This is a genomic window from Pantoea sp. 22096 (assembly GCF_052045955.1).
Lineage (GTDB): Bacteria > Pseudomonadota > Gammaproteobacteria > Enterobacterales > Enterobacteriaceae > Pantoea > Pantoea alfalfae.
Genome location: NZ_JBQEPW010000001.1, coordinates 688,085 through 801,327, shown reverse-complemented (window position 1 = coordinate 801,327; position 113,243 = coordinate 688,085). Strand labels below are relative to the sequence as shown.

115 protein-coding genes and 1 tRNA gene (2 of these 116 running past the window's edge) are annotated in these 113,243 nt (G+C 54.6%); 57 read left to right on the top strand and 59 right to left on the bottom strand.

Translation table 11 applies throughout. From position 1 onward, the window contains the following. Together ACTJKZ_RS03635 and ACTJKZ_RS03630 are read left to right on the top strand one after the other, a co-directional pair. Window positions 1–184, top strand: partial view of a replication endonuclease gene (locus tag ACTJKZ_RS03635; RefSeq protein ID WP_440829252.1) — the 3' portion only. It extends 2,045 nt beyond the left edge of the window; only the last 184 of its 2,229 coding nucleotides appear in the window; its start codon lies off the left edge, out of view; its stop codon occupies window positions 182–184. 109 nt (window positions 185–293) lie between these two features. Beyond that, window positions 294–470, top strand: a complete 177-nt coding sequence (locus tag ACTJKZ_RS03630) for a hypothetical protein (protein ID WP_033779013.1) — start codon at window positions 294–296, stop codon at window positions 468–470. A gap of 388 nt (window positions 471–858) precedes the next feature. On the opposite strand, the gene ACTJKZ_RS03625 is transcribed toward ACTJKZ_RS03630, so the two are convergent. Beyond that, window positions 859–1,122, bottom strand: a complete 264-nt coding sequence (locus ACTJKZ_RS03625) for a MazG-like family protein (protein ID WP_440829251.1) — start codon at window positions 1,120–1,122, stop codon at window positions 859–861. A gap of 190 nt (window positions 1,123–1,312) precedes the next feature. On the opposite strand from ACTJKZ_RS03625, the gene ACTJKZ_RS03620 reads away from it, so the two are divergent. Beyond that, window positions 1,313–1,594: a killer suppression protein HigA gene (locus tag ACTJKZ_RS03620; protein WP_440829250.1), complete on the top strand. Its 282-nt coding sequence runs from the start codon at window positions 1,313–1,315 to the stop codon at window positions 1,592–1,594. After that, window positions 1,591–2,673: an ImmA/IrrE family metallo-endopeptidase gene (locus ACTJKZ_RS03615; RefSeq protein WP_440829249.1), complete on the top strand. Its 1,083-nt coding sequence runs from the start codon at window positions 1,591–1,593 to the stop codon at window positions 2,671–2,673. The genes ACTJKZ_RS03620 and ACTJKZ_RS03615 overlap by 4 nt, the downstream gene beginning before the upstream one ends. A 5-nt stretch (window positions 2,674–2,678) precedes the next feature. On the opposite strand, the gene ACTJKZ_RS03610 is transcribed toward ACTJKZ_RS03615, so the two are convergent. The 4 genes from ACTJKZ_RS03610 to ACTJKZ_RS03595 form a co-directional block, all read right to left on the bottom strand. Continuing rightward, window positions 2,679–3,620 (bottom strand): hypothetical protein, encoded by a 942-nt coding sequence (locus tag ACTJKZ_RS03610; RefSeq protein WP_440829248.1) that lies wholly within the window; start codon window positions 3,618–3,620, stop codon window positions 2,679–2,681. Window positions 3,621–3,622: 2 nt separating this feature from the next. Next, the gene (locus tag ACTJKZ_RS03605) at window positions 3,623–4,591 is read right to left on the bottom strand and encodes a thymidylate synthase (protein ID WP_440829247.1); all 969 of its coding nucleotides are present in this window, start codon (window positions 4,589–4,591) and stop codon (window positions 3,623–3,625) included. Between the two features lie 202 nt (window positions 4,592–4,793). Further along, window positions 4,794–5,825 carry a phage portal protein gene (locus ACTJKZ_RS03600; RefSeq protein ID WP_440829246.1) on the bottom strand — a complete coding sequence of 344 codons (1,032 nt, stop codon included), beginning with the start codon at window positions 5,823–5,825 and terminating at the stop codon, window positions 4,794–4,796. Then, the gene (locus ACTJKZ_RS03595; RefSeq protein ID WP_440829245.1) at window positions 5,825–7,588 is read right to left on the bottom strand and encodes a terminase ATPase subunit family protein; all 1,764 of its coding nucleotides are present in this window, start codon (window positions 7,586–7,588) and stop codon (window positions 5,825–5,827) included. The genes ACTJKZ_RS03600 and ACTJKZ_RS03595 overlap by 1 nt, the downstream gene beginning before the upstream one ends. A 144-nt stretch (window positions 7,589–7,732) precedes the next feature. On the opposite strand from ACTJKZ_RS03595, the gene ACTJKZ_RS03590 reads away from it, so the two are divergent. The 11 genes from ACTJKZ_RS03590 (at window position 7,733) to ACTJKZ_RS03540 (ending at window position 13,332) form a co-directional block, all read left to right on the top strand. Next, entirely contained in the window at window positions 7,733–8,581 is an 849-nt protein-coding gene (locus ACTJKZ_RS03590; RefSeq protein ID WP_440829244.1) for a GPO family capsid scaffolding protein, read from the top strand. A 52-nt stretch (window positions 8,582–8,633) separates the two neighbouring features. Next, on the top strand, window positions 8,634–9,746 hold the full coding sequence (locus ACTJKZ_RS03585) for a phage major capsid protein, P2 family (RefSeq protein ID WP_440829243.1): 1,113 nt from the start codon (window positions 8,634–8,636) through the stop codon (window positions 9,744–9,746). A gap of 3 nt (window positions 9,747–9,749) precedes the next feature. Then, window positions 9,750–10,418, top strand: coding sequence for a terminase endonuclease subunit (locus ACTJKZ_RS03580; protein ID WP_440829242.1), 669 nt, complete (start codon window positions 9,750–9,752; stop codon window positions 10,416–10,418). Window positions 10,419–10,510: 92 nt separating this feature from the next. Continuing rightward, window positions 10,511–10,981 (top strand): head completion/stabilization protein, encoded by a 471-nt coding sequence (locus ACTJKZ_RS03575; protein ID WP_440829241.1) that lies wholly within the window; start codon window positions 10,511–10,513, stop codon window positions 10,979–10,981. After that, window positions 10,981–11,184 carry a tail protein X gene (locus tag ACTJKZ_RS03570; protein WP_064704198.1) on the top strand — a complete coding sequence of 68 codons (204 nt, stop codon included), beginning with the start codon at window positions 10,981–10,983 and terminating at the stop codon, window positions 11,182–11,184. Before ACTJKZ_RS03575 ends, ACTJKZ_RS03570 begins: the two co-directional genes overlap by 1 nt. A 2-nt stretch (window positions 11,185–11,186) precedes the next feature. Beyond that, window positions 11,187–11,405, top strand: a complete 219-nt coding sequence (locus ACTJKZ_RS03565; protein WP_010255079.1) for an HP1 family phage holin — start codon at window positions 11,187–11,189, stop codon at window positions 11,403–11,405. Further along, window positions 11,389–11,898, top strand: coding sequence for a lysozyme (locus ACTJKZ_RS03560; protein ID WP_440829240.1), 510 nt, complete (start codon window positions 11,389–11,391; stop codon window positions 11,896–11,898). Before ACTJKZ_RS03565 ends, ACTJKZ_RS03560 begins: the two co-directional genes overlap by 17 nt. Then, window positions 11,895–12,317 (top strand): Rz-like lysis system protein LysB, encoded by a 423-nt coding sequence (gene lysB, locus ACTJKZ_RS03555; RefSeq protein WP_440829239.1) that lies wholly within the window; start codon window positions 11,895–11,897, stop codon window positions 12,315–12,317. The genes ACTJKZ_RS03560 and lysB overlap by 4 nt, the downstream gene beginning before the upstream one ends. Further along, on the top strand, window positions 12,214–12,426 hold the full coding sequence (gene lysC / locus ACTJKZ_RS03550) for an Rz1-like lysis system protein LysC (protein ID WP_440829238.1): 213 nt from the start codon (window positions 12,214–12,216) through the stop codon (window positions 12,424–12,426). The genes lysB and lysC overlap by 104 nt, the downstream gene beginning before the upstream one ends. Further along, window positions 12,419–12,886, top strand: coding sequence for a phage tail protein (locus ACTJKZ_RS03545; RefSeq protein ID WP_163851786.1), 468 nt, complete (start codon window positions 12,419–12,421; stop codon window positions 12,884–12,886). The genes lysC and ACTJKZ_RS03545 overlap by 8 nt, the downstream gene beginning before the upstream one ends. After that, complete coding sequence (locus tag ACTJKZ_RS03540) at window positions 12,883–13,332, top strand: phage virion morphogenesis protein (RefSeq protein ID WP_440829237.1); 450 nt, start codon at window positions 12,883–12,885, stop codon at window positions 13,330–13,332. The genes ACTJKZ_RS03545 and ACTJKZ_RS03540 overlap by 4 nt, the downstream gene beginning before the upstream one ends. A gap of 47 nt (window positions 13,333–13,379) precedes the next feature. Here the strand turns inward: ACTJKZ_RS03540 and ACTJKZ_RS03535 are convergent, their stop codons facing one another. Then, the gene (locus tag ACTJKZ_RS03535; RefSeq protein ID WP_440829236.1) at window positions 13,380–14,480 is read right to left on the bottom strand and encodes a GTP pyrophosphokinase; all 1,101 of its coding nucleotides are present in this window, start codon (window positions 14,478–14,480) and stop codon (window positions 13,380–13,382) included. 120 nt (window positions 14,481–14,600) lie between these two features. Between ACTJKZ_RS03535 and ACTJKZ_RS03530 the strand changes: the two genes are divergently transcribed. From ACTJKZ_RS03530 to ACTJKZ_RS03505, 6 genes are read left to right on the top strand one after another with little or no spacing between them, the layout of a single operon-like run. Next, window positions 14,601–15,185, top strand: coding sequence for a phage baseplate assembly protein V (locus ACTJKZ_RS03530; RefSeq protein ID WP_440829235.1), 585 nt, complete (start codon window positions 14,601–14,603; stop codon window positions 15,183–15,185). Beyond that, window positions 15,182–15,532 (top strand): GPW/gp25 family protein, encoded by a 351-nt coding sequence (locus ACTJKZ_RS03525; RefSeq protein ID WP_440829234.1) that lies wholly within the window; start codon window positions 15,182–15,184, stop codon window positions 15,530–15,532. The genes ACTJKZ_RS03530 and ACTJKZ_RS03525 overlap by 4 nt, the downstream gene beginning before the upstream one ends. A 4-nt stretch (window positions 15,533–15,536) precedes the next feature. After that, window positions 15,537–16,445 (top strand): baseplate assembly protein, encoded by a 909-nt coding sequence (locus ACTJKZ_RS03520; protein WP_440829233.1) that lies wholly within the window; start codon window positions 15,537–15,539, stop codon window positions 16,443–16,445. After that, on the top strand, window positions 16,438–17,046 hold the full coding sequence (locus ACTJKZ_RS03515) for a phage tail protein I (protein WP_440829232.1): 609 nt from the start codon (window positions 16,438–16,440) through the stop codon (window positions 17,044–17,046). The genes ACTJKZ_RS03520 and ACTJKZ_RS03515 overlap by 8 nt, the downstream gene beginning before the upstream one ends. Continuing rightward, window positions 17,043–18,131 (top strand): phage tail protein, encoded by a 1,089-nt coding sequence (locus tag ACTJKZ_RS03510; RefSeq protein ID WP_440829231.1) that lies wholly within the window; start codon window positions 17,043–17,045, stop codon window positions 18,129–18,131. The genes ACTJKZ_RS03515 and ACTJKZ_RS03510 overlap by 4 nt, the downstream gene beginning before the upstream one ends. Next, window positions 18,131–18,721, top strand: coding sequence for a tail fiber assembly protein (locus tag ACTJKZ_RS03505; RefSeq protein WP_440829230.1), 591 nt, complete (start codon window positions 18,131–18,133; stop codon window positions 18,719–18,721). The genes ACTJKZ_RS03510 and ACTJKZ_RS03505 overlap by 1 nt, the downstream gene beginning before the upstream one ends. Before the next feature lie 90 nt (window positions 18,722–18,811). On the opposite strand, the gene ACTJKZ_RS03500 is transcribed toward ACTJKZ_RS03505, so the two are convergent. Beyond that, the gene (locus ACTJKZ_RS03500) at window positions 18,812–19,618 is read right to left on the bottom strand and encodes a hypothetical protein (RefSeq protein ID WP_440829229.1); all 807 of its coding nucleotides are present in this window, start codon (window positions 19,616–19,618) and stop codon (window positions 18,812–18,814) included. A 235-nt stretch (window positions 19,619–19,853) separates the two neighbouring features. Between ACTJKZ_RS03500 and ACTJKZ_RS03495 the strand changes: the two genes are divergently transcribed. From ACTJKZ_RS03495 to ACTJKZ_RS03455, 9 genes are all read left to right on the top strand, one after another. Continuing rightward, window positions 19,854–21,023, top strand: coding sequence for a phage tail sheath protein (locus ACTJKZ_RS03495; RefSeq protein WP_440829228.1), 1,170 nt, complete (start codon window positions 19,854–19,856; stop codon window positions 21,021–21,023). 12 nt (window positions 21,024–21,035) lie between these two features. After that, complete coding sequence (locus tag ACTJKZ_RS03490; RefSeq protein WP_440829227.1) at window positions 21,036–21,545, top strand: phage major tail tube protein; 510 nt, start codon at window positions 21,036–21,038, stop codon at window positions 21,543–21,545. Window positions 21,546–21,603: 58 nt separating this feature from the next. Beyond that, window positions 21,604–21,882: a phage tail assembly protein gene (locus ACTJKZ_RS03485; RefSeq protein ID WP_440829226.1), complete on the top strand. Its 279-nt coding sequence runs from the start codon at window positions 21,604–21,606 to the stop codon at window positions 21,880–21,882. Window positions 21,883–21,914: 32 nt separating this feature from the next. Further along, a complete protein-coding gene (locus ACTJKZ_RS03480; RefSeq protein WP_111207766.1) occupies window positions 21,915–22,040 on the top strand; it encodes a GpE family phage tail protein in 126 nt (41 codons plus the stop codon). Further along, window positions 22,030–24,492, top strand: a complete 2,463-nt coding sequence (locus ACTJKZ_RS03475) for a phage tail tape measure protein (protein WP_440829225.1) — start codon at window positions 22,030–22,032, stop codon at window positions 24,490–24,492. The genes ACTJKZ_RS03480 and ACTJKZ_RS03475 overlap by 11 nt, the downstream gene beginning before the upstream one ends. Before the next feature lie 3 nt (window positions 24,493–24,495). After that, window positions 24,496–25,023 (top strand): phage tail protein, encoded by a 528-nt coding sequence (locus tag ACTJKZ_RS03470; protein ID WP_440829224.1) that lies wholly within the window; start codon window positions 24,496–24,498, stop codon window positions 25,021–25,023. Beyond that, complete coding sequence (locus ACTJKZ_RS03465; RefSeq protein ID WP_440829223.1) at window positions 25,020–26,195, top strand: phage late control D family protein; 1,176 nt, start codon at window positions 25,020–25,022, stop codon at window positions 26,193–26,195. Before ACTJKZ_RS03470 ends, ACTJKZ_RS03465 begins: the two co-directional genes overlap by 4 nt. A 78-nt stretch (window positions 26,196–26,273) precedes the next feature. After that, on the top strand, window positions 26,274–26,489 hold the full coding sequence (locus tag ACTJKZ_RS03460) for an ogr/Delta-like zinc finger family protein (protein WP_069026604.1): 216 nt from the start codon (window positions 26,274–26,276) through the stop codon (window positions 26,487–26,489). 105 nt (window positions 26,490–26,594) lie between these two features. Continuing rightward, a complete protein-coding gene (locus tag ACTJKZ_RS03455; protein ID WP_440829222.1) occupies window positions 26,595–27,659 on the top strand; it encodes a phage integrase in 1,065 nt (354 codons plus the stop codon). 300 nt (window positions 27,660–27,959) lie between these two features. Here the strand turns inward: ACTJKZ_RS03455 and ACTJKZ_RS03450 are convergent, their stop codons facing one another. Genes ACTJKZ_RS03450 through copC form a run of 3 tightly spaced genes read right to left on the bottom strand, consistent with a single transcriptional unit; the run spans window position 27,960 to window position 29,593 of the window. Continuing rightward, entirely contained in the window at window positions 27,960–28,307 is a 348-nt protein-coding gene (locus tag ACTJKZ_RS03450; protein WP_161733105.1) for a YebY family protein, read from the bottom strand. Between the two features lie 28 nt (window positions 28,308–28,335). Next, complete coding sequence (gene copD / locus ACTJKZ_RS03445; RefSeq protein WP_440829221.1) at window positions 28,336–29,211, bottom strand: copper homeostasis membrane protein CopD; 876 nt, start codon at window positions 29,209–29,211, stop codon at window positions 28,336–28,338. A gap of 4 nt (window positions 29,212–29,215) precedes the next feature. After that, the gene (gene copC / locus ACTJKZ_RS03440; protein WP_253418874.1) at window positions 29,216–29,593 is read right to left on the bottom strand and encodes a copper homeostasis periplasmic binding protein CopC; all 378 of its coding nucleotides are present in this window, start codon (window positions 29,591–29,593) and stop codon (window positions 29,216–29,218) included. Window positions 29,594–29,743: 150 nt separating this feature from the next. Between copC and ACTJKZ_RS03435 the strand changes: the two genes are divergently transcribed. After that, the gene (locus ACTJKZ_RS03435; RefSeq protein WP_440829220.1) at window positions 29,744–29,977 is read left to right on the top strand and encodes a DNA polymerase III subunit theta; all 234 of its coding nucleotides are present in this window, start codon (window positions 29,744–29,746) and stop codon (window positions 29,975–29,977) included. Continuing rightward, on the top strand, window positions 29,977–30,645 hold the full coding sequence (gene exoX, locus ACTJKZ_RS03430; RefSeq protein WP_161733186.1) for an exodeoxyribonuclease X: 669 nt from the start codon (window positions 29,977–29,979) through the stop codon (window positions 30,643–30,645). Before ACTJKZ_RS03435 ends, exoX begins: the two co-directional genes overlap by 1 nt. Here the strand turns inward: exoX and ACTJKZ_RS03425 are convergent. Further along, window positions 30,639–32,702 carry a prolyl oligopeptidase family serine peptidase gene (locus ACTJKZ_RS03425; RefSeq protein ID WP_161733112.1) on the bottom strand — a complete coding sequence of 688 codons (2,064 nt, stop codon included), beginning with the start codon at window positions 32,700–32,702 and terminating at the stop codon, window positions 30,639–30,641. The two genes, exoX and ACTJKZ_RS03425, sit on opposite strands and share 7 nt — an antisense overlap. A gap of 126 nt (window positions 32,703–32,828) precedes the next feature. Then, the gene (locus ACTJKZ_RS03420; RefSeq protein ID WP_161733188.1) at window positions 32,829–33,485 is read right to left on the bottom strand and encodes a tellurite resistance TerB family protein; all 657 of its coding nucleotides are present in this window, start codon (window positions 33,483–33,485) and stop codon (window positions 32,829–32,831) included. A gap of 167 nt (window positions 33,486–33,652) precedes the next feature. Between ACTJKZ_RS03420 and purT the strand changes: the two genes are divergently transcribed. Next, on the top strand, window positions 33,653–34,831 hold the full coding sequence (gene purT, locus ACTJKZ_RS03415; protein ID WP_161733114.1) for a formate-dependent phosphoribosylglycinamide formyltransferase: 1,179 nt from the start codon (window positions 33,653–33,655) through the stop codon (window positions 34,829–34,831). Between the two features lie 34 nt (window positions 34,832–34,865). Here the strand turns inward: purT and ACTJKZ_RS03410 are convergent, their stop codons facing one another. Beyond that, entirely contained in the window at window positions 34,866–35,504 is a 639-nt protein-coding gene (locus ACTJKZ_RS03410; protein ID WP_010258674.1) for a bifunctional 4-hydroxy-2-oxoglutarate aldolase/2-dehydro-3-deoxy-phosphogluconate aldolase, read from the bottom strand. A gap of 444 nt (window positions 35,505–35,948) precedes the next feature. Beyond that, window positions 35,949–37,424 (bottom strand): glucose-6-phosphate dehydrogenase, encoded by a 1,476-nt coding sequence (gene zwf / locus ACTJKZ_RS03405; protein WP_033732917.1) that lies wholly within the window; start codon window positions 37,422–37,424, stop codon window positions 35,949–35,951. A gap of 364 nt (window positions 37,425–37,788) precedes the next feature. Here zwf and ACTJKZ_RS03400 point away from each other — a divergent pair, with 364 nt between their 5' ends. From ACTJKZ_RS03400 to ACTJKZ_RS03390, 3 genes are all read left to right on the top strand, one after another. Beyond that, a complete protein-coding gene (locus ACTJKZ_RS03400; protein WP_202604894.1) occupies window positions 37,789–38,667 on the top strand; it encodes a MurR/RpiR family transcriptional regulator in 879 nt (292 codons plus the stop codon). Between the two features lie 107 nt (window positions 38,668–38,774). Continuing rightward, window positions 38,775–40,217, top strand: coding sequence for a pyruvate kinase (gene pyk / locus ACTJKZ_RS03395; protein ID WP_161733116.1), 1,443 nt, complete (start codon window positions 38,775–38,777; stop codon window positions 40,215–40,217). Window positions 40,218–40,302: 85 nt separating this feature from the next. Continuing rightward, on the top strand, window positions 40,303–41,535 hold the full coding sequence (locus ACTJKZ_RS03390; RefSeq protein WP_161733118.1) for an MFS transporter: 1,233 nt from the start codon (window positions 40,303–40,305) through the stop codon (window positions 41,533–41,535). A 123-nt stretch (window positions 41,536–41,658) separates the two neighbouring features. Here the strand turns inward: ACTJKZ_RS03390 and lpxM are convergent, their stop codons facing one another. The 3 genes from lpxM to znuA form a co-directional block, all read right to left on the bottom strand. Further along, window positions 41,659–42,633: a lauroyl-Kdo(2)-lipid IV(A) myristoyltransferase gene (lpxM, locus tag ACTJKZ_RS03385; RefSeq protein ID WP_222925376.1), complete on the bottom strand. Its 975-nt coding sequence runs from the start codon at window positions 42,631–42,633 to the stop codon at window positions 41,659–41,661. A gap of 125 nt (window positions 42,634–42,758) precedes the next feature. Next, on the bottom strand, window positions 42,759–44,090 hold the full coding sequence (mepM, locus tag ACTJKZ_RS03380; RefSeq protein ID WP_161733122.1) for a murein DD-endopeptidase MepM: 1,332 nt from the start codon (window positions 44,088–44,090) through the stop codon (window positions 42,759–42,761). Window positions 44,091–44,103: 13 nt separating this feature from the next. Then, window positions 44,104–45,051 carry a zinc ABC transporter substrate-binding protein ZnuA gene (gene znuA / locus ACTJKZ_RS03375; RefSeq protein ID WP_095707041.1) on the bottom strand — a complete coding sequence of 316 codons (948 nt, stop codon included), beginning with the start codon at window positions 45,049–45,051 and terminating at the stop codon, window positions 44,104–44,106. A gap of 77 nt (window positions 45,052–45,128) precedes the next feature. Here znuA and znuC point away from each other — a divergent pair, with 77 nt between their 5' ends. Together znuC and znuB are read left to right on the top strand one after the other, a co-directional pair. After that, window positions 45,129–45,884, top strand: a complete 756-nt coding sequence (gene znuC / locus ACTJKZ_RS03370) for a zinc ABC transporter ATP-binding protein ZnuC (RefSeq protein WP_013358168.1) — start codon at window positions 45,129–45,131, stop codon at window positions 45,882–45,884. Beyond that, complete coding sequence (gene znuB / locus ACTJKZ_RS03365; protein WP_098050283.1) at window positions 45,881–46,666, top strand: zinc ABC transporter permease subunit ZnuB; 786 nt, start codon at window positions 45,881–45,883, stop codon at window positions 46,664–46,666. Before znuC ends, znuB begins: the two co-directional genes overlap by 4 nt. On the opposite strand, the gene ruvB is transcribed toward znuB, so the two are convergent. From ruvB to aspS, 6 genes are all read right to left on the bottom strand, one after another. Then, window positions 46,667–47,671 carry a Holliday junction branch migration DNA helicase RuvB gene (gene ruvB, locus ACTJKZ_RS03360; protein ID WP_013358170.1) on the bottom strand — a complete coding sequence of 335 codons (1,005 nt, stop codon included), beginning with the start codon at window positions 47,669–47,671 and terminating at the stop codon, window positions 46,667–46,669. Between the two features lie 8 nt (window positions 47,672–47,679). Further along, window positions 47,680–48,294, bottom strand: coding sequence for a Holliday junction branch migration protein RuvA (gene ruvA, locus ACTJKZ_RS03355; RefSeq protein WP_003849207.1), 615 nt, complete (start codon window positions 48,292–48,294; stop codon window positions 47,680–47,682). A gap of 94 nt (window positions 48,295–48,388) precedes the next feature. Next, window positions 48,389–48,916 (bottom strand): crossover junction endodeoxyribonuclease RuvC, encoded by a 528-nt coding sequence (gene ruvC, locus ACTJKZ_RS03350; protein WP_003849205.1) that lies wholly within the window; start codon window positions 48,914–48,916, stop codon window positions 48,389–48,391. 34 nt (window positions 48,917–48,950) lie between these two features. Beyond that, window positions 48,951–49,694 carry a YebC/PmpR family DNA-binding transcriptional regulator gene (locus ACTJKZ_RS03345; RefSeq protein ID WP_033732924.1) on the bottom strand — a complete coding sequence of 248 codons (744 nt, stop codon included), beginning with the start codon at window positions 49,692–49,694 and terminating at the stop codon, window positions 48,951–48,953. 284 nt (window positions 49,695–49,978) lie between these two features. Continuing rightward, the gene (gene nudB / locus ACTJKZ_RS03340) at window positions 49,979–50,410 is read right to left on the bottom strand and encodes a dihydroneopterin triphosphate diphosphatase (RefSeq protein WP_440829219.1); all 432 of its coding nucleotides are present in this window, start codon (window positions 50,408–50,410) and stop codon (window positions 49,979–49,981) included. Further along, complete coding sequence (gene aspS / locus ACTJKZ_RS03335) at window positions 50,410–52,188, bottom strand: aspartate--tRNA ligase (RefSeq protein ID WP_440829218.1); 1,779 nt, start codon at window positions 52,186–52,188, stop codon at window positions 50,410–50,412. The genes nudB and aspS overlap by 1 nt, the downstream gene beginning before the upstream one ends. A 211-nt stretch (window positions 52,189–52,399) precedes the next feature. Here aspS and ACTJKZ_RS03330 point away from each other — a divergent pair, with 211 nt between their 5' ends. The 4 genes from ACTJKZ_RS03330 to cmoB all read left to right on the top strand — a co-directional run bounded on the left by ACTJKZ_RS03330 (window position 52,400) and on the right by cmoB (window position 55,461). Continuing rightward, window positions 52,400–53,221, top strand: coding sequence for a DUF72 domain-containing protein (locus ACTJKZ_RS03330; RefSeq protein ID WP_253418902.1), 822 nt, complete (start codon window positions 52,400–52,402; stop codon window positions 53,219–53,221). 69 nt (window positions 53,222–53,290) lie between these two features. Further along, window positions 53,291–53,686: an MAPEG family protein gene (locus tag ACTJKZ_RS03325; protein ID WP_161733130.1), complete on the top strand. Its 396-nt coding sequence runs from the start codon at window positions 53,291–53,293 to the stop codon at window positions 53,684–53,686. An 81-nt stretch (window positions 53,687–53,767) separates the two neighbouring features. Next, window positions 53,768–54,496, top strand: a complete 729-nt coding sequence (gene cmoA, locus ACTJKZ_RS03320) for a carboxy-S-adenosyl-L-methionine synthase CmoA (RefSeq protein WP_440829217.1) — start codon at window positions 53,768–53,770, stop codon at window positions 54,494–54,496. Further along, window positions 54,493–55,461, top strand: a complete 969-nt coding sequence (gene cmoB, locus ACTJKZ_RS03315; protein ID WP_440829216.1) for a tRNA 5-methoxyuridine(34)/uridine 5-oxyacetic acid(34) synthase CmoB — start codon at window positions 54,493–54,495, stop codon at window positions 55,459–55,461. The genes cmoA and cmoB overlap by 4 nt, the downstream gene beginning before the upstream one ends. Before the next feature lie 4 nt (window positions 55,462–55,465). Here cmoB and ACTJKZ_RS03310 read toward each other — a convergent pair whose 3' ends face one another. Beyond that, the gene (locus ACTJKZ_RS03310) at window positions 55,466–56,089 is read right to left on the bottom strand and encodes a LysE family translocator (RefSeq protein WP_440829215.1); all 624 of its coding nucleotides are present in this window, start codon (window positions 56,087–56,089) and stop codon (window positions 55,466–55,468) included. A 146-nt stretch (window positions 56,090–56,235) separates the two neighbouring features. Here ACTJKZ_RS03310 and ACTJKZ_RS03305 point away from each other — a divergent pair, with 146 nt between their 5' ends. Further along, window positions 56,236–57,333 carry a glycerol dehydrogenase gene (locus tag ACTJKZ_RS03305; RefSeq protein WP_161733136.1) on the top strand — a complete coding sequence of 366 codons (1,098 nt, stop codon included), beginning with the start codon at window positions 56,236–56,238 and terminating at the stop codon, window positions 57,331–57,333. A 30-nt stretch (window positions 57,334–57,363) separates the two neighbouring features. Here the strand turns inward: ACTJKZ_RS03305 and ACTJKZ_RS03300 are convergent, their stop codons facing one another. Both ACTJKZ_RS03300 and cutC read right to left on the bottom strand, forming a co-directional pair. Then, window positions 57,364–58,209, bottom strand: coding sequence for a hypothetical protein (locus tag ACTJKZ_RS03300; protein ID WP_161733138.1), 846 nt, complete (start codon window positions 58,207–58,209; stop codon window positions 57,364–57,366). A gap of 352 nt (window positions 58,210–58,561) precedes the next feature. Further along, window positions 58,562–59,314, bottom strand: coding sequence for a copper homeostasis protein CutC (gene cutC, locus ACTJKZ_RS03295; protein ID WP_161733140.1), 753 nt, complete (start codon window positions 59,312–59,314; stop codon window positions 58,562–58,564). Between the two features lie 85 nt (window positions 59,315–59,399). Here cutC and ACTJKZ_RS03290 point away from each other — a divergent pair, with 85 nt between their 5' ends. After that, on the top strand, window positions 59,400–60,545 hold the full coding sequence (locus tag ACTJKZ_RS03290) for a MalY/PatB family protein (RefSeq protein ID WP_440829214.1): 1,146 nt from the start codon (window positions 59,400–59,402) through the stop codon (window positions 60,543–60,545). Here the strand turns inward: ACTJKZ_RS03290 and ACTJKZ_RS03285 are convergent. Continuing rightward, window positions 60,542–61,105 carry a VOC family protein gene (locus tag ACTJKZ_RS03285; protein WP_161733145.1) on the bottom strand — a complete coding sequence of 188 codons (564 nt, stop codon included), beginning with the start codon at window positions 61,103–61,105 and terminating at the stop codon, window positions 60,542–60,544. The two genes, ACTJKZ_RS03290 and ACTJKZ_RS03285, sit on opposite strands and share 4 nt — an antisense overlap. A 311-nt stretch (window positions 61,106–61,416) precedes the next feature. Between ACTJKZ_RS03285 and ACTJKZ_RS03280 the strand changes: the two genes are divergently transcribed. The 4 genes from ACTJKZ_RS03280 to ACTJKZ_RS03265 all read left to right on the top strand — a co-directional run bounded on the left by ACTJKZ_RS03280 (window position 61,417) and on the right by ACTJKZ_RS03265 (window position 65,642). Then, window positions 61,417–61,539 (top strand): hypothetical protein, encoded by a 123-nt coding sequence (locus ACTJKZ_RS03280; protein WP_009089698.1) that lies wholly within the window; start codon window positions 61,417–61,419, stop codon window positions 61,537–61,539. Window positions 61,540–61,748: 209 nt separating this feature from the next. After that, window positions 61,749–63,479, top strand: a complete 1,731-nt coding sequence (gene argS, locus ACTJKZ_RS03275; protein ID WP_222925368.1) for an arginine--tRNA ligase — start codon at window positions 61,749–61,751, stop codon at window positions 63,477–63,479. A gap of 91 nt (window positions 63,480–63,570) precedes the next feature. Continuing rightward, entirely contained in the window at window positions 63,571–64,518 is a 948-nt protein-coding gene (locus ACTJKZ_RS03270; protein ID WP_440829213.1) for a LysR family transcriptional regulator, read from the top strand. Between the two features lie 125 nt (window positions 64,519–64,643). Beyond that, window positions 64,644–65,642 carry an aldo/keto reductase gene (locus ACTJKZ_RS03265; RefSeq protein WP_440829212.1) on the top strand — a complete coding sequence of 333 codons (999 nt, stop codon included), beginning with the start codon at window positions 64,644–64,646 and terminating at the stop codon, window positions 65,640–65,642. Window positions 65,643–65,703: 61 nt separating this feature from the next. On the opposite strand, the gene flhE is transcribed toward ACTJKZ_RS03265, so the two are convergent. From flhE to otsB, 18 genes are all read right to left on the bottom strand, one after another. Then, window positions 65,704–66,096: a flagellar protein FlhE gene (gene flhE / locus ACTJKZ_RS03260; RefSeq protein ID WP_440829211.1), complete on the bottom strand. Its 393-nt coding sequence runs from the start codon at window positions 66,094–66,096 to the stop codon at window positions 65,704–65,706. After that, the gene (gene flhA / locus ACTJKZ_RS03255; RefSeq protein ID WP_440829210.1) at window positions 66,096–68,195 is read right to left on the bottom strand and encodes a flagellar biosynthesis protein FlhA; all 2,100 of its coding nucleotides are present in this window, start codon (window positions 68,193–68,195) and stop codon (window positions 66,096–66,098) included. Before flhA ends, flhE begins: the two co-directional genes overlap by 1 nt. Further along, entirely contained in the window at window positions 68,188–69,339 is a 1,152-nt protein-coding gene (flhB, locus tag ACTJKZ_RS03250) for a flagellar biosynthesis protein FlhB (protein WP_161733155.1), read from the bottom strand. The genes flhA and flhB overlap by 8 nt, the downstream gene beginning before the upstream one ends. A 191-nt stretch (window positions 69,340–69,530) precedes the next feature. After that, complete coding sequence (gene cheZ, locus ACTJKZ_RS03245) at window positions 69,531–70,172, bottom strand: protein phosphatase CheZ (protein ID WP_013358224.1); 642 nt, start codon at window positions 70,170–70,172, stop codon at window positions 69,531–69,533. 9 nt (window positions 70,173–70,181) lie between these two features. Further along, window positions 70,182–70,571 carry a chemotaxis response regulator CheY gene (gene cheY, locus ACTJKZ_RS03240; protein ID WP_010258559.1) on the bottom strand — a complete coding sequence of 130 codons (390 nt, stop codon included), beginning with the start codon at window positions 70,569–70,571 and terminating at the stop codon, window positions 70,182–70,184. Between the two features lie 39 nt (window positions 70,572–70,610). Beyond that, window positions 70,611–71,660 carry a protein-glutamate methylesterase/protein-glutamine glutaminase gene (locus ACTJKZ_RS03235; RefSeq protein ID WP_150015331.1) on the bottom strand — a complete coding sequence of 350 codons (1,050 nt, stop codon included), beginning with the start codon at window positions 71,658–71,660 and terminating at the stop codon, window positions 70,611–70,613. Beyond that, window positions 71,660–72,532 (bottom strand): protein-glutamate O-methyltransferase CheR, encoded by an 873-nt coding sequence (cheR, locus tag ACTJKZ_RS03230; protein WP_161733157.1) that lies wholly within the window; start codon window positions 72,530–72,532, stop codon window positions 71,660–71,662. Before cheR ends, ACTJKZ_RS03235 begins: the two co-directional genes overlap by 1 nt. Before the next feature lie 80 nt (window positions 72,533–72,612). Next, entirely contained in the window at window positions 72,613–74,289 is a 1,677-nt protein-coding gene (locus tag ACTJKZ_RS03225; RefSeq protein ID WP_222925365.1) for a methyl-accepting chemotaxis protein, read from the bottom strand. Between the two features lie 105 nt (window positions 74,290–74,394). Further along, window positions 74,395–75,957 (bottom strand): methyl-accepting chemotaxis protein, encoded by a 1,563-nt coding sequence (locus tag ACTJKZ_RS03220; protein WP_440829209.1) that lies wholly within the window; start codon window positions 75,955–75,957, stop codon window positions 74,395–74,397. A 193-nt stretch (window positions 75,958–76,150) separates the two neighbouring features. Further along, window positions 76,151–77,821, bottom strand: coding sequence for a methyl-accepting chemotaxis protein (locus ACTJKZ_RS03215; protein WP_161733163.1), 1,671 nt, complete (start codon window positions 77,819–77,821; stop codon window positions 76,151–76,153). Window positions 77,822–77,986: 165 nt separating this feature from the next. Continuing rightward, window positions 77,987–78,484, bottom strand: coding sequence for a chemotaxis protein CheW (cheW, locus tag ACTJKZ_RS03210; protein WP_150015287.1), 498 nt, complete (start codon window positions 78,482–78,484; stop codon window positions 77,987–77,989). A 23-nt stretch (window positions 78,485–78,507) separates the two neighbouring features. Continuing rightward, window positions 78,508–80,490 carry a chemotaxis protein CheA gene (gene cheA / locus ACTJKZ_RS03205; protein WP_202604904.1) on the bottom strand — a complete coding sequence of 661 codons (1,983 nt, stop codon included), beginning with the start codon at window positions 80,488–80,490 and terminating at the stop codon, window positions 78,508–78,510. An 11-nt stretch (window positions 80,491–80,501) separates the two neighbouring features. After that, on the bottom strand, window positions 80,502–81,443 hold the full coding sequence (gene motB, locus ACTJKZ_RS03200; protein ID WP_161733167.1) for a flagellar motor protein MotB: 942 nt from the start codon (window positions 81,441–81,443) through the stop codon (window positions 80,502–80,504). Next, the gene (gene motA / locus ACTJKZ_RS03195; protein ID WP_161733169.1) at window positions 81,440–82,327 is read right to left on the bottom strand and encodes a flagellar motor stator protein MotA; all 888 of its coding nucleotides are present in this window, start codon (window positions 82,325–82,327) and stop codon (window positions 81,440–81,442) included. Before motA ends, motB begins: the two co-directional genes overlap by 4 nt. A gap of 133 nt (window positions 82,328–82,460) precedes the next feature. Further along, entirely contained in the window at window positions 82,461–83,039 is a 579-nt protein-coding gene (gene flhC / locus ACTJKZ_RS03190; RefSeq protein ID WP_033732951.1) for a flagellar transcriptional regulator FlhC, read from the bottom strand. Then, entirely contained in the window at window positions 83,036–83,389 is a 354-nt protein-coding gene (gene flhD, locus ACTJKZ_RS03185) for a flagellar transcriptional regulator FlhD (protein ID WP_161733171.1), read from the bottom strand. The genes flhC and flhD overlap by 4 nt, the downstream gene beginning before the upstream one ends. A 1,018-nt stretch (window positions 83,390–84,407) precedes the next feature. Next, window positions 84,408–85,844: an alpha,alpha-trehalose-phosphate synthase gene (gene otsA, locus ACTJKZ_RS03180; RefSeq protein WP_222925363.1), complete on the bottom strand. Its 1,437-nt coding sequence runs from the start codon at window positions 85,842–85,844 to the stop codon at window positions 84,408–84,410. Further along, on the bottom strand, window positions 85,841–86,629 hold the full coding sequence (gene otsB, locus ACTJKZ_RS03175; protein ID WP_440829208.1) for a trehalose-phosphatase: 789 nt from the start codon (window positions 86,627–86,629) through the stop codon (window positions 85,841–85,843). Before otsB ends, otsA begins: the two co-directional genes overlap by 4 nt. A 453-nt stretch (window positions 86,630–87,082) precedes the next feature. Between otsB and eptA the strand changes: the two genes are divergently transcribed. The 7 genes from eptA (at window position 87,083) to ACTJKZ_RS03140 (ending at window position 93,593) form a co-directional block, all read left to right on the top strand. Beyond that, entirely contained in the window at window positions 87,083–88,711 is a 1,629-nt protein-coding gene (eptA, locus tag ACTJKZ_RS03170; RefSeq protein WP_260058397.1) for a phosphoethanolamine transferase EptA, read from the top strand. Beyond that, window positions 88,711–89,391: a two-component system response regulator PmrA gene (gene pmrA / locus ACTJKZ_RS03165; protein ID WP_161733179.1), complete on the top strand. Its 681-nt coding sequence runs from the start codon at window positions 88,711–88,713 to the stop codon at window positions 89,389–89,391. The genes eptA and pmrA overlap by 1 nt, the downstream gene beginning before the upstream one ends. Continuing rightward, entirely contained in the window at window positions 89,388–90,446 is a 1,059-nt protein-coding gene (gene pmrB / locus ACTJKZ_RS03160; RefSeq protein WP_161733181.1) for a two-component system sensor histidine kinase PmrB, read from the top strand. The genes pmrA and pmrB overlap by 4 nt, the downstream gene beginning before the upstream one ends. Window positions 90,447–90,753: 307 nt before the next feature. Beyond that, window positions 90,754–91,320, top strand: a complete 567-nt coding sequence (locus ACTJKZ_RS03155) for a flavin reductase family protein (RefSeq protein WP_202604897.1) — start codon at window positions 90,754–90,756, stop codon at window positions 91,318–91,320. A 59-nt stretch (window positions 91,321–91,379) separates the two neighbouring features. After that, on the top strand, window positions 91,380–91,913 hold the full coding sequence (msrA, locus tag ACTJKZ_RS03150) for a peptide-methionine (S)-S-oxide reductase MsrA (protein WP_013358241.1): 534 nt from the start codon (window positions 91,380–91,382) through the stop codon (window positions 91,911–91,913). A gap of 271 nt (window positions 91,914–92,184) precedes the next feature. Further along, window positions 92,185–92,272 (top strand) — tRNA-Ser (locus ACTJKZ_RS03145). A 259-nt stretch (window positions 92,273–92,531) separates the two neighbouring features. Then, entirely contained in the window at window positions 92,532–93,593 is a 1,062-nt protein-coding gene (locus tag ACTJKZ_RS03140; RefSeq protein WP_285088378.1) for an acyltransferase family protein, read from the top strand. A gap of 157 nt (window positions 93,594–93,750) precedes the next feature. Here ACTJKZ_RS03140 and phoH read toward each other — a convergent pair whose 3' ends face one another. From phoH to putP, 5 genes are all read right to left on the bottom strand, one after another. Next, on the bottom strand, window positions 93,751–94,539 hold the full coding sequence (phoH, locus tag ACTJKZ_RS03135; RefSeq protein WP_161735993.1) for a phosphate starvation-inducible protein PhoH: 789 nt from the start codon (window positions 94,537–94,539) through the stop codon (window positions 93,751–93,753). Between the two features lie 570 nt (window positions 94,540–95,109). Beyond that, a complete protein-coding gene (gene efeB / locus ACTJKZ_RS03130; protein WP_161735994.1) occupies window positions 95,110–96,387 on the bottom strand; it encodes an iron uptake transporter deferrochelatase/peroxidase subunit in 1,278 nt (425 codons plus the stop codon). A gap of 2 nt (window positions 96,388–96,389) precedes the next feature. Then, a complete protein-coding gene (gene efeO / locus ACTJKZ_RS03125) occupies window positions 96,390–97,502 on the bottom strand; it encodes an iron uptake system protein EfeO (protein WP_222925359.1) in 1,113 nt (370 codons plus the stop codon). A 54-nt stretch (window positions 97,503–97,556) separates the two neighbouring features. Beyond that, a complete protein-coding gene (gene efeU / locus ACTJKZ_RS03120) occupies window positions 97,557–98,381 on the bottom strand; it encodes an iron uptake transporter permease EfeU (RefSeq protein WP_033783356.1) in 825 nt (274 codons plus the stop codon). Between the two features lie 191 nt (window positions 98,382–98,572). Next, a complete protein-coding gene (gene putP / locus ACTJKZ_RS03115; protein ID WP_033732967.1) occupies window positions 98,573–100,057 on the bottom strand; it encodes a sodium/proline symporter PutP in 1,485 nt (494 codons plus the stop codon). 451 nt (window positions 100,058–100,508) lie between these two features. On the opposite strand from putP, the gene putA reads away from it, so the two are divergent. Both putA and ACTJKZ_RS03105 read left to right on the top strand, forming a co-directional pair. Next, on the top strand, window positions 100,509–104,456 hold the full coding sequence (gene putA, locus ACTJKZ_RS03110; protein ID WP_440829207.1) for a trifunctional transcriptional regulator/proline dehydrogenase/L-glutamate gamma-semialdehyde dehydrogenase: 3,948 nt from the start codon (window positions 100,509–100,511) through the stop codon (window positions 104,454–104,456). Between the two features lie 443 nt (window positions 104,457–104,899). Next, window positions 104,900–105,064, top strand: a complete 165-nt coding sequence (locus tag ACTJKZ_RS03105) for a hypothetical protein (RefSeq protein WP_440829206.1) — start codon at window positions 104,900–104,902, stop codon at window positions 105,062–105,064. Window positions 105,065–105,353: 289 nt separating this feature from the next. Here the strand turns inward: ACTJKZ_RS03105 and ACTJKZ_RS03100 are convergent, their stop codons facing one another. From ACTJKZ_RS03100 to ACTJKZ_RS03060, 9 genes are all read right to left on the bottom strand, one after another. Then, window positions 105,354–106,430, bottom strand: a complete 1,077-nt coding sequence (locus ACTJKZ_RS03100) for an acyltransferase family protein (RefSeq protein WP_440829205.1) — start codon at window positions 106,428–106,430, stop codon at window positions 105,354–105,356. A 463-nt stretch (window positions 106,431–106,893) separates the two neighbouring features. Then, window positions 106,894–107,646 carry an L-cystine ABC transporter ATP-binding protein TcyN gene (gene tcyN / locus ACTJKZ_RS03095; RefSeq protein WP_161736968.1) on the bottom strand — a complete coding sequence of 251 codons (753 nt, stop codon included), beginning with the start codon at window positions 107,644–107,646 and terminating at the stop codon, window positions 106,894–106,896. Continuing rightward, window positions 107,643–108,311 carry a cystine ABC transporter permease gene (gene tcyL / locus ACTJKZ_RS03090; protein WP_013358251.1) on the bottom strand — a complete coding sequence of 223 codons (669 nt, stop codon included), beginning with the start codon at window positions 108,309–108,311 and terminating at the stop codon, window positions 107,643–107,645. Before tcyL ends, tcyN begins: the two co-directional genes overlap by 4 nt. Beyond that, on the bottom strand, window positions 108,311–109,111 hold the full coding sequence (gene tcyJ / locus ACTJKZ_RS03085; protein WP_031593429.1) for a cystine ABC transporter substrate-binding protein: 801 nt from the start codon (window positions 109,109–109,111) through the stop codon (window positions 108,311–108,313). Before tcyJ ends, tcyL begins: the two co-directional genes overlap by 1 nt. A 113-nt stretch (window positions 109,112–109,224) precedes the next feature. Continuing rightward, window positions 109,225–110,211, bottom strand: a complete 987-nt coding sequence (locus ACTJKZ_RS03080; protein ID WP_161736969.1) for a D-cysteine desulfhydrase — start codon at window positions 110,209–110,211, stop codon at window positions 109,225–109,227. 202 nt (window positions 110,212–110,413) lie between these two features. Beyond that, window positions 110,414–110,917 (bottom strand): flagella biosynthesis regulatory protein FliZ, encoded by a 504-nt coding sequence (gene fliZ / locus ACTJKZ_RS03075; RefSeq protein ID WP_222925356.1) that lies wholly within the window; start codon window positions 110,915–110,917, stop codon window positions 110,414–110,416. 50 nt (window positions 110,918–110,967) lie between these two features. Next, complete coding sequence (locus tag ACTJKZ_RS03070) at window positions 110,968–111,690, bottom strand: RNA polymerase sigma factor FliA (RefSeq protein WP_003854529.1); 723 nt, start codon at window positions 111,688–111,690, stop codon at window positions 110,968–110,970. A 142-nt stretch (window positions 111,691–111,832) separates the two neighbouring features. Next, window positions 111,833–112,801: an HNH endonuclease signature motif containing protein gene (locus ACTJKZ_RS03065; protein ID WP_161736513.1), complete on the bottom strand. Its 969-nt coding sequence runs from the start codon at window positions 112,799–112,801 to the stop codon at window positions 111,833–111,835. Window positions 112,802–112,971: 170 nt separating this feature from the next. Continuing rightward, a protein-coding gene (locus tag ACTJKZ_RS03060; protein ID WP_440829204.1) for a glycosyltransferase family 2 protein crosses the window boundary here: on the bottom strand, window positions 112,972–113,243 show its 3' portion. The gene runs 3,127 nt beyond the window's last position; 272 of the gene's 3,399 nt are visible here — the last part of the coding sequence; the start codon falls outside the window, past its right edge — the gene reads right to left on this strand; its stop codon occupies window positions 112,972–112,974.

Below are 113,243 nucleotides of genomic sequence, written 5' to 3'. Positions count from 1 at the left end.
TAGGTTAACACTGTCCGACGGCGAAGCTGTGCGCATGATGAAAGGCTATACAATCAAGGTTGGGGAGCTTTCTTACTGGAGCGGTACAAGCGGCTATCTGTTCCATAGACGGAACAAGAATCCTACTCCCTTAAAAAGATTTAAAGCTCTTGCGAAAAAAAGCGGCATACCTGTGCCTGATTAATAAAACGGCAGTCGGACTAATCTGAGCCGCACGATTCTTTACGATTCCAAAACGTCATGATACTGTTTATACATACAGTATATTTTGACTAGAAGGAGTTAATCATTTGATGGACATAGATAATCTAAGCGAGACGGTTGCACGCATCCAGTTCATTGCTGACGTATCACTGATCGCACACTGCAAAGAAGATGAATTAAAAATGGCACTGTCGATGATCAGCGACCTAGCAGGGACAATCGACACATCTGTTTTCGAAGCTGCCATATACCGCCAGGCTGAATGATTAATTGCCCCTTCCCTACCGTTCACTAGCCACCTTTCAGGTGGCTTTTTGCTTCTGCATCAAAGTGCATATGCTTGCATGAATCCGCATGATCCAGATTGGATCGCTCAACGCATGTAAAGCCAGTGCTGGCGGGTTGAGAGGTAACACATGCACATGCATGAAAAGCGATGCATAAAGCGGGCAGGCGTGGCGGGGATAGCATTGCGCGCGAAGGGTCAAACATGTATCCGTTACACGCTCAGGGGAGAATATTACGATTGCATAATAAAGATCTGATGAGAGATTTGATTCTTGAGTAGGTTAAGTTTTTTTGACGAGAAGACATTATAACGGAGTTGTGCCCTATAGATGCATGAGCCAGCAACTTTGATTAAACATTACAGTGTCATGACTTTTGACGGTCGTAGTACTCGATAATTTGTAAGGCAACTGCTGCAACTTGGACCATTTCATCACGGCTCGTGCCAGCGCATTTTCCCCCGTAATAATCATGCAAAATAGCTTGGTTAAATTCACCAACCTCTTCACCTAAGATTGAAGCCCATAGGAAAGGATTGAGATCTCGATCAGCCCCCCATTTAGCATCTTGGCGTTCCATTTCTGCGATTACATCTGTAAGAGCATTTGAACTGAAATGTTTATTACTCATTTAAACTCTTTAGACAAAGGAATTGACCTACTCATTTATCATCAAAATTATCTTTAGTCTACATCTATAAGTAACATTAATACTTTAAGAGCTACATTTTTTTTGCTATAAATTCAGTTATACCAATTTTAAAAGCGACAAGCCCTTGGAAATTTCCTTTCACAGCAGACACTTAAGGGATATCTGTCTCATGCAAAGCTATGCGGATGAAGTTCTGGGCATCCGTTTATCTGAAAAACTGATATCACGCCTTTTTGACATTAAGGCAATAGATAATGTATTGGAACTTCCCGTAGGAGGTCCTGTCTCAAGCTTTCAGGATGACGAAGAATACATTATAATCAAGTTAGACTCTAAGGTAAGTATGGGGTTCATATGTGTTCACGCAAAGCCTCCAAAAAATGATGATAATTCAATAAATTGGAAAGCAGTAAGACGTATTAAGTTAATGTTCATAGGTGACGAAAAATGATTGGTACACTAGATTTTAGCCCAGACCGGGTATCTCCTCCTGGCGACACAATCATAGACCTCATGGATGAGCATGGGCTTACCGATGCAGAACTTAGCAAAAAGATTGGTCTCTCAGTTTTGAAGGGCCAGCAGCTTTTGCTCGGAAATTTATCTTTGAATGAATGCATGGCATTGAAGTTGCAGGATATATTTAATGTTTCAGTAGAGTTTTGGCTCAAGCGAGAAGGTGCCTACCGAGAACATATTGAACATTTAAATGCTGTCAACAAAGAATGGCTTGAATCACTTCCAGTAAAAGACATGGTTAATTATGGATGGATACCTAAAGCATCAACACGTGAATTAAAATTCAAACATTGCTTAGACTTTTTTGGCATTAAATCTGTGAATGATTTTACATATAAAATGGAAAATGATGCTCCATTAGTTGCATTTAGAAAATCCCTAAGTCTTAAAACTGTTCCAATGGCAGATTTGGCATGGATAGTAAAAGCAAAAAAAATAAGCAATAGTCATGCCTGTAAATTATGGAGCAAAGAAACTTTAATAAGTTTGCTTCCAGATATTCGTCGACTCTCAAATGAACCTGATATAAAAAAATTTATTCCGCAGCTTAAAGAAATTTTTGCTAAAGCAGGCGTTTCGTTTGTTGTCTTGCCAACTCCTTCAGGATGTCGTGCAAGTGGTGCAACATGTTTTTTCAAGCCTAATCATGCCACTCTTATAGTGAGTTTTAGACATCTCACTGATGATCACTTCTGGTTCACTTTGTTCCATGAAATTGGACATCTGATTCTTCATGATGCAATTAACATTCGTATAGAAGGAGAAACAGAACTTAGTTCAAAGGAAGAAGTTGAAGCAGATCAATTTGCTATTGATACATTAATACCTAAGCCTTTTCAGAGGAAAATTAAAGACTTCAGAGCTAAAGACTGGAAAGTAATAGTACGTACTGCGAAAAAGATAGGTATTTCAAAAGGGATAGTTGTGGGGCATTTACAACACATTGGTAATGTACCGTATTCTCACCTTAACCGACTTAAGGTGAGATATAAAAAGGATGATATAATCTAAATGCTCTATCCCCCGAAATATTTATAGCTGTCGGGGGATTTTTGCCAGTTACAAAGGGCGTCCTCCAAAACCTGCATCTTCAGATATCCTATAGGTAAAATTTCTGCAAGAAGGGACAGTTTTTCGTTTAATTCTGACACTGAATCTACACCATTTTTATTATTGCTAAAAAGAAGTCTACATCCTTTAATAGGGCCAGTTGAGCCTTTCAAAAAAAGATGGCCTGGCTCTAAGTTTAGTAATTTTGTTTTTCTAAGCATAGTTAGATAATCAAACTTTGCTGTTCTGCCGAAGGAAATGACACTCCTCATATTTGAGTATAATATCTCAAAGAGTAGATCAGGACCCGTTGAAATTGTTTCAGCCTCAGCAAATCTCGCTTCATGGCTTTTTGTATTGCCAATAAATTCAATATAAGACTTAAAAACCTTGGGTATTGAACGTCTTGAGTCATCTTTTAGGGTTTCATATTTCCTATGATTTCCATATTGTCTCTCTTTACTAGTGGAAACCAAATGCGATGACGATTTTTCATACCATTTTTCGAAATCCTCAAAATTATCAGTAATATTCTCCCAAGTCCAAGTTATTGTACCTAGCCCACTGTATATATCTCGGCATAATTGCCATTTTGTTTTGATGTTTTTTCCAAAATGAGTAGACAAAAATATTAACCAGCATGCCTCATCATAGTGGCCTGTTTCATTATGCAGTTTAGCTGCAATAAGTGGATCAAAGTGAATTGAGTTAGGCTCCATCCTAAGCTGGCTATAGTTCTGTTTATTGTTAATGGCTTCCACATATTGTATTCTACGAATGCTGTCTATCAGTTGCATAGCAAACGTTTCGTAGTGAGCATCAGAAGTTAGGCCCAGCAAAGAACATTCGTTATTTGAAAAACTTTTGAGATCCGATACAAATTTTTGAACTTCATGATGCCTTCTCATTTTCATTTTCCTTCAAAAAAAATCTTAAACGAATCATTTTTTAATTTTGCAATTTCATCATGCGCTTCCTGTAAACTATCATCATCTCTGAGTAAATAGTTTATTTTTATCAATCTCATCAAATCTTTCCAGTAGTCATTTAATTCGGAGTAGTCAATATTAAAGAATTTGTCATTTCTCAAGCTTTCTTCTACTTTAAGTATCTGGAATCTCAAATCTAAAGAATTTATTGCAGGCATTTCATCCATAATGGATGCGGTACTCATGAAACCTTCTCTTTGTAAAGCACAAACTTTAGGAAGATCATCTTCATACAAATGCATACTTGATACATAATGATAATACTGACCCAAGCCGCAATTTAAAATTCTAGCAATAAATTCCTGAATCATTGTAAAGGCAAATATATCGTGAGTTAAGCCTTTAAATGCATCGTTGGAGCGCATATTAACAAATAGATTTAGTTTTTCATCTCTTATTAGGAACTGAAGTGAGATTGTGCATGGTATGTCTTTATACTCTTTAGAATCATTTAATTTTAATGCCAGATCTGAGGCATCAAAAAGTTGCACTAAAGCTCTTCGGCTAGTTTTTTTATGGCTCAGTTGAGTAATAATATTCTCTAACTGATTATGTATATTATGCATGCTAAAGATGCGAGGGCCATATCCTCCTCGGATTGTACCATCATCTTCAGCAAATTCTTTGTAAATAGAGATATACCGTTCAATAAAGCTAAGTTTATTGTCACCAGTCAAATACCATAGAAACTCACCCATGCAACTGATTATTTTACTCCTGGACTCAGTTCTACTAACGCGCTTAACCGGGTCAGTAAGAACTAAGCTAGCTCCAAGTATCTCTATGGTATCGCCTTTAGACGCTTTAATTCTTGAACCATCTTTGATGATTGCCGCATGAACTTCCTTAAGAAGATCATCAATACAGTCTGCTTCTGCAAAGAATGTCATAATACTACATCCTGTAAACTATTTAAGTTTACTTATTAACACCATCGCATTACGTAGTCAATTAGCCCTTACAAAAGTTTTAGCGCACTTCAGTTTCAGCTATTCCATATAAGCCTCTAGATTTTAACTCTATATACAAAAAGCTAAAATCCTCATATAAAACAGATAAATACTTAGATCTTGCAGCAAGATAACTCTTGATTCATTCTAATGAATATTGGCGAAATTCAATCACTGTGCATCCTATCCAATCATTTATTTCTTTCATCCTTTCTTGTAGAGGTGTCAGTTCATTACGTACAAACACCTGCGCCGCTTTCACCGCATCCCCAAACCCGCCAGTATTATCCGGGATAATCCCCATCATCTGCGGCGGCACGCGGTGCGCGCTTAACAGGTCGTCGCGGCTGGCTTTCTTGATGTTAAAGAAATCGTCTTTCGTCGCAACTTCACTAAGCGGAAGAATCTTGATCCCGTCCGGCTTACCGTTCGGCGCGTACATGAACAGGTTGCGGAAGTTACCCAGCCCTTTCGTGTCGCGCATCGCCTGGCGCATCCGGTCAACGTCGCTGCTGCTCTGTGCCGCGTCGGTCATATACAGGATGTAACCCGCGTGCGCGCCGTTCTGGTAATACTTTCGACGGAACAGGGTCGCCGCCTCATTCAGCCAGGCGGAGTTAAGCGCGCTGAGGTATTCCGGCAGGCCGTAAAGCTCCTGATTAATATCCGGCTCCAGCAGGTGAAACACGCTGCCGGCCGAAAATTCGTGCGGCTCTTTCCAGTCATTCACAAACCAGTAAACGCCATCCTTCACGCCTCTGCGGGTGAATTTTGCCGGGGTGGTTTCAAGGCGCAGCGGCATACCCAGACTGTTACGGCGCAACTCGGCAAAGGCATTACCGAAGACCAGATAATCCAGCGCAAATTTGCTGAACTCCTGCTGACTCATCATCGGGTGCGGGATAAAGGTTGAAGCCAGAATGTTGCGCTTTACGTAAATCGGCGAACTATGGTGAACGGCTGCGCGCAAGCTTTTTGCCAGCCCGTTAAAGCTGACCGGCGGCTCAAACCAGCGCCCGTTACCGATGCACTCGGCGTAATCCAGAATGTCGCGCTTATCCATGACCGGCGTCGGCTCGCCGAAGGTAAACGCCTCGGCCTGCTGCTGCGGTGCGGTTGCCTGTACCGGCTGTGTGGTGGCGGTTTGGGCCTTGCGGCCTCTGCATTTGCTCATCAGTAAAATTCCAGAATTGAGGGATTAGCGCCGCCGCTGGCTGCGGTAAGCGGTTCGTTTAACAGGGCGTGCATGATGGCCCAGGCGACGTCGGCGTGGCTGGCCTCTTCGCTGCGGCTCGCTTCATAGGTTGAGCGGTTACCGCTGGCCGTCATGGTTTTGCGGATAGCCATAAACGACTGCGTGATATCCGTCGCCCCGGCGTCATACTCAAGCCGCCCGCTGCTGATGGTGTCTTTTGCCTTCAGTACCATTGTTGTTTTAACCTCTGGCGAGTATTTGATTTCGCGCGCGGCCGGGTAAAACTGGCGTACCAGCTGGAAAACACCCTGGCCGATGCCGGTCGCATCCACGCCGATATATTCCACGGTGTATTTTTTCGTTAAGTCCTCGATAGATTTCGCCTGCGCGGCAAAGTCCATGCCCCGCCACTGGTGACGTTCCAGCACGCGGAACTTACCGCCCGCAACGAGCGGCGGTGCGATTACCGCACAGCCTGCGCTGTCGCCGGTGTGCGACGGGTCATACCCGATCCAGACCGGCCGGTATGCAAACGGGCGCGGCAGGTACGGGTTAAAGTCTTCCCACTCTTCCAGGCTGTCGATCATGCAGCTCTGCAGCTCGGCAAACGGGAACACGCTCGCCTCATCATCGACAAAATCACACATCAGCAGGTTCTGATATTCCGCCGGGCTGTATTCAAGCTGCAGTTGCTCAATGTCGAACAGGTTGCAGCCGCCGGCCAGCGCATCCTCAACCGTCACGATCTGCCGCCACTGCCCATCACCGCACAGCGCGCCTTTTGCCAGGTGTGAATGCGACAGGTCTATCTCGATGCGCTCATCTCTGTTACGCCGACCCTTGTTAAACAGCTCGCCTGACCAGAACGGATAGGCGCTGTGTGAAAGAGCCGACGGCGTGGAAAAATAGGTCGTGCGCCATTTCTTGTGCAGCGACATGCCGCTGGCAACTTTGCGCAGCTCCTGGAATTTCGGGATCCAGAAATATTCATCTAGATAGAGGTTGCCGGTATAGCTCTGCGCGGTACGCACGTTGGTGCCGAGGAATATCAGGCGCGCGCCGTTCGGCAGCACGATGGGATCGCCTTTCAGGTCAACGTCAGCCTGGCGGGCGAAGTCGATGATGTAGTTTTTAAAGACGTGCGCCTGCGCTTTACTGGCTGAAAGGAATATCTGATTACGCCCGGTGGTCAGCGCATCGATCAGCGCCTCGCGGGCAAAGTAGAACGTTGCGCCAATCTGGCGGGACTTCAGGATATTGCGGATGCGGTGAGTCAGCCCGGCTTTATGCCAGTTGAGCTGATACTCAAAGCAGTTATCCATAAACACGCCGGTCAGCTTGTCGATCTGCTCGTCGCTAAACTCGTTTTTAACGACCGGCTGGCGCTCGCCTCTGTTGCGGTTGCGCACGTTGGGGTTTAAGTCGGCCTCGTTGCCGCTGCTGCGGTAGCGCTCAACGCGGGCAAGGCGCTCAATCTGACGGCCGAGCGCGTCTATCTCTTTGTAATCACCATTCCCTTTTACCTCTTTCATGATGAGCTGAATCAGCCGGGTTTCCATGCTGGATTCCACGCGACTGATGGGCGCGACGTTGTCCCACGCGTCGCGCAGCTTCCAGCTTTGCACGGTTGGCGTTTTCTGTCCGAGCGTCTCCGCAATCTGGCGCACGGAATAACCCTGCCAGTAAAGCAGCGCGGCCTGACGGCGCGGATCGCTGATGATGGTTGTCGGTGTCATGTTCATACCGGCAAGGCTACCGGGGCCGAAAATGGCGCGCCTGCTGTCCCTGTTTGCTGATGCATCAGTGGGCTGGCATTCGTTGAGGGATAGTGTGGCGACGGGGAAACTGGCCCCGAACCGACCCAACACCTGACCGGAGCCTGATTAATGGCAGCAATCAAAGCAAAGCGTTTTCGTATCGCAGTTGAAGGCGCAACCACTGATGGCCGCGCAATTCCGCGTGAGCACATTGCGCAAATGGCGAAAAACTATGACCCGACGATGTACGGGGCGCGAATTGACCTTGAGCACATCAAAGGCATCACGCCTGACAGCCCGTTTCGCCGTTTTGGTGACGTGGTGGCGCTGTCAGCTGAAGAAATTGCTGACGGGCCGCTAAAAGGCAAGCTGGCGCTATACGGGGATATCGATCCAACAGATGAGCTGGCTGCTATGACCAAAGCACGCCAGAAAATCTATACATCAATTCAGTACAACCCCAAGTTCGCGGATACCGGTGAGGCATATCTAATCGGCCTGGCTGTTACCGACAATCCGGCCAGCCTCGGCACGGAAATCCTGAGCTTCAGCGCCTCGGCGAACACTAACCCGCTGGAATCCCGCAAGCAGCATAAAGACAACCTTTTCAGCGCCGCTGAAGAAACTGTCATTGAGTTTGAAGAAGTGGCCGAGCCGTCGCTGTCCCTTCTGACGCGTATCACCGCCATGTTTACCGGCCAGAAAAAGGCCAGTGGCGAGCAGTTCGCCGACGTCAGCGCGGCGGTAACGGCCGTCGCTGAGCAGGTACAGCTGAACGCGGAGAGCCAGACGCAGGAGCTGTCTGCTCTGGAGCAATCCGTCACCGCACGCCTTGAGGCTATCGAGCAGCAGGCCGGGGAAGACCGCGCCGCTTTCGCTGCGCTGCAGAGCCAGCTTTCGCAGACCGACGGCAGCTTTAACCGCCGCCCGGCGGCAACCGGCAGCGATCCGAAGTCCGGCGCGCAGACCGACTGCTAATCAGGCGTTGCCTGAACGTTAAAACCCAACACAGAGATAAACAGGAACGCAAATGCGCAAGAATACCCGCTTCAAGTTTAACCAGTTCATGACCCGCCTTGCCGAGCTGAACGGCGTCGAAACCGACGACATGAACAAAAAATTTACCGTTGAGCCGTCGGTCACGCAGACCCTGATGAGCCGCGTGCAGGAGTCTTCTGACTTTCTGACCCGCGTCAACATTGTGCCGGTGTCCGAAATGAAGGGCGAGAAAATCGGGATCGGTGTATCCGGCTCGATTGCCAGCGTGACCGACACGGCAGGCGGCGACGAGCGCGAAACCGCTGACTTTGCTGCGCTGGATAAGCAGGGCTATGAGTGTGTGCAGGTCAACTACGACTTTCATATCCGCTATAACACCCTCGACCTGTGGGCACGCTATGAAGATTTTCAGGCCCGCCTGCGTGACGCCATCGTAAAGCGCCAGGCGCTTGACCGCATCATGATCGGCTTCAACGGCGTGACCCGCGCCAAAACCTCGAACCGCGCCAAGAACCCGATGCTGCAGGACGTGGCCGTAGGCTGGCTGCAGAAGTACCGCAACGATGCACCGGCGCGCGTGATGAGCAAAATCACCGAGGAAGACGGCACCGTCGTTTCTGAAAAAATCCGCGTCGGCAAAAACGGCGATTATGCCAGCCTCGACGCGCTGGTGATGGATGCCACCAACACCCTGATCGAGCCGTGGTATCAGGAAGACCCGGAGCTGGTTGTTATCGTGGGCCGTCAGCTGCTGGCTGACAAGTACTTCCCGATCGTCAACCAGTCGCAGGCCAACACCGAGCAGCTGGCCGCTGACGTCATTATCAGTCAGAAACGCATCGGCGGTCTGCCAGCGGTGCGCGTGCCGTACTTCCCGGCCGACGCCATGTTTATTACCCGCACCGATAACCTGTCGATTTACTGGCAGGAAGGTACGCACCGCCGCCTGATTGACGAAGTGCCGAAGCGCGACCGCATCGAAAACTACGAGTCCATTAACGAGGACTACGTGATCGAGGATTACGCGGCCGGTTGCCTGGTTGAAAACATCGAAGTCGGTGTGTTCGCTGAACCTGCAGCCACAACGCAGGAAGCAGCGGCAGAAAACGGCGGCGCTGCTGGCACCGGAAAAGCGGAGGCGTAACGCATGTTAAGCCCTGCCCGACGTCACCGCATGCGCCAGCAGGCTATCGAAGCCTCGCAGAACGCCGACAACCCGCTGCGCCATGCCAGCGGCTATGAGCAGATGCTCATCAAGCTGAACGACGACAAGCGCCGCCTGAAGAAAGTGCACTCGAACGAGCGCAAGGCGGAAATGAAGCGTCAGCTGCTGCCTGAGTACCTGCCGTGGGTGTCCGGCGTGCTGGAGAAAGGCAAAGGCGCACAGGATGCCGTGCTGATGACCGTCATGATCTGGCGGCTTGATGCGGGCGACTTACCCGGCGCGCTGGAGATTGCCCGGTACGCGCTGACGCATGGCCTTATGTCGCCAGACGGCTTTAAGCGCGCCAGCCTGCCTTACCTGCTGGCAGAGGAAGTCGCCAGCGCGGCAACGCGCGCCTGGACGGCAAAAGAGCCGGTCGATATTGACCCGCTGCTGACAACCATTGCGATGACGGAATCTGAAGACATGCCCGATCAGGTGCGCGCCAAGCTGCACAAGATAACCGGGTATGTGCTTCGCGATGCGGGCAGGGCTTCGGAGGCGATGACCCACCTTGTAAGGGCGCATCAGCTGCACGACGGCTGCGGCGTCAAAAAAGACATTGAGCGGCTGGGAACGGCGATGAAAAAACAGGCCATCGCCAGCCGCTGACCGAACGCGACCCCGCGCACGGGCGGCAGGACGGCAACGCACTTTCAGTGTCTGCGTCGTCCTCCACCGCCCACCTATTTCAAAGGCCGATTATGAATAACACGGTTGTTATCCCCGCCCCGCGACCGGCAGACGCTGCCGAGCCGCCGGTAAAGAATACGTTTTTCTGGCCTGACGTTGACCTGCTGCAGCTGCGCGATTCGCTGCGCTATGAGGGAACGGTCACGGCGGTGCGCCTGCGCCTTGCCGTGAAAACGGCGATTTCAGAAGTAAACGCCGAGCTGTACGACTGGCGCGCCTCGCAGATGGCAGCGGGCTTTAAGGTGCTGGCCGACGTGCCTGCGGAATCTCTGGACGGCGAGAGCGAAAAGGTCACTGCGTACCTTGCCGCCGTCAGCGCGCTGACCGCCGCCACCATCGTCGAGCGCTATCGCGGCTACGACGCCAGCGGCACGAAAAAAGCGGGCGAAATCGAGGCGAGCGCCGACGAGTACTGGCGCGACGCGCGATTCAGTATCAGCCGCATCGCCGGTAAGCCTGGCTGCATTGTGGATCTGCTCTGATGAACGTTTACGCGCAGCAGGGCGATACCGTTGACGAAATCTGTCAGCGCTATTACGGGCGAACCGGTCAGGCCGTCGAGCTGGTTTATGCAGCTAATCCGGGCCTCGCCGAAAGCGGGCCGGTGCTGCCGCACGGCTGCGAGGTGACGCTGCCTGATCTGCCTGAATCTTCAGCAGGTGAAACCGTCAACCTGTGGGACTAAAAATGGAAAAAATCAGCTCTGTGATCAACTACCTGATTGGCCTCATCCTGATGTGGTTCGGCCGTCATACGCCACAGGATATCGCCTTTATGGTCGGTTCCGGCGTGGCCGTTATCACGCTTATCACTAACGTGGCGACGTTCTTTATCAACTGGCATTACCGCCGTAAAACCTACGAGCTGCAGCGCCTGCGGGGGGTGAGCCTTGAGCCAGACCGTTAAACGCTGCGCCGTGGTGGCCGTGCTGGCGATTGCTGCGCTGCTGCCTCAGTTCAAAACCCTGAAAACGTCCGAGGCCGGGCTTGCGCTCATCGCCAACGCCGAGGGGTGCCGCACCTCGCCTTATCAGTGCAGCGCCGGAGTCTGGACTAACGGCATTGGTCACACAGAGGGCGTAACCCCGCAAAGCCAGATCAGCGAGCGAAAGGCGGCGGTCAATCTTGTGTATGACGTGATGCGCGTCGAGCGCGGGATCGATGCCTGTATGTCGGCTGAGATGCCGCAGCCGGTCTATGACACCGCCGTTTCATTCGCCTTTAACGTCGGCGTGCGCGCGGCCTGCAGCTCGACCTTTGCCCGTTACATCAGGCTGCAGCACTGGTCTGATGCCTGTAATGAGCTGCGGCGCTGGGTGTACGTTAAGGGCGTTAAAAATCGCGGGCTGGAAAACCGCCGCGCGAATGAGACAGCCTACTGCCTGCGGGGTGTCAAATGACGCGGCTGATAGCTCTGCTTCTGGCCGTCGCTCTGCTGGCGCTGGGCGTGACCGGCTGGCAGTGGAAAGTTGCAAAAGACGACCTGACCAGCGCACAGCGCATTATCGGCACGCTGTCGGCCGGTATCGAGAGCCGCGACCGGGCGATAGCCAGGCTGGACGCGGATGCGAAAGCCAGCCAGAAGCGCGAGGCCGAGCTGCGGCTGATGCAGGGCCGTGCCAGCACGGCCGCGCTTAACCGTGAAATGACCATACAGAGAGAAACCGATGCGAATCCGATACTGCGTGACTGGTCTGCTGCTGATCTGCCTGACGATGTTATCCGGCTGCACGCCCGTCCGGCCTTCGCCAGCGCCAGAGATTATCTGGATTGGGTGTCCGCGCGTGACAAGCTGCCCGGTGCCGGGAAACAGCCTTAAAACGGCGGGCGATCTGGCGGCGGACAATCGCCAGCTTGAGGCCGCACTCGCCGCCTGCGGGCTGCAGGTCGAAATAATCAAAGACTGCCAGGAGCAGCACGATGCTTAAACCGCAACAACTGCGCCAGACACTGACCGACAGCGTGCCGGAGCTGCAGCGAAACCCTGACGCGCTGAACGTGTTTATCGACAGCGGGCGCATCGTCTCGACGCTTGCCAGCTCGCTGTCGTTTGAATACCAGTACCGGCTTAACATGGTTATTACCGACTACGCCGGTAACATCGACCTACTGATCGTGCCGCTGCTTGCCTGGCTGCGAACGAATGAACCCGACATTATGGCAAGCGAGGAAAAGCGCCGGACAGGCTTCACCTTTGAGGCGGATGTTATCAGCGACACGGCCAGCGATATCAGCATTGAGCTGCAGCTGAGCGAGCGCGTGATCGTGAAGCAAGCCGACGACGGGCTGCACGTGACCCACGTCGGCGAGAACCCGCTGCCGGAGAATGACGCGCGGCCGGTGCAGCTTTACGTTAAAGGCGAGCTGGTCAGCGAGTTACAGACATGAGCGAGCTGCAGCTGGTAAACGACCGTCTGGAGGCGCTGATCAGCAGCCTGTCAGCGCCGGCACGCAAAGAAATGGCGCGAACCATAGCGAAGAAGCTGCGCGCGAGTCAGCAGCAGAACATTAAGCGCCAGCAGGCACCTGACGGCACGCCCTTTAAGCCCCGCAAAGCGCCACCGGTGCGCAGTAAAAAGGGCCGGATAAAGCGCGAGATGTTCGCAAAGCTGCGCACGGCAAAATACATGAAGACACAGGCCAGCCCGAATGAGGCTGTGATCGAGTTTGCGGAGAACGTGCAGCGCATGGCCCGCGTGCATCATTACGGGTTGCGCGACAGGCCGTCACGTAAAGGTAAAGAAATAAAATATGAAGCGCGTCCGCTGCTCGGTCTAAATGAAGCTAATTATGAAATGATCAAGCAGGTTATAATCAACTTTTTTGATTTATGAGGCCCTATTTCCAGGGCTCCATCTGTATTAATTATTGGTATTTGACATCAATCTTGGCTAACAAGGTTTTTTAGTTGAGATGCTAACTTGCTTACTCTTTCCTCATCCATTACAGGCCTTATTTTTGCGAAATGTTCTTTTAGCTCATCTAAGCTTAGCTGCGTTGCAGCAAAAACTTGTGTGAAGCAAAGGGGTAATATAGTTATAGGCCAAGATAAGCTCCCGGATTTTAATTGTTTGCTTAAGATCCGATCAGAGCCTACAATACTCCCAATTAAGTTATTAATTCTTTTAAGAGTGAGGTTTTTGTATTCTATTAACTCAGACTCTAGCTGGCCAATAGTTTTAATTCCAATGCTATATAAATCATTCAGCATGGAATCATCGATTTCAATATCCTCCATAATTAAACCAGCATTCATCCTTGCAATTTCATCGCACATATCTTTAACGATGGGCGAGTTTGAAAGGAAAGACTTGAGCGTTATTTTATCAATGTTTATTTCTTGTGCTCTATCAGTTTGGAAGAGCTCATCTGTTTCAGATTGATATTTATCAAGTGAATTTCTAATGTTAATAAATACTTCGTCGGCAATTTCAAGCAATCCTGCCAGTCGAGAAAACTGTCTTCTTATGGGAGTGGGCACAGAATTTTCAGTTTTATAACCAGTGTCATGCTCAATTTCCGCCCAAGCATGCTGTAATATTGACCTTACTTGAAATTCAGCATTCAATCCTTTAAATGCCTTATATTCTGTAAGCTTGCATCTATCTGAATTTAAAGATATTACATAGTGTAGAGATAAATAACCGAAAGCGTTAGGCTTAAGGGATTTTCTTTTATCAATTGAGTTTTTTCTATCAATTGAAAATTCTCTTTCTATGATTTCTGCTATTTTATCAACCTCGTCAGAGTAGTGAGTTATTATTCTCACTCCTACAACATCTGTTACATCGGACAGTTTTTCGTATTTTAGTTTTTCAATGACTTTCTTTTCAAGGCTGCTTCTGTCCTTGACTCTCGATACTATTGAGTGTGCAGCAATGCCTTCACTTATCATTATGCTTGATATTAATGTATTTAAGGTGGTTGCGAAGGAGTCAAGCTTTTTTCTCTCTCTGTCGTATTCTTTTATTATTTCTTCCATCAGGTCTCCTTACTGATAACTGGCAAAAATATATTTCAAGGCTGTATCTTGCATGTCTGCTCATTAACCAACGAGCGAGTAAAGATAGCCTAGAGACACTAAAAAAGTAAACATATTGTCATGAACGAACAACTCGCAGAAATACAGCGCCTGCTGCGCAACCTGATCCGCATCGGAACCGTGTCGGCCGTCAATCTCGACGGCGGGCTGTGCCGTGTCGACACAGGAAAAAACACAACCAACTGGCTGCACTGGCTGAGCGCCCGCGCGGGTAAAACCCGTTTCTGGAATGCGCCGTCAGTAGGTGAGCAGGTGCTTGTTCTGTGCCTGGGTGGCGAACTCGATACCGGTTTTGTGCTGCCGGGTATTTTCTCCGATGACAATCCAGCCCCATCAGCTTCAGCCGATGCACTGCACTGGTCATTTCCCGACGGCGCGGTGATCGAGTACGAGCCGGAAAACGGCGCGCTGACCGCAACCGGCATACAGACCGCAACTATTAAAGCGGCGGTAAAAATTCTGTTCGACTCACCCGAAGTGGAATGCACAGCGCTGCTCAAAACTGCGCAGCTGGAAGTCACTAAGGGCGGCACGATGAAAGGCGACGTGACACATACCGGCGGCAGTCTGTCCTCAAACGGCAAGGTACTGCATTCGCATATCCATCCGGGCGACAGCGGCGGCAAAACAGGAGCGCCAGTATGACAACCGCAAAATATATCGGCATGAACCGGGAAACCGGCGGCGCGCTGACCGACCTCGATCATATCCGGCAGTCGGTACGTGACATTCTGCTGACTCCAGTCGGCACCAGGGTGATGCGTCGCCAGTATGGCTCGCTTTTATCCGCTCTGATTGGCCAGCCTCAAAATGAGGCGCTGCGCCTGCAGATTATGTCGGCCTGCTATCTGGCGATCCTGAAGTGGGAGCCGCGGGTAAAGCTGACCGCCATCAGCTTTGAGTCGTTTATCAATGGCGCAATGGTGGTTGAGCTGTCCGGCAACCGCACCGACAGCGCGCAGCCTTTTTCCTTAACCGTTCCTGTGAGCTGAGACTATGGCAACTATCGACCTGAGCCAGCTGCCCGCGCCTGATGTGGTGGAGACGCTGGATTATGAAAGCCTGCTGGCCGAGCGAAAGGCGACGCTGATTTCCCTTTACCCGGCCGATAAACAGGACGCTATCGCCCGCACGCTGACGCTTGAATCAGAACCCATCGTAAAGCTGCTGCAGGAGAATGCCTATCGAGAGCTGATCCTGCGCCAGCGCATTAACGAGGCAGCAAAGGCCATCATGGTTGCCTATGCACTGGATGGCGACCTTGACCAGCTCGGCGCGAACAATGGCGTAACCCGCCTGACCATTACCCCGGCCGACGATACGACCATCCCGCCGACCGCTGCCGTTATGGAAAGTAACGACGATCTCCGGCTGCGCATCACCTCCGCCTTTGAAGGGCTGAGCGTTGCGGGGCCGACCGGTGCATATGAATACCATGCCAGAAGCGCGGACGGCCGCGTAGCCGATGCATCAGCCATCAGCCCGTCGCCTGCAGTGGTCACGGTGACAGTGCTCGCGCGTGAGGGCAACGGCGTGGCCGGTGATGATTTGCTGGCCGTGGTTAACGCTGCGCTCAATGACGAAGACGTGCGCCCGGTTGCCGACCGGGTGAGCGTGCAGTCAGCGAAGATTGTAAATTATGAAATCGTGGCCGAGCTGTACCTCTATCCGGGGCCGGAGGCGGAGCCTGTCCGCGCCGCCTCTGAGGCAAAGCTCGCCGCCTTTGTCAGCGCACAAAAGCGCCTCGGCCGTGACATTCGCCTGTCTGCGCTCTATGCCGCCATGCACGTTGAGGGCGTGCAGCGCGTCAACCTTATCAAGCCTTCTGCTGACGTGGTGCTCGATAAAACGCAGGCCGCTTACTGCACGGGCTACACGCTGACCGTGGGAGGCTCGGATGAGTGATCGCCTGCTGCCGACCGGCTCGTCAGCGCTTGAGGTTGCTGCCGCTGAGGCGCTGGCAAGTCCAGGTGCTATGAGCGTGCCGCTGCGTCAGTTATGGAATCCGCAAACCTGCCCGGTGGAGCTTCTGCCCTATCTGGCGTGGGCGTGGTCAGTTGACCGCTGGGATTCAGCCTGGCCGGAATCGACAAAGCGCGCCGTGGTTGCCGCCTCGCAGTACGTGCACCGGCACAAGGGCACGATAGGTGCTATCCGGCGCGTCGTTGAGCCGCTGGGCTATCTCATCAAAATAATCGAATGGTGGAAAACTAATGAGACTCCAGGCACGTTCCGGCTGGATGTGGGCGTACTCGATACCGGCATTACGGAGGAAATGTATAACGAGCTGGAGCGCCTGATAGCTGACGCGAAGCCCTGCAGCCGTCACCTTATCGGCCTGTCTATCAATCTGGACGCTAACGGCGCGCTGCCGGTTGCCGTTGCCAGCTACAGCGGCGACGAGCTGACCGTTTATCCCTATACCCCTGAACTTATCAGCGTCGGCGGGCCGGGTTATTCCGGCGTGGCGCTGCATCTTATTGACCTGACGGAAGTGAGCGCATGACGACAAAATATTTTGCCCTGCTGACCAATCAGGGCGCGGCTAAGCTGGCGAACGCCGCCGCGCTCGGCACGAAAGTGAATATCACCTCGATGGGCGTCGGGGACGGTGGCGGCACGCTGCCGACGCCTGACGCGGCGCAGACTAAGCTCATCGGCGAGAAGCGTCGCGCGCAGCTTAATTCGCTGACCGTTGACGCGGCAAACAGCAGCCAGATTATCGCAGAGCAGATTATCCCCGAAAACGAGGGCGGTTTCTGGATCCGCGAGATTGGCCTGTATGACGCCGACGGCGTGCTGATAGCCGTGGCTAACTGCCCGGAAACCTATAAGCCCCAGCTGGCTGAAGGCAGCGGGCGGACGCAGACCGTGCGCATGATTTTAATCGTGAACAGCACAACGGCCGTCACGCTGAAAATTGATCCGTCAGTAGTGCTGGCGACGCGCAAGTATGTTGATGATGCTGTGATCGAGGTAAAGGCATATGCGGACAGCGTAATGAAAAGTCATACCGATGCTAAAAACCCGCACAGCCAGTACCTGCAGATTGCAAGCGCCCTGGCGGAAATCAAAGACGCCGGGCTGATTCCTGAGCTTCTTAAAAATCTCGGCTGTGGCGAAGGTGCGCCGCTTATCGGTTCGCCGTTCCCGTGGCCGCACGCGAAAATGCCGAATGAACTCTTTGCCTCAATGTCAGGCATGGTCTTTCTGAAAAGTAACGGCGCGACGTTCAGCAGTACGCTCTACCCAAAGCTGGCGCTGGCTTATCCAGGACTGAAGCTGGCCGACCTTCGCGGCGAGTTTATTCGTGGCTGGGATGATGCGCGCGGTGTGGATTCAGGCCGCGCACTGCTGTCCGGGCAGACGGATGCAATCGGGGTTAATACAGGAACAAACGGTAAAAACGTGCAGGCGCTTTTTGTCAGCACGGCCCGTTCAGCTGCATATCCGGCAACAGATGCGCTGAACGGCCTTAGTGAAGGAAATAGTTTTGGTACAAGCGACTCCGTTTCACGTTCTGTTTTTCGCTCTGCAGCGGAAACTCGCCCGCGCAACATTGCGTTTAACTACATCGTGAGGGCTGCTTAATGGCAAAGGTTACGCTTGATAAGAACGGCCTGGCTAAATCGGCCGGCACACTGACGGTTTATAATTTTGACGCGGTAAGCGGTGAGTTTACCGGTTCCAGTGATGAGTTTATGGTGCAGGGGGTTGGTCTGCCTGCTAACGCCTGTATCACTGCACCGCCTGCTACTGAGGCTGGTCGCGTAGCGCTTTATAGTGATGGCAGGTGGCTTGATGTTGCCGATCACCGAGGGGAAACGGTTTATTCAGTCGCAGACGGCGCAGTAGTGCTGGTTAACACGCCGGGCGATTATCCGGCAGAAACTACGCTACTTAAACCGGCAACCGCCTGGGATAAATGGGATGGCACGAAATGGGTAAAAGACGCAGAGGCTGAACGTGAAGCAAAGATAATCGCACTTGAGAAAGAAAGAAGTACCCGTATTGCAGAAGCTAACTCCGTAAGCGCAGCCTGGCAGGCGCAGTTACTGCTGGGAATTATTACAGAGGATGATAAGGAAAGACTGACGGCATGGATGGCTTATGTACAGAAAATCCAGCGTGTAGATGTACTTTCCACACCTTATGTTACATGGCCAGACCGTCCTGTCTAAAATATGGCAAGGTGCAGAAAGTAGCTTTTGCACCTTGCTATCTTAAAACTATTTTACCTATAGATAAAAATAGTTTTATATCTGGCCAGTTCAAAACGAAAGAGCGAGGTTTTCATTTTTCACAATAATCCTTTTTTTATTAATAACCAGCAATGAACTAGCCCCTACTCCAGTAAAAAGAGCCTCTCCCGTAAAATAGTTTTGATCCTGATTCCCCGTCAAATATCTGGCCATTTTCAAATCACTCCCTTTTAATATTATAGTTACATTGGGCTTTCTCACCCCTATAATAGTCATTCCAGCATCACTCAGCACTGGAGCCATGCCAGACAGCATGAAAAAGAAAACAAATGCCACGCCAATAATTAACGCAGCCATTTTATTTTTTTTCTTTTTTTCTATTCTTTTATCAAAATAAATATTTGGGATTATCATAATTAAGGCGGCTGTCATAATTATCGATGAAAAAACTGGCAAGACATCGATATGCCTTGATCTTACAACTGAATAAATAGTCAAAATTGCTATAAGTGATATTATAACATGCGCCCAGATGGGTTCATAAATTTTCATCTTCCTTGCAATTCTTCTTGTTCCTTTAAAGGAGCGCAGCGCTTTTGAGTTTTCATTTCTCCTTGCAAGAAAAAAAGCGCCCTTCATAGAAAGAGCAGCTACAATGACGGACATCGAATACCAGCATAGTATAAAAAAAACCAAAATGAGTGAGAAAGATGCTATAACCATTAGAAAAAAAATCACATCAGATAATGTTAAGCCGGTGGGAAAGAACTGTATTCTTATGCAATAGAACATAAAAACGACCACTCCTGCGCCAGTCAGGCATAAATAAATGTTTTTCCCGACATCCATATTTAAAGCACTTCTTAAAGAAATCAATTGTACCTCCTTTATTTTATGAAAGAGCAATCAAAAAAGCTCACCTAAAGATTTTAACAGTGAATCTAACCGATATAGTTAACATTATAAGGAAAACCCTTTACCGGTACATACCGGCCGACAGGCAGCACCAGATTATTAATTCTGTCTGCTGACAGACCAGCAAACCCCCATCAGATGCACCGCTAAACCTGACCTGACACCCTGAGCACACCCTCAAAACGGAGTGCATCAGATGTCTGATTATCATCATGGTGTTCGCGTCGTCGAAGTCAACGACGGCACGCGCACCATTACAACCGTATCAACTGCAATCGTGGGCATGGTCTGCACTGCGCAGGATGCGGACGCGGCAACCTTCCCGCTTAATACGCCGGTACTTATCACCAACGTACAGGCCGCTGTGGGTAAGGCTGGCAAAAAAGGCACGCTTGCGGCTGCGCTGCAGGCCATTGCCGACCAGTCAAAACCCGTGACCGTCGTCGTGCGCGTGGCTGAAGGTGCCGACGAAGCCGAAACCACGTCCAATATCATCGGCGGCACGGATGAAAACGGCCAGTATACCGGCATGAAAGCGCTGCTCGCCGCGCAGACCCAGCTCGACGTTAAGCCGCGCATTCTCGGCGTGCCGGGGCTGGATTCACTGCCTGTGGCAACCGCGCTTGCCAGCATTGCACAGCAGCTGCGTGCCTTTGCCTATGTGTCAGCATGGGAATGTAAAACCATTTCCGAAGCCCGCCTGTACCGCCAGAACTTCAGCCAGCGCGAAATCATGGTTATCTGGCCTGATTTCGTTGCATGGAACACCGCGACCAGTAAATCCGATACCGCCTTTGCGACCGCGCGCGCGCTGGGCCTGCGCGCCAAAATCGACAATGACACAGGCTGGCATAAAACCCTGTCTAACGTCGGCGTTAATGGCGTGACCGGGATTTCTGCGTCGGTGTTCTGGGATTTGCAGCAGACCGGCACCGACGCCGACCTGCTCAACGAGGCAGACGTTACGACGCTGATCCGTAAAGACGGGTTCCGCTTCTGGGGCAACCGTACCTGCAGCGATGACCCGCTGTTTCAGTTTGAGAACTACACCCGCACCGCGCAGGTGCTGGCCGACACGATGGCAGAGGCGCACATGTGGGCGGTTGATAAGCCGCTGACGCCGGTTCTGGTGCGAGAGATTATCGCAGGCATCAATGCGAAATTCCGCGAGCTGGTTAACGCCGGTTATCTGCTGGGTGCATCTGCCTGGTATGACGAAAGCGCCAACGATAAAGACACCCTGAAGGCGGGCAAGCTCTTTATCGACTACGACTATACGCCGGTTCCGCCGCTGGAAGATTTAACCCTGCGCCAGCGTATCACCGACACCTATCTGGCGAACTTCGCCGCATCCGTTAACAGCTGAGGAGCCGGATAAATGGCACTGCCACGCAAACTAAAGGGCATGAACCTTTTTAATAACGCCAACAGCTATCAGGGCGTCGTCACCGCCGTGACCCTGCCGAAGCTGGCGCGCAAGCTCGACCCGTTCCGCGCGGGCGGCATGAACGGCGCGGCCTTCATTGATAACGGTCTGGAAGATGACGCGCTTGATGTTGAATGGAGCATCGGCGGTATTGATGAGCTGGTACTCACGCAGTGGGGTGCGTCTGACATTCCCCTGCGCTTTACCGGGTCTTACCAGCGCGACGATACCGGCGAGGAAATCGCGGTAGAGATTGAGGTGCGCGGTAAGCATCAGTCGTTTGATTTCGGCGAAGCCAAACAGGGTGAAGACACCGAAACCAAAATCACCAGTAAAAACACCTATTACAAGCTGACCTTTAACGGCAAAGAGCTGATCGAAATCGACACTATCAACATGGTGGAGAAGGTCAACGGCGTTGACCGACTGGAACAGCGCCGTAAAAACCTCGGGCTGGTGTAAACCCTGACGCCAGCGCCCGCCGCTGGCTCTACCTGACTACAGTGAACAGAGAGCAATCATGGAAAAGAAAGACAATATCGTTGAGTTTGAAACCCCGATGCTGCGCGGCGAAACCGAAATCAAAAGCGTGGAGCTGATTAAGCCGACGGCTGGAAGCCTGCGCGGCGTGCGCCTGGCCGATCTGTGCCAGTCGGATGTCGATTCACTGCTGACCGTGCTGCCCCGCATTACCCTGCCAGCGCTGACTAAGGCCGAATGCAATACCCTCGATCCGGTTGACCTGATTGCGCTGGGCGGCAGGGTGATCGGTTTTTTGCAGTCGAAGTCGGACGAATAGACTGGCCTCGCGGCCTGACGGTCAATGACCTGATGGCCGACATTGCCACAATATTTCACTGGCAACCTTCCGAGATGTACGACATGCCGCTGGCCGAGCTGATGGACTGGCGGCATAAAGCCTTTATCCGCAGCGGAGCAACCCCGGATGAGCAATAACCTCAAGGTGCAGGTGCTGCTGAATGCGGTAGACAAAGCCTCGCGCCCCTTCAAAGCCGTGCAGACCGCCGCTAAAAATCTGTCGTCTGACATACGACAGACGCAATCAGCGATTAAAGAGCTGGACGCGCAGGCCGGGAAAATTGACGGCTTCCGCAAAGCCAGCGCGCAGCTGGCTGTCACGCAGCAGAGCCTGAAGGACGCGAAGCAGGAGGCGGCAGCGCTGGCCGTGGCGTTTAAAAACACGGAGCGCCCGACAACACAGCAGGCCCGCGCACTGGAAAAGGCCCGGCAGGCAGCGTCTGAGCTGCAGACGAAGTCCAACAGCCTGCGCCTTTCGGTGCAGCAGCAGCGCGAGGCACTTAACGCGGCGGGGATTTCCACCAAAGCCCTGAGCAGCGAGCAGCAGCGGCTGAAATCCGCCTCGGCGCAGGCAACGGTCAGCCTGAGCCGTCAGAAAATGGAGCTGCAGCGGCTAAATGCACAGCAGGAGCGGCTGAATCAGACCAGCGAGCGCTACCGCAAAGGGCAGGAGCTTTCCGCGAAAGTTCGCAACGGCGGCGCAGCCGGTGTCGGAGCAGCAACCGTTGGAGCTGTGGCCGCTTCATCCGTGCTGCGTCCCGGCTATGATTTCGCCCTGGCTAACTCCACGCTTCAGGCAACTCTTGGCCTCGATAAAAAATCGTCTGAGTTTCAGTCTCTGAGAACTCAGGCACGCAGCATCGGCGATAACACCGCAGCCTCTGCGAACGATGCCGCGCAGGCACAGATAGTGATAGCCAAAGCAGGCGGCAGCGTTGATGACATTAAGGCGGCAACGCCGGTTACGCTGAATATGTCCCTCGCCAACAACCAAACAATGGAAGACAGTGCAGAGCTGCTGATGAGCACTAAAAATGCTTTCGGCCTGGCTAATAGCGAAGTCGCTCATCTGGGGGACGTGATTTCCGCCACGCTCAATGGAACAGCTACAAAGTTTCAGGATCTGAGCGATGCCATGCCCTATGTCGCTTCAGTCGCTAAAAATGCCAAAGTCAGTGCAGAACAAACGGCGGCGATGATTGGCGCGCTGGCAAACAACGGTACTACCGGCAGCATGGCCGGTACGGGCATTCGCGCAATGCTGCTGCGCGTGCAGGCACCCACTGGCGAAGCCTTCAAGGCCATAAAAGAGCTGGACGTCAACACGGCTGACAAAAAAGGCAACATGCGCCCGTTCTTCACCATCCTGAAGGAGATGCAAAAATCATTTGAAAAAAACAAACTCGGTGATGCGCAGCAGGCGGAGTACCTGAAAACCATATTCGGGGAGGAGGCCGCGTCTTCAGCAGTGACGCTGATGAAATCTGCATCCAGCGGTGAGCTGGACAGGCTGACTAAGAATTTCCAGAACTCTGATGGCAGCACAGAAAAGCTGGTCAAGGTGCAGCAGGATAATCTCGGCGGCGACTTCAAGGAAATGCAGTCAGGTTATGAGGCGCTGGGCACAGATATTTATGACCAGATGGACAGCAGCCTGCGCACACTTACCCAGGACACAACGAAATTTCTTCTCAATATAGATAAATGGGTACAGGCAAACCCGGTTCTATCAGCGGGCCTTGCTAAAGCGGCAATGGCAGGACTTATTTTTGTTGGCGCACTGGGTGCTATCGGGCTGGTAGCCTGGCCGGTGATTGCGGGCGTCAATACCCTGATTGCCGGGGCGGGCTTCCTCGGCACGGCATTCAGCATCGCGGGCGGAGCTATTACGGCCGCGCTCGGCGTCATCACGCTGCCGGTTGTGGCCGTCGCGGCTGCAATCGTGGCCGGTGCTCTACTGGTGCGCAAATACTGGGAGCCTATCAGCGCCTTTATAGCAGGCATGGCCGAAGGATTTACCGCAGCGATGGGGTCGATTAGTGATTCCTTCGGTTCGCTAAAGCCGGTGTTCGAGTGGGTGGGTGGCAAGGTCAAAGAGCTGTGGGACTGGTTCGGCAAACTGCTGGAGCCGGTGAAATCCACGCAGACCGAGCTTGCCGCCGCCGGAGACATGGGTAAGAAGTTCGGCAACATGCTGGCCGAGGCGCTGAAAATTCCGAGCCACGCGCTCGATCAGCTTATGGGCGGCATTAACTGGGTGCTGGATAAGCTCGGCATTATCGATACGAAATCCGATGGGCTGAAAGACAAAGTACCTTCTCCTGATCCGATGGCAACCGGCGGCGCGGGTGCAGATACCGGCAGGATGCAATACAACATCGCCTATGGTGGCGCGCCTTACCGCCCGGTTTCCTCGCCGTCAGCCGGGGGCGGATTTACCGACCGCAGCCAGAATACTTATCAGTATGAAATCAACATGCATGAGGGCATGACCAAAGACGACGCAATGGCGCTGATGGCGCAGCACCAGGCTAAAGAGCAGCGCAACCGGCAGGCGCAGAACCGCAGCAAAATGGGCTGGGAGGATTAACCGATGATGATGATTTACGGCATGATGCCGTTTATGCGACAGACCCTGCCTTACGGGGATATGCAGCAGAATATCGACTACCGCTGGCCCACTAACAACCGCTTCGGGCAGCGTCCGTCGGCGCAGTTTATCGGGCCGGGCGATGAAAAAATCACGCTATCCGGGGAGCTGCGCCCGGAAATCACGGGCGGCTCGCTGTCGCTGATGACAATCCGCCTGATGGCCGACGAGGGGATGGCATGGCCGCTGATTGGCGGCAGCGGCATGATTTACGGCATGTACGTGATCGAGAGTATTTCTAACACCTTCAGCGAGTTCTACCCCAACGGAACGGCCAGCAAAATCATGTTTACCCTGAGCCTTAAGCGCGTGGATGAGTCTCTGACGTCCATGTTTGGCGATCTGAAGAAACAGGCTGACGGGCTTATCAGCGGCTCAAGCAATCTGCCAGGGCAGCTCACGTCAGCAATTGACGGCGTGAAGTCGGCGGCCGGTAGCCTGATTTCAACTGCAGGGGGGCTGCTCGGATGATCGGGATAAGCAGCCTGCCGGTGCAGGCCGGGGCGCAGCTGACGCCGGATTTCATGGTGAAGGTTAACTCTAATGACGTCACAACCAATATCCGGGATCGCCTTATCTCGATGACGCTGACCGACAATCGCGGCTTTGAGGCTGACCAGCTGGATATTGAGCTGGACGACGCCGACGGCCAGTTGGCAATGCCTGTACGCGGCGCAGTGATAACGCTGTTTCTCGGCTGGAAGGGCCAGACGCTTTTCGGGAAAGGTAATTTCACCGTTGATGAAGTTGAGCACCACGGCGCGCCGGACACCATGACAATCCGCGCCCGCAGTGCTGATTTTCGTGGCTCGCTCAATTCCCGCCGGGAGGTGTCCTATCACGACACAACCTTGGGGGAAGTCGTGACGCAGATAGCCGGGCGCAATAACTTAAAGCCAATGCTGGCCGATGGATTCGCCGGACTTGCCGTCGCTCACATCGACCAGACGCAGGAGACAGACGCCAAATTTCTGACGCGACTCGCCACGCTGTATGGCGCAGTTGCTGCAGTGAAGGCCGGGCGACTTCTGTTTATCCAGCCCGGTAACGGAGTAACCGCCAGCGGAAAGCCAATCCCGCAGATGACGATCACGCGTCAAGATGGTGACCGGCACAGCTTCAGCATTGCTGACCGTGGCGCATACACTGGCGTCTCTGCGAGCTGGCTGCACACCAAAGACCCTAAACCTAAGAAAGTTAAGGTGAAGCGAAAGCCGAAGGTTAAACATCTGCGCGCGCTTGAGCACCCGGCGGCGAAAAAGAAAAAGACGACCGCGACTAAAACGCCGGAGGCCAGAGAGGGTGATTACCTTGCGGGGACTGAAGACAACATATTTACGCTGACCACAGTGTATGCGACGAAAGCGGCAGCGATGCGGGCGGCTAAAGCAAAGTGGGATAAGCTGCAGCGCGGCGTCGCTGAGTTCTCGCTTACGCTCGCGATGGGGCGTGCCGACCTGTACCCGGAAACGCCGGTCAGGGTAAGCGGCTTTAAGTCGGTGATCGATGCGCAGCCGTGGATTATCAGTAAGGTGACGCATAGCCTGAGCGGAAGCGGGTATACAACCACGCTTGAGTTTGAAGTGCTGCTTTCAGATATTGAATATCAGTCAGAAACAGAGGGTGAAACGGAAACAGCTTAATTAGGGTGTAATTTGCAAAACGCGATTTGCATATTCAAACTAAGTGGCTCTCCCCTGCCCTTTTTGAGGATATTAATGATGATGCACTGCCCTTTATGCCAGACAGCAGCCCACGCAAAAAGCAGCCGCTATGTTTCAAAAGAAACAAAAGAACGTTATCACCAGTGCCAGAATATTAATTGCAGCTGCACATTCAAAACGCACGAGACCGTGACTGGAATGATTGTCTCGCCTGGGCAAATCAATAAGGTGCCACTCTACACCAGCCAACAGCAACCTTCCCTTCTGCATTAATTTAGCCCGCTCAGCGGGCTTTTTCATGTTTGAAAATCCATAATCAAACATTGAATACTGGCTTTATATACAGTAATTTAATCCCCTTTTATCAAGGGGGACTGTATGGCAATAAGGAAATTAAATACAGGTAAGTGGCTCTGCGAGTGCTATCTCAACGGGAGGGAGGGCAAACGAGTGAGACGGCAGTTCAGGACCCGTGCCGAAGCCATTGCCTTTGAGCAATACACTCAGGACGAAATGAAGGCTAAACCCTGGCTGGCTGAGAAAGAGGATAACCGCAAGCTTAGCGAACTTATCGAGCTATGGTACAAACTGCACGGTTGCTCGCTAAGTGATAGAAAAGGCCGACTCGGCAAACTCAATATTATTTGTAATGGCATGGGGAACCCCGTTGCTGCCTCAATTACTTCGAAGGATTGGGCGCATTATCGGGATCGGCGTTTACAGGGCCTCATACAGAACGGATACAAAATCAGTGATAAATCGTTAAAGGTCTCACCGGGTACCATTAACTGTGAACATGCATTTCTGCGCGCTCTTTTTAATGAGCTGGAACGGCTTGGCGAAATCAGCTACCCCAACCCACTTAAAAATATACGCGAGTTTGATCAGCCAGAGAAAGAAATGGCATGGTTGACTGAAGCCCAGATACAAAAGCTGTTTGCTGCCTGCAAAGTTCACGATAACCCTGATCTGACGCTGATTATCAAAATCTGCCTTTCAACCGGATGCCGTTGGAGTGAAGCCGCGAATCTTAAAGCCTCACAATTGGCTCCAAACAAAATCACCTTCATCAATACCAAAGGCAAAAAGAACCGCTCGGTACCGATCAACAATGCCCTGTATAACGAATTAAAAGACAAAGAAGGCCGTTTTTTTGCAGAGTGCTATCGCCAGTTTTATCGGGTCATTCGCCTGGCCGGCATTGAATTACCCGAAGGCCAGATGAGCCATGTCCTACGCCATAGCTTTGCCAGCCACTTTATGATGGCCGGGGGAAATATCATCGTGCTGCAACGTATTCTCGGGCATTCCGACATCAGGGTGACGATGCGTTATGCGCACTTCGCGCCTGACCATCTTGAGGATGCAATACGCTGCAATCCGCTGGCGTTGATGGCGAAGAAAAATGGCGACAAAGTGGCGGCACAGAGTCCAGCAGAGTAGAACAGAAGGCAACAGGATGGCACTTAACTCTTTGATTTTAATCTAAGATGTTGTTTTTAAATGCCAACCAAAAAAAGACCGAATACGATTCCTATATTCGGTCCAGGGAAATGGCTCTCAGGGAGCCGTGCGCTAAAAGTTGGCATTTATGAAGGCGATGTCGCCTTGCAATTTAAGGTTAGAACAGCGCGGTGGAAATGCCAGCAAACGCGGGGATCAGGGCCATAAAGTGGATCAGTTTGTGATCGCAACGGCAAAAAATCGGAGATTGGGCGCAGCGCGAGGCTGCACCCGAGAGGTTTATTTACCGCACAGCGCCTGGGTGCGCTCAATAATCGGCTGCAGGCTCATCATCTGGCCCGGATGCGCTTTGTCTTCGGCCTGAATCACGCTGATCGGCTGCGCTTTCACCTGCTTGTTTTTGAACAGCTGGTCGGCGATGTCGTTCAGCGGATATTGCATCAGTGTGCTCGGGTTGATGGCAAACATTGCTCCATCTTTCTCGCAGGTCAGCATCACCTCTTCACGGTTAAACGGCCACTTCTCTTTACCGATCTCAAAGCGGCTGACGGTAATGATTTGTGTCGCCAGCGCCTGGCCGCATACGGATAACAACAGGATTGCGGGGATCACTTTCTTCAGCAACATAACTACCCTTTTCTCTCTTAAACCACATTCAGGCTGGCGACAGCGTGGCAAATACGCTCACCAGCCCAACCACTCCACACGCCAGCAGCAGTTCAAGCTGCGTCATGCGAATAAATTTTTGCTGCGTGCCGCTGCCCGCCAGGCGGAAACGCGGCACCAGCCAGTATCGGTTAATCAGCGCCACCAGCACCATCAGGGCAACCAGCAGCATTTTGCACAGCAACAATATAATGTAGCGTGAATCGTGCCACATCAGTGGCCAGCCTGAGATCATCACGCTGTTTATCACGCCGCTCAGCAGTGTTAACGCCACCGCCAGATGACCGTAGCGCGAAAACCGCATCATGGTACGAATCGCGTCGGTGCGGCGATCAATCTGGCGCGCCTCGCGCATCAACAGCAGCAAGGGCAATAATCCCCCCACCCAAAACGCCGCCGCAATCAGATGCATTGCCTGGCTGATCTGCTGAAGCAGACCGGGCACTCCATCGCGCATTGCGGCGTGACCAATCAGGGCCATGCAGGACAGTTGCAGCACGCCTGCCAGCAGTAACACCTGCTGGCGCAGCTTTCCGGTCAGTAATAGCGCGAAAATGCCCATGACGCCGAAAATGATTTCCCACTGCCACACCGCACCAAAATGTGTGCCGAGCACCGCCAGCCAGATGTCGGTATCGGCCAGATTGGTACTGTCGCCGCTCATCAGCACATTCTGACAGGCCAGCATCAATAGCGCACTCAGCAGCGCAAGCCAGGCGCTCCCCTTCACCAGCGGGTTTAACCGTAACGCCAGCAGGAGTCGATAGCGTCTGGGTGCCAGCAGCGCGCTGTAACAGGCGCTGCCGGTCAGCAGCATCACGGCAGCGAAATGCAGTCCGCGCAGCAGGATCCAGAAGGTGTTCACCGGGTTACTTCACGCTGAAGCGATAGCTTCCTGCAGTTTTATGCCCATCCACTGACAGCACATGCCAGTTAACCTGATAACTCCCCGCTTTCAGCGGCTGAGAAAGACCGACAATCAGGCGATTTTTCTGGTCAGACTCAACGCGGGCTTTGGCGGTCGCGACCGGCTTCTGTTCACTGTCCAGCAACGTAACGCCGCTGAAGGCCGCTTCAATATCTTCACTGAAGTTCAGCGTCAGCGCATCGGGGGATGTCGTCACCTGCGCTTTGGCTGACGGGATAGAAGTCTGGAGATGCGCATGCGCGGCGGCCAGCGAGCTGAATGCCATCAGTCCGGCTGTCGCCAGCGCAATAACCATGCGGGAAATGGGTTTTTTCTGCATAATATCATCCTTTTAACCGCCGCCAGGGCGAAAAACGTGGCAAAAGGATACGCTGCTGCATTTGCACTGTCGAGGCCAGCGATGCGATCCTTATCCTTGATTCAGACCGCCGAAAACATTACTTTTGCCGGCTATCGTCAGGAGAATATTATGAGCCATAACCTTGCCGTGCTGTCCCAGGAAGAGAAAGACAAGATCAATGTCGATTTGGCGGCAGCGGGCGTGGCGTTCAAAGAGCGCTATAACATGCCGGTCGTCGCCGAAATGGTGGCGCAGGAGCAGCCCGAAGCGCTGCGTGACTGGTTTCGTCAGCGTCTGATACAATACCGCCAGGCGTCACTCAGCCTGTCGCGCCTTCCTTATGAACCGAAGATGAAGCAATGATGTTTCGCGTTATCGATACCGAAACCTGCGGTCTGCAGGGCGGCGTGGTGGAAGTCGCGTCCGTGGATGTGGTCAACGGTCAGATTGTGAATCCGATGAGCGATCTCACCCTGCCCGACCGCCCTATCAGCCGTCAGGCGATGGCGGTGCATCGCATCACCGAAGCGATGGTCGCCGGTAAACCGACGATTGAAGAGGCGATCCCGCGCTATTACGGCAGTGCTTTCTACGTGGCGCATAACGCCAGCTTTGATCGCCGGATGCTGCCGGAGATGTACGGTGAATGGATCTGCACCATGCAGCTGGCGCGCCAGCTCTGGCCGGGCATTAAATATGGCAACCAGGCACTGCGTCATTCGCTGAAGCTGGATGTGACGCCGCCTGCTGACCTGCATGCCCACCGCGCACTCTATGACTGCTATGTCACAGCGGCGCTGCTGATTCGCATTATGGAGGTCTCCGGCTGGGGGGCCTCCGAGATGATTGTGCGTTCACAACCAGCGGCCCAGCGCGACGATATTCTGCCGTTCGGCAAATACCGCGGCCAGGCGATTGCAGTGATTGCGAGAAAGGATCCGAGCTACCTGAAGTGGGTGCTGAATAATGTTAGCGATCTGCGCCCGCCATTACGGCAGGCGCTGAATAAGTACCTGTCGGAGTCTCAGTAGTCCTGAGCTGGCGGCAGGGTACCCTGTGCCAGTCCGAGCAGGAAGGTGTACTCCATCGCGATGCCCTCGTAGGCTTTGTAACGCCCCGACTTCCCGCCGTGACCGGAATCCATATCGGTGCAGAGCAGCAGCAGGTTGTTATCGGTTTTCATCGCTCTCAGCTTCGCCACCCACTTGGCCGGTTCCCAGTACTGCACCTGTGAGTCATGCAGGCCGGTCGTGACCAGCAGGTGGGGATACGTTTTCGCCTCAATGTTGTCATAGGGGCTGTACTGGCGGATGTAGTAGTAATATTCCGGATCGTTGGGGTTACCCCACTCGTCATATTCACCCGTGGTCAGCGGAATTGACTCATCCAGCATGGTGGTGACCACATCCACAAACGGCACCTGCGCCACGACGCCGTGGAACCGCTGAGGCGCCAGATTAATCACGCCACCCATCAGCAGGCCGCCTGCACTGCCCCCCATCGCATAGAGCCGTTCCGGGTGGCCGATGCCGCGCGCCACCAGCGCATCCGTGACATCAATAAAGTCGGTAAAGCTGTTCATTTTGTTCAGCAGGCGACCGCCGTCATACCATTGCTGCCCCAGCTCACCGCCGCCGCGCACCTGTATCAGCGCATAGACAAAGCCGCGATCCAGCAAGCTCAGACGGCTGACGCTAAAATCGGCATCCATGCTGCTGCCGTAGGCACCATAGCCATAGACCAGCATCGGGTTCTGACCGGGCTGATAATGTTTGCGGTGATAGACCAGCGACACCGGCACTTCAGTGCCATCGCTGACTTTAATCCAGTGGTGCTCACTTTTGTAATCTTCCGCGTTAAAGCCTTTAACCTGGCTCTGCTTCAGGATGCGGCGTTCGCCGGTATCCATATCCAGTTCAAACAGCGTGGTCGGCGTGGTCATCGACGAATAGCCGTAGCGCAGTTTGCTGGTACGCGGCGTCGGATTATAGGCCAGCCAGGTCACATAGGTCGGATCGTCAAAGGCGATGCCGCTGGTTTCGCCGCTGGCCCAGTTAATCTGACGCAGGCTGGTTAAACCGCGCTGGCGCTCCTCAACCACCAGCCAGTCGCGGAATAGCTGGAAATCCTCCATCACCACCTGTTCCCGCGCCGGGATGAGTGTTTCCCAGCGTGACTCGTCCAGATAGCGGCTGCGGTAGAGACCGAAGTTTTTGCCTTCGCGGTTTGAGCGAATGAAGAACTGATGATCGTAATGGTCGATGCTGTATTCATGGTCGCGACGGCGCGGCAGAAAGACATGTGGCTGCGCATCGGGGAAGTTCGCATCGATAAGCTGAATTTCACTGGTGTTGGTGCTGTAGAGCGCAATCATGATGAACTGCTTAGAGGTGCTCTTGTGCACGCTGAGATGGTAAGTGTCATCCTGCTCTTCGTAGACGAGCTTGTCCTCCGACTGCGGCATCCCCAGTTCATGTCGCCACACCTGATAAGAGAGCAGCGTCTGCGGATGTTTCCGCACATAGTAGATCGTGCGCGAGTCGTTGCCCCAGGCGAAGCTGGATGAGGCGTTACTCAGCACTTCAGGATACCAGCTGCCACTCTCCAGGTTGCGGAACCGGATGCCGTACTGGCGTCGCGACAGGAAATCTTCGGCCAGCGCCATCACCCGGTTATCGGGGCTGATGTGCAGCGCGCCCATCGTGTAAAAATCGCTGTGCGAGGCGCGCTGGTTAGCATCCAGCAGCAGGCTCCACTCGCCAGACTCCTCGCTTGCTGCCGGTTGACGGTAATAAGCCGGATATTCGTTACCACTCTGATAGCGGCTCTGATAGCGATAACCGTTTTTCACATAGGGCACAGAGTGATCTTCCGGCGGCAGTCGATCGATAATCTCTTTTAAAACCCGGTCCTGCAGCGGCTGCTGCGATGACATGATTTTTTTGCCGTAATTGTTTTCGGCACGCAGGTAATCAAGAACCTCGCTGTTTTCGCGTTTGTCGTCGCGCAGCCAGTAGTAGTCGTCAACGCGCGTCTCACCATGCAGCGTCATCTCATGGGGAATTTTTTTTGCGATGGGTGCTTTCATCCATCCGTCTCCGTGAACGTAATGATCTGTAAGCGTAACACTTCAGCCGTGGGAAGCCAGGTATGACGAGAGAAGCTGCCGCTGACGAATCACGTTCTGTGACCTGCCAGCGGACGTTTGAAAGGATTAACCGGCGGGCAGACGGGCTTTTTCAGCCTCCAGATCCTGCTGGATGCCGTCACGCACATCCTGAGGAATTTTCAGCGCGTCGCCCAGCGCGGAGAGATAGCTGCGTTCCATAAAGTGATCGACGTCAATAGCGGCACAGCTCAGGAAGTAAAGCTCCAGCGCCTCTTCCTCATTTTTCACATCGGCGGCCAGCCACTGCGGATCCAGCGGGCGGTTCATCGCTTTTTGAATGAGCTGCTCTGCATCCTGGCCGTAACCGGACTGATGAATATTCTGCTCAATAGCTGCCCGCTCCTGATCGTCGATGTGTCCGTCACTTTTAGCGGCAAACACCAGCGCCGTGACCAGACGTTCAGCGCGCTGATCGACTGGCGTCTGGGCCACGCCAAAGTCAGGTTCATTCTGGTGCGCTTCGCTGACCCGCTGCTTGTATTTGTTCCACAGCAACGCTCCTGCGGTCGCACCACCACCAATAATCAGCGCTTTACCGCCATATTTTGTCAGCAGTTTGCGTGAAGACTTACTGGAGACAAGCATTGCGGCCAGACCGCCCAGCGCACCCGGCGCCAGCATGTCACTTAAGCCGCTGCCCGATTTGCTTTCACCGCCCTTCTTAGTCAGTACCGACTGAATCTGTTGCAACCAGTTGTTCATCATCCACTCCTTTTTGAGATGTCAGCCCGCTATCCTGACCAAAAGGATGTCAGGAAACGTCAGAGCGGGAAAAGTACGGCAAACGGCGGTGTCGTATGGACGAAAGATGAGAACGCAAACGTTTTCGTTTATACTTGCGCGCGAATTTTGACTGCTTAGAGGAATGTATGACGACTCTCGGAACAGCGCTGCGTCCGGCGGCGACGCGCGTAATGCTATTGGGTTCAGGTGAACTGGGTAAAGAGGTGGCGCTGGAGTGTCAGCGTCTGGGTGTGGAAGTCATCGCAGTTGATCGTTACGCCGATGCCCCGGCGATGCATGTCGCCCATCGCAGTCATGTGATTAATATGCTGGATGGCGCAGCGCTGGCTGCGCTGATTGCCGAAGAGAAGCCAGACTTTGTGGTGCCGGAAATTGAAGCCATCGCTACAGATACACTGGTTGAGCTGGAGCAGCAGGGCCAGCGCGTGGTTCCGACCGCCCGCGCCGCAAAGCTGACTATGAATCGTGAAGGCATTCGTCGCCTTGCGGCTGAAGAGCTGGCGTTGCCGACCTCAAGCTATCGCTTTGCCGACAGCAAAGCGCGTTTTGATGAAGCCACAACCGAAATCGGCTTCCCGTGCATTGTAAAGCCGGTGATGAGTTCATCCGGCAAAGGTCAGAGCTTTATCCGCGACGTCAGTCAGCTTGAGAAAGCCTGGGATTATGCGCAACAGGGTGGCCGCGCCGGTGCCGGTCGCGTCATCGTCGAAGGCGTTGTTAACTTCGATTTTGAGATCACCCTGCTGACCATCAGCGCGGTCGACGGGATTCACTTCTGTGCGCCGATTGGTCACCGTCAGGAGGATGGCGATTATCGTGAATCCTGGCAGCCACAGCAGATGAGTGAACTGGCGCTGCAGCGAGCGCAGGATGTTGCCGCGCAGGTGGTGAAGGCGCTGGGCGGCTATGGCCTGTTTGGCGTTGAGCTGTTTGTCTGCGGTGATGAGGTGGTGTTCAGTGAAGTATCACCTCGTCCTCATGATACCGGCATGGTGACGCTGATTTCACAGGATTTGTCAGAGTTTGCGCTGCACGTACGGGCGTTCCTGGGTCTGCCGATTGGCGGGATTCGTCAGTATGGTCCATCGGCATCTGCCGTTATCCTGCCGCAACTGACCAGCCAGAATGTGCAGTTTGTGAATGTCGAAGCAGCACTGGGGGCCGGTCTGCAGCTGCGGCTGTTCGGGAAGCCGGAGATCAGCGGGCAGCGTCGTCTTGGCGTTGCGCTGGCCAGCGGTGACAGCACCACGCAGGCGATTGCGCGTGCAGTGGCCAGCGCAGCGGCGGTGACGGTTCAGGGGTAAATTTGTGCGGTGAGCAGACGCTCACCGCCATTACTTACTTCGCGCCTTCGACAGCTTCGCGTGCCAGGCGGGTGATGCGATCCCAGTCGCCCGCTTCCAGGGCGTCGTTGGGTACCAGCCAGGAGCCGCCGATGCACAGCACGCTTTTCAGCGCCAGGTAGTCACGGTAGTTGGCGGGAGAGATGCCGCCGGTCGGACAGAAACGTACCTGCGGAAAAGGTCCGCCAATCGCCTGCAGCGCTTTCACGCCGCCATTCGCTTCTGCCGGGAAAAACTTAAACTCGCGCAGACCATAGTCCATACCGGTCATTAACTCTGAAACGGTGCTGATGCCCGGAATCAACGGAACCGGCCCTTCAACCGCCGCTTTCAGCAGCGATTCTGTTACGCCAGGACTGATAACAAACTGCGCACCGGCATCGGTCACTTCCTGTAACTGCTGCGGATTAATCACCGTTCCTGCCCCGACGATCGCATCCGGCACTTCTTTGATCATCGCACGCAGTGCATCCATCGCTACGGGCGTGCGCAGCGTCACTTCCAGCACTCTGACACCGCCTGCCACCAGCGCTTTCGCCATCGGCACAGCGTGTTCCAGTTTGTTCACCACGATGACCGGCACGACAGGTCCGGTGGTCAGAATCTGTTCAGCACTCGTTTTCCAGTTTTTCATCAGTTCCCCTTGCTTGATAACACCGGGATTGTGGCCCGGTCATGGAGCATCGGCTCCTGCCCTGTAATTTGCGTCACTACCATACATGATCCGCTTCCTGAGCGTCTATCCTCCTGCACCGATTTTGAAACAGCAGTTCAGTTTTATTCGTATCCGCTGGCCCGGTTTAAAAGCGAAAAAAAAGCCCGCATTGCGGGCTGTAACTGCAGATGAAGCCAGGTTTCGTATTTGCCTGGCCGCAATGTCTTAGTTTAAGGCGCAGGGAACACGGGCAGAGGAGGAAAGCGTCCCGCGCCATGGACGGCGCGGGCCGAGCGGCCAGGGATTGGCGCAAGCGCCTTTCCGATCTGACCGTGTTCCTTTCGCAGTCACAGTCTTACAACAGACCGGGCTGATATAATCACCCATCTCACCACCGCGTTACGGGCTTCATCATCACTTCAGTTATTCAAACTCGTTCCATGAGCGGCCATCGCGGGTGATCATCGCCACCGAGGCTACCGGGCCCCAGGTGCCGGCCTGATACGGCTTGGAAGAGTCACCATCCGCCGCCCAGGCTTCAATAATGGAATCGACATAGGTCCATGCGGCTTCAACTTCATCGCGACGCACAAACAGCGCCTGGATACCGCGCATGCTCTCCAGCAGCAGACGCTCGTAAGCATCGGCAAGGTGCGACTGGTTGAACGTCTCGGAGTAGCTCAGATCCAGCTTGGTGGTCTGCAGCTTGTGCTTGTGATCGAGGCCTGGCACTTTGTTCAGGATCTCGATATCCACGCCCTCGTCCGGTTGCAGACGAATGGTCAGCTTGTTCTGCGGCAGCTCTGAGTAGGAATCTTTGAACAGGTTCATCTCAGGGTTTTTAAAGTAGACCACGACTTCGGAACACTTGGTCGGTAAACGCTTGCCGGTACGCAGGTAGAACGGCACGCCTGCCCAGCGCCAGTTGTCGATATCGACACGAATTGCGACGAAAGTCTCCGTAGCGCTCGTTTTATTGGCACCCTCTTCTTCCAGGTAGCCTGGCACTTTTTTACCCTGTACAAAGCCCGCAGTGTACTGACCGCGTACGGTTTTCTCACGCACGTTGGTCTGGTCGATGCGGCGCAGCGAGCGCAGCACTTTAACTTTTTCGTCACGGATGCTGTCGGCGCTAAGATCGGACGGCGGCGACATGGCGATCATGGTCAGAATCTGCAAAAGGTGGTTCTGAATCATGTCACGCATCTGACCCGCTTTATCGAAGTAACCCCAGCGGCCTTCGATACCCACCTCTTCAGCCACCGTGATCTGCACGTGGTCGATGGTGCGGTTATCCCAGTTGTTCACGAAGATAGAGTTCGCAAAGCGCAGCGCCAGCAGGTTAAGCACGGTCTCTTTGCCGAGATAGTGGTCGATACGGAACACCTGGCTCTCATCGAAGTATTCACCAACGCTGTCGTTGATCTCCTGCGAGGTTTCCAGTGAGGTACCCAGCGGCTTCTCCATCACGACACGCGCCGGTTTCGCATTCAGCTTCGCGGTGCCCAGTCCCTGACAGATCGCGCCAAAGGTGCTCGGCGGCATCGCGAAGTAGTTAATGGTGGTGCGGTTTTTCTGGTCCAGCATCTTGCCCAGTTTCGGGAAGTGCGTGGTGTCATTAACATCGAGGTTGCAGAAGTCGAGACGATTGCTGAGTTTGTCCCACAGCGCTTCGTCAATCTTCTCCTTCATGAAGGTTTCCAGCGCTTCACGTACCACTTTGGTGTATTCCGCTTTGTCCCACTCGGCACGGCCGACACCAATAATGCGGGTTTCCTCGTGGATCTGACCCGCTTTCTCTAACTGGTACAGTGAAGGCAACAGTTTACGGCGTGCAAGATCGCCTTTGGCACCGAAAATCACCAGATCGCATGCCTGGGCTGTTTGTGTTACCGCCATTTTCCTCTCCTCGTTGCAGGATAGTCCGGTGGTGATGCATCCTCTGCCACCGGGTCCAGGTTATTATTTTCTTTCAGCACAATGTACTTTTTTCCCCGCGCCAGGTAAACCGACTCGCCGGGTCAACCGCATTAACTCTGTACCGGATACGCTGAGCGCGTGTGATGACACGTGCGGATTGCCGGTTTTTTCTGTGTCTGCTGGTGTCAGGAAAATCTGGCATCGGTCAAAGTATCCCAAAAAAAAGCGCTATCGGCTTGTCAGCCGTTGCGCTCGCCGGGTGCTGGCGCGATATAGTCGCTGTTAATCGCCTCCTGCGACAGTGATAATTGAAATTGATAAAAGTGATAATGGTTATCGGCTTATGAATATGCTGGAAAAAATTGAAGCGCAGTTTGCTGCGCTGAGCAAAGCGGAACAGAAAGTCGCCCGGCAGATTCTGGCTGCACCCCAGGCGGCAATGCACTCCAGCATTGCGACGCTGGCAGGCGTTGCCGGCGTGAGTGAGCCCACCGTAAATCGCTTCTGCCATCACCTTGGCGCACGCGGCTTTCCTGACTTTAAACTGCAACTGGCGCAGAGTCTGGTGAAAAGCAGCAGTTGGGTCAGCCGGGGCGTGGAGGATGACGACAGTGTGGAGAACTACAGCCACAAGATCTTCGACTCGGCGCTGGCTGGACTGCAGCGTGTGCGGGATCAACTAAACAGCACGCAGTTGCAACAGGCCGTCACCCTGCTTGCGCAGGCCGACAAACTCGCCTTTTTCGGGCTGGGAGCGTCCGCAGTCGTGGCGCATGATGCCTTTACCAAATTTCTGCGCTTTAATCTGCCGGTAATCTGGTCGGACGATATTGTGATCCAGCGCATGAGTTGCATAAATAGTCGAGCCGGTGACGTTTTTGTTCTCATTTCGCATACTGGACGCACAAAAAATATGGTAGAACTGGCTCGCCTGGCCCGTGTAAACGGTTCCACCGTTATTGCCATCACCTCTCCCGATTCACCCCTTGCCCATGAAGCAGCGATAGCTTTAGTGCTTGATGTACCGGAAGATACGGATGTCTATTTGCCGATGGTGTCGCGCCTGGCGCAGTTAACCGTGATCGATGTGCTGGCGACCGGTTTTACCCTGGAACGGGGAGCTCCCTTCCGGGAAAACCTGAAACGCGTGAAAGAGGCGTTGAAAGCGTCGCGTTACGAAAAGAACACCATTCGGGAAGAGAGTGATCAGCAAAAAAATTAACATCACATTTACAATGTGAGTCGTATCACAACCCGTCGATCATATAGAATAGATAACCATGCTGTGTCCACAGACCCGGACACGCTTAAATGTTTACGGAGTCCTCGATGTCAAGACGTCTCAGAAGAACCAAAATCGTAACAACCCTCGGCCCGGCTACCGATCGTGATAATAACCTCGAAAAAATCATCGCTGCCGGTGCGAATGTTGTACGACTCAACTTCTCTCACGGCACCGCAGAAGACCATCAGCTACGTGCCGATAAAGTGCGTGAGATTGCCGCAAAGCTGGGCCGCCACGTGGCTATTCTTGGTGACCTCCAGGGTCCAAAAATTCGTGTTTCGACCTTCAAAGAAGGCAAAGTTTTCCTGAATATTGGCGACCGTTTTCTGCTGGATGCGAGCCTGGGTAAAGGCGAAGGCGATAAAGAGCGCGTCGGTATCGACTACAAAGGTCTGCCTGAAGATGTGGTGCCGGGCGATATCCTGCTGCTGGATGATGGTCGCGTGCAGCTGAAGGTGCTGGAAGTTCAGGATACGAAAGTCTTCACCGAGGTCACCGTGGGTGGCCCGCTGTCGAACAACAAAGGCATTAACAAGCTGGGTGGCGGCCTGTCAGCTGAAGCGCTGACCGAAAAAGACAAGGCAGACATCATCACCGCCGCTAAGATCCGCGTCGATTATCTGGCTGTCTCTTTCCCACGCTGTGGCGAAGATATGAACCTGGCGCGTCGTCTGGCGCGTGAAGCGGGTTGTGACGCTAAGCTGGTCGCTAAAGTGGAACGTGCCGAAGCGGTCGCCAGTCAGGAAGCGATGGATGACATCATTCTGGCCTCAGACGTGGTGATGGTTGCGCGTGGCGACCTGGGCGTTGAGATTGGCGATCCGGAACTGGTCGGCATTCAGAAAGCATTGATTCGTCGTGCCCGTCAGCTTAACCGCACCATCATTACGGCGACGCAGATGATGGAGTCGATGATCACGAACCCGATGCCAACTCGCGCAGAAGTGATGGACGTGGCTAACGCCGTACTGGATGGCACCGATGCTGTGATGCTCTCTGCGGAAACCGCAGCGGGTCAGTATCCGGCGGAAACCGTCTCAGCGATGGCGAAGGTCTGCCTGGGCGCGGAGAAAATCCCGAGCGTCAACGTCTCCAAGCACCGTCTGGATGTGCAGTTCGACAACGTCGAAGAAGCGATCGCCATGTCTTCCATGTACGCCGCAAACCATCTGCAGGGCGTCACCGCGATCATCACCATGACCGAGTCGGGCCGTACTCCACTGATGACCTCACGTATCACGTCGGGCCTGCCGATTTTTGCGATGTCGCGCCATGAGCGCACGCTGAATCTTACCGCGCTCTATCGCGGTGTGACGCCGGTGTTCTTCGACAGTAACAACGACGGTGTCGCGGCCGCACACGACGCGGTTAATCTGCTGCGCGATAAAGGTTTCCTGGTTTCCGGCGATCTGGTCATCGTGACGCAGGGTGATGTAATGGGCGCCACCGGCACCACCAATACGACTCGTGTGCTGCGCGTGGATTAATTGCGCCCGCGTTGACATTGTCGGTGTAGAATCAACGACGCGACTGCCTGGCAGTCGCGTTTTTCTTTTCTGACAAGGAGGCAAGATGCCCCGTTTCCAGCCCATCAGCCAGCTTACAGGCCGAATTTTACTTTTTCCTCTGGCGTTAGTGCTGTTCGAGTTTGCGACCTATATCGCTCACGACATGATTCAGCCCGGCATGCTGATCGTCACCAGCGAGTTTTCTGTTGGCCCGGAATGGGTTTCTACGTCGCTGACCGCTTACCTGATTGGTGGCGTGGTGCTGCAATGGCTGCTGGGTCCACTCTCCGATAAGTTTGGCCGGCGACCCGTGATGCTGTCCGGCATTCTGTTTTTTGCCGTCGCCTGTATGCTCACGCACTGGGTCAGTTCGATTGAAGAATTTGTCAGCCTGCGCTTTATTCAGGGCATCAGTCTCTGCTTTATTGGCGCAGTCGGCTATGCCGCGATTCAGGAAGCCTTTGATGAGGCGCTGGCGGTGCGCATGATGGCGCTGATGGCCAACGTCGCGCTGATGGCTCCGCTGGCAGGCCCATTGGCCGGTGCCGCCTGGCTCACCGTGGGCAGCTGGCGCAGTATGTTCTGGCTGTTTGCCGCCTGCAGCCTCGTTGCGTTTGTGGTGTTGTGGCGTGTGATGCCCGAAACCGCCGGCGATCGCAGTCACTCCATTGCCCTGCCCAATCTGGCGCGCAACTATGGCCGACTAATGAAAGACCGTCTGGTGATGTTCGGATCTTTTGCTATCGGACTGGTGTTTATTCCGATCCTCACCTGGGTTGCTCTGTCGCCGGTGATCCTGATGCATGACGAAGGTCTTTCTCGCATGCAGTATGCCCTGCTGCAATTGCCGGTGTTTCTGGCGATGATCGCCGGTAACCTGACGCTGAGTAAGCTGGCCGGACGCGTGCCGATTGAACAGCCGGTGAAGTTCGCCGCCTGGCCGATTCTGATTGGTCTGAGCCTGGCGTTGGTGGCAAGCCTGCTCAACAGTCACGGTTATCTGCTGATTACGGCTGGCCTGAGTCTCTACGCTTTTGGTGCGGGAATGGTGAATGCCGGACTCTATCGCCTGACGCTCTACGCCAGCGATGAAGGCAAAGGCAGCGTGGCGGCCATGCTGGGGATGATTAGCATTCTGACGCTGGCGGTGGGGATTGAGCTGGCGAAAAGTGGCTACTTCAGCGGCGGCACGTTGTGGTTCTGTCTGATCAACTTTATCAGTGGCGTGTTATGGTTTGGTCTCGTCACCCTGTTTATGCGCGAGCGTAAACGTCGCAGCAGGCTGGAAGCGTTATAAACAGGCAGCCCACCAGCCACAGGTTTGCCCTGAGCAGGCAGCTTAGAAGCTCAAAGCGACGGGCGCATACTGCTGTAGCCAATGATTAAGAAATAAGAAAAGGCCGCTTTCGCGGCCTTACTGCTATTTACGTGGATAAAGCTCTTTGCGCGAATAGGGTTCGATGTCACCCTCTTTACGGGTCTTCAGCAGCTTGAGGATCCACGTGTACTGCTCTGGATGCGGGCGAACAAACACTTCCACCTCTTCATTCATCCGGCGAGCCAGCTGGTGATCGTCTGCCTCCAGCAGGTCATCCATCGGCGGACGCACATAAATCTCAAGCTTATGCGTTTCACTGTTATAAACCGGGAACAACGGCACCACGCGGGCACGACACACCTTCATCAGCCGGCCTACCGCAGGCAACGTCGCCTTATAGGTAGCGAAGAAATCGACAAATTCGCTGTGCTCTGCACCGTGATCCTGATCGGGCAGATAGTAGCCCCAGTAACCCTGACGTACTGAACTGATAAACGGCTTAATCCCGTCATTGCGGGCATGCATCCGGCCGCCATAGCGGCGACGGGCCGTATTCCAGGCATAGTCCAGCAGCGGGTCGCTCTGGTTGTGGAACATGGCCGCCATCTTCTGGCCTTCTGACGCCAGCAGCATGGCGGGAATATCCACCGCCCAGCCGTGTGGCACCAGGAAAATCACATTCTGCTGCTCAGCTTTCATCTGGTCGATGATTTCACGACCATGCCACTCAACGCGCTGCCGGATGCGCGCAGGATCGCGCAGCACCAGCTCGGTCATCATTGTCATCGCCTGCGGCGCTGTCGCAAACATCTCATCGACCAGCGTGGCGCGCTGCGCTTCACTGAGTTCCGGCAGGCAATAATAGAGATTAATCAGCGCGCGGCGACGTGCGCCCTTTGCCAGCTTACCGGCAAACCGGCCTAACCGGCCCAGCAGCGGATCGCGCACTTTCGGCGGTAAATAAGCCAGACCCGCCAGCGCACCTATTGCCAGCCAGCTGCCCCAGTACTTAGGTTTGAGAAAAGAACGTTCAAAAACGGGAATAAATTCAATGTTATTTTTTTTACGGGTTTCCATGCACTCGCCTCAAGCAATGACCGGCTTATGATAGTGACGACCTGAAAATTTGCAATCATCCTGCGCCAGATAGCAAAAAACCGACGGAGAAGCCGTCGGTTTTTGCGCGATTTGACGAAATTCGCTTACTTCAGACCCAGCTGGGGCAGCCAGGATTTAACCTGTGCCATGTAATCGCTGCGATCTTTGCCGGTCAGACCTTCCATGCGCGGCAGCTTCGCCGTTAATGGGTTAACCGCCTGGTTATTGATCCAGATTTCGAAATGCAGATGCGGGCCAGTGGAGCGTCCGGTGTTGCCAGACAGTCCGATGCGGTCGCCGCGTTTCACTTTCTGACCTGGTTTCACCAGCACTTTCTTCATGTGCATATAGCGCGTCATATACTGACGGCCATGGCGGATAGCGACGTAGTTACCCGCGGCTCCGCCGTTCTTCGCTACCACAATCTCACCATCACCGACTGCCAGCACCGGCGTACCGATTGGCAGCGCAAAGTCGACGCCTTTGTGCGGCGCAATGCGGCCGGTTACCGGGTTAAGACGACGCGGATTAAAGTTGGAAGAGACACGATACTGCTTAACCGTCGGGAAGCGCATAAAGCCGCGTGCCAGACCCGAGCCGCTGCGATCGTAGAACTTGCCATCTTCCGCGCGGAATGCGTAATAATCTTTACCGCCGCTGCGCAGGCGCACGCCCAGCAACTGACTCTGCGCACTCTTACCATCCAGCATTTCGCGTGACATCAGCACGCTGAACTGGTCACCGGCACGCAGCTTACGGAAGTCCATCTGCCACTGCATCGCTTTGATCACCGCGCTGGCTTCGGCACTGCTCAGTCCTGCACGCTGGGCGCTGGCGGCAAAACTGCCACGCACTTCGCCCTGCATTACGCTGTTGCGCCATTCGCCCTTCTGCATCTCCGCATCCATCTTAAAGCCACCCGCTGGGGTGCGCTCATAGGTGCGGGTTTCACGGCGGGAAATTTCCCAGCTCAGGGTTTTCAGGCCGCCATCATCATCCAGCGTCCAGCTAAGCTGCTGACCGACCTGCAGATTACGCAGATCGCGATCGCTCACCACCAGCGCATTAATGTCACCGATGTCGATGCCATACTGATTAAGGGCACTGCTCAGGGTATCGCCAGATGACACGGTGTAGTCATGCACCCCTGCCGTTTCGGGCGCGTCGGTGTCGACATCATCCGCAGGCAGCTCTTCGTCCGGTTCCGGTGTGCTTTGATCGATCGGCTCACTGGCTTCCGGCAACAGCGTGCGAAGCGTGTTCTTATCCAGTTCAATGTTCTTAACGATGGGCGTCACATCATCCGTGGGATGATAAACGTAGGGCCGCCAGACAGCGACGGCCAGAGTGACTACAGTTAAAGAACCCAGCATTACGCGGTGGGGGCGCGGCAAATTATTAAATGCGAGGGCGACAGAGCGGGCTATCTGCTGCACTTTTACCTATTCCTCATGCTCCATTCAGGCAGCTTTCATACTGGCTCGACAGTTGTGAGAGGAATTTCACATAGCTGTCTTTGGCTAAGCTGATGTCCGTGCCCAGGGGATCAAGCGTGCCTTTACGCACCTGTGTTCCGCGGGAGACAGCATCGATGACTGCTGGCCTGAATTGTGGCTCAGCAAAGACGCAGACCGCCTTTTGCTCAACCAACTGTGTTCGTATCTGGTGTAAACGCTGAGCGCCCGGTTGAATTTCAGGATTGACGGTAAAATGCCCGGCGGGCGAGAGACCGTAGTGCTTTTCAAAGTACGTGTAAGCGTCGTGAAAAACGAAATATCCTTTATTTCTGACCGGAGCAAGTTGTGCGCTGACGCGTTTGTCCGTGTCCGCCAAAGCTACCTCAAACTGCTGGAGGTTGGCGTCAAGTTTGGCTTTATCTTGCGGCATAAGTTCCAATAATTTTCCATGGATTGCAACCGCGGTTTTGCGCGCAATCTCTGGCGACAACCACAGGTGCATATTAAACTCGCCGTGATGGTGATGATGGGCTTCAGCATCCTGATCTTCGGATTTTTCCGCTGCATGTTCATCTTCATCTTCACCACCACTAATCAATAACGGTTTTACCCCGTCGATGTTCACCATCGCGAGGTTTTTTTGAGCCGGAAGTTCAGCCGCAGACTTTGCCATAAAGGCTTCCATTTCTGGCCCGACCCAGACAACTAAGTCCGCGTTTTTTAAGCGTTTTGCATCAGATGGCCGCAGGGCATAATCGTGTTCGGACGCGCCGTCTGGCAGCAGCACCTCGACCGGTGTAACGCCATCAGCAATAGCTGCGGCGATAAAACCTACCGGTTTGAGTGAAGCCACGACATTCGCCTGGGCAGGAAGGGTTAACAAAGCTGAAACAGATAAAGCAGTCAGGGCGAAAATTGTGCCCTTTTTATTATGTAACATATTGCGTCATTCCATCGTGACCATGAGGTGGAATGTGATATTATAACATTCGAAATTCTGTGCAACCTGTAAATACTATGACCTCACTTGTCACACTCGATAACGTTTCCATAAAATTTAACCAGCGCAATGTGTTATCAGGCGTCAGCCTGGCGTTGCAGCCTGGCCGCATCCTGACCCTGCTGGGTCCCAACGGTGCCGGAAAATCTACGCTGGTGCGTGTGGTGCTTGGCCTGCTCGCCCCTACAACCGGTTCGGTTCAGCGTGATCCTGCTCTGCGTATCGGCTACGTGCCACAGAAGCTCCACATCGATCCTACCCTGCCGGTCACGGTTGAGCGCTTTATGCGTCTGACCCGTGGCAGCAAACACGCGGAGATTATGCCGGCACTGAAACGAGTGCAGGCGGGCCATCTGCTCAACTCTCCGCTGCAGAAGCTGTCCGGCGGTGAAACTCAGCGTGTGTTGCTGGCGCGCGCCCTTCTGAACCAGCCTCAGTTGCTGGTGCTGGATGAACCGACGCAGGGAGTGGACGTGAACGGTCAGGTTGCCCTGTATGACCTGATCAATCAGTTACGTGTGGAACTGAACTGCGGTGTGCTGATGGTTTCCCACGATCTGCATCTGGTGATGGCAAAAACCGACGAAGTGTTGTGCCTCAACCACCATATCTGCTGTTCCGGCACGCCGGAAGCCGTCTCGCAGCATCCCGAATTTATCGCGATGTTTGGCCCGCGTGGCGCGCAGGAGCTGGCGATCTACCGTCATCATCATAATCATCGTCACGACCTTCAGGGACGTATCGTTTTACGCAAAGGACAGGGTTCATCATGATTGAGTTGTTATTACCGGGCTGGATAGGCGGTGTGATGTTAGCGCTGGCTGCCGGTCCGCTGGGTTCGTTCGTCGTCTGGCGTAAGATGTCCTACTTTGGCGATACCCTGGCGCACGCGTCTCTGCTCGGCGTAGCCTTTGGCCTGCTGCTGAACGTGAACCCCTACTATGCGGTGATTCTGGTGACGGTCTGCCTGGCACTGGGACTGGTCTGGCTGGAGCGTCGTCCGCATCTGGCTATCGATACCCTGCTGGGCATTATGGCGCACAGCGCGCTGTCGCTGGGCCTGGTCGTCGTCAGCCTGATGAAGAATGTGCGCGTCGATCTGATGGCGTATCTGTTTGGCGATCTGCTGGCGGTGACGCCAGACGATCTCTGGATGATGGGTGGCGGCGTGGTGATTGTGCTGCTGGTGATGGCGTGGCAGTGGCGGTCGCTGCTGTCCATGACCATCAGCCCGGAACTGGCGCAGGTCGATGGCGTCAACATCCAGCGTACCCGGCTGATTCTTATGCTGGTCACGGCGCTGACGATTGGCGTGGCGATGAAGTTTGTGGGTGCGCTGATCATCACCTCACTGCTGATTATTCCGGCTGCTACCGCACGCCGTTTTGTGCGCTCGCCGGAAGGCATGGCGGCCGTCGCGGTGGTCATCGGCGTGATCGCCGTCACTGGCGGTCTGACCTTCTCGGCGTTTTACGACACGCCTGCCGGGCCGTCAGTGGTGCTCTGTGCCGCCATCCTGTTTATCTTCAGCATGGTGCGCAAACCGGCTGTGTAATTACTCTTCGCGCGTAATGCCGAAGTGACGATAAGCATGCTGCGTGGCCAGACGGCCACGCGGTGTGCGCTGAATGAAGCCCTGCTGAATCAGGAAGGGTTCAATCACATCTTCGATGGTTTCACGCTCTTCACCAATCGCCGCAGCCAGGTTATCCAGCCCTACCGGCCCACCCATAAACTTGTCGATGATCGCCAGCAGCAGTTTACGGTCCATATAATCGAACCCTTCGCTGTCGACGTTAAGCATATCCAGCGCACTGCAGGAGACCTCACCGCTCATATCACCATTCGCCCGAACTTCAGCGAAGTCACGTACCCGGCGCAGCAGGCGATTAGCGATACGCGGGGTGCCGCGTGCACGACGAGCAATCTCTAATGCCCCTTCGTCACTCAGCGCCAGTCCCAGACAGGCGGCACTGCGTCCTACGATGTGCTGCAGATCTTTAACCTGATAAAACTCCAGACGCTGCACAATGCCAAAACGATCACGCAGCGGCGAGGTCAGCGAGCCTGCACGCGTGGTGGCACCAATCAGGGTGAACGGCGGCAGATCGAGCTTGATCGAACGCGCCGCCGGGCCTTCACCGATCATGATATCGAGCTGATAATCTTCCATTGCCGGATAGAGCACTTCTTCCACCACCGGTGACAGGCGATGGATCTCATCGATAAACAGCACGTCATGGGGTTCAAGGTTGGTCAGCATCGCCGCCAGATCGCCCGCCTTCTCCAGCACCGGACCCGATGTGGTACGCAGGTTCACGCCCATCTCGTTGGCCACAATGTTCGCCAGCGTGGTTTTCCCCAGACCTGGCGGACCGAAGATCAGCAGATGATCCAGCGCATCGCCACGCAGCTGGGCGGCTTTGATGAAAATCTCCATCTGCTCACGCACCTGTGGCTGACCGACATACTCGGTCAGCATCTTCGGGCGAATGGCGCGGTCGATTATCTCTTCTTCGTTAATGCTGGCAGCGGAGACCAGGCGGTCGGCTTCTATCATGACTTACCTCAAATGGCGGCGCGGAGCGCTTCACGGATCAGGGTTTCACAATCCGCATCCGGTCGACCGACTTTACTGATCATACGGCTCGCTTCCTGCGGTTTATAACCCAGTGATACCAGTGCTGCAACCGCTTCAGATTCCGCATCGTTGGTTTCCGGCTCGGCGCTCGGCGTGGTGAGCGTAAAGGCCGAATCGCCGCCAAACAGGTCGCCGTGCATCCCTTTGAAGCGGTCCTTCATCTCGACTACCAGACGCTCAGCGGTCTTTTTACCTACGCCAGGCAGTTTCACCAGTGACGCGATCTCTTCTTTCTCAACAGCGGTCACAAATTGCTGCGCCGACATGCCGGAGAGGATCGCCAGCGCCAGCTTGGGTCCGACGCCATTCACTTTTATCAGCTCACGAAACAGCGCGCGCTCCTGCTTGCTGTTAAAACCAAACAGCAGCTGAGCATCTTCACGCACGACAAAGTGGGTAAAAATAACCGCTTCGTGCTGAAGTTCAGGCAACTCATAAAAACAGGTCATGGGCATGTAAATTTCATAGCCGACGCCGTGTGCCTCAAGCAGCACCAGTGGCGGCTGCTTTTCCAGAATGTTGCCCCGTAAACGACCTATCACCTGAATGCTTCCTTAACTAACGAATGTGGCGGATTTTATAACATAAAAAAGGCTGGATGAATATCCAGCCTGAGTGTCTGTTCTGTGCCATGCCCTAACCTGAGCGCAACCGTCCGCGCGTCAGCACCAGCTTGCTGTCACTCATGCGAGCGGCGTTCTGCGCCACATGACAGTGAGTAATGGCTATCGCCAGCGCATCGGCAGCATCCGCCTGCGGGTTTGCTGGCAGCTTCAGCAGGGTTCGCACCATATGCTGCACCTGACTTTTCTCGGCGCTACCGATGCCAACTACAGTCTGTTTTACCTGACGGGCAGCATACTCAAACACGGGCAGATCGTGGTTTACCGCAGCAACAATCGCGGCACCGCGCGCCTGGCCGAGCTTCAGCGCGGAGTCTGCATTCTTCGCCATAAACACCTGTTCAATGGCGAAGAAATCGGGTGAAAACTGCGTGATGATTTCACAGACGCCCGCATAAATCAGCTTCAGGCGGGCGGGCAATTCGGTGGTATTGGTGCGGATACAGCCGCTGCCCAGATACGTGAGCTGGCGGCCGGTCTGACGAATAACACCATAACCGGTGATGCGTGAGCCGGGATCGATACCCAGAATAATCGACATTACGCCTCTCCGGTTAACAGGGTGACAACCGCCATTACAGCGTTTCCGCCACCTCGTCGGAGATCTCACCGTTGTGATAAACCTCCTGCACATCATCGCAATCTTCCAGCATGTCGATCAGACGCAGCAGTTTTGGTGCGGTTTCTGCATCCATTTCCGCTTTGGTGGTCGGGATCATTGCCACTTCTGCGGTATCCGCTTTCAGGCCAGCGGCTTCCAGTGCATCACGCACGGTGCCCATCTCTTCCCATGCGGTAAAGACATCAATCGCGCCGTCGTCATAGGTGACGATGTCTTCGCCGCCCGCTTCCAGTGCGGCTTCCATCACCGCGTCTTCATCCTGACCTGGCGCGAAGGAGATCACACCTTTTTTGTTGAACAGGTACGCCACGGAACCGTCGGTGCCCAGGTTGCCGCCTGTTTTGGTGAAGGCGTGACGCACTTCGCCTACGGTACGGTTACGGTTATCACTCAGGCATTCAATCATGATGGCTGAGCCGCCAGGACCGTAACCTTCATAAATGATGGTCTCCATGTTGGCGTTGTCATCGCCGCCCACCCCGCGCGCGATGGCGCGATCCATGGTGTCACGGGTCATGTTGTTGGCCAGCGCTTTATCCATCGCTGCACGCAGACGCGGGTTGGAACCCGGATCGCCACCACCCAGCTTGGCCGCCGTCACCAGTTCACGAATGATTTTGGTAAAAATTTTGCCGCGCTTGGCATCCTGCGCCGCCTTACGGTGTTTGGTATTTGCCCACTTACTGTGTCCTGCCATGTTAAATATTCTCCGATCTTTTACAGGGTGCAGACTCTCCTGGCTGCGAGCTTATTTACCGTCGGTGCTCAGCCAGGTAAGTGACAACCTGACGGCCCTGAGAGGCGAGCGTTACGCGTTATCCTCACGTATCTGTGTACGCAGGGGATTCGCGCTGACGGTGAACAATTTCGTGGCGAGGATGACGCCTGACTGTTCAATAGGTTGGTGTAGTCCTGTTAAAACTCACCAGATTCATAAAATTTAATCTATCCGCCGCCGGAATACCGGGCGATGGCGAGCATTCAGATAAATTCTTCAATTGCCTGGCGATTACTCCATGATCGGGTTAATGCTGCAGCGTCAGCGGGTGCCAGCCAGCAAAACGCCAGATGCTCGGTCAGCGTGATATTACGCTCTTCCGGCAATTGCAGGCGAAACCAGTGCTCGTGATTATGGGTAACATCCGGCGCATAGCGATGGCGGAAATGGGGGAAGATTTCAAAATCAATCTGACGCTGACAATCCTCTATTTCCAGCTGCTCAGCCAGCACGTTAATGCCGACCTCTTCATGCACCTCACGACACGCGGTTGTCAGCGGTGACTCTCCCGCTTCCAGGCTGCCGGTCACCGACTGCCAGAACGTGGGATCGTCACGCCGCTGCAGCATCAGCACCCGGCCAGTATCGCGCGCCGAAATGACGACCAGCACTGAAACCGGGTGTTTATAGCCCATTATTTATTCTCAGGCTTTTCTTTTTTAACCACCTGGATGCCAAGCTCCAGCAGAGAAGCCGGGTTCGCTTCGCTTGGCGCTTCGGTCATCATGCAGGCTGCCGCCGTGGTTTTCGGGAACGCGATAACGTCACGAATGTTGTCGGTGCCGGTCAGCAGCATGGTCAGGCGATCCAGACCAAAAGCCAGGCCTGCATGCGGTGGTGTACCGAACTTCAGCGCATCCAGCAGGAAGCCAAACTTCTCGCGCTGCTCATGCTCTTCAATACCCAGAATGCTGAACACCGTCTGCTGCATTTTGCCGTTGTGGATACGCACTGAACCGCCGCCAACTTCATAACCGTTGATCACCATGTCATAAGCATTCGCCACGGCACGGGTCGGATCGGCTGCCAGTTCTTCTGCGCTCATCTCTTTTGGTGCAGTGAACGGATGGTGCATGGCGGCCAGACCGCCTTCCTCGTCCTCTTCGAACATCGGGAAGTCGATCACCCACAGCGGTGCCCAGGCGTTCTCATCGGTGATGTTCAGCTCGCGGCCCACTTTCAGGCGAAGCGCACCCAGTGCGTCAGCGACCACTTTGGCGCGGTCAGCACCAAAGAAGATAATGTCGCCATCCTGCGCGCCGGTACGGCTCAGAATGCCTTCAACGATCTCTGCATTCAGGAACTTGGCAACCGGACTCTGCACGCCTTCCAGGCCATCTGCACGGACGTTAACCTTCATCCACGCCAGCCCTTTCGCGCCGTAAATCTCCACGAATTTGCCATATTCATCAATCTGCTTACGGCTCAGCTGCGCACCCGTCGGTACACGCAGCGCGGCAACACGGCCTTTTTCGTCGTTAGCCGGGCCAGAGAAGACCTGGAACTCCACGTTTTTCAGCAGGTTGCCAACGTCCACCAGCTCCATCGGGTTACGCAGATCCGGCTTATCGGAACCGTAGCGATGCATCGCTTCCGCAAAGGTCATCTGCGGGAACGCACCGAGATCTATGCCCTGCACGTCCTGCCACAGATTGCGGATTAAACGCTCCATGATTTCGCGCACCTGTGGCGCAGTCATAAAGGAGGTTTCTACGTCGATCTGGGTAAACTCTGGCTGACGATCGGCACGTAAATCTTCATCGCGGAAGCATTTTACGATCTGATAGTAGCGGTCAAAGCCGGACATCATCAGCAGCTGTTTGAACAGCTGTGGTGACTGCGGCAGCGCATAGAATTTGCCTTTGTGAACCCGGCTTGGCACCAGATAGTCGCGCGCGCCTTCTGGCGTCGCCTTGGTCAGCATCGGGGTTTCGATATCCAGGAACCCTTCGTCATCCATAAAGCGACGGACAAAGCTGGTGATTTTTGCGCGGGTTTTCAAACGCGTCACCATCTCAGGGCGACGCAGATCCAGGTAGCGGTATTTCAGGCGCGCTTCTTCGCTGTTGGTCTGATTGGAGTCCAGCGGCAGTGGCTCAGAGCGGTTGATAATGGTCAGCGCTTGGGCAAATACTTCGACTTCGCCGGTCGCCATGTCGCTGTTTTTGTTCTTCTCATCGCGTGCGCGCACAGTACCGGTGATCTGGATGCAGAATTCGTTACGCAGTTCAGAAGCCAGCTTAAATGCGTCCTGACGATCGGGATCAAAAAATACCTGCACGATGCCTTCACGGTCGCGCATGTCGATAAAAATCAAACTGCCCAGATCGCGACGGCGGTTTACCCAGCCGCAAAGCGTGACTTGCTGACCCACATGAGACAGATTGAGCTGTCCGCAATATTCTGTACGCATAACACTATCCTTTTAACTTCGCCGCTGCAGCTGACAGCATCCGGCCGCGTTACCTGATGCGATGCTGTCGCAAAAATGGCGGCCATTATAATGGAAAAAGCCAGACAGGATAAGCAGATCAGCGCCAAAGCACCGATTTCCTGTGTGCATTTGCCCCTCAGCCTGACCATAGCGGATAATGAGATCACTTAACCTGCAGCCAGGAGCGCGCGTGACACTTCGTATTGGCCTGCCCCAGTGGCAGCATTCACACTGGAAACGCTGGGGTATCGAAAGCCTGGCGGACTATGCCCGCTACTTCCACTGCGTAGAGGGAAATACCACCCTCTATGCGCTGCCGAATGCTGAAACGGTGATGCGCTGGCGCGACATGACCCACGATGCATTTCGCTTCTGCTTTAAATTTCCCAACACCATCAGCCATCAGGCGGCGCTGCAGCATAGCGATGATCTGCTGACCGATTTTCTGCGCCTGATGGAGCCGCTGGCCGATCGTATCGGTCAGTACTGGCTGCAGCTGCCCGCCAGCTTCTCCCCGGCACAGCTCAATGACCTGTGGCGTTTTCTGGATAGTCTGCCGCGCCGTTTTCACTATGGCGTTGAAGTGCGTCATCCGGCTTTCTTTGCCAAGGGCGAGGCGGAACGGTCATTGAATCGGGGCCTGCTGGCGCGTGGCATCAATCGTGTAATCCTCGATAGCCGTCCGGTTCACGCCTCCACCTCGCAAAGCCCGGCGGCGCTGGTCGCGCGTTCGCAGAAGCCGAGAGTGCCGCCGCATGCCCTGCGAACTGGCTCGCAGCCGATGGTGCGGTTTATCGGCAGCGACAGCGTGGACGAGAGCGTGCCGCTGTTCCAGATCTGGCGTACTAAGCTGGCTGAGTGGCAGCGACAGGGCGACGCCATGCTGTTTCTGCACACGCCCGATATGGGTCAGGTCTTTCCGCTGGTGCAGGCACTCTGGCCGCAGTTGCAGGAGATCGATCCGGCTATCGGTAACGGACCCGACTGGCCGCAACAGACGTCACTGTTTTGATTGCGTTACAGGACAGCGGGCTGTGCGCCCGTTAGAATCGAATCATTATGGACAGTCGCGGGAGTGGCTATGGTTAGCGCGTTATATGTGGTGATAGGGGCATTGCTGATAATGAAATTCACGCTGGACGTGGTGCGTTACCGTCGGTTCTACCGGGTGGCGTATGGCGATGGCGGCTATCACGACCTGAAAATGGCGATCCGCATTCATGGCAATGCCATCGAAACCATTCCACTGGCGCTGTTTCTGCTGGTGATGATGGAGATGAACGGCGCCGATATCTGGATGGTGCATCTCACCGGCCTGCTGTTCTTTATCAGCCGCCTGCTGCACGCATGGGGATTGCGCAGCAGCGCCATGGCGGGCCGTAAATATGGCATGCTCCTGACGCTGTTTTCACTGTGTGGCATGGTGATTTTCAACCTGATTTATATGCCGTGGGAACTGGTCCTGACGTTCCATTAAGCCAGCCTGGGTTAAGGGGTGCAGCCCGCCCCACTTTCTGCGAGAATAGCGCCCTTTCCGTCGTCTCTTCGGATTTTCGATATGTCTGACCGCGATCAACTCTTCTCAGCGCCCATTGCAAAACTGGGCGACTGGACTTTTGACGAGCGTGTAGCTGAAGTCTTTCCTGACATGATTCAGCGCTCGGTGCCCGGCTATTCCAACATCATTTCGATGATTGGCATGCTGGCAGAACGTTTTGTGACTCCGGACAGCAGGGTCTATGACCTGGGCTGCTCGCTGGGTGCGGCCACCCTTTCGGTGCGTCGCAATATTCATGTGCCGGGTTGCCAGATCATCGCGGTGGATAATTCCCCGGCGATGGTGAAGCGCTGTCGTCGCCATCTTGATGCGTTTCGCGCGGACACACCGGTCACGGTGCTGGAAGCGGATATCCGCGACATTGAGATTGAAAACGCCTCGCTGGTGGTACTCAACTTCACGCTGCAGTTTCTTGAGCCGCCTGCACGTCTGGCGCTGCTGGAAAAGATCTGGCAGGGACTCAAACCGGGCGGCGCGCTGGTGCTGTCGGAGAAGTTCAGCTTTGAAGATGCCGAGGTCGGTGAGCTGCTGTTTAACATGCATCACGACTTCAAGCGCGCCAACGGCTACAGCGAACTGGAAATCAGCCAGAAACGCAGCATGCTGGAAAATGTGATGCTGACTGACAGCGTTGAAGCGCATAAAGCCCGCCTGAAACAGGCCGGGTTCTCGCACGCCGAACTCTGGTTCCAGTGCTTTAATTTTGGATCTCTGGTGGCGTTGAAATGATCGACTTTGGCCGTTTTTATCAGCAAATTGCAGTGGGCCCGCTGGCGAAGTGGCTGGAAGTCTTACCGGCGCAAATCAGTGAGTGGCAGCGTGAAAACCTGCACGGGCACTTTCGTGACTGGTACAAGTCGCTGGAGTATCTGCCGCTGCTGGAACCGCAAAAACTGGACCTGCTGCACAGCGTCACCGCCGACCGCGATGACATCAGCGACCGCCATCGTCAGGGGATTGAGAAATTACTGCGTAACCTGATGCCGTGGCGCAAAGGGCCTTATTTCCTCTATGGCTCCCACATCAACACAGAATGGCGATCTGACTGGAAGTGGGAACGCGTGATACCGCACATTTCCCCGCTTGCGGGCCGCACAGTACTGGATGTCGGCTGTGGCAGCGGTTACCACATGTGGCGGATGATTGGCGCAGGCGCACACCTGGTGGTCGGCATCGATCCGATGCAGCTGTTCCTGGTGCAGTTCGAAGCAGTGCGTAAGCTGCTGAATGACGATCGCCGTGCGCATATGCTGCCGCTGGGCATTGAGCAACTCCCAGCGTTACAGGCGTTTGATACTGTATTTTCGATGGGTGTTCTCTATCACCGTCGTTCGCCGCTGGATCACTTGCTACAACTAAAAAATCAGCTGGTGAGCGGAGGCGAGCTGGTGCTGGAAACGCTGGTGATTGAAGGCGATGTGAATCAGGTGCTGGTGCCCGGTGAACGCTATGCACAGATGCGCAATGTGTTCTTTATCCCTTCAGCGAAAGCGCTGAAAAGCTGGCTGGAGAAAAGCGGCTTTGTCGATGTGCGGATTGTCGATTTTGCTCTGACCACCACCGAAGAGCAGCGCCGTACCGACTGGATGACCAGCGAGTCGCTGGCTGAATTCCTCGACCCCGATGATCCCAGCAAAACGGTTGAAGGCTATCCGGCGCCTCTGCGTGCCGTTCTGGTCGCCACCAAACCTTAATACCCTAGCGGCGAGACAACGCCAGTTTCGCCGCAAATCCAATAAATACACAGCCGGTCAGACGATCCATCCCCTTCAGCACCGTCGGTTTTCGCAGATGGCTGGCGAAATAGTGGCTGCCGCCAATCAGTATCGCATTCCAGAACAGCCCCAGTAGCATGTGCGCCAGTGCCATCAGTGTGCACCAGAGCGTCACGGACGCCCCCGCCGGAATGAACTGTGGCAGAAAAGTGACGTAAAACACGCCAATTTTCGGATTCAGCAGATTTCCCATTAATCCCCGACTGAAGCAGGCCAGATAGCCCTGCTGATGTGCAGGCTGTTCAGCTGTCCCCACGGATTGCTGACGCGGCTTAAGCAGCAGCTTTATGCCCAGACAGAGCAGCCAGCCTGCACCGATCCACTTTAGCAGGTTATAGGCGATTTCAGAGGCCATCAGCAGCGCGCCCAGCCCCAGCCCAACTGCGATCCCCCAAAGCAGACAACCCAGCGTTACGCCAAGGGCTGTCGCCCAGGCGCGTTGCCAGCCCTGCGCAATGGCGGTTCGCAGCACCAGCGCGGTATCAAATCCAGGTGTGAGTGTCAGAATAGTTATCGCAAACAGAAATGAAAAGAGCGTGGCGCTCATGACGATTCTCCGTTATTTCTCCCGGCAAGGGGTGTTCAGGCAGCTTAACAGCCCATGGAGCAGTCATGCGCGGAATCGACTGCCACTCTGAGTGGATTGTGCCAGGCTGGATCGGGTCGAACCATTCATCTTAAGGAGATGTGATTATGAGTAAATTTATTTTTTCATCACCCCGTAAATATGTGCAGGGCGCAGGTGTGCTTGATGAGCTGGGAACGTACCTGACTGAACTGGGCGATCAGGCCTTTCTGGTGGCGGATGACGTTGTCTGGAAGCTGATTGGCGAACGCACACAACAGACATTGCAGTCCGCCGGGGTGAAATTCAGCTGGCAGCAGTTTAACGGCGAGGCCTCCAGTAATGAGATCACCCGTCTCAGTGCGCTGGCGAAGAGCCAGGGCTGTAACGTGGTTGTCGGGCTGGGCGGCGGCAAAACGCTGGACACGGTTAAGGCGGTGGCGGACGAACTTAAACAGCCGGTGGCCATCGTGCCGACCATTGCCTCCACCGATGCCCCCTGTAGTGCGCTATCAGTCATCTACTCTGACAGCGGCGTATTTGAGAGCTATCGCTTCTACAGCAAAAATCCCGATTTGGTGCTGGTCGATACGGCAGTCTGCGCCAGTGCACCTGCGCGGCTCTTTGCCTCCGGCATTGCCGATGGTCTGGCCACCTGGGTTGAAGCGCAGGCAGTGGCGCGCTCCCATGCGAAATCGATGGTCAGCGGCGATCCGACCCTTGCCGGACTGGCGATTGCCCGCGCCTGCGAAGAAACACTGCTTAAGTGGGGATACAGCGCATACATCGCCGTTACCGAAAAACGGGTCACGCCCGCAGTGGAAGCGGTGGTTGAGGCGAACACGCTGCTTTCAGGGCTGGGCTTTGAAAACGGCGGGCTGGCAGCCGCCCACGCTATTCACAATGGTTTTACCGCCATCGATGGCGATATCCATCATCTCACCCACGGCGAGAAAGTCGCCTACGGCACACTGACGCAGATGGTGCTTGAGCAGCGGTCGGATGAGGAAATTGCGCGCTATATTCGTTTCTATCGCAGCATCAACATGCCGACCACGTTGCGTGAAATGCATCTGGAAAATGAAAGCTGGGAAAATCTGGTGAAAGTGGGGGCACTGGCGAACAGTGAGGGCGATACGCTGAAAAACCTCAACCCTCATCTGTCACCGGAAGATATCGCCAACGCCCTGCTGGCGCTGGATGCCTTTAGTCAGATGGTGAAATAAGCCGCCAACAGGCGATCATCCGATCGCCTGTTACTCTTCTGCCGCAGGCTGGTCCCAGTACTCATATTTGTAGGCGGAACTGAGATGGCGCTCAATGGTGCCACGCGTAAAGATTTCGGTTTCATGCAGATAGCTCAGTGTACAGTTGCCAACCTCATCCCAGGACTGACACTCATCGACCGACCGGATAGTGCTAAGCGGTGTGGTCGCAGTGCCGTTGAGCCGCACTTCACGCCACTGGTGATCGTAGGTGTATTCGTCGGTCCCCCGGGCAGAGGTGGTGCGCGTCACCAGACCTTTTGGGTTCCAGTGGTAGTGGAACTCGCCGTTGGTCAGCGGATCGCTGCCACGTGCCACACTCTTCTCCAGTCGTAGCTGGCGATCATACCGATAGGTGGTGTCGGTAAAGCCGCTTTTACCCATGCTGGTAAATCTGTCGGAAGCGCTGGTGATAGTGCCACGCTGGCCTTTCTGCCAGTTAATCGTTCCCTGCCGGTTATCAACCACGACTTCCCTGCCCTCTTTCAGCACTTTTACCAGATACGCATATTCCGCCACCCAGCCGTCCTGTACCCGGGCGATGTGTTGCTCCATGCTGAGGATCACGTTGCGTTCACTTTTGTCGTAGCTGACGTCAGCCACCGTCAGATTGCCGCAGGCGTCAAACTGTCCCAGCACCCGCTTTTGCGAATTCACATCTTTACCAAATTCACCTGCAATCACCTGCTTCACCGCGCCTTTCGCATTTCCGCCAAGCAAAATCAGGGTATTACTGCTGGAAACGGCGGTGTTGTCTGGCCCACATACGCTGGCCGCAGCGCTTCCAGTACTAGCGGTCAGTATCAGGCTTAAAGTAAGAATCTGATTGCGTTTCATAGGGTAAATTCCAGGCGACGTTGCTTTCAGTGTAAACGCTGTGGAGATGAACAGCGGCGATGATTTAAGCCAGCATCGCCTTTTAAACATCGAAAATGCGACAAGGCGCCAGCGTAACGGATAAAGCGCATGTTAAGGATGCCGTCAGGCCTTAAATTCCTGGATGACATTAATTAGTTAGTAAAAGGCAGGCATTTTAACTGAACCGGACGAAACGCTGTCACGGCAAACGGAGCGTGTTTTACACAAACGTGTTTTACACAAAAAGAACCCCAGCAAGCTGTACTGGGGTTTGGTACTTGCAAACACCACGTCAATGATCGGCGTGCTGCGCGGCAAAATCTGTTGTGGTTCAGGCAACCCGAACGGTGCTCATCTGCATCACGCTTTTCATCGCCTCAACCACATCGCCGTCTACGCAGTAGCGGCTGAACTCATCGGTTTCGGCTTCAGAACACATGGAAACACCCGCTTTGCGGTAGCGCATCGGTGACGCCGTCAGGCGACTGGCCGAGCTATGGACTTCATCAATCCCCATGTCGAGAAACTTTTGCAGGTTGCTGAGACGCACGCCCGCACCTGCCATAATGATAGGACCGGTACTGGTCTCATTTAGTTCCCGAAGTAATGCAATTCCGTTTTCAGCGCTCTGCTGCTGACCGGATGTCAGAATGCGCGCTACACCCAAATCCGTTAACGCTTCCAGTGCGCGCTTAGGGCTGTGACAGAGATCGAAGGCGCGATGGAAGGTCACCGCCAGACCGTCACACAGCGCCATAATCTGTCGCATCTGCCCCTGATGAATATGGGCGTCTTCATCCAGCATCCCAATCACCAGACCGGGAAAACCGAGTTCACGAATTAACGCCACATCCGATTTCATCGCCTCGAATTCACGTGCGGTGTAACAAAAATCGCCACCCCGTGGCCGGACAATAGGATGAACCGGAATCGAAACCTCGCGCCGGGCGGCATTCAGCATCCCCGCAGACGGGGTCAGGCCGCCTTCGCGCGGTGCGGCACAAAGTTCAACCCGATCAGCGCCCGCCTGTTGTGCGGTCACAGCGCAATCCACGCCATAGCAGCAAATTTCCAGTGTGGTCATTCTCTTCTCCTTTACATGACTCTGGTTCAAGGCAGATTCATCAGTTAGTCTGGCTGCTGGAATGAGTTTACCGGGAAAGTTAACTATGGCATTCAATTTCGACCAACGGATAGACCGTCGTCACAGCGATAGCCTTAAATGGAACAAATATGCGGACCAGGACATTCTGCCGTTGTGGGTGGCAGATACGGATTTCCGATCCCCTGACTGCGTCATCGAGGCCATTAAGACCCGCGCCGTGCATGGGATTTTTGGTTATGGTGATACGCCGGTGGCGTTTATTGACAGTGCGATAGCGTGGCTCGCCTCACGCTATCAGTGGCACGTTAATCCGGAGTGGATTGTGGTGTTGCCGGGTGTCGTGAGCGGGCTTAATCTCGCCGTGCGTGCGTTTACCGCGCCGGACGAGCTGACGATTGCCCCTACGCCAATCTATCCACCGTTTCGCGGTTCGGCAAAACTGGCAGAACGGGGTCAGCTCAATCTGCCGCTGACGCTGAAACAGGGACGCTGGGTGCTGGATATGGATGCGGCTGAAGATCAGCTCACCGGCAAAGAGCGGCTGTTAATGCTGTGTAATCCGCAGAACCCGGGCGGCACCGTTTATCGGCGCGACGAACTGCAGGCGCAGCTGGAATTTGCGCAGAAGCACGATCTTATCGTCTGTTCAGACGAGATCCACAGCGATCTGCTGCTGGAACCGGGCGCTAAACACATTCCGTTTGCGTCGCTGAGTGGAGATGCCGCTCAGCGCAGTGTGACACTGATGTCACCCTCCAAGAGCTTTAATATTGCTGGTCTGGGTGCGTCCATTGCCATTATCCCTGATGCTGAACTGCGTGCGCGCTTTAACCGAATGCGACGCGGTATTGTGCCGGATGTGGATATTCTGGCGCTCACCGCCGCGGCAGCGGCATGGCGCGAAGGTGAACCCTGGCTGCAGGCGCAGAATACCTACCTGCGAAGTAATCGTGACTGGCTGGTCTCACAGGTTAATAAAATGACCGGTCTGTCCGTCGCCGCGCCGGAAGCGACCTACCTGGCCTGGATCGACGCCAGTGCGCTGGGTGTGGCCAGTCCTGCCCTCTATTTTGAGAAGCACGGACTCGGCTTAACCGCCGGTCGCGAGTTTGGCAATGACCAGTTTGTCCGGCTCAATTTTGGCTGTACCCGCGCGCTGCTGGATGAGGCCGTTGCGCGCCTGAAGCGCGCAGTAGCCGCCCGTATCTAGTTCTGCTCGCTGGCGACAATCTCTTCCAGTCGCCATGGGTGAAACTTGATTGTCGTCTGCCCATCCGTTACCGCCAGGGTCGGATTGGGCAAACGCTCATTCTCGCCCTGCGGTGAGCTGGTTTTAAATGAAATACCCGGCTGCGTCAGCGCGTCATCGGAAAGCAATGCCATCGCGCGCATGCCCAGCGTCTGATGATCGCCGCGCAACACCACTTCAATATGCTCCCAGCCTTCATGGCGATAACGCTTTTCACCCGGCCACGGCAGTTCAACCACATCAACCTGCCTGCCCGCCACGAACAGCGGATCATGTAGTTTAAACAGGCATATCTGTCTTCCGTTGATCATCGCTGCTGAAAATTCAGTACCAATTTGCTGCAGGCCTTGCTGCCAGCGCATCGCCGTCGTGTCCTGATGACAACGCAGCGAAATATGGTCAACTTCCAGATCGTTAAGGCGCAAACCCAGTCTCTGCGCAAAACTTTGCAACGATTCTTCAAAACGTCCTAAATCTGTCTTTAAATCATCCAATTCTGCCGGAAAAGATTGCTCAGCCACCGGGATTCCTCTCTATTTGTTTAGTCTTTATAATCAGTCTGGTTCATTGTGCACCGCGTGCTCCGCGTCACAAAATGGTAAGATTCATCTTATTTGGCCCGGAATTTAACGCAAAACCGTATAATAACATCTTTCATTTCGGATTTATCTCCTGTTTAGGGCCATGAGTTCCTTGATGAAAGCACCTTAACTATATGATTTAAATGATCTTCTTTAATACAATAAGATAACTCTTATTTGAACGGCAAACAATTGCAGCCTCCCCCGCCTTCCTATAAATTTGATCTAACACAACCAAAAGGAATGGCTCTATGTCTATGCTCATCGTTGTCGCTGTCCTGATCGCACTGATGGGGTTTGCAATTTCCCGCCATTGGAAGGTGCGCGAAGATAAAAGCGTAAAGAACCCACGCCGTCATCTGCGACGTCGTTAACGCCTCCGGGAAACATCTTCTTCAGCTCTGTTTCCCCGCTTCATCCAACTGCTGACGCCCATCCACATTTCACGTATACTTTTCCCCTCATTTTTTTCCGTTTTGTCTGTCTTATCCGTTTCGGCCAATTCGTTACGCGATGCGCTCAGGCAAGATGATGACAGCCCGGCTTTTCATCCGGGCGTTGTTCAGCACATGAAGGTAACTCGGTGAATATTCAGGCACTTCTTTCCGCAAAAGTCAGTCAGGCAATGGTTTTAGCCGGCGCACCCGCCGATTGCGAACCGCAGGTTCGCCAGTCTGCCCGGGTTCAGTTTGGAGACTATCAGGCCAACGGCATTATGGCCGTGGCGAAAAAGCTGGGACAGGCACCGCGACAATTAGCGGAAGCGGTAATCCAGCACCTCGACCTGACCGGTATCGCCAGCAAAGTTGAAATTGCCGGACCGGGCTTCATCAATATCTTCCTCGACCACAACTGGCTGGCAAAGCATGCCCGCGAAGCGCTGAGTCTGCCGCGCCTGGGCGTGCAACTGGCCGAACCCCAGACCATTGTGGTCGACTACTCTGCGCCCAACGTTGCGAAAGAGATGCACGTGGGCCACATCCGCTCCACCATCATTGGTGATGCGGCGGTGCGCACGCTGGAGTTTCTCGGACACAAGGTGATCCGTGCGAACCACGTTGGCGACTGGGGTACGCAGTTCGGAATGCTGATTGCGTTCCTGGAAAAACAGCAGAATGAACACCACGCTGAGATGGCGCTGGCCGATCTTGAAGGCTTTTACCGTGAAGCCAAGCGCACCTACGATGAAGATCCTGAGTTTGCCGAGCGCGCGCGCAGCTATGTCGTGAAGCTCCAGAGCGGCGATGAATACTGCCGCCAGATGTGGAAGAAGCTGGTCGACATCACTATGAGTCAGAACCAGAAAATCTATGACCGTATGAACGTGACGCTGACGCGCAACGACGTCATGGGTGAAAGCCTCTATAACGATATGCTGCCTGGCATCGTCTCCGATCTGAAGCAGAAAGGCTTAGCGGTTGAGAGCGAAGGTGCGACCGTCGTGTTCCTGGATGAATTCCAGAACAAAGAAGGGGAGCCGATGGGCGTCATCATCCAGAAAAAGGATGGCGGCTACCTCTACACCACGACTGATATCGCCTGTGCGAAATACCGTTACGAAACGCTGAAAGCCGATCGGGTGCTCTACTACATCGACTCCCGTCAGCATCAGCATCTGGTTCAGGCCTGGACCATCGTGCGTAAAGCGGGTTATGTGCCGGAATCTGTGCCGCTGGAGCACCATGCGTTCGGCATGATGCTGGGCAAAGATGGCCGTCCGTTCAAAACCCGCAGCGGCGGCACCATCAAGCTCTCCGATCTGCTGGATGAAGCCTGGCAGCGTGCCTACACGCTGGTGCGTGAGAAGAATCCGGAGATGAGCGAAGCGGAAGTCAAAGCGCTGGCGGAAGTGATGGGCATCAGCGCGGTGAAATACGCTGACCTGTCAAAAAGTCGCACCACCGACTACATCTTCGACTGGGACAACATGCTGGCGTTTGAAGGCAACACGGCGCCTTACATGCAGTACGCCTACACCCGCGTGCTCTCTGTATTCCGCAAGGCAGGCATTGATGCCGATTCGCTGGATGCAGAGATCGTGATTAGCGAAGAGCGCGAAGCACAGCTGGCAACCCGCCTGCTGCAGTTCGAAGAGGTTATCACGCAGGTGGCTCGCGACGGTACGCCACACGTGATGTGTGCTTATCTCTACGATCTGGCCGGTCTGTTCTCCGGATTCTACGAGCACTGTCCGATTCTCAGCGCAGAATCAGACGCGACTCGTCTGAGCCGACTGCAGCTGGCCGCGCTGACCGCGAAGACACTGAAGCAGGGTCTGGATACGCTCGGTATCGACACCGTCGAGCGCATGTAATCGCTACAACGGAGAGGGAATTCCCTCTCCGTTGCTGACTCCTCACGTTTCCCCTGTTCTCCCTCCACTCTTTCAGCAGCAGGATGGTGCCATGTCTTTAGCCGCGCATCTCATCAGCAGCCACCTTCCCACAATTAAACAGTTACAGTGCTTTCTGGCGGTCGCGCACGAGCTTAATTTTCGCCGGGCTGCAGAACGCCTTAGCATGACGCAGCCTCCGCTCACCCGTCAGATTCAAAGTCTGGAAGATCTGCTGGGCCAGCCGCTTTTCGGGCGCACGACGCATAAGGTCACCCTGACAGATTCTGGCCACGCGCTGGTCACGAAAGCGGAAGCGATCCTGACTGCGCTGAGTGCCCTGAAGCAGGATGCGCAGCCCGCCGCGGCACGACTACGCATCGGGCTGACCCGCACGCTGAACTTTGAACTGATTTCCCCACTTAACCGGCTGCTCGCCGCTTTTCATGCCAGCGATGAGATGGAGATGCCCAGCCTCACTTCGGCTCAGCTGCTGCAGAGCCTGGCGAAAAATAGCCTGGATTTGATCCTTACCGGGGAAAAAGGTCCGGAGGCGGAAGATACCGTCCGGTATGCCTGGGTATACCGTGAGCCACTGCGGATTGCGATGCCGTCAGCACACCCCGCCAGCCTCTCTGAAAACGTTGCGCTGGAGGCGCTGGCTGACCTCCCGCTGTGCTGGTTTCCGCGCAGTGCCAATCCGCAGTTTTATGATAAATGCGAGCGCTACTTCTCCACACTCAGCGTCACGCTGAAACGGGTCAGAGAGCCAGAAGACTCCCTGCTGATGCTGGCGCACATCGCCAGAGGCAAAGGGTTCGCCCTGATGCCGCAGTCAAAATGTACCTTTCATCAGGCAGGCCTCTGTTACCGGCCACTGGCTGACGATGCAGCTAAACAGCTGGCAATTGACGTTTATGCGGCTATTCGCGCCGATGAAACCAATGCGGCAGTTGTTAATGCGCTGATCGCACTCTCGCAGCCTGATGAACCCGAAGCCCCCGCCCATCCGCGCGTCTAAGTCGCTGTACTATCCGCACCAATAGTACCTGAAGCTCGCTGATACCTTTTTTGCATGACCGAAAGAGCAATTCATTGCTTTCACGCCGGGTGAAACAATCATCTCTCACTTACGAGGAGAGACAGATGAAAAAGCGATCGTTAACTCAGGGTCTGGAGGTCAGCGCCATCGGTTATGGTGCGATGGGGCTCAGCGAATTTTATGGTCAGCCCGATGACCGCCATTCCCTCCAGCTGCTCAGCCGGCTGCGTGATCTGGATATCACCTTTATCGATACTGCAGACCTTTACGGGCGCGGCCACAACGAGCAGTTGATAGGCCAGTTTCTTGCCGGATTGAGCAAAGCCGAACGGCTGAAATTCACCGTCGCCACCAAGTGTGGCATTGAGCGTCCGGCGGAGGAGGCTTATGCCCGCACTATCAATAATCAGCCCGACTACCTAACCCGCAGCTGCCATGCCTCTCTGAAACGGCTGGGCGTTGAGCGTATCGATCTCTTTTATCTGCATCGCATCAGTCCGGCGACACCGATTGAGGAGAGCATGCAGTGTCTCAGCCGTCTGGTGCAGGAGGGAAAGATCGCACGGATTGGGCTGTGTGAAGCATCGGCTTCAACACTGAATCGGGCGCAGGCGATCCATCCGCTGGCCGCGCTGCAGACGGAGTATTCACTCTGGACGCGTGACATCGAAGAAGAGATTCTCCCTATGGTGAAAAAACTCGGTATCGGACTGGTGCCCTATTCGCCGCTGGGCAGAGGATTCCTGACGGGTAAATACCGTAAAAACAGCGATTTTGCCGAGGGTGATTTTCGCAAAAATAATGACCGTTTCCGGCAGGAAAATATCGATCACAATCTCCAGCTTCTTAACGCGGTGACGCCACTTGCTGAGAAATATCACGCCACCACCGGACAGATTGCGCTGGCGTGGTTGCTGGCACAGTATGAAAAAATTGTGCCGATACCGGGCACCAAACAGATTGCTTATCTCACTGAGAATGCGCACGCCGCGGATATCAGGCTGGAAGAGGACGACGTGCGGTTACTGAATACGATACATCAGCAGATTGAGGTCAAAGGCGGTCGCTATTCTGAGGAGGGAATGAAGGGAGTTAACGCCTGAAGACACATTGCGCACTTGCGCACCGTGCAGCGGTGCGCCAGTCAATTCAGCAACGAGACTCTTACTCGTAATTGACCATGACTTCGCTGCTCACTACCCGTAATCCCGGTGGCAGCGTCCCGCTGCCGGCAAAACCAAACACCATATGCAGGGTTTCTCCAGCGTTAAGATGTGCCAGCCCGCGCGTGGTGCCGCTGGCACCCTCAAGCGTGGTGCAGCGCTGTTCGCCGCACAGCCGCACTTCCAGGCCCGACGGCGCAGGTCTGCTCAGCTCATAACGCCAGTTAATGATGCTGACCTCCCCGCCAACATCGGCGGGTGGCGTCAGCGGCTGCGTCCGTTGCCAGCTGCCGCGATTCGCCAGCAGCGGTCCGTTGGCCGTGGCGCTCCAGGCCCCCCCGGCCGCCTGAACCAGCATCGGCAGCATGAAGAGCACCAACAGCAGCCCGCGCATTATTTGCCTCCGATGGTGGCAGTCATACGGATCTGGCGGTTGTCGCTCAGTTCCAGATTCGAGAGCACCACCAGCTGCGGCAGATTGCGGCGCAGGAACCGTGCCAGCAGCGCACGCAGCGGATGATTGACCAGCAGCACCGGTGGCGCACCCAGCATCTCCTGACGCTGCAATGCCGCCTGTGCCTGACTCAACAGCCGATCGGCCAGCCCCGGCTCCAGGCCGCCACCGCCCTGCAACGCCTGTAACAGCAGACGCTCAAGCGTGGAATCCAGCCCGATAACCTGCACTTCATCATTGCCCGGGAACCACTGCTGAGTAATTGCGCGACCCAGCGCCACACGGACTACGCTGGTCAGTTCCTGCGGATCGCTCTGTACCGGCGCATGTTCCGCCAGTGTTTCGATAATAGTGCGCATATCGCGAATCGAGACCCGCTCAACCAACAGGTTCTGCAGTACCTTATGCAGCGTGGTCAGTGAGATCACCCCCGGCACCAGATCTTCGGTCAGCTTCGGCATCTCCTGCGCCACGCGATCCAGCAGCTGCTGCGCTTCCTGACGGCCAAACAGCTCACTGGCGAACTGGCCGATCAGATGGTTGAGGTGTGTTGCCACCACGGTACTGGCTTCTACTACGGTAAAGCCCTGGATCTGCGCCTGCTCTTTCAGCGCGCTGTCGATCCAGACCGCCGCCAGGCCAAAGGCCGGATCGACAGTTGCTTCTCCCGGCAGACTGCCGGCAGCCGTGCCTGGGTTAATCGCCATCCAGCGGCCCGGATAGGCATCCCCACTGCCAATCTCCACCCCTTTCATCAGAATGCGATAGCGCGCAGGTGGCAACTCCATGTTGTCACGGATATGCACCACCGGCGGCAGGAAACCGACATCCTGCGCAACTTTCTTACGGATACTGCGGATACGGCCCAGCAGCTCGCCATTTTGCTGATGATCGACCATCGGAATCAGGCGATAGCCCACTTCCATGCCCAGCGTATCTTCCAGCTGTACATCGGTCCAGGATGCTTCAGTGGCGGCGGGCGTGTCCGCTGCCGCTTTGTTGCTGATGCTGCCAGCAACGTCCACTTTCTTCTTCGGCTGCGTTTCGCGTCCGCGCAGCCACCAGGCCAGACCCAGCAAGGCGGCGGTGAACAGCAGGAAGACGAAGTTAGGCATGCCTGGCACCAGACCCAGCAAGCCAATCACCCCGGCGCTGAGCATCAGCACGCGAGGATCCTTAAACAGCTGGGTGACCATCTGCTCGCCGACATCCTGATCGGTGGCGACGCGCGTCACGATAACACCGGCTGCGGTAGAGATAACCAGCGCCGGGATCTGCGCAACCAGGCCATCACCGATGGTCAGCAGCGTATAGGTCTCTGCGGCGTGCCCCACATCCATACCGTGCTGCACTACGCCCACCAGCAGGCCGCCGATGACGTTGATCACCATGATCATGATACCGGCGACGGCATCACCACGAACGAACTTACTCGCACCGTCCATCGAACCGTAGAAGTCCGCTTCCTGGGTCACTTCAGCACGGCGGCGTTTAGCTTCATCTTCACCGATCAGCCCGGCGTTGAGGTCGGCATCGATCGCCATCTGCTTACCAGGCATCCCGTCCAGTACAAAGCGCGCGCCCACTTCGGCGATACGACCGGCACCCTTGGTGATAACCATGAAGTTGATGATGACCAGGATGATAAACACCACGATACCGATGGCGAAGTTACCGCCCACCAGGAAGTGACCGAAGGCTTCAACGACCTGTCCTGCCGCAGCGGCACCGGTGTGCCCCTCCATCAGGATGATACGGGTTGAGGCCACGTTCAGTGCCAGACGCAGTAACGTAGAGAACAGCAGAACAGTCGGGAACGCCGCAAACTCCAAAGTCCGCTGGGTGAACATCGACACCAGCAGGATCATGATCGACAGCGCAATGTTAAAGGTGAACAGCAGATCAAGAATGAACGGCGGTAATGGCAGAACCATCATCGACAGGATCATCAGGATCAGCACCGGCCCGGCCAGCACCTGCCACTGCATATCTTTAAAGTTGCCCGGTAAACGTAGTTTTGCGGCCAGGTTATTAGCCATCGTTTTTGCTCTCTCCTGCAAAGTCCATCTCTGCCGGAACCGGCAGGTTTTTTGGTTTGGTTGGGATCAGGCCGCCTTCGCGCTTCCAGCGACGCGACTGCCAGACCCACGCCAGTACTTCTGCCACGGCAGCATAGAGCGCGCCGGGGATGTGCTGACCAATTTCGGTATGTCGGTATAACGCACGCGCCAGCGGCGGTGCTTCCAGAACCGGGATGCGGTGTTCAGCAGCCAGTTCACGAATTCTCAGGGCGATCTCGCCCGCGCCTTTCGCAACCACTTTCGGCGCGCTCATCTTCTTCTCGTTGTACTGCAATGCCACTGAGTAGTGCGTCGGGTTCGTGACGATGACATCGGCTTTTGGCACATCGGCCATCATTCGGCGGCGCGCGGCGGCGCGCATCTGCTGCCGGATGCGCCCTTTAACGTGCGGGTCACCTTCCTGCTGCTTATGCTCGTCACGGATCTCCTGCATCGACATCTTCAGCTTTTTGAAGTGGCTGTAGAGCTGCCAGAAGACGTCATATCCCACCATCGGGATCAGCCCCAGCATCACCAGCGAACAGCAGACCGCGATCATCTCCATGCCGTGAATCAGCGCGGTGACGGGCGCTTCACTGATCAGCCGCAACATTTCCGGCCAGTGACTCCAGATGTACCACCAGCCTACTGCGCCCACCAGAATGGTTTTGAGAATGCCTTTAAACAGTTCGGTCCACGCCTGTGCCGCAAACATTCGCTTAAAACCGGCCATCGGATTGAGCTTTTTCAGGTCGAACTTGATCGATTTGCCGCTGAAAATGATACCGCCAAGCAGCATGGGCGCGGCAATCGCCACCAGCACCAGCCCGCCCATCAGCGGCAGCAGCGCCATCAGTGCCTGGGTGATCAGGCTGCCGATGTGGCTGACGATAATTTTGTCATCCCTGACCATGCCGTGGTCAAAACGGAGCCCGGTGGCCACCATGGCCGCCAGCCGGTGCGCCATCATATTGCCGCCCATCCACAGGATCATGATGCCGGCCAGCAGCATCAGCAGTGACGTCAGTTCGCGCGAACGCGGAATCTGGCCCTCTTCACGCGCTTTCTCAAGTCGGTGGGCCGTGGGCGATTCTGTTTTGTCTTCGTCGCTATCTTCAGCCACGACAAACCTCGGTTGGCAGGAATTCTGAGCTTAGAATGCCAAATCTGGCTTAAGTTAAAGCGGAGATAAGATGGGGAAAACAGGCGTTCTTTCGGGGATGGGTCTGACAATGCGGAACGGGGCCACCCGAAGGTGACCCTGTTTTTGACGCCGGGAGCCGTTTTGCCCGCCCGCAGGCGGACAACACCGGATCAGAATCCTAAGCTGTCCAGCAGGTCATCAACCTGATCCTGGTTCGCCACCACGCCCGGTGCATCGGCGTGGATCTGCGGACCATTCAGCAGGCTGGTGCCTTCCTGACGCTTCTCAGCGCTGACTTCTGGCATGTTCTCCAGCAGCACCATTAACAGCTGGCGCTCAATCTCCTGGATCACATCCATCATGCGCTTGATTACCTGACCAGTCAGGTCCTGGAAATCCTGTGCCATCATGATTTCAAGCAGCTGCTTGTTGGTAAAGGCGGTGTGCTCTGGCACGGCGGTGAGGAATTCGCGCGTATCCGTCACCAACTCCCGCGCATCACCCAGTTCAATCGGGTTCTCAAACCACGCATCCCAACGCCCTTTCAGCTGAGTTGCCCCGGCTTCCATCTTATCCTGATGGGGTTGTGCTGCTTCAACACAGTTCAGCGCACGGTCGGCTGCCTGCGCCGTCATTTGCACCACATAATCAAGACGATCGCGGGCATCAGGAATGGCTTCAGCTGCATCGGCAATGGCTTTATCCAGCCCCAGCTCGCGCAGACTGTCGCGCAGCATGCGCGTCAGTGAGCCAATACGTGAAATGATGTCGTGTGCCGCGGCATCCTCAGTTGGTTTCGGAAAGTCGCTCATCACATCCCCTTACATGCCCAGTTTTTCGAAAATTTTGCCCAGCTTCTCTTCCAGGGTTGCCGCAGTGAATGGCTTCACCACATATCCACTGGCTCCCGCCTGGGCGGCGGCGATAATGTTCTCTTTCTTCGCTTCCGCGGTCACCATCAGCACCGGCAGCGAACTCATCGCCGCGTCGGCACGAATAGTCTGCAGCAGCTGCAGGCCATCCATGTTTGGCATGTTCCAGTCGGAAATCACGAAGTCGAAGCCACCCGCTTTCAGTTTGCCAAGGGCATCCACACCATCTTCCGCTTCTTCTACGTTATTGAAGCCCAGCTCTTTCAGCAGGTTACGCACAATACGACGCATCGTATTGAAATCGTCTACTACCAAAAAGCGCATGTTTTTATCAGCCATATCTACTCCTGAGTTGTCTCGCCCGGCGGGACGGGCCTGTTAAATACGCAATGCCTGTCCGGCGCTAATTTTCGCCAGCATGTGCTGGCTGATGTTGCTTAAATCCACGACTTCGCTCACGCCGCCTGTGGCGATGGCCTCACGCGGCATGCCAAATACCACACAGCTGGCTTCGTTCTGGGCGATAGTCCAGGCACCTGCCCGATGCATTTCCAGCATCCCGGCGGCACCATCATTGCCCATTCCGGTAAGGATGACCCCTACCGCATTTCGTCCGGCGTACGTTGCCACCGATTTAAACAGCACATCCACTGAGGGTTTGTGCCGGTTGACCGGTGGACCTTCATTCAGTTTCACCACATAGTTGGCACCACTTCGGGCCAGCTCCATGTGCATCGCGCCTGGCGCGATATAAGCGTGCCCCGGCAGAATACGCTCACCGTCTTCGGCCTCTTTCACCGTGATCTGACACAGCTTGTTCAGACGTTCGGCAAAAGAGCGGGTAAAGCCTGGCGGCATATGCTGGGTAATCAGCAGCGCCGGACTGGTGGCCGGTAACGGCTGCAGCACGTGACGAATCGCCTCGGTGCCGCCGGTAGAGGAGCCAATCGCAATCAGCTTCTCACTACTCAGCAGTGGCCCCGCTTTCAGCGTCGCGGGCACCGGCATCGCTGCACGGTTGTGCAGGCGGGCCCGGGCCGCCGCGCGGATTTTGTCGCCAATCATCTGGCTGTAGCCCAGCATGCCTTCGCGGATGCCGAGCTGGGGTTTGGTGACGAAATCCACCGCCCCCAGTTCCAGCGCACGCAGGGTGATTTCGGAGCCTTTTCCGGTCAGCGATGAAACCATCACCACCGGCATTGGCCGTAACCGCATCAGTTTTTCCAGGAAATCGAGGCCATCCATGCGCGGCATTTCCACATCCAGCGTCAGCACCTGCGGATTGAACTGCTTGATCAAATCGCGGGCGACCAGCGGATCGGGCGCCGTAGCGACCATCTCCATATCCGGATGGCTGTTGATGATCTCGGTCATCAACTGCCGCATCAGCGCAGAGTCATCTACGCACATCACGGTGATTTTGCTCATCATCTTTCCTTCGTCAGTCCATAGACGGTTTGTCCACGCAGCCAGAACTCTTTACTGATCTGACTAAAGTTTTCTGAGTGTCCGGCGAACAGGATGCCACCCGGCTTCAGCAGCGGCACAAACCGACGCAGAATCTTCTCCTGCGTCTCTTTATCGAAATAGATCATCACATTGCGACAGAAAATTGCGTCGAACTGACCCGGCAGCGCCCAGTCGTTGGCCAGCAGGTTAAGCTGTGCGTAGGTGACGAGGTTGGTCAGCTCAGGACGCGCCCGCACCATTCCGGCGTGTGGACCGGTGCCGCGCAGGAAGAAGCGCTGCATTTGCGCGGGTGACAGCGTGCGCAGCTCTTCCTGGCGATAAACACCCGATACCGCTTTTTCCAGTACCTGGGTATCAATATCGCTGGCATGAACCTGGAACTTGCCCGGTCCGGTACCCAGCGTTTCCGCCAGTGTCATCGCGATGGAATAAGGCTCTTCGCCGGTTGACGCCGCGGTACTCCAGACGCTGAAATTGCCCTGGCGCTTACGTGCATGCTCCGCCAGAATCGGGAAGTGATGCGCTTCGCGGAAGAACGCGGTCAGGTTGGTGGTCAGGGCGTTGATAAACGCCTGCCACTCGGCACTGTTCGGATCGGACTCCAGCAGCGCCAGGTAGCGACCGAAATCATCGATATTCAGCGTACGCAGGCGACGAACCAGGCGGTTGTAGACCATCTCACGCTTGTGATCGGCCAGTACGATACCGGCACGCTGATAGATCAGCTGGCTGATACGACGAAAATGCGTATCGGAGAGCGGTAAACGCTGCACCATCTGCGACAGCAGCGTTGTCGTCTCACTTTGATCTAAAATTGTCGATTTTTTCATCTCTGCACCTGGCCCGAACTGAATATATTATTTTTCTGCTGCGATGCCCGGCGGCTAAATGGCGGCCGGGCCACGGGCGATTAAAAGGTTTCCCAGTTGTCGTCGCTGCGTACCGCAGACGAACGACCAACGGCTAACGGTGCATCTGACTGGAGCGTTTTTGTCGCCGTTGTCTTGTTAACGGCCTGAGCGACAAATTCTTTACCAATATTGAACACTGATACCGCTTGTTTTAAGTGACTTGCCTGATCTTCGAGCGCTGCAGCTGCTGCCGCTGACTCTTCAACCAGTGAGGCGTTCTGCTGCGTGACGCGATCCATCTCGGTCACCGCAAGGCCCACCTGGTCAATGCCACGGCTCTGTTCGTCTGACGCAGAGGCGATCTCGCCCATGATGTCAGTGACGCGTGTGACCGCGCTGACGATGTTGCTCATGGTGTCACCGGCGCTCTCTACCAGCACCGAGCCGGTATTAACGCGGCTAACGGAATCTTCGATGAGACCTTTAATCTCTTTGGCGGCCTGGGCGCTGCGCTGCGCCAGACTGCGTACTTCACCCGCCACCACGGCAAAGCCGCGGCCCTGCTCACCGGCACGGGCTGCTTCAACCGCCGCATTCAGTGCCAGGATGTTGGTCTGGAAGGCGATGCCGTCGATCACACTGGTGATATCGGCAATTTTCTTAGAGCTGCCCGCAATCTCTTTCATGGTGGTGACCACGCCATCCACCACTTTGCCGCCCTGCTGTGCGGTTTCAGAGGCGGTCAGCGCCAGCTTCGACGCCTGACGGGCGTTTTCGGCATTCTGCTTCACGGTCGCGGTGAGCTGCTCCATGCTGGCAGCAGTCTGCTCCAGCGAGGCGGCCTGCTGTTCGGTACGCGAAGAGAGATCGTTATTGCCGATGGAGATTTCGCTGGCACCGGTATAGATGGCTTCCGAGCCGTCACGGACGGTGCGGACAGTGCGTGCCAGCTCCTGCTGCATATGCTGCAGTGACGTCAGTAACTCACCAATTTCGTTGCGCACGGTAATCTCAACCGGCTGAGTCAGATCGCCGCGTGCGATGTGCTGGATGTGCTCAATGCTCTGACGCAGAGGACGGATCAGCACCGAGCGCATGACGTTCCACACCAGGATAATCATCAGCAACGTCACGGCCAGCGTGGCGATGACGATAGTGATGGAGCGGCTGTAAGCCTGCTGGTTGGCTTCCACACCCTGCTGTGACAGTGCTTTGTTGTTCTCAAGCCAGGCACTGTAATCTTTCTGGAACTTGTCCTGGAAACTCTGCGTTGGCTGATCCACAAAGCCTTTGAAGTTGCCGGTGGTGAAGAACACCATCAGTTCTGCCAGCGCATCGTGATAGGCCTTGTAGTTCGCCTGCAACGCCAGAACGTTTTCAGCCGTTTTGCCCTGTTCTGACAGGTTATCGTTGAAAATCTGATAGTTGACTTCAGCCTGTTTCAGCTCCTCGCCCGCCAGTGCGACCAGCTCTTTTACGCTGGCGCCCGATCCCGACATCTGCGCATCCTGCAGAAAACGGATACCGGCGCGGTTAAGGGTATTGCGCGCCTGAACCAGCGAAACCCATGAGGTGCCCATCGCCTGTTGCAACGTATTCAGACGCTGGTTGTAGGCAAAATTCTCTTTATCTGAACTGACAGTTTTGAAAAACATTCCGCCGGAAAACAGCTGCAGCAGCGCAAACAGCGCCAGCACACTCAGCAGGCCGGAAACAACGCGCACTCGACTAAACATAAACACCTCATTGGTTGGCGATTCGTGTTTATTTATCGGCGGCGTCGGGGGGAACTTTATGCGTGGCAACGGCTTTAAACCGCCACCACGCTGAAAGGCAGAAAATCAGGCGCGGGAAATTTTGAAAACCGAGACAGCCTGGGTGAGGACGCTGGCCTGCTGCTCCAGTGCGGCAGCGGCAGCGGCAGACTCCTCCACCAGCGAGGCGTTCTGCTGGGTCACGCGATCCATTTCGGTGACGGCCAGACCGACCTGCTCAATACCGCGGCTCTGCTCGTCTGATGCAGAGGCGATCTCGCCCATGATATCGGTTACGCGGGTCACGGCACCCACAATCTCATTCATGGTGCTGCCGGCGCTTTCAACCTGCAGTGAACCGCTGTTAACGCGAGACACGGAGTCCTCGATCAGGCCTTTGATCTCTTTAGCGGCCTGAGCACTGCGCTGTGCCAGGCTGCGCACTTCACCGGCCACTACCGCAAAACCGCGCCCCTGTTCCCCGGCACGCGCCGCTTCAACCGCGGCATTCAGCGCCAGGATGTTGGTCTGGAAGGCGATACCGTCGATCACGCTGATGATGTCTGCGATCTTCTTCGAGCTGCCCGCAATCTCTTTCATGGTCGTCACCACGCCGTTCACCACTTTGCCGCCCTGCTGCGCGGTTTCCGAGGCGGTCAACGCCAGCTGCGAGGCCTGACGGGCGTTGTCAGCATTCTGCTTCACCGTGGCGGTGAGCTGCTCCATGCTGGCTGCAGTCTGCTCGAGTGAGGCGGCCTGCTCTTCGGTGCGGGCTGACAGGTCGTTGTTACCGGCGGCGATTTCACTGGCACCGGTAAAGATAGCGTCAGATCCGTCACGTACATTACCGACCGTCATCACCAGCGATTGCTGCATCTCCTGGATGCCGGCCGCCAGCTGGCTCATCTCATTGCGTCCTTCAACCACAATTGGCTGGGTCAAATCGCCGGATGCGATAGCGCGAATCTGCGCCAGCAGCTGTTGCAGCGGCTGAATCAGAACCTGACGCAGGCCAAACCAGCATGCAATAATCACCGCGAGCACCGCAACGCCAATGATAGCCAGCAGCCACATCATCTGCTTAAAGGCTGTCTGATTCTGTTCCATACCTTTATCGGAGAGTTCGGTCTGACGCGCCCGCCATTGGTTGTAACTCTCCTGCATCGCCACCTGCTTCTGCTCAATATTCTGTTTAAACATTCCTTCCAGGTCACGCGCCTGTAAACTTTTCACCATCGCTTTCAGGCCGTTTTCGTAATTAGCGTAATCGGCTTCCAGCTTGTCGCCCATGGTTTCATCAAGGCCCGGCGTAGTTGGCAGATGGTAATAAATTTTAAAGTGGCGATCGGCTTCCACCAGCTGCTTATTGGCTTTGGTGATCAGCTCATCAAGCTGACCGCCGTTCATCTGCGATGCCATGCTGGTCTGTAAGCGCAGCATGCCGCGGTTCAGCGTGGTACGGCTGTTATTTAATGAAATATAAGCGTCTGTCATCTCGGTGACATTGCGGTTAGAGACCTGTGACAGTGCAAAGGACTCTTTGTCTTTATTAAGCGCTGACCAGAAAAGGCTGCCAGCCACTAACTGGAGCGCGCCAAAGATAACCAGGACTGCGATTAAACTGGTCACCACTTTTATTTTTTTTAACATCTCGTTCCCCTGCAGGTTAATTTAGGTGCAGCGGCTATATCGGCGTGTTTATAGGATTAATTAACGCTTTTCAGCGCTTTCAGAAGAGAAGTGGCTTTTGTAATTAATTTTATTAGCAGGAGCTGCTGAGTTTGGCTTTAAGCAGAGGAATAAAGGGGGTGGCTGCGCATCCCACAGGATGCGCAGCTTTACATCAGAAGGTTTCCCAGTGCGTATCACTGACCGGGGCCGTCAGGGCTTTGCGCGGTGCCAGCGGCGCCGTGGCGGGCGCGGCAATCGGCAAATGCTTTGTCAGCGTCTGCCTGGCTTCACGTTTGATTTTAAAGACCGAGACTGACTGGCTTAACCGGCTGGCCTGATCTTCCAGCGAAGCGGCCGCTGCCGCGGACTCTTCCACCAGCGAGGCGTTCTGCTGGGTGACGCGATCCATCTCGGTGACGGCCTGCCCGACCTGATCGATACCGCGACTCTGCTCATCCGACGCCGAGGCGATTTCGCCCATGATATCGGTGACGCGCGTGACCGCACTGACGATATCGCTCATGGTTTCCCCGGCGGTACCGACCAGTTGCGAACCCACGCTGACGCGGTTGACTGAATCGTCGATCAGTCCTTTGATCTCTTTGGCGGCCTGGGCGCTGCGCTGCGCCAGACTACGCACCTCGCCTGCGACCACCGCAAAACCGCGCCCCTGTTCACCGGCACGCGCCGCTTCAACGGCGGCGTTGAGCGCCAGAATATTCGTCTGGAACGCGATGCCATCAATCACGCTGGTGATGTCAGCAATCTTCTTCGAACTGCCGGCGATTTCGCTCATGGTTTTCACCACGCCAGCCACCACATTACCGCCTTTTTCTGCGGTTTCGGACGCGCTGAGTGCCAGCTGTGACGCCTGGCGGGCGTTCTCGGCGTTCTGTTTCACGGTGGCGGTGAGCTGCTCCATACTGGCCGCCGTCTGTTCCAGTGATGCCGCCTGTTGTTCGGTGCGGGCGGAAAGATCATTGTTTCCGGCAGAGATCTCACTGGCACCGGTGAAAATCGCATCCGATCCGTCACGCACATTGGTCACGGTGCGGACCAGCGACTGCTGCATTTCATGCAGGCTGGCGGCGAGTTGCGTCATCTCGTTACGCCCTTCCACCGCGATCGGCTGGGTTAAATCGCCCTGGGCAATATGCTGAATGTGATTAATGCTGTTGTTGAGTGGTGTCATCACGATTTTGCGCAGGCCAAACCAGCAGAGCACGATCACGGCGATCACAACGACCATAATGGCGGCAAGAATCCACATCATACGGCTGTAAGCGTTACTGTTCTCGGCCACGCCCAGCGTGGTCAGGCGACTCTGATCGGCGCGCCATTCGCGGTAAAGCGTCAGAAACGCACTCTGGCTCGGGGCCACCGGGGCTTTTGCGGCTGCGGCCATATCATTGACCTGCAGCGCACTCTGCAGGCTGTTCAGCGCGCCCGCATAATCACTGAAGCGCTGGTCAAGCTGATTGTTAAGCTGCTCATCCTGCCCTGGGGTATCTGGCGTCTCTTTGAACGTCTTGTAGAAACCCGCTGCAGCCTGCTGGAAACGCTGACTTTCCTCAAACAGCGAGGCGATATCGGCCGTTTTACCTTCCAGTTTACTGGTGGCGATACGCAGCTGAATGCGGGTCAGCAACACACGACTCTGGTTAAGGCTCATATAGGCGTCATTAAGCGCCTGGGTGTTTTGCATCGCCAGCTGCGACACGGCAAAGCTCTGCTTGTCGTGGCTTAATGCGGAGTAGAAAACAGAACCGGAGAAGGCCTGTAACAGCCCGAACACCAGCAACACCAGTAGCAGGCTGGTGACCACACGGATTTTCGTTAACATGAGTAACCCTGAAAAATGTAGGTAATTTAAAAGTGACAGTGAGATTATCGGCAGGTGACAGCAGGAAATTAGGGGGAAGTGCGGTTTTAAATATATGAATTCAAACGAAACCATTACATATTGTAACTATCACGGACCAGCCGAAGCCAGCCCGTGATGATGCAATTACGCGGTACGCAGGTTATCCACCAGCGCCATCTCGTCGCTGCTCAGCAGCTTCTCAATGTCGACCAGAATCAGCATGCGCTCGCCCAGCGCACCCAGACCAGTCAGGTACTCGGTAGACATGGTTACCGCGAACTCTGGTGAAGGACGGATCTGATCCTGGGTCAGTGACAGCACGTCAGAAACGCCATCGACCACGATACCGACCACGCGATTTTCCAGATTCAGCACGATGACCACGGTGTTGTCATTGTACTCAACGTCAGGCTGCGCAAACTTTACGCGCAGATCGATAATCGGCACGATTACGCCGCGCAGGTTCGTGACGCCGCGGATGAATTCAGGGGTATTCGCAATACGCGTTACCTGATCGTAACCGCGAATTTCCTGAACTTTGAGGATATCGATGCCGTACTCTTCGTCGCCCAGCGTGAAGACCAGAAACTCCTGACCCACAGTTTCGCCAGCAATTTTTGTCACGGTTGCCATTCCATTCATGTTATTTACCCTTTCGTTATCTGTCAGGCGGCAGCGCCGGCCACACGTTTTTCGCGGTTAAGTGACTGCAGTGCTGATACATCAACAATCAGCGCTACGCTACCATCGCCAAGAATGGTCGCGGCGGAGATGCCCGGCACTTTGCGATAGTTACTTTCCAGGTTCTTCACCACCACCTGATGCTGACCAATAAGCTGATCGACCAGCAGCGCGTAACGTTTGCCCGCGCTCTGCAGGATCACCACGATGCCCTGCGTGGCCTCGGTTTTGGCACCCTGTACATCAAAGACGTTCCACAACTCGACCAGTGGCAGATATTCACCACGCACTTCCAGCACGCACTCGCCTCCCGCCAGCGGTTTCAGCTCTTCGGCACGCGGTTGCAGTGATTCCATCACCGCATTCAGCGGCAGAATAAAGACTTCATCAGCCACGCGAACAGACATGCCATCAAGGATGGCCAGCGTCAGTGGCAGCAGGATACGAATAGTGGTGCCTTTGCCCTGCTTCGAGGCGATTTCAACGTGACCGCCCATCTCCTGAATATTTCGTTTCACCACGTCCATTCCGACGCCGCGTCCTGAAACATCCGTCACCTGCTCCGCCGTAGAGAAGCCCGGTGCGAAGATCAGCATGCCGACCTCTTCGTCGCTCATGTTCTCGTGAACCGGCAGGCCCGATGACAGGGCTTTAGCCAGAATACGTTCACGGTTCAGGCCGGCACCATCATCTGACACTTCGATACAGATGTTGCCGCCCTGGTGTTCCGCGGAAAGCGTCAGGTTACCCGTGGCCACTTTACCGGCCACCAGACGTTTCTCGGGGGTTTCGATACCGTGGTCAAGACTGTTACGCACCAGGTGCGTTAATGGATCGATGATACGCTCAATCAGGCTCTTATCGAGTTCGGTGGAACTGCCCAGCAGGGTCAGTTCCACCTCTTTGCCGAGTTTGCTCGCCAGGTCACGCACCAGACGCGGGAAGCGGCTGAAGACATATTCCATTGGCATCATACGAATCGACATCACCGATTCCTGCAGGTCGCGGGCGTTACGTTCCAGCTGCCCCATGCTGTTCAGCAGGTCGCCGTGCGCCACCGGGTCGAGTTCACCGGAACGCTGGGCAAGCATTGACTGGGTAATGACCAGTTCACCCACCAGGTTGATCAGCTGATCGACCTTCTCTACCGCAACACGGATGCTGGTCGATTCGCTCGACTTGGCCGGTGCCGCGACGCGCTTACTTTCACGCTTCACCGCTGCCACGGGCAGTTCGGTAACGCTGGCGGTGTGAACCTCTTCTGCCTCGGGTGCGGCGGCTACAACAGCAGCAACCGGCGCGGCAACGGCTTCGTCAGCCTCCGGGAAACGGATCTGCGCTTCGTCGATGACGAAGCAAAGCACCGCCACGATGTCATCTTTACCGACGCCATCAATGCAGACGTCCAGCGTGGTGCTGCCCTTCTGCACATTGGTCAGGGTGCCGAGATTGCTCATCTCTTCCAGCATCAGGTCGACTTCTTTCTCTTTGAGGTCGATCAGCTGTACCCGCAGGCCGCTGGTGCTGGCGGGTTCTGCGCTGGCAGTGGTTACCGTAGCCGGAACATCAACCGGCAGACCTTTGGCCTCGAGCGCCAGCTGGCGCAGCGCTTCACAGATATATTTGAAGCTCTCCGCGTTAGGCTCCTGCGCGGTTTTATAAGCATCGAGCTGTTCCTGCATAATATCTTTGGTTTCCAAAAACAGGTTGATGATGTCGGTGCTGAGCTGCATCTCGCCGCGACGAGCACCATCCAGAATGTTTTCCAGGATATGAGTCGTTTCCTGTAATACCGTAAAACCAAAGGTTCCGGCCCCACCCTTAATGGAGTGAGCGGCACGGAAGATGGCGTTAAGCTGTTCCGAATCTGGCTCCTGCGGGTCCAGGCCCAACAGGTGTTGTTCCATATCCGCTAACAGCTCATCGGCTTCATCAAAAAACGTCTGGTAAAAATCGCTGATGTCCATACTCACGGGAATCACCTCGGCTGTGAGGGGGCTGCTGTATTCACCGCGCTGCCTGGTGTTGCAGGTGCGGTAATCTGTTCAATGGCCGCCGGATCGCTGATCTGGACGGCATCACTTTCTGCGTTCTCTTTTTCTATTGCTGCTTCGGTGTCGTGGTTCAACACCAGCAGGCTGATGCGGCGATTAACTGCGTCGTTACCGCCACGATTTTTCAGGCGCATGGTGTCGGCCATACCTAACACCCGTAAAACTTTGCCGCTATCTAGGCCGCCCATCACCAGTTCCCGGCGTGAAGCGTTAGCGCGGTCGGTAGAGAGTTCCCAGTTGCTGTAACCCTTGTCACCGCTGGCATACTGAAAATCATCGGTATGTCCGGCCAGGCTGATGCGGTTCGGAATATCGTTAAGGATCGGCGCGATGGCACGCAGAATATCGCGCATATACGGCTCCACCTCCGCCCGACCGGTCTTAAACATCGGGCGATTCTGGCTATCGATAATCTGAATACGCAGCCCCTCTTCCACCATGTTGATGATCAGATGCGGCCGCAGCGCTTTCAGACGCGGATCCGCTTCAATCATCTGGTCGAGCTTTTCACGCAGCCGGTTAAGGCGAATCTCATCCAGCTTGCGTTTCTGGGCGTCCATATCGACGACTTTGTTCACTTCGCCAATCTTTTTGGTCGGATCGTCACCGCCGCCAGGGATCGGGCTATCGCTGTCGCTGCTGCGCGCGCCGCCGGTAATTGCGACTTTAAGCGGCGTTTTGAAGTAGTCCGCAATCTGCACCAGCTCCTGCGGGTTGGCGATCGACAGCAGCCACATCACCATAAAAAAGGCCATCATCGCCGTCATAAAGTCGGCGTAGGCAATCTTCCACGATCCGTGGCTGCCTTCATGGCCTTTATGTTTGCGCTTTTTGATCAGCACAATTGGGCGATTGCCGTGTTTCATGAAGCCTCGTCTGAAGTCTGTTTAGCCGGGTTCTTAGCGTTACGTACATGCTCTTCCAGTTCGCTGAACGATGGGCGCTCGGCGGAGTAGAGCGTCTTACGACCAAACTCCACTGCAATCTGCGGCGCATATCCGTTCAGGCTCGACAGCAATGTCACCTTGATGCACTGCATCATCTTGGTGGTTTCTGCACATTTCTGACGCAGTACTGACGCCAGTGGAGAAACGAATCCGTAGGCCAGTAAAATGCCCAGGAAGGTTCCCACCATCGCATGGGCCACCAGCGCACCGAGTTCAGCAGCCGGACGGTCGGCTGAAGCCAGCGCATGGACCACGCCCATTACCGCGGCGACGATACCGAATGCCGGAAGACCATCGCCTACTGCAGAAATACTTTGCGCTGGTACGTCACACTCGTGTTCGTAAGTCTCAATCTCTTCATCCATCAACGCTTCGATTTCAAAGGCGTTCATGTTGCCGCTGACCATCAGGCGCAAATAGTCAGTAATAAAATCTACTAACTGTTTATCGGCAAGGATGCGGGGATAATTAGCAAAAATTTCACTCTGACTGGGATCTTCAATATCGCGTTCCAGCGATAACATCCCCTGCTGACGCGACTTCGCCATCAGGCGATAAAGCAGCGCCATCAAATCCATGTAAACGGCTTTGTTGTATTTGGAGCCGCGAAATAACTTTGGCAGCGCCTTCAGCGTTTTTTTAATCGACTTGCCATTGTTACCGACTAAAAAAGCACCGGCACCGGCACCGCCGATCATTAATAATTCGGCTGGCTGATAAAGCGCGCCCAGATGGCCACCTACCAGCGCATATCCGCCCAACACGGAGCCTAAAACAATCAGGTAACCTATAATTATCAGCACAAAAAAATCCTTACGTCCGTAACGTGTTGGTGGAAATTTAGCCAGAGAGCAGCAGGTGTTATTCCTGAACCGCAAGCAAAAAAAAAGCAGCGGTATTAACCGCTGCTGGATGGCTTCCACAATGCGAACAAACTTAAACGGCGTGTTTAACCTGTTCATCCAGCAGTTGTGGAAACATATCGGCAGGTTCTGCAGAAAGTTTACGTCTTTTTACGGCACGTGATGGCGGCTGGCACAGGCTGCAGGTAAAGCTCCCAACCGGCTGATGCGCATGATTAATAAAGCTGCCGTTGCAGCATTTGCAATCCGCCAGTTCCAGCATACCGCTATCAACGAATCGGACCAGGGTCCAGGCACGAGTCAGCGCCAACAGCGGGCCCTCGTCCGATTGAGGACACTGTTCAAGATACAGGCGGTAGGCTTTGATTACGGCATCTACACCGCTGCACAGGCCAGTTTTCAGTAAAAATTTCCAGGCGTTACAGAACATAGAAGCATGTATGTTCTGCTCCCATGTCATAAACCAGTCCGTGGAGAACGGCAGCATGCCTTTTGGCGGCGGACTGCCACGTAATTCTTTATAGAGCTTGATCAGACGACCACGGCTCAGCTGAGTTTCACTCTCTAACATCTGTAAGCGCGCACCTAAAGTGATGAGCTCCATAGCGAGCTGAATATCACGTGCTTCCTGAACGATACTTTTCTCACTCATGACATTGCTCTCTTTTTAGCAGGCGCTTCATCTTTAGACGCATTACGCAGTAAACGGCTCGATAATAAAATGCCGGTGTGGATTTGTTGTAAATCATCCACGCGTGATTCCTGCGTCAGGCGATTAATAGTGCTGCTATCGGTAAAACGGAAGTGGCAAACCAGCTGATTGGTTTCCGCCATTTTCACCATCTCAGGCAATGTTAATTCAGATAATGCGTTCGCCATTTTCTCGTCAATGCCGAGGCGAAACATTGCAGAAGCTTTATCCTGGTTAATTAAACGCTGCGCGAGCAGTAAATAAGACAAGTTGAGATCATAAATATGTTTCAGTACTTCAGAGTTGCCCATTATTTTTCCATCCTGAGAGATGCGACGTAACTGTATCGCAGATTAAAATCTGCGGTTCGAGCTGCTGTTTGTTAAATCAAAAGATGGCAAAAAAAACTTCACATAATTTTAATGTCACTGTTTTTCGCCTTCTATTTTCGCGGGTTTCAGACCCACTGAAGGTCGAAAATCCATGCCATTCTATTTTCAAGTTCCGGACATCTTCCGTGACGTCTTCTTACATTTTTTAGGACTATTCCGAAAACAACGCAAATCTATATCGTCTGATTTCGACATACAACGACAGCCGGATGAAATTTTAGATAAAGTGTGACGCAGATCACACTTTTAACGCAAATTTCTTCAGCAATCCTTTACGATTGCTTACTGACTGGTCGTTTTTTGAACAAAAAAGTGTGTTTTTAAGTCCAATTCGTCCTGAGAAAGGTTTAATAGGGGGTAAAAGCATCGCTATTCGTCGCTTTGCGCAGTCCGGAATGATTATCGGGTGTTAATCGTTTTAACACCCTATTTAGAACCACCTAAACGGAGGTTATCAGGATATTATGCTGGTAAGGTGGGACGTTATTTGCTGTTAAATTAGTTACTTAAGGGGAGTGTCGCAGGGTGTGAGTAATGAAATCGTTAAGGCTTCTACGGCAGTAAGGGGGGATTCTGGCAACCTGGTGTTAACAGCGACAGCGGGACGTTCAGGCTCCGAAACCCAATGTAACAAGGGGTTACATAAGAAAGACGAATGAATTAACGGCAGGTTATGCGTTGGCACTATCACTATCGGCAGTCTGAAGAAGAACTTTAGCAAAGTAGCTAAAGAAAGCGGCAGGCAGTGGTATAACAGGGTTTTCGGGGGTCATTGCATAGATCCGGCCACACTCAGCCGCTACTGAGGTCATCGGCACAAAATCGCAACGCAGAGTCTTTAACAGATAGCGGGCGAGTTTTCTGTGATCTGGGCTTAAAAAAAAGCAGCGATACCGTCATAGTATCGCTGCTTCCATTATTGCCCTAAAGGCTCAGGTCAGGCGAGTTTCGGGAAGGTCGCCACCTTATTAACGGTACTGTGGTCAACACTGCGTGGGTCAATGCGCTCCAGGTCCTTCAGGAAGCTCTCACGCCAGGCGGTAATGTCGTTTTTGCGCAGTACCGCCATCATATCGTTGTAGCGTGAAATCCTTTCGGTACGCGGCATGGTAATCGCCTTATCCAGCGCAGCGGCCACTTCATCGCGGTCATACGGGTTCACTATCAGCGCTGAGGTCAGTTCGTTGGCGGCGCCGGCAAAGCGCGACAACACCAGTACACCCGGATCGTCCGGGTCCTGCGCTGCGACATACTCTTTCGCAACCAGGTTCATGCCGTCACGCAGCGGCGTCACCAGCCCCACATCGGTCAGCCGGAAGATCTTCATCAGCAGACGACGGTCGAAATGCTGGTTGAGATAGTAGAGCGGGGTCCAGCCCAGCGTACCGTACTTACCGTTGATGCGCCCTGCTTCAGTCTCCAGCTGATGACGGATGTCCTGATAGGCCTGCACATCGCCACGTGAGGTGGGTGCGATCTGCGAATAGCGGATCTTACCGCGATGCTCCGGGAAGTTCTCCAGCAGCGCTTCATAAGCAAGAAAACGCTCAGGCAGACCTTTGGAATAGTCGAGACGTTCACAGGCAATAATGTTGCGTGCATCGCCCAGCTCTTTCTTCATAGCCGCCATTTTTGGCGGTAGCGGCCCTTCTGCCATCTCTTTAATACTGTCTGGCTCAATCCCGATGGGATAAACCTCAGTCATAAAGGTGTTGCCAAACGCGCGATGCTTTTTGTCGCCTTTATTCTGTAGCTGCGTAAGCTGACTGACGCTGTCCAGGAACGCCACCCGATCGGATTCAGTCTGGAAGCCCAGCAGGTCATATTCACACAGCATTTCCAGCAGCTCTTTGTGCGGAGGCAATGCGTTGAAGATTTCAGGCGTCGGGAATGGAATATGCAGGAAGAAACCGATGCGGTTATTAATACCGGCCCGACGCAGTGCGGCGGCAAAAGGTAAAAAGTGATAATCGTGGATCCAGACAATATCATCAGGCTTGATCAGCGGTTTTAAACGCTGCGCCACCGAATCATTGACGTCGCAATACCCTTCCCACGCTTCACGCTGGAACTGTACCAGGTCGAGGCGGTAATGGAAGGCGGGCCAGATAACTGTATTAGAGAACTGGCAATAATAGAGATCGTAATCGTTCTGACTCAGCGGGAACGAAGCATACTCGATACCCTCATGCTCCTGAACCTTAACGTCTTCAACGTCTTCGCCTGTGAACTCGCTGATTTCACCGTTCCAGCCAAACCACATTCCACCGGTGCTTTTCAATGCATCGAGAATGCCGACTGCCAGGCCACCAGCGCTGGTTTTAGACCCATCTGGCATGGCGACACGGTTAGATACAACCACTAAACGACTCATAACCTAAACTCCTTACCGACGTTGTCTTGATCTAATAGTAATAATGTTTTTTCCAGCCAGCCGTAAACGTCATCGACATCGTTGAGTCGATAATTGGCCTGGCTTGCCCCTTCGCCGACTTTAACTGAGACGCCCTGCCGTTCATTAACGGCCAGAAAGCCCTTCTCATCCGTCAGATCGTCGCCAATAAAGACTGGCGTACGCCCGGCAAAAGGGGGCTGCTGCATAAAGTCGCTGATTGCCGCGCCTTTATCGATGCCTGCAGGTTTAATCTCAACGACACATTTCCCTGGCTGAAGCGCCAGTCCCGGGAAACGCTTCACTGACTGTTCAGCCAGTCGCAACACATCCTGCTCATGCTGCATCGCCTGGCGGTAATGAAGTGCAAAGGCCATGCCTTTCACCTCAAGCTGAGTGCCAGGCCAGCAAGCCATCGCATCCTGCAATTCCTTCCTGAGATTTTGTTCAACCTCAACAGGCAGGCTGATGCGCTGCACATTACCCTCTGCATCACGACGCTCAGCACCATGCACGCCCGCCGCCGGGCCGTGCCACGGCGCAACCAGCGCATCCAGTTGTTCGATGGGTCTGCCGGAGACCAGCGCCAGTGCGCCCTGAGAAAGCGCAGAGAGCTGTTGAAGTTGTGCGATGACCTGCTCAGGAATAAATACCGCTTCGGGACGGGACTGTATCGCTGCCAGCGTGCCGTCGACATCAAAAAAGAAGGCGTACTGCCCGCTGCTTAATGTCGGGTACCTGGCATAGGTGTCTGCCGCTTGGGTCACGTTACTTCTCCTGAAAATCAAATTTAATAAAACATTGAGTTAAAACAAGAATGTCCTGACGCAGTCAGGTCAGCAAGCGGGAAATTCTGATAAAGCGGTGATTGAGGGGTAAAACGCGGTGATTGGATAGGTCACTCTCCTCAAACTTGCAAGCGCATTGCTGACAATACTGGCTAACTGAGAACATCTTCACAATGAGTGTAGTCATTAACAGGGGTTATGCCAGAAATATGCACTTTTCATGCCAGCCGCTGCGGTTAAGTCAGCAGAAAAGCGCCATTCACATCTGTTCCTTTTTTAATAATCGTAGCGGTATCGGTCCGCATCAGGCTGGAGTGATGCTCGTTACTCACCCGGAACAAATGACATTCTTCAAAGCTTAAGTTTCTTAAGGTATTCCTAATATAGAAAGCGCAATCTCGTGACACTTTTATTACTCTGGTTCCTGCTCACATGGCGTTTACCCTGAAGAGGCCGCTAATTAGCCGCCTAAGCTTGCTGATCCTGGCTGCGGTTTATATCGCGGTTTTCCTTAATATTGCTTATTACCGTCAGGTGCTGGCGGTAATGCCGCTGAACAACCTGCATACCACGCTGGTGTTTTTATCAATGCCATTCGTTGCCTTTAGCGTGATTAACATCGTGATTACGCTGGCCTCATTTGTCTGGCTGGATCGGCTGCTGGCCGCACTGTTTATTCTGCTCTCTGCGTCGGCACAGTTTTTTATTCAGACTTATAACATCGTGGTCGATCGCTCAATGATCACCAACATGATGGATACCACAGCTTCCGAATCCTTTGCGCTGATTACGCCGCAGCTGCTCTTCACCCTGCTCACCTCGGGCGTGCTGATGGCGTTACTGGTTTTCTGGCCGCGCATAAAACGGCAGCAGTGGCGTGGCGTGCTGGCGCGACTGCTCAGCGTGCTGCTTTCCGCCGCGCTGATCGTGCTGGTTGCCCTGCTCTTCTATAAAGATTACGCTTCGCTGTTTCGCAATAACCGCGAGCTGGTTAAAGCGCTCAGCCCTTCTAACAGCATTGCGGCAACGCTCTCCTGGTATAAGCATGAGCAGTTGCAGAATGTGCCGCTGGTACGCATTGGTGAAGATGCCCATCTGCAGCCCAGCCGCAGCAGCGGTAAGCCGAATCTGACCATTCTGGTGCTGGGAGAGACGTCGCGCGCGCAAAACTTCTCGCTGGGCGGTTACCGTCGTCTGACCAATCCTCTACTGGCGAAAGACGATGTGATCTACTTCCCGCACACGACCTCGTGCGGCACGGCGACGGCGGTTTCTGTGCCCTGTATGTTCTCCAACATGCCGCGCGCGCATTATGATGATGTGCTGGCTGCCCATCAGGAGGGACTGCTGGATATTATTCAGCGCGCCGGCATCAGCGTGTTATGGAATGAAAATGATGGTGGCTGCAAAGGTGCCTGTGACCGGGTGCCGCATCAGGACATGACCAGCCTGAACCTGCCCGGCATGTGTATTAATGGTGAATGTTATGACGACGTGCTGTTCCACGGTCTGGACGACTACATCAGCCAGCTGAAAGGTAACGGGGTCATTGTCCTGCACACCATTGGCAGTCATGGCCCGACCTACAGCCATCGCTATCCCCCACAGTTCCGTCAGTTTGAACCGACCTGTGACACTAATCAGATTCAGGACTGTTCGCAACAACAGCTGATCAACACCTATGACAACACGCTGGTCAATGTGGATCATATTGTCGATAAGGCCATCAATGTCCTGCGCGCGCATCAGGATCGCTTCACCACCAGCCTGGTCTATCTTTCTGATCATGGTGAATCGCTGGGTGAAAATGGGGCTTACCTGCATGGTCTGCCCTATGCTATTGCCCCGGATACGCAGAAACATGTGCCGATGCTGATCTGGCTCTCTGATGATTATCAGAAACGTTATGCGGTTAATCGCGGCTGTCTGAATAAACGGGCGGCGACAGATGATTTTTCACAGGATAATCTCTTTTCAACCATGCTGGGATTAACCGGCACCGCGACCCACGAATATGTGCCTGCGGATGATATTTTGACGCCGTGTCGGAGCCAACCTTAATGAAGATACTGATTGTTGAAGATGATGCTCTGCTGCTGCAGGGCCTTATGCTGGCGCTGGAGGGCGAAGGCTATGTCTGCGATGGCGTGAAACGGGTACGCGATGCAGAAGCGCATTTCGCCAGCGGTCTCTATAGTCTGGTGGTGCTGGACCTGGGCTTGCCGGATGAAGATGGATTGCACTTCCTGATACGCCTGCGGCGGCAGAAGAAGATGACACCGGTGCTGATCCTGACCGCGCGCGACACCATCAGCGAGCGCATTGCCGGGCTCGACGCGGGTGCTGATGACTATCTGATTAAACCGTTTTCGCTGGATGAGCTGCTGGCGCGCATCCGCGCCCTGATTCGCCGTCACGTCAATCAGGGCGACAGCCAGGTGAGAGTCGGCTCGCTGGCGCTGGATATGACCCATCGTCAGATCACCCTCGGCGATATGCTGCTGGATCTGACGCCCAAAGAGTTTGCGATTCTGTCACGACTGATGCTGAAGGCCGGCAATCCGGTTCACCGTGAAATTCTCTACCAGGACATCTATAACTGGGAGACCGAGCCTTCTACTAATACGCTGGAAGTGCATATCCATAATCTGCGCGACAAAATTGGCAAAAGCGCCATTCGTACCGTGCGCGGATTTGGTTATGCGCTGGTGACGCAGGATGGCGTTCGCGAGGCCACATGATAAAACGTTTCGATCACCGCAGTATGCGCTTTCGCCTGATCCTGACTATTGGTCTGATCCTGCTGGTATTCCAGGTGATCAGCGTGGTCTGGCTGTGGCATGAGAGTAAAGAGCAGATTCAGTTTCTGGTGGAAGCGCAGTTGCAGAAGCGCAACATGGACAGCCACGTGAAGCGTGAAATCCACGAAGCAGTGGCCAGCCTGGCGGTGCCGAGTCTGGTGATGATTACGCTAACGCTGCTGCTTTGCTATCAGGCGGTGAAATGGGTCACCCGACCGCTGTATCAGCTGCAGCGGGAACTGGAAAGCCGCAGCGAAGAGAATCTCGATCCCGTCACCTGTCACAGTCAGGTTCATGAGATCGATGCGGTAACTCAGGCGATAAACCAGCTGGTCGCCCGCCTCAACAGCAGTCTGGAGCGCGAAAGATTGTTTACCGCCGACGTGGCGCATGAGTTGCGCACGCCGCTGGCGGGATTACGGCTCCACCTGGAGTTAATCGAACGCAACAGCGATGTCAAAGTTCAGCCGCTGGTGCAACGCCTGGATCAGATGACCCACAGCGTATCGCAGCTGCTGAATCTGGCGCGCGCCGGACAGTCATTTACCTCAGGCACCTATCAGAACGTCGGGCTGATCGAAGATGTGATCCTGCCGATGGAAGCGGAGCTGAGTATCATGCTGGAGGCGCATCAGCAGACGCTGGTTCTGGATCTGCCGCAGGCGCAGTTTGTGCGTGGTGATGCCACCCTGCTGAAGATGCTGCTGCGTAACCTGGTGGAGAACGCCCATCGCTACAGCCCGGATAACAGTACTATCAGCGTGCAGCTGCTGTCTGTGCCACAGCCCATGATGGTGGTGGAAGATGAGGGACCGGGAATTGATGAAAGTAAAAGTGGTGAGCTGAGTAAAGCGTTTATCCGGATGGACAGTCGCTATGGCGGTATCGGACTCGGGCTGAGCATTGTCAGCCGCATCGTCCAGTTACACCGTTTTCAGTTTTTCTTAGAGAACCGTCGCGACCGGAGCGGTTGCCGGGCCGTCATTAAGTTTTAAGCGGTAAACCAGGCAAACAGGAACAGTACAACCGTTGCTGCGGCAATCAGCAGAGACGTATATTCGCTCATCGGACGTGTCGGAGTGACAGCCAGGGTAGCAGGGGCAGTTTTCATAGTATTCTCCTCCGTTAAAGCAGGCAGTATCGCGCCTGCATATTAAGGAAACCTTAAGCTCGCGAGACGATCGGTGAAAATGTCTGCTCTGTCCTGTTTCTCCCATGGCCCCTTTATGCCCGCTAACCTTCCTGCCGCACCCGCAGGGTGCTCTACACTTAATGGCACCATTCCGTTAAAGGAGCTACGCCATGAGCCAACGCATGCACAAATATGCTTTTCCGGTCAGCAAAGCCCGTAAATATCTTGAGCCCGGACCGGTATTGCTGCTCAGTTCGCAGTATCAGGATCAGCATGACATTATGACGCTCGGCTGGCACACGGTGCTGGAGTTCTCTCCGTCACTGGTCGGCTGCATGATTGCCGGCATGAATCACAGCCACGAGCTGATCCGCAACAGCGGTCAGTGCGTGCTGAATATCCCTTCTGCCTCGCTGATTAATGAAGTGGTGGCTGTCGGCAACAGCCACGGTGACAGTATTGATAAGTTTGAGGCGTTTGGCCTGACGCCGGAACCGGCTCAGGTAGTGGTTGCGCCAATGATTGCCGAATGTTTTGCCAGCTTTGAATGTCAGCTTTATGACGATTCTATGGTCGCCCGCTACAACCTGTTTATTTTTGAGATCGTCAAAGCGCATGTCGTCGGGGAGCCAGAATATCCCGCTACCCTGCACTATACCGGTGAAGGCCGCTTCAGCGTGATGGGCGACAAAATGCTGGATAAAAGCGGAGATTTTAAACCGGAGATGCTCATCTAGTTGAAAGCGCTCTGCTGCGCCCCCATTCACCTCTTTCGACCTGACAGGAGTAAATTATTATGGCAATCGAATACGCAGTTATCGCTGGCGGCTGTTTCTGGTGTACCGAAGCGGTATTTAAGGACGTGATCGGCGTAGAGTCGGTTGAAAGCGGCTATACCGGCGGAGCCCGTCCTAATCCGACCTATGAGCAGGTCTGCAGCGGTGCAACCGGTCATGCAGAAGCGATCCGCATTGGCTTTGATCCGGAGCAGGTAACCTACGGCGATCTGCTGGATATCAGCTTTGTCACGCATGATCCGACCCAGCTTAACCGTCAGGGCAATGATATCGGCACCCAGTATCGCTCCGCCATTTTCCCGGCGAATGCAGAACAGGAAGCAGAAGCGCGTGCCGCCATTGAACGCGCCCAGGCCGACCATGATGTGCCCGTGGTCACCACGATTGAGCCGCTGAAAGAGTGGTATCCCGCCGAGGCTTATCATCAGGATTACTGGGAAGGCGCGGGCCAGCGCAACGGCTACTGCATGGCCGTGATCCCACCGAAACTGCAGAAGCTGCGCAAGAGCTTCGCTAATCGGGTGAAGAGCTGATTTAGCGTCTGACGGTGCGGCGCCCGGCTGGGATACAGGCCCGGACGCCGCACCGGGTTATTTCAGTCGTAGCGCAGCCCTGAAAATGACCCGGTCTGCTTCTTTGTTACTGTGGAATATGGCGCATAAACGGCCGGTTTTAAGCCGCAGTAAATCGATTCGTTCAGAGCTTAAGCGAATAGATCGAAAGAAAAAAATAGTGCTTGACCCTTTTCAGCCGACTCCCTATAGTAGCGCCCCGTTGACCCAGCGCGGTCAGCGAAGTAAATGTGGTGAGGTGTCCGAGTGGCTGAAGGAGCACGCCTGGAAAGTGTGTATACGGCAACGTATCGGGGGTTCGAATCCCCCTCTCACCGCCACATTCTGAAGAAGAGCCTGAACAAACGTTCAGGCTTTTTTTTGCCTATTGCACTGCGAGAGGGGGTGAGAACCCCCGCCGGGGTTCGACAGCAGGTGAAACCTGCTGGACAGCGGAGCCTGCGACGCTGCCCGCAGGGTGAGCGAAGCGAATCCCCCCCCCCTCTCACCACCACAATCAGTATCCGGTCTTTTTAAAAACAGGTCGGTTGTTTTTTTTAATCCGACCAATTATAAATTTACTACGGAGTATCGACACTGATGAAGCATTCGCCAGTGAGTCATTTCTTACAAAGAGGCAATAACAATCTTGATTTAATCAGGATTGCCTGCGCTTTTTTTGTGATTTATTCACATTCATTTGCCTTATCACCTGCTGCTGGCAGCACTGACATATTATATAAAATGACGTCACTGGGATATGTTGCATTCGGTGGCGTAGCCGTAAAAACTTTCTTTCTCATCAGCGGATTACTGGTAACAAATAGCCTGATCAGTAATGGAAATATAATTCGTTATGTGGCATCACGTATTTTCAGGGTTTATCCGGCATATTTTGCTGTTATTGTCACTTTTGCTTTGTTGATTGGCCCCTGGTTAAGCAGCGTCAGCATTGGGGAGTATTTTTCATCAAAGGAGACCCTGCACTACATCGTCAGGACTCTAAAATTTAATGTCCAGTATACGCTGCCAGGTGTCTTCACACACAATGCATTAACGGCCGTCAATGGCTCTCTGTGGACCATACCTATGGAGGTAAAAGCATATTTTTACCTGCTACTGATATACTTAGTGAGCCTGGTTTTTGGGCCTTACAAAAAAGCATTTATCGCCATGATCTCGTTAGCCATACTCATCGAACCCTTTACTCCCTTTAAAGGGGCGTTAATTTCAAAATCAGATGACCCAAGCATCTATCTGCTATACCCGTTTTTCTCAATAGGATGCCTGCTGGCTATATTTAAGGAAAAAATTACAACCACTTCATTTTTCGCTGTGGCAGTCATTGCTTTGTTGCTTTTTTTTCTGATGAATAACGACCAATGGAAAACTGCATTATTTTACCTATTCTCATCCTTTCTTTTACTTTACATATCGTCACTTTCTTTAATCAACAAAATTAAAATAAAGAATGATATATCTTATGGAATATACTTATGGGCTTTTCCGATACAACAAACAATTGCATCTTTTGTGATAGCATCGCCCTATATCAACATCCTGCTTTCAGCAGTACTTTCAAGCCTGTTTGCCTATGTCAGCTTTAAACTTATAGAAGGTCCGTCTATGCAATTTGGTAAAAGACTGACTAATAGAGAGTGATAATGAAGCTCGTTAATCGGGCTTCTTACTCTCGCAGTTATGATCTCCAGCAAGCCGGAATCGACGCCTGCCCACATTAAAAGAGCGCGGTGAAGGCAGGAATAAGAAAACCCGGCCGGAGCCGGGTTTGGGCGCTACACTTCTACTCAATCGAACGCTAGCTATATGCGTGCAGGGTGCGCTGACAAAGCGCAGAACGCACACAATCCTCTTTGCCAAAGCGCACAATGCCAACCATCTCGTCCTCTTCAAAACGCGCCAGCGCGTCCGCGAGACCGGAAGGCACCCCAGCGGGCAAGTCGCACTGGGTAATATCGCCGTTAACAATGACCGTGACGTTTTCGCCCAGTCGGGTCAGGAACATTTTCATCTGCGCGGCGGTCACGTTCTGCGCCTCGTCCAGAATCACCACAGCATTTTCAAAGGTGCGGCCTCGCATATAGGCGAAGGGCGCAATCTCTACCTTGGCAATTTCCGGACGCAGACAATATTGCATAAATGATGTGCCAAGACGTTTAACCAGAATGTCATAAACCGGGCGGAAATAAGGGGCGAATTTCTCAGAAATATCACCGGGCAGGAATCCCAAATCCTCATCTGCCTGAAGTACCGGGCGCGTAACGATAATCCTGTCGATATCCTTATTAATCAGGGCTTCAGCCGCTTTCGCAGCACTGATCCAGGTTTTACCGCACCCGGCTTCACCGGTTGCGAAGATCAGCTGTTTTCTCTCTATGGCGTTAAGATAGTGCGCCTGAGCTTCATTACGGGCTTCAATCGGCAACCGGTCACGCGTATCGCGCGCCATGCCAATGGCATCCAGTCCGCTCATATGCACCAGCGAAGTGACCGACTCTTCTTCACGCTGACGATGACTCCGGGAGTCATTACGAAGCACTCTTCTTGCTTCACGACGCGCTTTGATCACTGCTTTCTGTCTTCCCATAGTGGCACCTTTCAGTTGGTTTCATTTCCCGCGCGAGGCCGGTGGCCCGTTGCGATTACGTGAACGCTTTAGAGGTTTCAGTTGGCTTCCTTTTGAGCCATGACAGGACAGGATAGTGGGTATACAGCAGCGCAATAGCGTGGCTGAACACCGGATAAAACAGGCTGTGCTAAGACGAAAGAAATGGTTGAAGGAAGGGAGAAATAACGAGGCAGAATTGCCCTCGCGGTCAGGCGCAATTTATTCAGTGACAGTAACGTTCCATAAAAGACTCGACCCATGCGCGAACTCCAGTGTGATACATCGACACATCCGATTACGCCTGTTGAATAAAGTGCATCATTTCGTTGGACCTTTGCAATAGTAATTTTACCTGCTGGCAAAGGAATTGCTAATCACACGTAACTATTTCTTTTAAGGCGAAAGGTAAAAATCATAGATTACAGTGAATTAGCTTATTTGATATATGCCAGAGCATGGCTTAATCTCAGCTAAAACTCAGTAAGCAAAGCGTTGAAACCTAAAAGGCAGGCGGTTGAGGATAAGCCGCCTGCGATGGTTAAATTTTAATCAGGCTTCCAGCAACGACTGTGCTAAATAATGGCTGGCGTCGGGGACACCGGGTAAAACGAAAAAGTAACCGCCGCCAAAAGGCCGGATATATTCTTCCAGCGCTTCACCGTTCAGACGCTGCTGCACGGTCAGAAACCCACGTTCCAGATCGTGCTGGTAGCAGACGAACAGCAGCCCCATCTCCAGCTGGCCGGATGCGGAGATACCCGCCGAGTAACTGTAGCCACGTCGCAGCATCAGGCTGCTGGCCGTCTCAGGTGTACGAGGGTTAGCAAGACGGATATGCGCATCCAGTGCAATCACATCGCCGTCCGGATCACGGGCGTAATCCGGAACGTCACGCTCATGCTTCATCCCCAGCGGCGCGCCGCTCAGCTTCTCGCGTCCAAAGATAGTCTGCTGCTCACCCAGCGGCGTGCGGTCCCACATTTCGACGTGAAAGCGGATAAGCCGCACGGCCTGATAGCTGCCGTTGCGTGCCCAGGCAGGTTCATCCTGGTCCGCGGTCACCCAAAGCAACTGTTTCATTAACGCAGAATCGTGAGTATCCGGATTCGCGGTGCCATCTTTAAAGCCCAGCAGATTGATCGGCGTCTCCTGCCCCTGACTGCGTGCCGCGTGGTCGGAGATAAAGCCTTCACGCCGCCAGCGTACACCCAGCAGATCGGGCGTATGCTTGATGATGTCACGCAGGGCATGAATCACCGTATCCTGCGTATTGGCACAAATCTGCAACAGCAGGTCCCCATGACACTGGCTGGCATCCAGCGAATCATTGGGGAAGCGCGTCATCGGCTGCAATTTTTTCGGCTTACGCGGCGCCAGACCAAAGCGTTCATCAAACAGCGAATGCCCGACCGATACGGTAATCGTCAGATTATCCGGCGCGATCGTCGCCCCCAGAATGCCGGAATCCATCGGTGGCAGTTGCGGATTGGTGACCGCAGGTGCCGGACCGCCCGTCGTGAGAAAGGCGATACGCTGGGTCAGCAGCTGAAACAGACGCTTCAGTTCGGCTTTATCGCTGCTGAGCAGGTCAAACGCCACCAGCATCATTGATGCCTGCTGGGGCGTCGTGATCCCCGCCTGATGCTGACCATAAAACGGCTGCGTCTGCTGTCGCGCCTGCGGCGTCACCGTACCTGGCGAAAAGCTGTCAGCGGCAGCGGTATGGAACGGACAGCCGCCGCCGATAGCCGCAGCCCCGCCCAGCAGACCCAGTCCTTTCAGTAAACGACGGCGCGCAGGCTGCGCGTCATCTTCCTTACGACTCATGATTAATCCAGACCCAGAGTGCCACGAAGTAATGAAAGATCTTCCGCCAGCGCGGTGATCGGCCCTTTCAGCGCGTTACGGTCGGCGCTGGTCAGCTTCTCATAGGATTCGAAACCGGTCTGGGTGCGGTACTTGCTCAGGATCGCATCCACTTTTTTAAAGTTGGCGTCAACTTTGGCCAGCAGCTGCGGATTCGCTTTGCTCACCAGAGGGCGCAGCAGCTCAACGATTTTCTGTGCGCCATCGATATTGGCCTGGAAATCCCACAGGTCGGTGCGGCTGTAGCGATCTTCTTCGCCGGAAATCTTGCTGGAGGCCACTTCTTCAATCAGACCGGCTGCGCCGCCGACCACTTTGGCTGGCGGAAAGGCCAGCTCACTGATGCGCACCTGCAGATCTTTCACATCTTTATTCAGCTGCTCAGCGTAGTCCGCCATGCCTTTGGTGCTGTTATCAGCAAACAGCGCTTTCTCCAGACGGTGGAAACCGGTGAACTTCGGATCGGCTGATTTCTTTTCGTAGTCATCTTCGCGGGCATCAATGCTGCCGTCGAGATCGGAGAACAGCTCAGCAATCGGCTCAATGCGCTCATAGTACTGACGCGTTGGGGCAAACAGCGCTTTGGCTTTTTCCACATCGCCCGCTTTAACCGCGTCCGTGAATACCTGAGTGCTGCTCACCAGCTGGTTCACCTGCTCCGTCACATAAGCTTTATATTCGGTGATCGGCCCTTCGAGCTGCATACGTGCGGAAGTGCTGTTTGTCGCTGCGCCCTCACCTTTTACAATCAGCTTGCCTTTTGGATTGCTCAGCAGGCCACAGGTCATCTCATATTCACCCGCTTCCAGATTAGCGGTCAGCTTCTGACTGAAGCCCGGTGCGATATTTTCACGCTCTTCCACCACCAGCACGCCTTTGAGGATCTCCCACTCCAGCGCTTTCTGGCTGTTATTTTTAATCAGGAACTGGGTTTTGCCAGCCTTGACCGTCAGGTTCATCGGCTCACACTGCCTGTCATTGACGCTTACGGTAACCTGAGGAATCGCTGCGGTAGCCGATGCGGAGATTGCCAGCAGAGGAAGCAGCAGCGCCTTGCGGCGGAAACGCATTGTCATCTCGATATTCCCTGTTAAGTTGCAGGCGCGGCGGGCGCGCCTAAAAATGTCTGATTAGACCGTTGCCGACGCTGCAGGCCGCGCAGGCATAAAGAACAGAATCAGCGCCGGGATCAGATAGACGAAGTAAATCGTCACTTCACTCACGCTTGGCGTCTCCTGATAACCCAGAATGCCTTCCAGCAGCGTACCGAACAGCGAATGGGTCGATAAGGTATTGCTGAGATCGAAGGCCACATCCTGAAAGCGATTCCACAATCCTGCTTCGTGGAAGGCGCGAATCGCACCGGCTGCCAGGCCCGCTGCGACAAACAGGATGAAGACGCTGGTCCAGCGGAAGAAATGCGCCATGTTCAGGCGTATACCGCCCCAGTAAAGCAGCATGCCCAGCACCACGGCGGTTGCCAGACCCAGTACCGCGCCGATCGGCGGCGCATAACCGACATCCTGCGTAAAGGCCGCCAGCAGGAAGAACACCGACTCCAGCCCTTCACGTGCCACGGCAAGAAATACCATCAGCACCAGCGCCAGACCGCCCCGACCGGAACGTTGCAGCGCCTGATCGACCGCCTGCTCAAGTTCGACCCGGATGTTTCGGGCGACTTTGCGCATCCAGAACACCATTGAGGTCAGGATCACCACCGCAATCACCGCCACGATGCCCTCAAACAGCTCCTGCTCTTTTTGCGGGAATTCACCGGTAGTGGCATTGATAAACAGACCCAGACCCAGACAGAGCGCAGCGGCGATAAACACGCCAGCCCACATTGCCGGAAACCATTGGGTGCGCTGGGTGCGCTTGAGATAGCTGGCTATCAGGCTGACTATCAGCGCGGCTTCAAGCCCTTCGCGCAGCATGATGAGAAATGGAACAAACATCGCCAACCTCTTGAATGTTAAGCAGCGTCAATGAACAGTAAAATCAGGTAAAGTGTAAACGATACCGATTATCATTATCGCTGCGAAAAAAACAAGTTACTGGCGGAGATAATTTCATCTTTGGGTGATTTATCTTTGTAACAAAAAAAGCCCGCTCCTTACGGGGCGGGCTCTCATGACTAACGCTTCGCTTATTTGGTCTGGAACTCCGCTTCTGCGGCAGCAAAGCGCTGCTGCGCTTCGGCTGAAGGTTCACGTCCCATCAGGCTGAAGACTACAATCGCGATGCTGGCGAAGATGAAGCCAGGGATGATTTCATACAGTCCCAGCCAGCCATACTGTTTCCATACCAGCACGGTCAGCGCACCGATGATCATCCCCGCCAGCGCACCGTTGCGGTTCATACGCTTCCAGCAGACGCCAAACAGCACTACCGGACCAAACGCCGCACCAAAACCCGCCCATGCGTAGCTTACCAGGCCCAGCACACGGTTTTCCGGGTTTGACGCCAGCGCAATCGCAATCAACGCCACCAGCAGCACCATCAGACGCCCTACCCATACCAGCTCTTTCTGACTGGCATTTTTGCGCAGGAAGCCTTTATAGAGGTCTTCGGTCAGGGCGCTGGAGCAGACCAACAGCTGACAGCTCAGCGTGGACATCACGGCAGCCAGAATCGCTGACAGCAGAATACCGGCAATCCACGGGTTGAAGAGAATGCGTGCCAGCTCGATAAAGACGCGCTCAGCGTTGTCATTGACGCCGGTTGCCAGGGTCGGGTTGTTCTGGAAGTAGGCGATACCGAAGAAACCGACGGCCACCGCGCCCGCCAGACAGAGCACCATCCACGCCATACCGATACGGCGTGCGGTGCGGATAGAGCGATGCGAATCTGCCGCCATAAAGCGCGCCAGAATATGGGGTTGCCCGAAGTAGCCCAGACCCCAGCCGAGCAGGGAGATGACCGCGACGAAGTTCAGCCCTTTGAGCATATCAAGGTTTTCAAGGCTTTTCGCCTCAATCACCGTCAGCGAATCGGACCAGCCGCCTACTGCGATAATGACAAACACCGGGGTCAGGATCAGCGCAAAAATCATCAGGCTTGCCTGAACGGTATCGGTCCAGCTCACCGCCAGGAAACCGCCCACCAGCGTATAGAGAATGGTCGCTGCTGCACCCGCCCACAGAGCCGTCTGGTAGTCCATACCAAAGGTGCTTTCAAACAGACGCGCACCGGCCACCACGCCCGAGGCGCAGTAGATGGTGAAGAATACCAGAATCACAATAGCGGAGATGACGCGCAGAATTTTACTGTGGTCTTCAAAGCGGCTGGTAAAGAAGTCCGGCAGGGTCAGCGCGTTATTGTGATGCTCGGTCTGAACACGCAGGCGACCGGCCACGATTTTCCAGTTCAGCCAGGCACCGATAGTCAGGCCAATCGCAATCCAGCTCTCAGAGATGCCGGAAATGAAAATGGCTCCCGGTAAGCCCATCAGCAGCCAGCCGCTCATATCGGATGCACCGGCAGAGAGTGCCGTGACCACGCTACCCAGACTGCGGCCACCGAGGATGTAATCATCGAAGTTTTTGGTCGAGCGATAAGCCGCAAAACCGATTAATACCATCCCAAGAATATAAACCACAAAGGTCACCAGCATCGGTGTACTTACACTCATCTGTCTCTCCACTTATTATTTGATATCCCAGAGAAATCGCCAGCTACCCGCCTGCCGGAACGGGGCAAAGCGGGTCGATTTTCTTCGTCAGGGCGTCAGTCATTTCCCAGCGGCGCGGTATCCTGCCGGAAAGGCGTTCCGCGCACAATGGATTTAACACAGGCGTTACAGTGATTTCACTAACCGTTTGTGAAAACGTGCTGATAGGTTGCACTCGCTCACAGTTATCCGGTTGTACCTCTGTATAACCGGCCGTAAATCCGCTTTTTATCGGGCCTGCCGACCTGGCGAGGATCTTGCAGCAATATCCGTGCCGCATTGCGGGATTTAACAATTGCCGATGTAAGAAGGGTGTTAACTGGCTCACATTTAACACGGTTGCACAAAGTTGCAACTTAAGTGATAGTGCAGCCAACGCCGTACCGAACCACTATTAAGGAGCTCTGGAGTCATGGCTACAACCACCATGGGTGTGAAACTGGATGACGCAACACGTGAGCGCATCAAACTGGCTGCGCAGCGTATTGATCGCACGCCACACTGGCTGATTAAACAGGCCATCTTTAATTACCTGGGCCAGCTGGAGAGCGGCGATGCCGTGCCGGAGATCCCGCTTTCTGCCCAGGCGGCGGCCGAGTCTGACGACACCCAGCCAGAGGAGACGCATCAGCCGTTCCTTGACTTTGCAGAGCAGATTTTACCTCAGTCCGTGACCCGTTCAGCAGTGACCGCCGCCTGGCGTCGTCCAGAGACCGATGCGGTGCCAATGATGCTGGAGCAGGCGCGCTTACCGGCAGCGCTGGCAGAGAAAACCCATCAGCTGGCTTACCAGCTTGCCGACAGGCTGCGGCACCAGAAAGGTGCAACCGGACGCGCTGGCATGGTGCAAAGCCTGCTGCAGGAGTTCTCGCTTTCTTCACATGAAGGTGTGGCGTTAATGTGTCTGGCGGAAGCGCTGTTGCGTATTCCTGACAAGCCGACACGCGATGCGTTAATCCGCGACAAGATTAGCAACGGTAACTGGCAGTCTCACCTGGGACGCAGCCCATCGCTGTTTGTCAACGCGGCGACCTGGGGCCTGTTGTTTACCGGCCGGCTGGTCTCAACCCACAACGAGGCAAATCTTTCCAGCTCGCTCAACCGCATTATTGGTAAGGGCGGCGAGCCCCTGATCCGCAAAGGCGTGGATATGGCGATGCGTCTGATGGGTGAGCAGTTCGTCACCGGTGAAACCATTGCTGAAGCGCTGGCCAATGCCCGCAAACTGGAAGAGAAAGGCTTCCGTTACTCTTACGATATGCTGGGCGAAGCGGCCCTGACCGCAGGCGATGCTAAAGCCTATCTGCTCTCTTATCAGCAGGCGATCCACGCCATCGGTAAAGCGTCGAATGGTCGTGGCATTTATGAAGGCCCGGGCATCTCCATCAAGCTCTCAGCCCTGCATCCCCGCTACAGCCGCGCACAGTATGAGCGCGTGATGGAAGAGCTCTACCCTATTCTGAAATCACTGACGCTGCTGGCTCGCTCCTATGACATCGGCATCAACATCGACGCAGAAGAAGCTGACCGCCTGGAACTGTCGCTGGATATGCTTGAGAAACTCTGTTTCGAGCCAGAACTGGAAGGCTGGAACGGCATCGGCTTCGTGATTCAGGCTTACATGAAACGCTGTCCGTTTGTGATCGATGAGCTGATCGATCTGGCGCAACGCAGCCGCCGTCGTCTGATGATCCGTCTGGTGAAAGGCGCGTACTGGGACAGCGAAATTAAGCGCGCCCAGATGGAAGGTCTGGAAGGCTACCCGGTTTACACCCGCAAAGTTTACACCGATATCTCATATCTGGCCTGCGCCCGCAAACTGCTCTCTGTTCCCAGCCTGATCTATCCGCAGTTTGCCACGCACAACGCCCATACCCTGGCCGCAATTTATCAACTGGCAGGCAATAACTACTATCCGGGGCAGTATGAGTTCCAGTGCCTGCACGGCATGGGCGAACCGCTGTATGAGCAGGTGGTCGGCAAAGTGGCGGACGGCAAGCTGAATCGCCCCTGCCGTATCTATGCGCCGGTCGGCACCCATGAAACCCTGCTGGCCTATCTGGTGCGCCGCCTGCTGGAGAACGGGGCCAACACCTCCTTCGTTAACCGCATTGCCGATACCTCGCTGCCGATTGATGAGCTGGTGGCCGATCCGGTGACCGCCGTCGAGAAACTGGGGGCCAGTGAAGGCACCATTGGGCTGCCGCATCCGAAAATCCCGCTGCCGCGCGAGCTGTATGGCGAGAACCGCGTGAACTCTGCGGGTCTGGATATGGCCAACGAGCACCGTCTCGCCTCCCTCTCCAGCGCCCTGCTGAGCAGCGCGGCACAGCCCTGCCTGGCCGGGCCGATGATCGAAGGTGACGCGGGTGCTGGCGAATTGCGTGACGTTCTGAACCCGGCCGCACCGGGCGATCGTGTGGGTCAGGTGCGTGAAGCCACAGAACAGGAAGTCTCTGTGGCGCTGGATGCTGCCGTGAACAGCGGACCGATCTGGTTTGCTACCCCACCGCAGGAGCGCGCGGCGATACTGGAACGCGCCGCACAGATTATGGAAGGCCAGATGCAGCAGCTGCTTGGCATCCTGGTGCGTGAAGCAGGCAAGACCTATAACAATGCCATCGCGGAAGTGCGCGAAGCGGTGGATTTCCTCTATTATTACGCCGGTATGGTCCGTGACGATTTCGACAACGAAACCCATCGTCCGCTGGGTCCGGTGGTCTGTATCAGTCCATGGAACTTCCCGCTGGCGATCTTTACCGGCCAGATTGCGGCTGCACTGGCAGCAGGCAACAGCGTGCTGGCTAAACCGGCTGAGCAGACACCGCTGATTGCTGCACAGGCAGTTCAGATCCTGCTGGATGCGGGTGTACCGTCGGGCGTACTGCAACTCCTGCCGGGTCAGGGTGAAACCGTAGGCGCACAGCTGACCGGTGACAATCGGGTGCGCGGCGTGATGTTTACCGGCTCAACCGCGGTCGCAACCCTGCTGCAGCGTAATCTGGCCGGTCGCCTTGACCAGCATGGTCGTCCGGTGCCGCTGATTGCTGAAACCGGCGGGATGAATGCAATGATTGTCGACTCTTCCGCGCTGACTGAGCAGGTGGTGATCGATATCGTCGCATCGGCCTTCGACAGTGCCGGACAGCGCTGTTCTGCCCTGCGTCTGCTTTGCATTCAGGAAGATGTCGCTGACCATACGCTGAAGATGCTGCGCGGCGCGATGGCGGAGTGCCGCATGGGCAATCCGGAGCGCTTCTCAACCGACATCGGCCCGGTGATTGATGCTGAGGCAAAAGCCAATATCGATCGCCATATTCAGGTGATGCGCAACAAGGGCTTCACCGTTTATCAGGCGGTACAGGATAACCCGCAGGACAGCAAAGAGTGGACCAGCGGCACCTTTGTCAAACCGACGCTGATTGAGCTGAATCAGGTCAGCGATCTGGATAAAGAAATTTTTGGACCGGTGCTGCACGTTGTGCGCTTCACGCGCAATAACCTGCCGAAGCTGGTTGAGCAGATTAACGCCTCCGGCTATGGCCTGACGCTCGGCGTGCATACCCGCATCGACGAGACCATCGCTCAGGTTACGGCCAACGCCCGTGTCGGTAACCTCTACGTTAACCGCAACATGGTGGGCGCGGTCGTGGGCGTTCAGCCGTTTGGCGGCGAAGGCTTATCCGGAACCGGTCCGAAAGCGGGCGGTCCGCTTTATCTCTACCGCCTGCTGGCCAGTCGTCCGGATGGCGCGCTGCGTCTGACCTTTGATCGTCAGGATGCTGAGCGCCCGGCAGACAGCACACTGCGTCAGTCACTGCTGGCACCGCATCAGGCACTCAGTAACTGGGCAAAAGATAAACCGGAACTGGCGCAACTCTGCCAGCACTATGGCGAGCTGGCGCAGGCGGGCGTGGTCCGTCTGCTTCCTGGTCCGACCGGCGAGCGCAACACCTTCTCGCTGTTACCGCGCGATCAGGTGCTTTGCCTGGCTGACAATGAGCAGGATGCATTAATCCAGCTGGCTGCTGTGACCAGCGTCGGCAGTAAAGCGCTGTGGCAGGATGATGAGCTGCATCGTGCCCTGCGGGCCTCACTGCCAGAGGCCGTGAAAGCGCGCATCACGCTGGCACGTGATCCGTTAGCGGCAGAGTTTGATGCGGTGATCTATCACGGCGATGCCGATCAGTTGCGTACGCTGTGCGAGCAGATTGCAGCGCGTGACGGCGCGATTGTCTCGGTGCAGGGCTTTGCCCGTGGCGAGACCAATCTGCTGCTTGAGCGTCTGCTGATTGAGCGTTCGCTGAGTGTAAATACCGCGGCGGCGGGTGGTAATGCGAGTCTGATGACCATTGGGTAGCGCTGAAGCTTAAGGGGCTTGTTCGCTGCGCGAACGGGCTTACAGCTGAGCTGTTGCTGTGGGTTGTTCGCTGCGCGAACGGGCTCTGAGAGGGGTTTCGTTCGCCTGGCGGATGCATGCGCTAAAGCTGGGGTGGTTCGCTGCGCGAACGGGCTCTGAGAAGGGTTTCGTTCGCCTGATCAGTTGGGCAGTTTCAGACACGCCTCTGCAGGCGACCGACAAGGGGCGCCAGTCGCCGCGCCCCTTGTCCCCCGGCTCCGGCCTGCTTCACCGCCGCTTCGCGGTCCCTTCGCTTCTTCCGGATTTCTCACGGACCACCGGGACGCGCCATCCCTGGCGCGAACCCGCCTCTTCGCGACATCCCTGTCGCTCGTCCTGAAATCCCTCATCCGCTCAGCGGTTCAGATGGCCTCCCTGACCCCTCGCTGTTATTTCTTCTTTCTGTGTTGGTTACTTTATCGCTTTACGTTTCCGGGATTGGCTTTGGCTTTGGCTTTGGCTTTGGCTTTGGCTTTGGCTTTGGCTTTGGCTTTGGCTTTGGCTTTGGCTTTGGCTTTGGCTTTTCAGGTCAGCAGACAATACAGCACCAGAGAAAACAAAAGAGATAACAGGCGGGGGTTTGCCAGAGGCATCCGAAGCGCTGAGGAACAACCGGAGGCCAGGATGAGCCGACAGGACGTCGGCGAAAGGACGGTCCGCTGGCCGCAGGGCGTGACGAAGGTACCCCGCAGAGCGGGGCGCGCAGGCTGCCGGACGCCGGGATTGTTAAGGGGCGGGCATCCGCCCCTTAACGCCTCCGCCTGCACAGGCAACCTGAAACTCCCCATCACCTGGCGGGCGAAATCTTCTCAGTGCCCGCCCGCTGCACAGCGTCCTCTTCCCACTGCAAAGCGCCCCTCACCCGCCGCCAGGCACCCTCTTCATCAGCGTCGGAAACACAAACAGCGACTGCCCCACCCCGCGATTGGTCAGCGACCAGATTGCCACTGAACAGACCGAACAGAGCCCCACGATGGCCACCGGATAGAAACAGGCCCAAAGAAACGAAAACCATGCCTGCTCGAACAGATGATGCCGCTGCGCGAACAGAATCGCGGACATCCCAAAGAACTCGATGAAAATACGGTGAATGACGTAAATCTGCAGCGTATTGCGGCCCACCCAGTTGAGATAGCGCATGCTGAAATGCTGATTCAGCCAACGGCATGCAGCAATACTGAACAACACCGCCAGCACACACAGGAACAGACTCTTATCCAGACCGAATATCACATGAATACCGGCGACCGCAGCAAGTAGCGCCCAGGGCATCAGATTCTCTCGCCGCCATTCACTCAGGCGCAGCATGGTCTGGCTCCAGAACGCACCTAAAAGGAAGAACAGGAAATATTGCGCCAGACTCTGCGGACCCCAGAACGGGATCACTTTTTCGACCGCCAGATAATTCAGCAGAATCGCCACCGCCACCAGGGCCAGCTTATATTGGCGAAAAACTTTGGCACAGAGGAAATAGAGTCCCAGCCCGTAGAGATACCACGAGGTACTCATGGCCATAAAGGTCAGCTTGAGAAATTCAAACAGCGAACCGGCATAGGCGGCATTCAGATTCTGCGAAATCCGCTGGCCGGTAATTTCAGTTGAGATGCCAATGATGGACCACCACTGAATAAATCCCCACAGAATATAGAGATAAAAGAGATTAGTGATGCGACTGGTAAGCACCTGTTTCCAGGGCCGGTTAATAATGCCATTGGTCGCCAGCAATCCTGACACAAAGAAAAAGGCGGGCATACGCAGCGGCGACAGGACCGTATTAAACTGTATCCATATTTCGGCGGGGATCCATCCGGCAGTGAGGTATTTCATCGTCCCTTCAAAACCCGGTAATACCGTGTGATACAGGACCACCAGCAATATGCAGGCGCCCTTAAGGGTATCTACCCACAGGATCTGGTCTGACTTAGTCTGGCTCATTCAATGACTCCTGCTATGTAGGTCAGAATGCTGGAAAGTAAAAGCGAGGAAATTAGTATTGCTTTTATGATTATCCAGCGATTATTCGCCATTGAGCCGATGATGAATGTAGCGAAACTCTTAAAAGCCGCCGGGTGGCCCTGATGCCACAGTTATTTACTCTGCAGAACGTTTCCTTACACTTATTAATCAACATGCAAATACGCTAATTATCAGCGCCACAGCCAGGATAAATGATAATAATGTTTCATATTGCAGGGAATATAAATAAGAGAAAGCGGTATCGGGAAAAACCATTAAATATCCGATGAAAGGAAAAGATTTGTCAGATGTGGCAAAAGGTTTAACAGCTGAATAATGGGTTGTGCTATTACGGCACGCATTATGCTGACAGCCGCCCGTTATCGTTAAAAAGTGAGGCCATTGAGTCGGTTAAAACTGCCTTCCCGGGAAGGCAGTGAGGTTACTGACTGAGAAACTTATCGAGGAACTGACGGGTACGCGGCTGCTGAGGATTACTGAACAACGCTTTCGCCTCGCCCTGCTCCACAATGCGCCCCTGATCCATAAAAATAGCGCGGTCAGCGACGTCGCGGGCAAAGCTCATCTCATGTGTCACAATGACCATGGTGCGTTTCTCTTCGGCCAGCGCGCGAATAGTGCTGAGCACTTCACCCACCAGCTCCGGATCCAGCGCCGAGGTCGGTTCATCAAACAGGATCACTTCAGGTCGCATTGCCAGCGCACGCGCAATCGCCACGCGCTGTTGCTGTCCACCCGACAGACGACGCGGATAGCTCTCCTCTTTACCATGCAGACCGACCTTCTCCAGCAGCGTACGGGCGCGGGCTACCGCATCCGCTTTCGGTTCGCCTTTAACGATGACCGGTCCTTCAATGATATTCTCCATCACCGAACGGTGCGGAAACAGATTGAAGTTCTGGAAGACAAACCCGACCTGCTGACGCAGACGACGCACCTGCTCTTTCTGCTTACTTTGTGCCAGCGCCGCATCTACGATGATCTCTCCAACGCGGATGGTGCCGCTGTCCGGCACTTCCAGCAGGTTGATACTGCGCAGCAGCGTGGTTTTACCCGAGCCGCTGGGACCGATAATTGCCACCACTTCACCGGCGGCCACATCAAGGTCAATGTCGTGCAGCACCCTCTGGCCGTTAAACGATTTCACCAGCTTTCTGACTTCGATGGCGCTCATTTCGACTCCGAATCCTGACGATTAACATGCTGTTCCAGCCGGTTCTGCAGCGCAGATAACACCGTTGCCATCACCCAGTAAATCAGCGAGGCGGCCAGATACATGGTGAAGACTTCCAGCGTACGTGAGGTGATCAGCTGCGCCTGACGGAACAGTTCCGGCACCTGAATGGTCGCCGCCAGCGAGGTATCCTTCACCAGGCTGATAAAGCTGTTGCCCAGCGGAGGCAGCGCGGTGCGGGCCGCCTGCGGCAGGATCACCCGGCGCAGGGTCTGCCAGCGGGTCATACCGATACTCGCCGCCGCTTCCCACTGTCCGCGTTCAATCGATGCAATCGCGCCGCGCAGTGACTCTGAAGCATACGCGGCGGTATTCAGGGAAAGACCAATCATCGCGGAGGGGATTGGATCAAGCTCGATGCCAAACTGCGGCAGGCCGTAGTAGATCATAAACAGCTGGGCGATCAGCGGCGTGCCACGGAAAATCGAGACATAGATCCGCGCCAGCCAGCGAACCGGCCAGAAGCGCGACAGACGCATCAGCGCCAGAATAAAGCCCAGCAGCAGACCAAAGAACATGCCGCCGATGCTGAGCTGCAGCGTGAACAGCGCGCCTTTTAATAAAAAAGGTGCTGAATCCAGCACCAGTTGAAGACTTTCCTGCATTATTTCGTCACGTCCGCGCCAAACCATTTCTGAGACAGCTTGCTCAGCGAGCCATCTTTCTGCATGTCAGCAATCGCCTGGTCAATCGCTTTCAGCAGATCGTCGTTGCCTTTACGCACTGCCACGCCCGATTCCTGACGTGAGAAGGCATCACCCGCAACCGCCATGGTATCGCCGGTTTTCTTGACCAGATCCAGCGCAGCCAGACGGTCAACCAGAATGGCATTCAGACGCCCAGAGCGCAGATCCTGATATTTTGTCGGGTCATCATCATAGGTACGGATGTCCACACCCTTCACGTTCTCACGCAGCCACTGTTCATAGTTGGTGCCCAGACCCACGCCCACTTTCTTGCCCGCCAGGTCGGCTGGTTTAGTGATGGTGTTCGCATTGGCTTTCATCGTCAGCGCCTGAATACCGGAGACCGTGTATGGCGTGGAGAAGTCATACTTCTTCTTACGCTCATCAGAGATGGTGACCTGGTTGATGACGACATCAATACGCTTCGCGTCGAGTGAGGCCAGCATGCCGTCCCACTTGGTCGGTTTCAGGCTCGCCTTAACGCCCATGTGCTGCGCCAGCTGTTCCGCGAACTCCACTTCAAAGCCGGTCAGCTTGCCCTTTTCATCCTGGAAACTGAATGGCGGATAGGTGCCTTCCAGCCCCACCAGCAGCGTACCGCGTTCTTTAATTTTGTTCAGCAGGTTTTCGGCTGCAAAGGTTTTAACGTTGACGCCTGCGATCAGCGCCACAGCCATGACGCCCATCACCATCTGACGACCTGCACGAGAAAAGGACATATTCACCCCATTATTGACAGTATTGTGTGTGTGTTCTTATAAGGGCAGCACCGCGAGCTGCTGCCAGTCCAGAATGATAACGCACGGAGTATAAACTGTTTTATTCGCTTGTCTCAGACCGAAGGATGATAAGCAAATAACGCCGGTGCGCCGCCCGTATGAATAAACAGCAACGGGCCTTCACGACGGAAACGATTCTGGCTGATGCCATCCAGCAATCCGGCCATCGCCTTGCCGGTATACACCGGGTCGAGCAGAATGCCTTCCAGCTGCGCCAGCAGTTTCACCGCCGCCATGCCTTCATCATTCGGCTCGCCGTAGCGCGGCGCAAAATAGTCATCCCACAGCGTGATCGGTGCCTTAGCCTCCACTTCCAGCGTCTCTGCCAGCGACTGACGCAGCCGCTCAACCAGCGGCAACTGCGCGTCGACCTGGCGTGAAACGGTGACGCCGACCAGCTCAGTTTCCGGCAGCAGATGCTCCAGACCTACCGCCAGCCCTGCATGGGTGCCGGCACTGCCCGAGGCGACAACCACGGCGGCGAAATCGACTACGCCTTCGCTCTGATGGGCGATCTCCTGCGCGCACTCTACATAGCCTAGTGCACCCAGCGCATTTGAGCCGCCGACCGGCACGATGTAAGGGCGAAATCCCTGGGCTTCCAGACGCGTGGCCTCTTCAGCCAGCTGTTCAGTGGGGTTGTGCAACGCATCCACCCTAATCACTTCCGCGTCCATCAGGTCCAGTAACAGACGGTTACCGTTGCTCAGGTAGTTTTCAGCATGGGTGCCAATCGGGTTTTCCAGCAGCGCCACACACTTCAGGCCAAGCCGGGCCGCGACGGCCGCCGTCTGACGCACATGATTAGACTGGATTGCGCCCGCGGTCAGCAGCACGTCTGCACCTTCGCGCAGCGCATCGGCTGCCAGGAATTCGAGTTTGCGCAGCTTATTGCCGCCCATCGCCACTGGTGTGAAGTCATCACGTTTGATGAAAATATCGCGACCCAGATAGTCGGAAAGCCGTGGCAGATGTTCTAACGGCGTCGGTGCGCCAAGCAGTTCAAGACGCGGGAATTGATGTAACAGATGTAAAGACAATGCTGCCTCCGGTCGGGCATGAAAATTATCCTTACAGTGTTGCAGAAGATGCGCAAAGGATCACCCTGATTCCGGTGTCCGCAGATGTGGTAATAGAGGTGAGAAGAAAGAAGCGCCGTGCTCCCCCTTCCCTTTTCCCTGGCGGGCAGGTAAGGGAGAACGTGCGGCAGGCACGCGGGGGAGCAATCGGTGCAGAACAGGCTTACGCCTGCTGCCAGCCTAAAAACTGATCGTACTTGCGCAGCGCGATACGGTAATTGTTATTACCGGCATCGGGCAGATCGCTTTCCAGACACTGATGCCAGCTATTTCCTTTAAGCCTGTCGGCCGGGAAATTTTTGGCTTTTAGCATCTCATCCAGTCGACGCAGACGCACCACATATTCACGAATCGTGCTGGGGCTCATCTCTGTCTGTTCAAACAAATATTGTTTAAACGCCATAATGTCGAAGTAATTAGGATGGGTATTACAAAAAATATCACTACAAAAACGACAAAGCGCGGTCAGTTCGGGCTGAAGTTTCAGCCACAGCTGCTCATCAATCATCTGGTCCATCCGTGCGATGGCCTCTTTATTGATGATCTGGCCACGAAAAACGAGCGCCATTCGATCTAATATCTTGCCACAGTGTGAACAGTTGCTCTGGCTGTGCTTATAGTCTTTAAGATAACGACTTAACGGTCTGGCCTTGGTCTTGGCTCCCATTACTGAGTCCCCGGTTTCTTATAATTTTGAATCGCCAGGAACTGATACTGCTAGCGCGCTCCCGCAAGTCGGGCCCGCAGGCGTTTAATCGCCTGACTGTGCAGCTGGCTGACACGGGATTCACCCACATCAAGTACCGCACCAATCTCTTTCAGGTTCAGTTCTTCCTGGTAGTACAGTGTCAGCACCATCTTTTCACGATCGGGTAACGCTTCGATCGCTTCAATGACGCGCTCACGCAGACTCCCTTCAAGCAACTGGTGAAGCGGATTAGCCTCTTCATGGCCTTCCGTCACCAGTTCCGCGCTGTCGCCGTGCTCTTCCCGATACTCGTCGTAGGAGAAAAGTTGACTATTGTTGGTGTCCAGCAGGATCTGCCGGTACTCCTCCATGGAAACATTCAGCTGCTGCGCCACTTCCTGCTCGGAAGCAGAACGCCCCAGCGACTGTTCCACTCTGTGCATTGCGCCCGCCACTTCACGTGCGTTACGACGCACGCTGCGTGGTGCCCAGTCCCGACTGCGAAGCTCGTCGAGCATTGCGCCACGAATACGCTGCACGGCGTAGGTGGTAAAAGCTGTGCCCTGGAGCGCGTCGTAACGCTCTACGGCATTTAACAGCCCTATCCCACCCGCCTGCAGCAAGTCGTCAAGCTCAACGCTGGCCGGCAGGCGAACCTGCAGACGCAACGCTTCATGGCGCACCAGCGGCACGTAGCGCTGCCAGAGCGAATGCTTGTCCATCACGCCTTCGGCGGTATAGAAATCGTTCACGTTGACTACCCTGCGTTAATGAAGTTATCGGCATGATTATCCAATTCTGTAGCGTTTTCGATTGGCTGAATAGGCGGGGTAAAACGAGGCTATTTGATTTTTGTTAAGTCAGCGTGCAGTTATTTCTGCACGCCTCCTGGAATTAACGACGGGCGCGCAGCCGTTGCCGCGTGGCGGGCGGCACCGCGGCCCACAAACTGCAGATACGCCCCTCCAGCTCCTGATACCAGGGCGCAATGTGCTGCCGCGCCTCCTCGCCGGGATGCACCTGAATCGCGCCTGATTCAGCATCAATGCTAATCAGTCGGTTAATAAATAGCCGCTGCAGATCGCTGCGTAAAAACAGGCCGTTATCGATGCTGTTGTCTGCCAGGACGCCATCATCGCCTTCCTGCGTGTCGATATGGCAGGCTTCCACCCACGGCCAGTTGTGCCGTTCGGTCAGCTCGGTGCCGGTCATCACGCAGGCACCGTAGCGGGCTTTGACACCGGCGCTGAATTCCGCCTGGCTGGCACGCTGCAGCACCCGTGCTTTGACGCGACGGCCGACTTCAGTACCCGGCATCACCGCTGCAGGGACCTTGTGCTGCGGCGTACTGAGCACCACGATGAACTGAATACGCTGCGACTGCGGAAAACAGGGGTCCGCCTGCGGATTAAAGAGCTGCCAGTAGATGTCCTCATCATCCTGATGCATCAGCACCAGTTTATAGCCGCGACTGTTTAACAGATTCTGTGCCGTGGCCGATTGTGGATCGATCATTGCGAAGACCTGACTGCTGCCCATCACTTTCCACAGATTGTCGCGCTTCTCGTTGTCGCTGCGACGAAAATAGAGGAATGAGAGATTCTGCTTAAGGTAGTGCTCAAAGCGGCGCAGATAATTTTTACGCTCGTTGTCATGGGAGATGAACAGCAGATCTTCCAGCGGACTGTTGCTCTCTTCACGCGCGAACACCGCACGGATTTTCAGCGTGCGCAGGCCGGTAGACGGGCTAAGCAAGGCGCGCGCCGTCAGCTCTTTATCATCAGGATATTGCAGCGCATAACGCCGGGCGATCTCCTCGAAGGTCAGCCGCTCGCCCGGTAACAGGTCATAATTGAAGCGCATAGACACTCCACAAAGTTAAAATCAAAAAATGATGTTGTTCTGTGGAGAGTTATCGGCAGGCTGGAGGGGAACTGTAACGGATGGGATGATCGTCATTATCTGGCTGAGTGTGCCAGGCTGTGGAAATCCATGCACCGAATGGGTACGTATACGTACCCATCTTCCCGGTATCAGCGATCTTTACGGGCAAGCCATACCGGCAGTTCTCCCGACTGGTAAATCCAGCGTCTGTTAACTTCCTGATAGAGGTTTTCACCGAGGCTTTGCATTAAAAGCGGATTGCGGATCATTTTGTTAATCATAAATCGCCACTGCGACGTTTTATTTTTAATACGCTCAACGCTCATTATCTCTTTATAAGCATCGTGATCGCTGGCCAGCACCGGGTAACCGCAGGCACCTAACTGCGCGATAACACGATGCCCTTCCGCCTGGTTGAGTA

Coding starts and splice junctions, on each gene's coding strand:
- ACTJKZ_RS03305 (WP_161733136.1), top strand. CDS start 56,236: ATGAGTAAATTTATTTTTTCATCACCCCGTAAATATGTGCAGGGCGCA.
- ACTJKZ_RS03600 (WP_440829246.1), bottom strand. CDS start 5,825: ATGAGCAAATGCAGAGGCCGCAAGGCCCAAACCGCCACCACACAGCCG.
- ACTJKZ_RS03625 (WP_440829251.1), bottom strand. CDS start 1,122: ATGAGTAATAAACATTTCAGTTCAAATGCTCTTACAGATGTAATCGCA.
- ACTJKZ_RS03565 (WP_010255079.1), top strand. CDS start 11,187: ATGGAAAAAATCAGCTCTGTGATCAACTACCTGATTGGCCTCATCCTG.
- ACTJKZ_RS03505 (WP_440829230.1), top strand. CDS start 18,131: ATGGCAAAGGTTACGCTTGATAAGAACGGCCTGGCTAAATCGGCCGGC.
- ACTJKZ_RS03520 (WP_440829233.1), top strand. CDS start 15,537: ATGGCAACTATCGACCTGAGCCAGCTGCCCGCGCCTGATGTGGTGGAG.
- ACTJKZ_RS03215 (WP_161733163.1), bottom strand. CDS start 77,821: ATGTTAACGAAAATCCGTGTGGTCACCAGCCTGCTACTGGTGTTGCTG.
- ACTJKZ_RS03400 (WP_202604894.1), top strand. CDS start 37,789: ATGAATATGCTGGAAAAAATTGAAGCGCAGTTTGCTGCGCTGAGCAAA.
- ACTJKZ_RS03140 (WP_285088378.1), top strand. CDS start 92,532: ATGAAGCATTCGCCAGTGAGTCATTTCTTACAAAGAGGCAATAACAAT.
- cutC (WP_161733140.1), bottom strand. CDS start 59,314: ATGACCACACTGGAAATTTGCTGCTATGGCGTGGATTGCGCTGTGACC.
- ACTJKZ_RS03390 (WP_161733118.1), top strand. CDS start 40,303: ATGCCCCGTTTCCAGCCCATCAGCCAGCTTACAGGCCGAATTTTACTT.
- ACTJKZ_RS03220 (WP_440829209.1), bottom strand. CDS start 75,957: ATGTTAAAAAAAATAAAAGTGGTGACCAGTTTAATCGCAGTCCTGGTT.
- lpxM (WP_222925376.1), bottom strand. CDS start 42,633: ATGGAAACCCGTAAAAAAAATAACATTGAATTTATTCCCGTTTTTGAA.
- pyk (WP_161733116.1), top strand. CDS start 38,775: ATGTCAAGACGTCTCAGAAGAACCAAAATCGTAACAACCCTCGGCCCG.
- ACTJKZ_RS03470 (WP_440829224.1), top strand. CDS start 24,496: ATGATGATGATTTACGGCATGATGCCGTTTATGCGACAGACCCTGCCT.
- aspS (WP_440829218.1), bottom strand. CDS start 52,188: ATGCGTACAGAATATTGCGGACAGCTCAATCTGTCTCATGTGGGTCAG.
- ACTJKZ_RS03525 (WP_440829234.1), top strand. CDS start 15,182: ATGACAACCGCAAAATATATCGGCATGAACCGGGAAACCGGCGGCGCG.
- phoH (WP_161735993.1), bottom strand. CDS start 94,539: ATGGGAAGACAGAAAGCAGTGATCAAAGCGCGTCGTGAAGCAAGAAGA.
- motB (WP_161733167.1), bottom strand. CDS start 81,443: ATGAAACACGGCAATCGCCCAATTGTGCTGATCAAAAAGCGCAAACAT.
- nudB (WP_440829219.1), bottom strand. CDS start 50,410: ATGGGCTATAAACACCCGGTTTCAGTGCTGGTCGTCATTTCGGCGCGC.
- ACTJKZ_RS03410 (WP_010258674.1), bottom strand. CDS start 35,504: ATGAAAAACTGGAAAACGAGTGCTGAACAGATTCTGACCACCGGACCT.
- ACTJKZ_RS03510 (WP_440829231.1), top strand. CDS start 17,043: ATGACGACAAAATATTTTGCCCTGCTGACCAATCAGGGCGCGGCTAAG.
- znuC (WP_013358168.1), top strand. CDS start 45,129: ATGACCTCACTTGTCACACTCGATAACGTTTCCATAAAATTTAACCAG.
- ACTJKZ_RS03325 (WP_161733130.1), top strand. CDS start 53,291: ATGGTTAGCGCGTTATATGTGGTGATAGGGGCATTGCTGATAATGAAA.
- ACTJKZ_RS03345 (WP_033732924.1), bottom strand. CDS start 49,694: ATGGCAGGACACAGTAAGTGGGCAAATACCAAACACCGTAAGGCGGCG.
- ACTJKZ_RS03460 (WP_069026604.1), top strand. CDS start 26,274: ATGATGCACTGCCCTTTATGCCAGACAGCAGCCCACGCAAAAAGCAGC.
- cheW (WP_150015287.1), bottom strand. CDS start 78,484: ATGAATGGAATGGCAACCGTGACAAAAATTGCTGGCGAAACTGTGGGT.
- ACTJKZ_RS03580 (WP_440829242.1), top strand. CDS start 9,750: ATGTTAAGCCCTGCCCGACGTCACCGCATGCGCCAGCAGGCTATCGAA.
- ACTJKZ_RS03620 (WP_440829250.1), top strand. CDS start 1,313: ATGCAAAGCTATGCGGATGAAGTTCTGGGCATCCGTTTATCTGAAAAA.
- cmoA (WP_440829217.1), top strand. CDS start 53,768: ATGTCTGACCGCGATCAACTCTTCTCAGCGCCCATTGCAAAACTGGGC.
- pmrA (WP_161733179.1), top strand. CDS start 88,711: ATGAAGATACTGATTGTTGAAGATGATGCTCTGCTGCTGCAGGGCCTT.
- ACTJKZ_RS03300 (WP_161733138.1), bottom strand. CDS start 58,209: ATGAAACGCAATCAGATTCTTACTTTAAGCCTGATACTGACCGCTAGT.
- exoX (WP_161733186.1), top strand. CDS start 29,977: ATGTTTCGCGTTATCGATACCGAAACCTGCGGTCTGCAGGGCGGCGTG.
- fliZ (WP_222925356.1), bottom strand. CDS start 110,917: ATGGGAGCCAAGACCAAGGCCAGACCGTTAAGTCGTTATCTTAAAGAC.
- ACTJKZ_RS03155 (WP_202604897.1), top strand. CDS start 90,754: ATGAGCCAACGCATGCACAAATATGCTTTTCCGGTCAGCAAAGCCCGT.
- znuA (WP_095707041.1), bottom strand. CDS start 45,051: ATGTTACATAATAAAAAGGGCACAATTTTCGCCCTGACTGCTTTATCT.
- tcyN (WP_161736968.1), bottom strand. CDS start 107,646: ATGAGCGCCATCGAAGTCAGAAAGCTGGTGAAATCGTTTAACGGCCAG.
- tcyL (WP_013358251.1), bottom strand. CDS start 108,311: ATGCAGGAAAGTCTTCAACTGGTGCTGGATTCAGCACCTTTTTTATTA.
- lysC (WP_440829238.1), top strand. CDS start 12,214: ATGTTATCCGGCTGCACGCCCGTCCGGCCTTCGCCAGCGCCAGAGATT.
- cheA (WP_202604904.1), bottom strand. CDS start 80,490: ATGGACATCAGCGATTTTTACCAGACGTTTTTTGATGAAGCCGATGAG.
- ACTJKZ_RS03420 (WP_161733188.1), bottom strand. CDS start 33,485: ATGAACAACTGGTTGCAACAGATTCAGTCGGTACTGACTAAGAAGGGC.
- ACTJKZ_RS03535 (WP_440829236.1), bottom strand. CDS start 14,480: ATGGAAGAAATAATAAAAGAATACGACAGAGAGAGAAAAAAGCTTGAC.
- efeO (WP_222925359.1), bottom strand. CDS start 97,502: ATGACAATGCGTTTCCGCCGCAAGGCGCTGCTGCTTCCTCTGCTGGCA.
- ACTJKZ_RS03450 (WP_161733105.1), bottom strand. CDS start 28,307: ATGTTGCTGAAGAAAGTGATCCCCGCAATCCTGTTGTTATCCGTATGC.
- flhD (WP_161733171.1), bottom strand. CDS start 83,389: ATGGGCAACTCTGAAGTACTGAAACATATTTATGATCTCAACTTGTCT.
- cmoB (WP_440829216.1), top strand. CDS start 54,493: ATGATCGACTTTGGCCGTTTTTATCAGCAAATTGCAGTGGGCCCGCTG.
- flhE (WP_440829211.1), bottom strand. CDS start 66,096: ATGCGCGGGCTGCTGTTGGTGCTCTTCATGCTGCCGATGCTGGTTCAG.
- ACTJKZ_RS03475 (WP_440829225.1), top strand. CDS start 22,030: ATGAGCAATAACCTCAAGGTGCAGGTGCTGCTGAATGCGGTAGACAAA.
- putP (WP_033732967.1), bottom strand. CDS start 100,057: ATGAGTGTAAGTACACCGATGCTGGTGACCTTTGTGGTTTATATTCTT.
- ACTJKZ_RS03595 (WP_440829245.1), bottom strand. CDS start 7,588: ATGAACATGACACCGACAACCATCATCAGCGATCCGCGCCGTCAGGCC.
- copC (WP_253418874.1), bottom strand. CDS start 29,593: ATGCAGAAAAAACCCATTTCCCGCATGGTTATTGCGCTGGCGACAGCC.
- cheY (WP_010258559.1), bottom strand. CDS start 70,571: ATGGCTGATAAAAACATGCGCTTTTTGGTAGTAGACGATTTCAATACG.
- ACTJKZ_RS03585 (WP_440829243.1), top strand. CDS start 8,634: ATGCGCAAGAATACCCGCTTCAAGTTTAACCAGTTCATGACCCGCCTT.
- ACTJKZ_RS03490 (WP_440829227.1), top strand. CDS start 21,036: ATGGCACTGCCACGCAAACTAAAGGGCATGAACCTTTTTAATAACGCC.
- ACTJKZ_RS03425 (WP_161733112.1), bottom strand. CDS start 32,702: ATGAAAGCACCCATCGCAAAAAAAATTCCCCATGAGATGACGCTGCAT.
- ACTJKZ_RS03630 (WP_033779013.1), top strand. CDS start 294: ATGGACATAGATAATCTAAGCGAGACGGTTGCACGCATCCAGTTCATT.
- ACTJKZ_RS03480 (WP_111207766.1), top strand. CDS start 21,915: ATGGCCGACATTGCCACAATATTTCACTGGCAACCTTCCGAGATGTAC.
- flhA (WP_440829210.1), bottom strand. CDS start 68,195: ATGGCTAATAACCTGGCCGCAAAACTACGTTTACCGGGCAACTTTAAA.
- efeB (WP_161735994.1), bottom strand. CDS start 96,387: ATGAGTCGTAAGGAAGATGACGCGCAGCCTGCGCGCCGTCGTTTACTG.
- ACTJKZ_RS03615 (WP_440829249.1), top strand. CDS start 1,591: ATGATTGGTACACTAGATTTTAGCCCAGACCGGGTATCTCCTCCTGGC.
- ruvB (WP_013358170.1), bottom strand. CDS start 47,671: ATGATAGAAGCCGACCGCCTGGTCTCCGCTGCCAGCATTAACGAAGAA.
- ACTJKZ_RS03570 (WP_064704198.1), top strand. CDS start 10,981: ATGAACGTTTACGCGCAGCAGGGCGATACCGTTGACGAAATCTGTCAG.
- zwf (WP_033732917.1), bottom strand. CDS start 37,424: ATGGCGGTAACACAAACAGCCCAGGCATGCGATCTGGTGATTTTCGGT.
- ACTJKZ_RS03290 (WP_440829214.1), top strand. CDS start 59,400: ATGGCATTCAATTTCGACCAACGGATAGACCGTCGTCACAGCGATAGC.
- flhC (WP_033732951.1), bottom strand. CDS start 83,039: ATGAGTGAGAAAAGTATCGTTCAGGAAGCACGTGATATTCAGCTCGCT.
- ACTJKZ_RS03495 (WP_440829228.1), top strand. CDS start 19,854: ATGTCTGATTATCATCATGGTGTTCGCGTCGTCGAAGTCAACGACGGC.
- ACTJKZ_RS03270 (WP_440829213.1), top strand. CDS start 63,571: ATGTCTTTAGCCGCGCATCTCATCAGCAGCCACCTTCCCACAATTAAA.
- ACTJKZ_RS03465 (WP_440829223.1), top strand. CDS start 25,020: ATGATCGGGATAAGCAGCCTGCCGGTGCAGGCCGGGGCGCAGCTGACG.
- pmrB (WP_161733181.1), top strand. CDS start 89,388: ATGATAAAACGTTTCGATCACCGCAGTATGCGCTTTCGCCTGATCCTG.
- ACTJKZ_RS03590 (WP_440829244.1), top strand. CDS start 7,733: ATGGCAGCAATCAAAGCAAAGCGTTTTCGTATCGCAGTTGAAGGCGCA.
- tcyJ (WP_031593429.1), bottom strand. CDS start 109,111: ATGTCCTTTTCTCGTGCAGGTCGTCAGATGGTGATGGGCGTCATGGCT.
- eptA (WP_260058397.1), top strand. CDS start 87,083: ATGGCGTTTACCCTGAAGAGGCCGCTAATTAGCCGCCTAAGCTTGCTG.
- otsA (WP_222925363.1), bottom strand. CDS start 85,844: ATGAGTCGTTTAGTGGTTGTATCTAACCGTGTCGCCATGCCAGATGGG.
- efeU (WP_033783356.1), bottom strand. CDS start 98,381: ATGTTTGTTCCATTTCTCATCATGCTGCGCGAAGGGCTTGAAGCCGCG.
- znuB (WP_098050283.1), top strand. CDS start 45,881: ATGATTGAGTTGTTATTACCGGGCTGGATAGGCGGTGTGATGTTAGCG.
- putA (WP_440829207.1), top strand. CDS start 100,509: ATGGCTACAACCACCATGGGTGTGAAACTGGATGACGCAACACGTGAG.
- ACTJKZ_RS03310 (WP_440829215.1), bottom strand. CDS start 56,089: ATGAGCGCCACGCTCTTTTCATTTCTGTTTGCGATAACTATTCTGACA.
- ACTJKZ_RS03485 (WP_440829226.1), top strand. CDS start 21,604: ATGGAAAAGAAAGACAATATCGTTGAGTTTGAAACCCCGATGCTGCGC.
- ACTJKZ_RS03530 (WP_440829235.1), top strand. CDS start 14,601: ATGAACGAACAACTCGCAGAAATACAGCGCCTGCTGCGCAACCTGATC.
- ACTJKZ_RS03265 (WP_440829212.1), top strand. CDS start 64,644: ATGAAAAAGCGATCGTTAACTCAGGGTCTGGAGGTCAGCGCCATCGGT.
- ACTJKZ_RS03455 (WP_440829222.1), top strand. CDS start 26,595: ATGGCAATAAGGAAATTAAATACAGGTAAGTGGCTCTGCGAGTGCTAT.
- ACTJKZ_RS03280 (WP_009089698.1), top strand. CDS start 61,417: ATGTCTATGCTCATCGTTGTCGCTGTCCTGATCGCACTGATGGGGTTT.
- ruvC (WP_003849205.1), bottom strand. CDS start 48,916: ATGTCGATTATTCTGGGTATCGATCCCGGCTCACGCATCACCGGTTAT.
- ACTJKZ_RS03515 (WP_440829232.1), top strand. CDS start 16,438: ATGAGTGATCGCCTGCTGCCGACCGGCTCGTCAGCGCTTGAGGTTGCT.
- ACTJKZ_RS03540 (WP_440829237.1), top strand. CDS start 12,883: ATGAGCGAGCTGCAGCTGGTAAACGACCGTCTGGAGGCGCTGATCAGC.
- ACTJKZ_RS03605 (WP_440829247.1), bottom strand. CDS start 4,591: ATGACATTCTTTGCAGAAGCAGACTGTATTGATGATCTTCTTAAGGAA.
- ACTJKZ_RS03435 (WP_440829220.1), top strand. CDS start 29,744: ATGAGCCATAACCTTGCCGTGCTGTCCCAGGAAGAGAAAGACAAGATC.
- ACTJKZ_RS03065 (WP_161736513.1), bottom strand. CDS start 112,801: ATGCGCTTCAATTATGACCTGTTACCGGGCGAGCGGCTGACCTTCGAG.
- ACTJKZ_RS03235 (WP_150015331.1), bottom strand. CDS start 71,660: ATGAGCAAAATCACCGTGATGTGCGTAGATGACTCTGCGCTGATGCGG.
- ACTJKZ_RS03225 (WP_222925365.1), bottom strand. CDS start 74,289: ATGTTTAGTCGAGTGCGCGTTGTTTCCGGCCTGCTGAGTGTGCTGGCG.
- cheR (WP_161733157.1), bottom strand. CDS start 72,532: ATGAAAAAATCGACAATTTTAGATCAAAGTGAGACGACAACGCTGCTG.
- ACTJKZ_RS03100 (WP_440829205.1), bottom strand. CDS start 106,430: ATGAGCCAGACTAAGTCAGACCAGATCCTGTGGGTAGATACCCTTAAG.
- ACTJKZ_RS03575 (WP_440829241.1), top strand. CDS start 10,511: ATGAATAACACGGTTGTTATCCCCGCCCCGCGACCGGCAGACGCTGCC.
- cheZ (WP_013358224.1), bottom strand. CDS start 70,172: ATGAGCGACTTTCCGAAACCAACTGAGGATGCCGCGGCACACGACATC.
- purT (WP_161733114.1), top strand. CDS start 33,653: ATGACGACTCTCGGAACAGCGCTGCGTCCGGCGGCGACGCGCGTAATG.
- ACTJKZ_RS03545 (WP_163851786.1), top strand. CDS start 12,419: ATGCTTAAACCGCAACAACTGCGCCAGACACTGACCGACAGCGTGCCG.
- ACTJKZ_RS03610 (WP_440829248.1), bottom strand. CDS start 3,620: ATGAGAAGGCATCATGAAGTTCAAAAATTTGTATCGGATCTCAAAAGT.
- lysB (WP_440829239.1), top strand. CDS start 11,895: ATGACGCGGCTGATAGCTCTGCTTCTGGCCGTCGCTCTGCTGGCGCTG.
- msrA (WP_013358241.1), top strand. CDS start 91,380: ATGGCAATCGAATACGCAGTTATCGCTGGCGGCTGTTTCTGGTGTACC.